Source organism: Microbacterium sp. M28 (assembly GCF_025836995.1).
In the GTDB taxonomy this organism is placed as follows: Bacteria; Actinomycetota; Actinomycetes; order Actinomycetales; family Microbacteriaceae; genus Microbacterium.
In genome coordinates this window covers 900,543-1,013,084 of record NZ_CP107546.1, presented here as the reverse complement: position 1 = coordinate 1,013,084, position 112,542 = coordinate 900,543, and the positions used below count along the sequence as shown (strand labels likewise).

Below are 112,542 nucleotides of genomic sequence, written 5' to 3'. Positions count from 1 at the left end.
ACGGTGTTGCGGGCGGCGAGCGCACGCAGCTCGGCGAGCGCTTCGGCCTCGCTGGCGGCGGCGGGGATGATCGTGTCACCCGGTGCAGGGGCCCCGAGCCCGGAGGCTCCGGGCAGCGCGCCAGCGCTGTCTGGAGTGGGCGTAGGGGACAAGATGGACGCGGGAACGGCCTGGCGCATCAGCTGCTCGACGGGAGCTTCGGCATCCGTGATGCCGAGCGCGTCGAGCATGAGCCGCTGCGTCTCGGAGGTCGTCCCGATGTGACGGTCGGCGAAGGAGACCACTGCGCGATCAGCCCTCGGTCAGCGCGACGTACGCGTCGCGGTCGAGCAGACCGTCGGTCGCACCGTCGGCGACGGTCACCTTGATCAGCCACGCGTCCTCGAACGGCGAGGAGTTCAGCAGAGCCGGGTCGTCGACGACGGCCTGGTTGACCTCGGTCACGGTGCCGGCGACCGGGGCGTAGAGCTCGGAGACCGACTTGGTCGACTCGGCCTCGCCGAAGACGTCGCCGCGGCTGATCTCGGTGCCGACGGCGGGGAGCTCCACGAAGACGATGTCTCCGAGGGCGTCAGCGGCGAAATCGGTGATGCCGACGGTCGCGACATCGCCCGTCAGGGCGACCCACTCGTGCTCGTCGCTGTACTTCAGGGTGGTCAGGTCGGTCATTTCGTCCTCCGGTAGAAAGGCAGATCGGTCACGACGGCGGGGATCTTCGTGCCCCGCACATCCAGGAACAGGTCGGCGGCGAGCGCCGAGGGATCGATGTAGGCCATCGCGATCGGGTGGCCGAGCGTCGGGCTGAGCGCGCCGCTGGTGATCTCGCCGACGACGGCGCCGTCTTCGGTGACCACGGCGTATCCCGCCCGGCCTGCGCGCTTGCCCTCGGCCGACAGCCCGGTGAGGACGCGGGCGTCGGATTCCGCGGCGACGCCGTCCTTGCCGACGAACGCCTCCTTGTCGGCGGCGACGACCCTGCCGAGTCCGGCCTGCGCCGGCTTCGTGTCGAGGGAGAGCTCATGCCCGTAGAGCGGCATGCCGGCCTCGAGACGCAGCGTGTCGCGGGCGGCGAGCCCCGCCGGCACCAGGCCGTGCTGCTGTCCGGCCGCCACCACGGCATCCCAGAGCGCCGGGGCGTCCGCGGCGCGGACGAGCAGCTCGAAGCCGTCCTCGCCGGTGTACCCGGTCCGTGCGATCAGCAGCGGCACGCCGGCGTAGGTGGCCGAGGCCCATGCGTAGTACTTCTGCTCGTCCCAGGGGACCGAGACCTCGTCGATTCCGGCGGTCGCCGCGACGATCGCCTCGGCGGCCGGTCCCTGCACCGCCAGGAGCGCGTAGCCGTCCGAGACGTCGGAGACCGCGACGTCGAACGTCCCGGTGCGCTGCGGCAGCGCCTCGGCCACGGCATCCCGGTTCCCGGCGTTGGAGATGATCAGGAAGCGGTCGTCGGCGAGGCGGTAGACGATGACGTCGTCGACGATCCCGCCCGCTTCCGCGAGCACGAGCGAGTACTTCGCCTTGCCGACGGCCATGGTCGAGATCCGCCCCGCGAGCGCGTGATCGAGGTAGGCCGCGGCATCCGTTCCTTCGATGAGGAACTCGGCCATGTGCGAGATGTCGAAGAGTCCGGCGGCCTGCCGGACCGCGTGGTGCTCAGCGAGGTCCGAGGTGTAGCGCACCGGCATCTGCCAGCCGCCGAAGTCGGTGAACGATGCGCCGAGCGCTTCGTGACGCTCGCGCAGAGGTGTGTACCGAGCTGGGGTCATGGAGTTCTCCCGTGTGGATCGGAAGGATGCCGTACTGATTGCACGGTATCCGAGAACTCCCCCTCTGTCATTGGCCTGAGAGTTTCACCCGCGAGGGGCTTTCACCGTCGGCGGATCCCTCGCTGCGCGAGGCATCGCTTTCCAGAGTGGCCCGACCGGCGCGGTACGCGGTACCTGAGAGATTGGCGGGGAGGCTTGCTCCTTCGGTGCCCGGACGGCTTCACCGGGGCTCTCCCGCACGGGTCGTGGGGCCTTCTTCAGTTATGCGAACAGCATAGCCCGGAGCCAGGGCGTCGACAGCGCGATGTCGGTATCGGAGCGCATACTGGCGGCATGACCGTGCGTCTGAGGAGATGGGCCCCGTCCGACCTGCCGCTGCTGTACCGCGCCAACACACCCGAGATGACCGCGCACCTCGCCGGTCCCGAGACCGACGATCAGGTCCAGGAGCGCAACCAGAGGTACCTGCGGCTGTGGCGGGAGGGCGCGGCGCGGATGTTCGTGGTCGAGGACGACGAGGCCGCCGTCGGCGGGATCGGCTGGTGGACCACCGAGTGGGACGATCAGGACGTGCACGAGACGGGCTGGTTCATCCTTCCCGAGATGCAGGGCCGCGGCATCGGCCGCGCCGCCCTCGCCCTCCTCGTCCAGGACGTCCGAGAGCACCGCACCGAGCGTCTGCTGACGGCCTTCCCCTCGGAGGACAACCTGCCGTCGAACGCGCTGTGCAGGGGCGCCGGATTCTCGCTCGTCGCGACGCGGGAGCTCGCGTTCCGGGGCCAGACGCTGCAGACCAATGTCTGGGCGCTGGATCTCGACTCGCCTTCCGCGCCGTGAGCCTCAGCTCCCGGTCAGTTCCGCGCGCACCTCGTCACGAAGCCGCCCCATGTTCTCGGGGTCGGGCGCGGCCTCCAGGAGCGTCTTGGTGTACTCGTGCTGCGGGTTGAGGATCACCTCGTCCGCCGGGCCCCTTTCGACGATGTCGCCGCGGTACATCACGAGGATCTCGTCGCTGAAGTGCCGCGCGGTCGCCAGATCGTGCGTGATGTAGAGCACGCCGAGGTTCTCCTCGCGCTGCAGGTCGGCGAGGAGGTTCAGCACGCCGAGCCGGATCGACACGTCGAGCATCGACACCGGCTCGTCGGCGACGATGAAACGCGCGCCGGGCGCGAGCGCCCGCGCGATCGCGATGCGCTGACGCTGACCACCGGAGAGCTCGTGCGGACGGCGCTCGGCGAAGCTCTCCGCCGGGGAGAGCCGGACGCGCTCGAGCAGGTCCAGGGCCTTGGCCCGCACCTCGTCGCGCGACAGCTTCGGATGATGGATCCGCAGCGGCCGCTCGAGGTGATGAATGATCGTGTGGAACGGGTTCAGTGACGCGAACGGATCCTGGAAGACCATCTGCACATCCGAGCGGTAGCGCGCGAGAGCCCTGCCGCTCGTTCCGCTGGGGGCGCCGTCGAGCAGGATGTCCCCCGCCGTGGGCGTCTCGAGCTTCATCAGCATGCGGGCGATCGTCGACTTGCCGCTGCCCGACTCCCCGACCAGGGCGATGGTCCTGCCCGCCTCGATCGTGAACGACACGTCCTTCACGGCGTGCAGCGTCGTGGTCTTGAATCCGGACCGGAGCTTGAAGTCCTTGATCAGGTGTCGCGCTTCCAGGGTGCTCATCGTGCCTCCTCCTTCTCGGATGCCGTGATCTCGGCGCCGCTGCGCACGAAGCCGCCGCGCGCGCCCTTCAGGCTCGGGAAGCTGGAGAGCAGCTTCTTGGTGTACTCGTGCTGCGGGGTGCGGTAGATCTCCTCCGCCGTCCCCTGCTCGACGATCTGACCCTGCAGCATGACGGCGATCCGATCGCTGATCTCGATCAGCATCGGCAGGTCGTGGGTGATGAAGATCACCGCGAAGCCGAGGCGTTCGCGCAGGCGCATGATCTCCCGGATGATCCCGCGCTGCACGACCACGTCGAGCGCCGTGGTCGGCTCGTCCATGATCATGACCTGTGGATCCAGGGCGAGCGCCATCGCGATCATCACGCGCTGGCGCATGCCTCCCGAGAGCTCGTGCGGGAAGCTCGTGAGGCGCGAAGGGTCGACGCCGACCAGGCCGAGGAGCTCCTGCGCCCGCTCGGTCTTGGCCTTTCGGCTCATACCGGGGCGATGCGTGTCGAAGACGTCGAAGATCTGCGCCTTCACGCTGATGACGGGGTTCAGGGAATTCATCGCGCCCTGGAACACCATCGAGATCTTGTCCCACCGGAAGGCCCGGAGACCGTCGTCGGCGAGCGCGACGATGTCGATGTCCTCGCCGTCGCGGTCGTGGAAGACGATCTCGCCGCTGGTCATCAGCGCCGGGGCCTTGAGGAGTCTGTTCAGCCCGTACGCGAGTGTGGTCTTCCCGCACCCGGATTCACCCGCCAGCCCGAGGATCTCACCGCGGTGCAGCGTGAGCGAGACGTCGCGCACGGCCTTCACCGGCGGGTCGACCTCGTACTCGATCGAGACACCGCGAGCGGTGAGGACGGCTTCGGGGGCGGTCATGCGCCCACTCCCTTCGTCTTCGCGGCCTTGCGGACGCGGCGTGCGGCCTCGGGTGCGACGCGCAGTTTCGGGTTGATGATCTCGTCGATCGCGAAGTTGATCAGAGACAGCCCGCATCCGAGGAGTGCGATCAGGATGCCGGGCGGGATGAACCACCACCACGCTCCGGTTCCCAGCGCCTGACCGGACTGCGCGTCGTTGAGGATCGTGCCCCACGTGATCGAGTCGGTCGCGCCGAGACCCAGGTACGAGAGCCCCGCCTCGCCCAGGATCGCGAAGATGATCGCGAAGAGGAACTGCGCGGCCAGCAGCGGCAGCAGGTTCGGCAGGATCTCGACGAGGATGACGCGGAACGACTTCTCCCCCGCGACCTTCGCCGCGTACACGTAGTCACGGCTGCGCAGCGATCGAGCCTGCGTCCGCAGCACGACGGCAGCCCCGGCCCACGAGGTGATGCCGAGCACGAAGGCCACGAGCAGCCAGCTGCGCGTGTTGAAGTACGTCGCGATCACCATCGCGAGCGGAAGCCCCGGGATGACCAGGGCGATGTTGGTCACGAGCGACAGGCTCTCGTCGCGCCATCCGCCGACATAGCCGGCGAGCACTCCGAACAGCAGCGACAGGATGATCGCGATGAGTCCGGCGACGATGCCGACCAGCAGCGATCCCTGCGTGCCGTGGGCGAGCTGGGCGAACACGTCGTATCCGAGTTTGGTCGTCCCCAGCAGGTGCTCGGCACTCGGCGGCTGGAGGGCGTCGTTGCCGGAGTAGCGCGGATTCTGCGTGACGAGCGGTCCGATGATGCCGAACAGCACGATCGCGACCACGATGACGATGCCGGTGACGAGCTTGGCGGACATCGTCGGCATCATGGCGCGCCATCCGCCCCTGGTCTGCTTCTGCGTGACGAGGGCGACGGTGTCCATCGGATTGGACGTCGGTTTCGTGATGGTCTCAGACATTGTGGCGTGCCCTCGGGTCGATGTATCCGTAGACGAGGTCCATGATGAAGTTGGCGGCGAGCACCGTCAGCGTGATGACGAGGAAGACTCCCTGCATCAGTGCGTAGTCGCTGTTCTGCACGGCCTGGAACATGAGCTTCCCGATGCCCGGGTAGGTGAAGACCTGCTCCATGACGATGGAGCCGGCCACGACGAACCCGAGCGTGATCGCGAACCCGGCGATCGAGGGGATGGCCGCGTTGCGCGACGCGTACATCGTGAGGATGCGCTGCGGTCGCAGCCCTTTGGCCTCAGCGGTGGTGACGTAGTCCTCCGCGAGCGTGGACACCATCATGTTGCGCATCCCGAACAGCCAGCCGCCCACGGAGCTGATCACGATGGTCACCGCGGGCAGGATCGCGTGGTGGACGGCATCCGCGAAGAACGCCCAGCTCCACTCCGGCCCCCTCGGGAAGTCGAAGACGCTGTAGCCGCCGATGATCGGGAACCACCCGAGTCCCACCGCGAACACGGCGACGAGCACCAGCGCGAGCCAGAAGTACGGGATGGATTGGAGGATGGTCGTCGCCGGGATCAGATGATCGACCCAGGTGCCGCGCTTCCACCCGACCCACGCACCGAGCGCGATACCGAGGATGAACGAGATGACGGTCGCGACGCCGACGAGGATCAGCGTCCACGGCAGCGCCTGCCCGATGAGCTCGGCGACCGGGGTCGGATACTTCGTGACGGAGATCCCGAGATCCCCTCGGAGCATCCGACCCCAGTAGCCGATGTACTGCTCCCACATCGATGCGTCATCCGAGCCCAGCAGCAGCTTGATGTTGCGGACCGTGGTCTCCGACACCTCGCCGCCGCTGCGCTGCAGCTTGGCGATCATGATGTCGGCCGGGTCGCCCGGCATCAGACGAGGGAGCAGGAAGTTGAGAGAGATCGCGGCCCACAACGTGATGATGTAGAACCCGATCCGGCGGGCATAGTACTTCATGTCACTTCTTCGACTTCCTGCTCCCGAGCATCAGTGGGTGATCAGCCGGCCGGCTGCAGCTGCGGCAGGATGAATCCGGCCGAGACGGAGCCCCAGGACGGCGGGAACGCGTACAGGTCCTCCTCCGTCGGCCAACCCGTGAAGTCCTTCGCGTTGTAGAAGGTCTGGGTGGCGTTGATCACCAGCGGGATGTACGGGAGGTCGCGGACGATCTCGGTCTGGATCGTGGCGTACTGCTCCATCTTCACGGCCTCGTCGTTCGTCGCGTTGGCGGCGGCGATCGCGGCATCCACGGTGGGGTTGTTGTAGCGGCTGAAGTTCCAGCGGCCTGCCGGCACTTCCTCGCCGACCGGGCCGGTCGACTGGACCTCGGTGCCGCCGAGCCAGTCGCGGTAGATCTGGAACGGGTCGGCGACCGAGGTCCCGATCATGCCGCCCACGATCAGCTCGTACTGGCCGGTCTGACGCGCATCGGAGAACTCCTGCCACTGCACGGTGCCGACGTTGATGGTGATGCCGGCCTCGCCGGCCTGCTCGGCGATCAGCTTCGCGGCGTCGTTGTAGTCGGTCCAGCCGTCCACCGAGATCAGGTCGAGCTCGATCGGCGTGCCGCCCTTGCCGTACATGCCGTCGGCGTCCTTGGTGTAACCCGCGGCCTCGAGGATGGCCCCGGCGCCCGCGGCATCCGGGCTCTGCGGGCTGACCTCGTTGGCCGGGTCGGCGACCCACTTCTCATCACGCGGAAGCAGCGCGTACGTCGGCGAGATGTCACCCGTGAGATCGACGAACGCCTTCTGCTTGATCGTGCCGCGGTCGATGGCGATGTTCAGCGCCTGACGGACGGCGACGTCGGTCTGCTCACCCGTGCAGCCGAGGTCGGCGTTGGCGCAGGTGTACAGCACGGTCGGGTCCTGGGGCGTGTTGATCCAGTCGATCTTGCCGTTGCCCGTGACGGAATCGGGGTTCGGGATGAACATGCCCGCCCAGTCCAGCTCACCGGCGGCGAGCAGATCCTGTGCGGCCTGGTTGTTGTCCACCGCGATGTACTGCACGGTGCCCACGCCGAGGTCGTCCGCGTCGCGGTAGTTCTCGTTGGCGATGAGCACGTACGACTCGCTCGTGACGCTGTCGACGACGTAGGCGCCCGATCCGACCGGCTCCTCATTGGTGAAGGTCGCGAAGTCGTCGACCTCGCTCCAGACGTGCTCGGGGAGGATCCACGTGCCGCCCATGCGCTGCCACTCGGAGGTGAACTGCGGCGCGGAGTAGGTCAGCACGACGGTCGTGTCGTCCTGGGGCTCCGCGGAGACGAGGCCCTGTCCTTCGGGGTTGTTGCCCTCGTACGTGAAGGTGAAGGCGACGTCCTCCGCGGTCAGCGGCTCGCCGTCGCTCCACTTCAGGTCCGGCTTGATCTTCACGGTGATGACCGTGCCGTCCTCGTTGTACTCGTACGACTCGCCGATCATCCCCGTCGCCGGCTCGTCGGCCGTCTTGTTGAAGAAGAACAGCGGCTCGAGGATGGGCCCGAGTGCGCCGTGGAGCACGGTCGGAGCGAATGGGTTGAAGTTCGGCTCGATCGGCGTCTGGCTGCCGGCCCAGACGCGCAGCGTCGTGTCTGCGTCTCCGCCGTCGCCGGTGTCGTCGCCGCCCCCGCCCGAACAGGCGGTGAGGCCGAGTGCGAGGACGGATGCCCCCGCGATCGCCGTGATCGCGACACGGCGCTTTCCATTGCGGATCATGTGATGTTTCCTCTCGATGCTTCTCTGCTTGGAGGGTGCTGCTCGTCGTCGAGCCCCCGAAGGGGTTTGTTAGGACAGTAACCTAACAAATCCTGCAGCGCCGAGACAAGAGTCCACATCACGGGCGCGTAACGTTTCGGATTCCGACATATGACGTCGGCGGATTGATGTTCTGGTCACGGTGACACTAAGATCGTTCCCGGAGGTTAAAGTCATGGTGACCAGAACTGGGGAAGCCGACATCCGCGTCGCGGTGTCGACGGTGATCCTGACGCTGCGCCGTGGCGAGAACGGCACCCCGGTGCTGTCGCTTCCTCTGGTCCTGCGCACGAGGGACCCGCATCAGGGCCAGTGGGCTCTCCCCGGCGGCTGGCTGGTGCCGAGCGAGGGGCTCGAGCAGGCCGCGGCGCGCACGCTCGCCGAGACGACGGGTCTCGCGCCGAGCTATCTCGAGCAGCTGTACGCGTTCGGCGATGTGGACCGCTCCCCCAGCCGGGTCGTGTCGATCGTGTACTGGGCGCTGCTGCGACAGGACGAGGTCGACGCTCAGAGCGCCGCGCACATCGCGGCGGGCAACGCGCCGGAGAACGTCCGCTGGTTCGACGCCGTCGATCTCCCGCAGCTGGCCTTCGATCACAACCAGATCGTCGACTACGCGCTGTGGCGACTGCGCAACAAGGTCGGCTACAGCCGGGTCGCGCACGGCTTCCTTCCCCCGACGTTCACCCTGTCCGACCTGCGCGAGGCCTACGAGACGATCCTCGGCCGCCGATTGGATCCGGCCAACTTCCGCCGACAGGTCGAAGCGACCGGCACGCTCGTGCCGACCGACGATTTCCGTACGGGCAGCCACCGCCCAGCCCGCCTGTACCGCTACAACACCGACGTCGAGCTCGCCGATCGCGGCCCGCTCGTCTCCCGCTGAGACTCCGTATCCCGGCATCCGACCGCAACGCCCCGAACCCGACCCGAGCTCCCGAGGAAATGAGCACCCCATGAGCACCGCCTTCGTCCCCGTCTCCCGTCTGCGCACGGACCCGTCCGTCGACCACGCCATCCAGGCCATCGTCGACGGCACCAGCGTCGACGCCACCTGCAGCACCGATCTTGCGCTCGGCCCGTGGGACTTCGACACCCGCCCCGGGTACGGACCCGGCTCGTCGATGGGCGATGTGATCCCGACCGGAGCGCCCCGGCAGGGCGAGCTGCCGACGGCGTACCGCGACGCGAGCGAGGACGAGCTCCACGCGCGCATCGTCGCCGCGAAGCAGACGCTCGGCGACCGCGTGGTCATCCTCGGGCACTTCTACCAGCGCGAGGAGGTCGTCCAGCACGCCGACTACGTGGGCGACTCGTTCCAGCTCGCCACAGCAGCCAAGGGCCGACCGGATGCCGAGGCGATCGTGTTCTGCGGCGTGCACTTCATGGCCGAGACCGCTGATCTGCTCTCGGGAGCGGACCAGGCGGTGATCCTGCCGAATCTCGCAGCCGGATGCTCGATGGCGGACATGGCCGACATCGACCAGGTCGAGGAATGCTGGGAGCAGCTGGCCGAGGTGCTCGGCGATCTGGATGCCGAGGACGAAGACGGCCGCGTGCCGGTCATCCCCGTCACGTACATGAACTCCTCCGCTGCCATCAAGGGCTTCGTCGGCCGCCACGGCGGCATCGTGTGCACGTCCTCGAACGCCGCGACGGTTCTCGAGTGGGCGTTCGAGCGCGGTCGGCGCGTGCTGTTCTTCCCGGACCAGCACCTCGGACGCAACACCGCGAAGGGCATGGGCGTCGAGCTGTCGCAGATGCCGATGTGGAACCCGCGCAAGCCGCTGGGCGGATCGACCGAAGCGGAGATCGAGGACGCACGCGTGATCCTGTGGCACGGCTTCTGCTCCGTCCACCGGCGCTTCACGGTCGCCCAGATCGATCAGGCGCGCGCCGAGCGCCCCGGGGTCAGGGTCATCGTGCACCCCGAATGCCCCATGGAGGTCGTCGACGCCGCGGATGAGGCCGGTTCGACCGACTACATCCGCCGAGCGATCGACGCTGCCACCGAACCCACCACCTTCGCGATCGGCACGGAGATCAACCTGGTGCGTCGCCTGGCAGCGCAGTATCCGCAGCACGAGATCTTCTGCCTCGATCCTGTGGTGTGCCCGTGCTCGACGATGTACCGCATCCACCCCGGCTACCTCGCGTGGGTGCTGGAGGAACTGGTCGCGGGCCGCGTCGTCAACCGCATCGAGGTGACGAGCGACGTCGCCGATCCGGCGCGCGTCGCGCTGGAGCGGATGCTGGCCGCGAAGCCCCCGGTGGTTGCGAGCGCACGATGACCATCGCCGTCGTCGGCTGCGGCATCGCCGGGCTCACCGCCGCGCTGCACGCGCACGAGGCCGGGCACGCGGTCACGATCTTCGCGAAGGGTGCGCTCGGCGACGGCAGCACGCCTCTCGCACAGGGCGGCGTCGCGGGTGTGTACGGGGCCGGTGACTCCGCCTCTGCGCACGCGGAGGACACGATCTCGGCCGGCGCAGGCCTCAGCGACCCGGACGCGGTGGAGGTGCTCGTCTCGGAGGGCGCCGCCCGCATCGCCGAGCTGATCGCCCGCGGCGTCGCCTTCGACCGTGCGGATGACGGCGCCCTGCTGCTCGGACGCGAGGCCGCGCACAGCGCCGCGCGCATCGTCCACGCCGGTGGCGACGCCACCGGGGCGGAGATCGCCCGCGCCCTGACCGCGGCCGTGCGCTCGGCAGGCATCGAGATCGTCGAGAGCGCCTTCCTCATCGACCTTCTGATGACTGCCGGTTCCGTCCGCGGCATGCGGCTCCTTCTCGACGGGATCGTCGTCGAGAAGCCTGCGGATGCCGTGATCCTGGCGACCGGCGGTGCAGGACAGCTGTTCGCGCACACGACCAACCCCGTCGGCGCCACCGGCGACGGGATCGCCGCCGCGATGCGCGCCGGCGCTGCCGTGGCTGACCTGGAGTTCGTCCAGTTCCATCCGACGATCCTGGCCGACGGTGCCCCCTTCCTCATCTCGGAAGCGGTCCGCGGGGAGGGCGCGACACTGATCGACGAGGACGGACACCGGTTCTGCTTCGACGAGCACCCGGACGGCGAACTCGCTCCGCGCGACGTGGTCGCACGCGCGATCGCGCGGCGTGCGGGACGGCAGGGCGCCCCGGTCCGCTTGGACGCCTCGGCACTCGGCGCGCGGCGGCTGGCCGAGCGCTTCCCGACGATCGACCGTGTCACGAGACGGCGCGGCTTCGACTGGTCGCGCGAGGCGATCCCCGTCACGCCTGCCGCGCACTACCTCATGGGCGGAATCGTTACCGACCTCGACGGACGCACGACCCTGGACGGGCTGCTCGCCGCCGGAGAGACCGCCCGCACGGGCGTGCACGGCGCCAACCGCCTGGCCTCGAACTCGCTCCTCGAAGGCGCCGTCTTCGGCGCCCGCGCGGCGGCCGCCGCCGTCGCGCTCTCTCGTTCGTCGAGCGAGGACGGCGGAGCCGACCGAGTCGAAACGCGGGGACGGCTGTATAGCGCTGACCGCGTTTCGACTCGCTCCACGACCGAGGGCGACGGTGCACCCGCGTTCTCCCGCCGCGCGCTCCAGCAGCTGATGTGGGATCACGTCGGCCTGCTCCGCAGGGACGAAGGCCTGGCCGACGCGCTCGCCACGATCCATGCCTGGCAGTCGGCCTCCGTGTCGCCGGCCTCCCCCGCCGAGCACGAGGACGCGAACCTGCTCCTGCTCGCCGAGGCGACGGCATCCGCCGCCCTCGCGCGCACCGAATCGGTGGGCGCCCACTTCCGCGAACGTTCCCTGATCGGAGCCCGATGATCACTGCAGCCACCCTCACCCGCGTCGTCTCCGCCGCCCTCGAGGAGGACGCCCCGTGGGGCGACCTCACCAGCACGGCGCTGCTGCCCGCAGACGCGTCCGCGACCGCCGATCTGGTCGCGCGGGAAGCCGGAGTCGTCAGCGGCGGCGACGTGTTCGCTTCCGCGTTCACGCTGACCGACCCCGCCGTCACCGTCGACCTGCACGTGGGCGACGGCGACGCCTTCGTCGCAGGTGACGTCCTCGCCTCGGCATCCGGGCCGGCACGGAGCCTGCTTACGGCCGAGCGGGTCGCGCTCAACTTCGTGCAGCGCATGAGCGGGATCGCCACGCTCACCTCGACGTACGTGGACGCCGTCGACGGCACGGGCGCCCGCATCGCCGACACGCGCAAGACGACGCCCGGACTTCGCGCGTTCGAGCGGCACGCGGTGATCTCCGGCGGCGGCAGCAACCACCGGTATTCGCTGTCGGATGCCGTGATGGCCAAGGACAACCATCTCGCGGTACTCACCAGCACTGGCGCCGACCTCGCCACCGCGCTGCGTGAGGCCCTCACCCGCCTGCCGCACACGACGCACGTCGTCGTCGAGGTGGACCGGCTCGACCAGATCCCCGCGGTGCTGGACGGTGGTGCTGACACCGTTCTGCTCGACAACTTCTCGCTGGACGACCTGCGAGCCGGCGTCGGACTCATCGGAGAGCGGGCGACCGTCGAGGCATCCGGCGGCGTGAATCTCGACACCGTCCGCGCGATCGCCGAGACCGGGGTCGACGTGATCTCCGTCGGCGCGCTCACGCATTCGGCGCGGGCCCTGGATCTCGGGCTGGATCTGCGGATCGGTTGATGCTTTACCTCGACCACGCCGCGACCTCGCCCGTGCGCCCGGAGGTTCTCGAGGCGATGCGTCCGTTCCTGACCGGCGTGTTCGGCAACCCGTCGAGCCACCATACGGTCGGCGAGGCCGCGGCGAGCGCGCTCGAGGACGCCCGCGCGCGCGTCGCCCGCGCGCTCGGGATGCGGGCGGGCGACGTCATCTTCACGGCGGGCGGCACCGAGGCGAACAACCTGGCCGTCAAGGGGATCGTGCTCGCGTCGCGTCGCCGTCATCTCGTGGTGTCGCCGATCGAGCACGAGTCGATTCTCGAGTCCGCCGGCTACCTCGAACGGTTCCACGGTGCAGAGGTCACGGCCGTGCCGGTGGATGCGCACGGTCGCATCACCTCGGATGCCCTCGCCGACGTCATCCGAGAGGACACCGCCCTGGTGTCGCTGGGACACGCCAACAACGAGATCGGGACGGTGCAGGACGTCGCAGCGCTGGCCGCGGTGACGCACGCCACCGGTGCCGTGCTGCACGCCGACGCCGTGCAGTCCGCCGGGTGGCTTCCGCTGGCCGGGCTCGGCGCCGACGCCCTCTCGCTCGCCGGTCACAAGCTCGGCGCTCCCAAGGGCATCGGCGCTCTCGCCGTCCGCGGCCGCATTCCGCTCGAGCCGCTGCTGCACGGCGGCGGGCAGGAGCGCAGACGACGCTCCGGGACGGAGAACGTGGCCGGCGCCGTCGCGCTGGCCACTGCCCTCGAACTCGCCGAGGCGGAACGCGAGGCCGTATCGGCGGCGGTCGGCGACCGCACCCGCGCCTTCGTCGAGGCGGTGCTCGCGACCGTCCCGCAGGCGTCGCTCACCGGTGCCGCCGACGCCCGGCTCCCCGGCACGGCGAGTTTCACGTTCGCCGCGGTCAGCGGCGAAGCCGTCCTGCTGGAGCTGGAGCGGCGCGGCGTCGTGTCGTCGAGCGGGTCGGCGTGCGCCGCGGGAAGCGATGAGCCGTCGCACGTGCTCCTCGCCTGCGGGATCGCGCCGGAGGTCGCCCAGACGTCGGTGCGGTTCACGTTCGGCCGCACTCCGCTGCCCGCCGAAGCGCCGGCGCAGCTCGCGGCGCTGGTCGCTGATGCGGTGCGCGCCGTTTCCGGTTCATAACTCCTCACCGTTGCGAGGCGCCGCTGGCCGCTCTTGCATCATCGCGGGCTCGTCGGTTCTGTGGTCACGGACTCTGCGGAGTTGTGCACGCGCGGCGGCCCTAGACTCGGGACGTGCCCGCCCCGCTCGTCACGCTCATCGTCCCCGGTCGCGACATCGCCGCGTTCGTCCCGGCGGCCCTCGATTCTCTGCGCGCACAGACCGAACAGCGCTGGCGGGCTCTGCTCATCGACGACGGCTCGGTCGACGCCACCGGTGAGATCTTCGCCGATGCCGCGGCATCCGATCCCCGTTTCGAGGTGCTCCGACACGAACGCTCCATCGGACTGGGAGCGGCGCGCAACGTCGGGCTGGAGCGGGTCGACACCGCCTTCGTGGGATTCCTCGACGGCGACGACGAGCTGACCCCGACCGCGCTCGCCCGCCTCATCGGCACGCTCGACGACACCGGCAGCGATTTCGTCGCCGGCGCGTACGTCCGCTCCCGCCACGACCGCGGCGCGTACGTCCCCGGGCGAGTCCAGCCCTGGGTCGCCGCAGCCACGGATCCGGAGCGCCGAGGGACGACGATCCTCGAGCACCCGAAGGCGTCGGCCAACATCGTGGCGTGGTCGAAGATCAGCCGCAGCGACCTGTGGGCGGGCCTGCGGTTCCCCGAGGGCGTCGCGTACGAGGACCAGATCGTCGCGCAGCGCATGTACACCGCCGCTCGCGCCTTCGACGTGATCCCCGATGTCGTGGTCCGCTGGCGACTGCGCGCCGACGGCTCGTCCATCACGCAGGGCAAGGCGCAGCTGCCGGTGCTCCGCGACTACCTGACGGCCCTGCGCGGCGGCATCCGGGTGCTTCGGGATGCCGGGGCGCACGCCGCCGTGGCCGCTAGGCTGGAGCTCATCCTCGCGATGGACGTGCCGCCGCTCCAGGAGATCGCCGGCACCCACCCCGACCCCGCATACGCCGCGGAGGTCGCGGCGTTCACGGACGAGCTGCGGTCATACCCCGAGTTCGCCGACGCCCACCCCGACCCCGCTCTCGCGGCCGCGCTCCGCTGGTGACGTCCCTGCGCGCCCTCAACTCAGGAGACCCATGACCACGTATCTCGACTCGCTCTTCTCCCTGGCCGGCCGCACCGCTGTCGTGACCGGCGGCAGCTCCGGCATCGGCCGCGGCATCGCCACAGCCCTCGCACGCGCGGGTGCGGCCACCGTGATCGTCGCGCGCGGACAGGACCGCATCGATGCCACGGTGCGCGAGCTCACCGAAGCCGGATGCCGCGCCGCCGGTGTCGTCGGCGACCTCGGCACTCGAGCCGGCATCCACGCCGTGGCCGAGGCCGCGCCCGAACCGTTCGGCGAACCGGACATCCTCGTCAACTCCGCAGGCATCAACATCCGCCCGCCCTTCCCGGACATCACCGAAGCCGACTGGGATGCCACGATGACCGTGAACGCGCTCGCTCCGTTCCTGCTGGGGCAGCGGTTCGCGGCTGGAATGGCCGACCGAGGCTACGGCCGGCTCATCCACATCAGTTCCCAGCAGGCGCATCGCGCATTCGTCGGCAGCGGGATCTACGGCGTCTCCAAGGGCGCGGTCGAATCGCTGATGCGGTCAGAGGCCGAGGCGTGGGGCGGCACCGGCGTGACGAGCAACACGCTCGTGCCCGGGTTCGTGCTGACGCCGCTGAACGCGCGACTGCAGGAGCAACCGGACAAGGTCGCGGCGCTCGCGGCGCGCACGATGATCGGTCGCAACGGCCTGCCCGAGGACTTCGCCGGCGCCGCCGTGTTCCTCGCGGGACCGGGTTCCGCGTACGTCACCGGGCATTCGCTGTTCGTGGACGGCGGCCTGTCGGCGCACTGACGCCGACGGGCCGCCGACCCGACCTCAGCTGCGGGCGAAAGCCACGGCCGCTGGGCCGTGCGTCAGACCGGCGATCCGCACGACCCCCTCGTCGCCGTCCCGCTCCACGACCACGTCTCCGGAGAGCACGCGGACGCGATCGAGGTGGATGCCTGCCGCTCCTACCCGGTGCTCGCCCGGATCTTCCAGGAACACGATCCGCTCGGTCGGCGTCTCCCAGTCGCGCCGCCACCGTGCGTCGTCGCGCTGAACCTGCGTCGTGCGTCCGGTGACGGATGCCGCCTCGGCGACATCGCGCTTCCACTGTCCGAACCCTTCGAGCGTCCGCTGCTGCAGCTGAGGGATCTCACCCTCGGCGGTCGGTCCGACATTGAGGAGGAGTCGGCCACCCTTCGAGACGACATCCGTCCAGTGCTTGGCCAGCTGCATCGGGTCGAGGGTCTCTTTGGGGGACTCGAGCCGGTTGTACCCGAACGACCACCCCAGGCCACGGTTGTTCTCCCAGACGTCCTTGTCCTCGTTCGCCTTGCCTGCGGAGTACTCGGTTGTCGCGACGTCGTAGTAGGTACTGCCCCACCGATCGTTCACGACACCGTCCGGGTTGGCGGCGAAGTACTCGCGGAACATCTCGTGCAGTCCGTCGCGCCCGCGGTGCTTGCCGGCATCCGGCCACTCGATGTCGTTCCACAGCACATCGGGGCGGTACCGATCGATGAGGTCTCGTACGTGGGCCAACGCGTAGTAGTGGTACGCGGCGTCATTCGGCCGGAGCGTGTGCACCTCTTCGCCAGTCCGGTGCGGCGGCAGGTCGGTGATCGACCAGTCGAGACCGCCGGAGTAGTACACGCCGAATCGGATTCCCTCGTCGCGCACGGCTTGCGCGATCTCTCCGACCAGATCGCGCTGTGGACCCCGCTGCACGGTGTTGCGCGACCCGGTTCCCGGTGCGTCCCACAGTGTGATGCCGTCGTGGTGCTTCGTGGTCGGCACGACGTACTCGGCGCCGGCCCGTGCGAACAGCGCCGCCCACGCCTGCGGATCGAAGCGCTCCGCCGTCCAGCGGTCGAGGAACTCGTCGTACGGCGCGCCGCCGTACGTCTCCTCGTGGTGCTTCTGCGCGGGGCTGCCAGGGATGCGGATGGTGTTGAAGTACCACTCGGCGTACGGGTTGTGCGCGAACCACGTGTCGTCGTCCTCGACCTCGCCGAGAGCTCCGATCGGTTCGGCCCACGCCGGCACGGAGTACGCGCCCCAGTGGATGAAGATCCCGAACTTCGCACGCTCATACCATTCGGGCAGGTCGTGATCCAGATCGGTCCAGGTCTTGTCGGTCATGCAGGGTTACCGTTCTTGGCCAGAGGTCGGATGTATCTCGGCCAATCTTGCGCACTATCCCAGCTCAGGTCAAGCATCTCACCGAAAGATCCGATGTCAGGGATTACGCCTCCGGCGGCTCGACCCGCGGATCCGCAACCCCGAGCAACGGCACAGGCGAGGTGAGCGCCTCGACGGCATCCGCTGCGACCGAGTCCTCGGGAGCACGATCCGCCCGGCGCGCCGCGAGCCCGGCCGCCACGCCGCCCGATGCACTGGTGTCGGCCTCCGCGGCCTCCTCCGCGCCCACGATGCGGGACGCGGCGATCTGCTGGGCGGCGAGGTCGGCGTAGAGCCCACCAGCGGCGAGCAGTTCGGAGTGGCTGCCGGATTCGACGATCTGCCCCGCCTCGAGCACGTGGATGACATCGGCACCGATCACCGTCGACAGTCGATGCGCGATGGACAGCACCGTCCGTCCGCGCGCGGCCTCGTCCAGTGCCTCCTGCACGACACGCTCCGACACGGTGTCCAGCGCGGACGTGGCCTCGTCGAGCAGCAGGACGGGCGGATCCTTCAGCAGCACGCGCGCGATCGCGATGCGCTGCTTCTCCCCGCCGGAGAGCCGGTATCCGCGCTCGCCGACCACGGTGTCGTACCCCTTCTCGAAGCCGCTGATGATGTGGTGGATGTTGGCCGCCTCGCACGCCGCGACGAGCTCGTCCTCGATGGCGTCCGGTCTGGCGTACAGCAGGTTCTCGCGGATCGTGGCGTGGAAGAGATACGTCTCCTGCGACACGATCCCGATCTCGTCGATGATCGACTCCTGAGTGAGCGTGCGCACGTCAGCGCCGGCGAACAGCACCTGACCGGACGCCGCTTCGTACATGCGCGGTGCGAGGTACAGCACCGTCGTCTTGCCCGCGCCGGACGGGCCCACGAACGCGACGTGCTGGCCGGGCTCGGCGACGAAGGAGATTCCCTGCAGCGTGGGCGTGGCGTCCGCCGCGGCATCCGGATACCGGAAGACGACGTCGCGGAACTCCACCCGCCCGCGCGGTCCGGGCGCCTGTGCGATGCCGACGGCATCCGGCGCGTCCTGGATGGCCGGGACCAGATCGAGGTACTCGAAGATGCGCGCGAACAGGGCGGCGGAGGTCTGCAGGTCCAGCGCCACGCGCATGAGGCCCATCAGGGGCATCAGCAGCCGGGCCTGCACCGTGGTGAACGCGACGACCGTTCCCGCGGTGATGGCATCGACGCCCCCCGTGATGAAGTATCCGGCGACGAGGTAGATGATCGCCGGCACGGATGCCATCAGCACCTGGACGACCGCGAAGAACCCCTGACCGCTCATCGCCCTGCGCACCTGCAGCACGACCTGGTTGCGGTTCTCGGCCTGATACCGCTCCGACTCCGCGCGCTGCCGGTTGAACGACTTCGACAGCAGCATCCCCGAGACGCTCAGCGTCTCCTGCGTGATGCTGGTCAGCTCGCTCAGCGACTCCTGGGTCTCCCCCGCGATGCGTGCCCGCACTTGGCCGACGCGCCGCTGCACGATGATGAGGAACGGCATGATGACCACGGCGATCAGCGTCAGCCGCCAGTCGATCAGGATCATCGCGACGAGTGAGGCGACGACCGTGACCGTATTGCCGAGGATGCTCGTGACGGTGTTCGTGAGCACGCCGGAGACACCGCCGACGTCGTTCTGCAGACGGGACTGGATCACGCCGGTCTTGGTCCGAGTGAAGAACCCGAGCTCCATCTCCTGCAGGTGCTCGAACAGCTTCACGCGCAGGTCGCCCGTGACCCTGTTGCCGACGGTCGAGGTGAACCAGGTCTGCGCGACTCCGATCACCGCCGAGAGCAGGAACAGTCCGATCATGACGGCGACGAGCCGCACCAGCAGGGACAGGTCGGGTTGCGAACCGTCCACAGGGAACAGCGCATCGTCGAAGATGCGCTGCACGATCAGCGGTGGGATGACCGCGATCGCCGCACCTGCGACCACGAGGATCCCCGTGATGACGATCCGCCAGAGATACGGACGGAACAGCCCGATGACGCGATGGCCGAGCCCCCGGATACGCGGCGCCTCGGCATTCAGACGCTTCTGCGCCGCCTCATCGACCCCGCGGAACGCCGCACCGCCGCCGCGCCCACCGCCCCCGTGTCCGCCGCCCATGCTCATGCGGTCAGCCTAACGCCGGAAGAATTCTCGGGAATCGTTCAGATATCGGGAATGCGACGTCCCACCCCGTCGTTATTGTTGAGGCTTGCCCTCGAGCGGATGCCGGATCTGACGGTTCCGCCGGTGGCCGTCCGCCCGTCCTGAACGCAAGGAGACGTCATGGCCACAACCACTGGTTCCATACCCACCGCCCCCGCCAAAGCCGCACCGATGATCGCGCCCTCGGACATGCGCGTCATCTGGCTGCTGCTGGTCGCCGCGTTCGTCGCGATCCTCAACGAGACCACGATGGGGATCGCGATCCCGCACCTCAACGAGGACCTGGGCCTGCCGCCCGAGCTCGGACAGTGGCTGACGAGCGCCTTCATGCTGACGATGGCCGTCGTGATCCCGACGACCGGATTCATCCTGCAGCGCTTCACGACGCGACAGGTGTTCATCGCCGCCATGAGCGCGTTCACGCTCGGCACCCTGGTCTGCCTCGTCGCTCCGGGATTCACGGTGCTCCTCGCGGGTCGCGTGATCCAGGCCGCGGGCACCGGCGTCATGATGCCGCTGCTCATGACCACGATGATGAATGTTGTGCCACCGCAGTCCCGTGGCCGCATGATGGGCCGCGTCGGCCTCGTCATCTCGTTGGCTCCCGCCATCGGCCCGACCCTCGCCGGCGCCGTACTCGAGACCCTCAGCTGGCGCTGGCTGTTCGGCATCGTGCTGCCCATCGCCATCGTGGCCCTCGCCATGGGCGCGAAGTGGATGACCAACCTCGGCGAGACGAAGAAGGTCCCGCTCGATGTGCTCTCGATCCCGCTCGCCGCGTTCGGCTTCGGCGGCATCGTCTACGGCCTGAGCCAGTTCGGCGGCCACGGCGCCGGGGCCGCCACCACCGGTGTCGTCGCTCTCGTGGTGGGTGCAATCGCCCTCGCCCTGTTCATCTGGCGTCAGCTCATGCTGCAGCGCATCGACGACGCGCTGCTGGACCTGCGTGTGTTCCGTTCACGCAACTTCACGATCGCGGTCATCATCATGGCCATCGTGGCGCTGTCCATGTTCGGCACCCTCACGCTGCTGCCGCAGTACCTGCAGAACGTCGCCGGCCTGGACGCGCTGCAGTCCGGTCTCATCCTGCTGCCCGGGTCGGTGCTGATGGGTCTGCTCGGTCCCGTGATGGGGCGCGTCTACGACGCACGAGGCACGCGGACGCTGCTGGTGCCGGGAACCATCATGATCTCCGGAGCGCTGTTCTTCTACTCGACGGTCGGCGAGAGCACTCCGTGGTGGATGCTCGTGATCGTGCAGACCGTCATGTCGGTCGGCCTCGCGATGTCGTTCACACCGCTGTTCACAGCGTCGCTGGGATCCTTGGAGCGACGGTTCTACTCGCACGGCTCCGCCGTCCTGAACACCCTGCAGCAGGTCGCCGGCGCGGCCGGTGTCGCTGTCATGACCGTCGTCTACTCGTCGATCCTGTACGCAGGCGAGGCTGACGGGCTGTCGACGGCTGCCGCCGGCGCACCGGGTGCGCGCACCGCGTTCCTCCTGGCCGCGATCATCTCGCTGGTGGCCGTCGCGCTCGCGGGCTTCGTCCGCAAGCCGGCGGACGACGCTGGCGAGGGCTTCCACGGCGGACACTGACGGTCCTGCGTCCGTCCCGTCTCGGCGGGGCGGACGCAGCCTGTGTCACTTCTCGGTCGGCAGCACGCAGAATCCACCGCTGCAGGCACCCGCGTCGGTGTCGCCCAAGAGATCGAGTCCGATCGGCGAGACGAGCGGCTGCGCAGCCGTCGTGGCCTCTGGAGTCTGAGGATCGCTCATCCCACCATGCTACGCCCGCCTACGACCGCCGGCTCCTGCCGCAGCGGGCTCGGCGCACACAACCCCCTGGACATCCCGACGGCGCAGCTCGAGACTTCCGATATGAGCGATGTGGATGCCAAACCCGACGGTCGCGATGAGACGCCGAACGAACGCGCGGATCGCAATTGGGATGAACTCATGCAGGAGCTGCGCGTCATGCAGACCGGCACGCAAGTGCTGTCCGGTTTTCTGCTCGCCGTGGCGTTCGCACCTCGATTCACTGAACTCGACGACATCCAGCGCGCCGGTTATCTCGTGCTGGTGGCCCTGGCCGCGCTCGCGACGATCCTCGCCCTGGCCCCGGTCGGCCTGCACCGCGCATGGTTCGGGATGCACCGCAAACCCGACCTCGTCCGCTTCACCTCGCGCATCGTGAAGGCGGACCTCGCCGTCATCGGTCTGCTGAGCGTCGGGGTCACGACGCTCATCTTCGACTTCGTGCTCGGGCGGGCAGGATCGCTGACGGTGCTGCTGATCGCGAGCGCGATCGTCCTGGTCATGTGGGTGCTGCTGCCCCGGCTGGCGAATCGACGATGAACGCCTCCGCATACCCGGCGCTGCATATGCGTTCGCATACGGTTGTCTGATGCTCAAGCGCCTCCTGTCCCGCCTGTACTGGACGTTCAGCCGCTGGACGCTGGCCGGGGCGTCCGCGCCGGATCGCCCCACGATCCTCATCGGCGCGCCGCACACCTCCAACTGGGACTTCGTCCTGATGCTCGCGATCGCGTGGCGCCTCGGAATCGACGTGCACTGGCTCGGCAAGAAGAGCCTCTTCCGAGGCTGGAGAGGGCCGATCATGCGCCGACTCGGCGGCATCCCCGTCGATCGCGCCGATCCCGGTCGCGTCGTCGCGGACGTCATCGAGCAGGTGGATGCCGGGACGGTGTTCGGCCTCGTGATCACGCCGGACGGCACACGGGGCGGCAACGAGTACTGGAAGAGCGGCTTCTACCGGATCGCCAGGCAGACGGGGATTCCGGTCACGCTCGGCTTCGTCGATCGCACGACCATGACCGCCGGTCTCGGGCCGACCGTCGCGCTCACCGGCGACGTCGCCGCGGACATGGACCGCATCCGCGAGTTCTACGCGGACAAGGCCGGGGTGCGCCCCGATCGGCGTACGGAACCCCGCCTGCGTGAGGAGACCGTAGCCGATTGATCCCCACCAAGGTGGGAGAACCCTCCGAGTCACCATCAGGGGGTTGAAGCGCGCCACGTCGTCCGGAATCGTGGCCCGGACATGCCCCGACCGGGGTGTGTCCGCGAACGGAAGGAGAGCGTCGTGCTCACCCTCACCGACAATGCAAACGCCGTCGTCACGACCATCGTGACCGGCCAGGAGAACGGGGACGACGCCGGTCTGCGGATCGAGTCCGCTCCGGCTCCCGGCCCCAACGGAGAGGCGCGCTTCGCCGTGCACGTCGTCCCCTCCCCCGAACCGGCCGATCAGATCATCGAGGCGGCCGGCACCCGGGTCTACCTCGAGACCGCCGCCGCGGAGGCTCTCGCCGACAAGGTGCTCGATGCCGGCGTCGACGGCGAAGGCACCGTCAGCTTCACGATCCTGCCTCAGCCCGCCTGATGCTCTTCCGCCCGGTGCGCCGGGCGAGTAACGTCCGTCCTGACCGGTGTCCGCATCGGCCAGGACGGACGTTGCTGTGATCATCACTCCTCCGTCGGCGGAGACCGCCAAGGGCCACGTCGCCGACATGTACGCCGAAGACATCGAAGACGACGGGTTCGTCTTCGCCCATACGCAGGCGATGGCGCTCAACCCCGACGCGCATCTCGCCTTCGAGCAGTTGGTCCGTGCTGTGGTGCCCTCGATCGGGCTGAGCGTGTACGAGGCAGCGACCCTCGGCGCTGCGCAGGCCATCGGATCCACGCACTGTCTGCTCGCACACGGGCGCAAGGCGCTGCGGGCCGGCGTCATCGATGAGGACGGACTCCTCGCCTTCGCGCACGGCGACGACCGTCGGTTCTCCGAGGCCGAGCAGGTCGTGATCCGGTACGCCAGAAGGCTCTCGACGGACGCCGCCGAGATGTCGGATGCGGACACCCAGCAACTCCGCGACGCGGGCTTCAGCGATCGGCAGATCGTCGACATCACGCTGGCCGCCGGCGCTCGCAACCTCTTCAGCCGGTCGTTGCTGGCGCTGGCGGTGCCCGTCGACGAGGTCCCCGGTCTCGCACCGGCGCTGGCCGAGGCGCTCACGGCATCCTGAGCGCGCGGAAAACGAAACCGCCCCCTCGCCGACGATGTCGACGAGGGGGCGGTCCGATCAGCCTCGGATGAGGATCAGCGCAGGGCCTTGGCCTTGAGCGCCTCGAACTCCTCCGTCGTGATGGCGCCGGACGTCAGCAGGTCCTTCGCCTTCGCGATCTCGTCGGTCGGGCTCGCGCCCGCGACCTGCTGGATGTACGCGTCGGTCGAGGCCTTCGCGGCCTGCGCCTGAGCTGCGTAGCGCTCGGCCATGCTGCCGCCGCGGGCGATCAGGTAGACGAGGACCGTCAGGAACGGCACGAAGATCAGGAAGATGATCCACAGCGCCTTCCACCCTCCACCGAGCTTGCTGTCGCGGAACAGGTCACCGATCACGGCGAACAGTGCGTACAGGTACGACACGAACGCGAAGACGAGGATGAACCACCAGATGATGTCCCAGAATGATGCCCAGAAGTTCATGGGTGTGTGCCTTTCTTTGGATGCCGCCGTCACGGCACATGCGATGCCGCCGTTACGGCGGGCCTCTGGAACCGTACTGCCTCAGCGGGGATCCGTGTGAGATTGACGCGGCATGGTCACCCGTTGTGGGTGACCATGCCGCGGATTCCCGCGGTCAGGCGCGCTCCACCGGCAACCACAGCTCGCACGTCGCGTGCGTCTCGGTCAGCTCGAGGTAGCGCACGATCGACGGTCCGGGGCGCAGACGCCACGGGTTCGACGGGAACCATTCGGTCGCCGTCGCGGCCCACAGCCGCTGCAGGGTCTCGGGGAACGGTCCGCTGGAGGCGAAGACCGCCCAGGACCCGGCCGGCAGTGCGATCGTATCGAGATCGTCCGGCACGGGAGTGCCGTCTGAGACGGCCACGCCGTGCAGGTACGTGAGGGGTGTTCCTTCCGCGGCATCCGGATCCGGTCCGTCCGAGACGGCCAGGATGCCGGCGGGGTCGGTGTTTCCGAGCTCCTTCAGCCGAAGATGCTCCTGCGGAGCGAGCGAGGCGATGTGCGCCTGGATGTGCGGGTTGACGCCCTCGTGGATGAGGGGCACCTCGACGGCGTGGCCGACGAGCGTGAGTGCTGGGCGGTCGATGATGCTGACGTCCATGGGGATTCTCCCTTCGACGCTCAGACGGAATCTGAGCGTGGGTTGTGTGCGGAGAGGACCGCCGTCTCGGCGCACCTGCGCCGGTGCCGTGTCGTGCACGGCACGGAACGCCCGGCCGAAGGCCTCGACAGAGCTGTAGCCGTGACGCACGGCGACGGCCAGCAGGTCCGGCGCGCCGGAGACGAGCTCCGCCGCCGCACGCGTCATGCGCCGCCGCCGGATGTACTCCGACACGGGCATGCCGGCGAGCGATGCGAACATGCGCCGCAGGTGGTATTCCGTCGTGGCGTGCGCCCGCGCGAATTCCGCGATGTCGATGTCGTGTCCCGGATCGACCTCATCGAGACTGTCCTCGATCCGGTCGATCAGAGCGTTCAGGGTGCCGATCATGCGGTCCTCCTTTCGTCATCAATGCTCGTCGGATGCCGGCGGCGCCGCCCGATCATCCGTGCCCGAAGCGATCGGTACGAGCGCGTGGCGTCGCCGCATCCCGATGACGACCCCGATGGTCACCAGCGGGGTCCCGATGATATGCGACGCGCCGATCTCGCCGATACCGAGCAGAGCGGTGGTCGCGAGCGCGCCCACGGGGACCAAGCCGGCGAAGAGGCCCGCGCGATCGGGGCCGAGCCGGTGCAGCGCGTCGTACCAGAGCAGGAACGCCAGCGCGGTCACGATCGCGCCGAGGTATCCGAACGCCAGCGCTTCGGACGGGGTGGGCAGACGCAGCGAGTCCGTCCCGTCCACGACGATCCCGACGAGAACCAGCGGCACCACCGCCAGCACGGCCGGGTAAGCGGCGACGCGCAGGGCTCCGAGCTTCGGCAGCAGCGGAACGGCGAGCAGTGAGAAGGCGACCTCGCTGAGCAGGGCGCCGAACGAGAGCAGCACCCCATATGGGCTCGCACCCCCGAATCCCGCGGCGATGAGCACGCCGACGGCCACGATCGCCGCCGACCCGATCAGCCGCATCGACGGTCGGCGCCGTTGCAGGATCGGTCCGGTGATCGCGAGCACGATGGGCACCGCCCCGACGATGCTGCCGATCATCGCCGGACTCGCGTGCCGCGTCGCCTCGACGAGGAAGACGTTGAATCCGACCAGCCCGGTGGCGGAGAGGGCGAGCAGCAGCATCGCATCTCGAGGTGTCAGGCGCACGCGCGGCAGTCGAAGCGACCGCAGGACCAGCAGCAGGATGCCGGCGGCGAGTGCATAGCGCAAAGCCTGACCGAGCAGGACCGGATAGTCGGCGATCGTCGCGGAGACGGCTGCGGAGGTGCCGACGAGCAGCATGGCGGCCGCGGCCCCCGCTGCGGCTGAGTTGGTCGATCTCATCTCCGGCTCCGATCCATAACTGCAACATCAATGTTGCCGTTATATCAGAAATGGAGACAAGGCTGTATGGTTTTGTTCATGACGAACTCGACTCCGCGACCGCTGCGAGCAGACGCCGAGCGCAGTGTGCACGCGATCCTGGAGGCGGCGGAACGGGTGCTCTCGGCGGATCCGAACGCGCCGATGGAGAAGATCGCGCTGGCTGCGGGCGTCGCCCGGACGACCATTCATCGACGATTCGACAGTCGGCTGGCTCTGATCGATGCTCTGGCACTGTCCGCCGCGGAGCGGCTCGCCCATGCCATCGACGACGGACGCCCTGACACCGCCCCGCCGCTCGTCGCGTTGCACCGGATCACCGCCAACGTGCTCGAGGTGAAGGGCGCATGGGCATTCGCGCTCGGCGTGCCCGCTGAGGCCGGCAGCGCGGCGGCGGAGCTCCACGACGATATCGCACGGCTGTGTCTCGTCGTGCTCGAGCGCGCGCAGGCGGCTGGTGTCCTGGACGAAAGCACCGACCTGCTCTGGGCGCGAAGCGTGTACTACGGACTGCTGTCAGCTACGCTGCAGTCACCGCCAGAGGATGCCGAACTCGACGTCGATGCGCTGGCGTCCCGGATCGTCGACACGCTCCTTCACGGCGTATCGCGAAGCGAATGACGGGTCAGTCCCAGTCGAGGTACTCCTCGATGATGACGGCGGTCTCGACGGGGTGCGTCACCGGGAACAGGTGGTCCGCGCCCTCGACGGTCTTGATGCTCGAGCGCTCGGGCGCGGTGGCCTGCAGTCGCTCGGCGTTCTCGATCGGGCTGACCTCGTCGTCCGTGGCTTGAACGATCAGCACAGGCAGAACGGGTGCGAGGGCGATCTCGGCATCCTCGGCCCCCAGCAGGAGGAGACCGTTCGAACGATCCGGATGCGCCGCGACGAGCGTGCGGGCGACCGTACCGCCGAAGCCGTGTCCGCCGATCCAGGCATCCGCGAGTTCGACGTGGTCCATGACGGCGATGACGTCGTCGGCCCGGTCGGCGAGCGAGGCTTCACCGGCACGATGACCGATGCGCAGCACACGGAAGCCCGCCTCCTCGGCGAGGTAGTGGGCGACGATGCCGAGCACCTCGTTGTCCGTGCCCTGCTCGGGGATGAGCACGAGGGAGACGGGCCCCTCGCCCTCGTCGACGTAGGGCACGGCGCGACCGTTCGGGTCGAAGATGCTGCTCTCGCTCACGTGGTCAGTCCTCTCGTATGGCCGTCATGATCGTCATCGGCCATGCGGACGCGGCACGGACTGACAATGTTACCGGAGCAGCGTGCCCGCTCCGGAGAGGTGCCGAGGAGCGCATCCCACCGGCGTCATCCGTTCTTCGCACTGTGGTCGTCGAGGTCCGGTTCGGCACGGAGCACGTCGGCGATCTCCTCCTCGGGGCGCGGAGCGATTGTCTCGTCCTCTTCGAGCTCGGGGATCGAGGACTCCCCCGGCGCCGGGATGTGCCCTGGTTGCCGATCGTCAACAGTCATGTCGTGCCTCCTTCAGCCACACGGCCAGGCTACGCCGTCTGCTCCGGCATCCTCACGGATAATGTCCGGATGGGACGACGCGGAGAGCACGCAGGGATGCCGATGATCGTCGACGCTCTCGCTCGGTCTGAGGACGATGCGGCCGTACGAGGACTGATCGACGCGTTCGGTGGCGACCCAGTGGAGGTCCGTGATGGCCGGTTCGGCGAGCCGGCCGTGCGATCCCGACGTCTGTCGTTCGCGTCGGGGGGTGAGATCATCCTCCGAGACGGCATCGTCAACGCGGCGATCCTGCACCTGATGCCGACGTCGTTCGCTCCGCAGGGAATCTCGCTGGGCGAGTGGGTCGCCCCTCTTCGCAACGATGCGACGCTCGCCGACCTCAAGACGGTGTTCGGAGAACGGTGGGGCTTCGCCCAGGGCGGCTCGCGCTACTTCACTCTCGACGCCTGCTACGTGCGCGCGGACGATAAACGAGGCGGCGGTCTGCGAAGTCTGGCGTTCCTCGTCGACGATCCCAAGCCGACGTGTCGCCCGGAAGACGACCTCTGCCCGACGTGCAGCGATCTCCTCGTCCGCGACGATAGGGGGGCCGTCGCCATCGACGGCACCGTCGACGCCCTCGCCGCCGGTGTGGACGCCGGCGAGCTCAAGGAGGAGATAGGGTCCCCGGTCGCACTCGCGGACCTGCGGCTCGTCCACGCTTCTGGATTGCTGGAATGGGTGGAGAGCCACGTCTCCTGCACGGCGTGCGCACGGGTGATGTGCTTCACGCTGTATCGCGATTCGGATCCGACGTTCGGGTACTACCCGATGGATGTCGCCTGGTCGCGTCCGCATGATCCGATCCCACCCGTCGAGGAATGGGGCGACGCGCGGCGCATCGCCGAGGTACACGACGCGATGCGATACGTCGACCATGAGCCGGGCTCGTGGTTCCTCGTCGAGCAGCGCGGTGATTTGTATCTCGACGCCCGCTACGCGATCAACTCGATGGTCGACGACTCGGCGCTGATCCGCCTCGACGAATCCGAGCTCCGGCAGTACGAACAGCGCGGTCACGACTACCTCAACGAGCTCGCCCGCCGTGTCAATGACGAGGGGCCGCACCGCGAGGAGTCGCCATTCCGCGGGCGGGACCTCACTCGTCATCCCACCGACGCGCGGAAGTACCAGGAGTCCTTCAGCGCAGCGATCGCCAACCACACGTGGGCCGCCAGCCTCAAGCACTCGGCTGCGCGCCGCCGACGCGCGAACGAATCAGCGGACGACTGATCCGTCAGCCGCTGACATGTCCCGCTGTCAGCCGTCTGCGGCCACAGTCCCGCGCTTGTTCAGGAACCTCCCGACCGAATCGTCCCGATATGTTTCGGCCAGTGATTTCCCGCTGTGGGCGTCGCGCTCCTCATCCGGATCGACGCCGTGCGCGTAGAGGAGACCGAAGATACGGGTCAGATCGCTGACCAGTTTGTCGTTCCAGGGTTGGGGATCGACCCAGGTGGGATCGTCGAAGCGCACTCTCGGCAGCACTTCCCTGGCGTCGAGGATGACCCGTTGGAGACACGAGTTCCCATAGGAGTCCAGCGCGTGCACGTCAGCACCCTCGTCGACGACCCTGACCAGAAATCCGTACCATCTGTCGGCGGCCTCGGCCGAGTTCTTCATCGCCCATTCGGGGTCGTCGTCACCGAACGTCGTGCTGACGAACCAGCGAGAACGCTTCACCGCAGCGCGCAGGACATCATGAATGACAGGTGCCCGCCACTCGTTCACCGAGGACGCTTCGATGTAGTTCACATCCGCACCGCGATCCAGCAACAACTCGGCGATCCTGAGACGACCGGTCTTGACCGCGACCTGCAGCGGGGACTGACCGTCATCCTTCTTCGGGGGCGCTTTCGCCACGGAGGAGACCAACGATGGCTGGGCATCCAACCGTCGACGAACCTCCTCGATCCGACCGTCCCGGATGTCCGCGAAAAGTGCCTTCATGTCACGCACCCTAGCCGACGCCGTCGCCGGCGCGAATCCATCCGCGCAGCACCTCGATCCACTCCTCGAACGCGTCGAGATGCGCATCATGGCTCCCGGCGGAGAGATCGATCCGCTCGGTCGAGGGACGCCTGTGGATCAGGGCTTGCCTGTCAGGAGCGCTGAACATCCCGTGCTTCGCGAAGATCGCGAGTGTAGGCACCTGCAACGCCTCCCACTCGTCCCAGCGGGGCTTGTGCACGCCCTCGATGGTGCGCTGCATGATGTCGGGGTCGAAGCGTGGTCGCAACCCGTCGTCAGTCGACTCGAGGTCAGCGATCCACGCATCGACGATCGCGTCCGACCCGAGAAAAGCACGTGCGTGCGCCTCGTCGACGAACGGCACTGGCCACGAAGCGAAGAACTCGCCCAGGCGGACCGCATCCCTCGGGTCGTCGCTGCCGCCGACGTGCCCTTCGAGCATGACCAGGCTTTCGACCAGATCCGGGCGCTCCGCGGCGGTGAGGAACGCGGTGTGCGCTCCCATCGACTGCCCGACCAGGATGCTCCGCTCCCCCGGTGCGTATCGCTCCAGGACGTGGACGACGTCGGCCACGAAAGCCTTGCGGGACAGGTCCGCCGAGCGTCGAGTGCTGGAACCGTGGCCGCGCTGGTCCACGAGCAGCACCCGGAAGTTCTCACTCAGGGCTCGCGCCGTCGGCACCATCTCGCGAGAGCTGCCGGCCAGCCCGTGCAGCAGGACCAGCGGCGGGCCGTCACTGCCGAGCTCGGTCACGGCGATCGAAGGATGCTCGCTCATGCGGATGCGTGAGACGGGGCTTCGAAGCACATCAGCCAGCACAGCGACTCGATCGCGTGATCTGACAGCTCCGGGTAGGTGGCGCGCAGCGCACCCTCCACCCTGTCGGTCAGCCTCTGCCACTCGCGCCCGAGCTTCTGGTGATCCTCCAGACTCTCTCCGCCCCGTGGCAGCGTGGCGCCGGCGCTCGCCTGCTCCGTCGTTGCAACGACGCGCATCGTGTCGGGCAACAGGCCGGGATCGACGATGTCCGGTCGGCGCGTCGGGGGGCCGACCGTCTGCAGGAGATGGCCGCAGTAGTTCAGCACCCCCTCGTCCAGCGCCGTGAGCTTAGGGACGCAGCGGCCGTGCGAACGACTTCGACGGTGTTCGTCCACGCGATCCCGGTCGTCCGCGACTGTCGCATCCCGCAGCGCTGCGAGGAATTCACCGCGGTCGAGCAGTTCGATGTCGGCACCATGGGCGACCAGCAGGTGATCTGCCCGTGAGACACGACGGAGATAGGCATTCGCCTCGTTCGGCGTCCCCAGGAGAATCGGGTCCAGAAGTGCCACGGCGGCGCCCTCGTCGAGCGGACGGGAGATGCCGGCCGCTTCGCAGAGCCGCAGGATCGCGGACCACAGCATCAGATGCCGTGCGAGATCGGCGCGGATGACATCAAGGTGCGCCGCAGAGATCGGGAAGCTGAAGGTCCGGGGCGAATGATCGGCCGCTGCCCCGGCGCCGAGCTCGATCCGGAGATCGCCGACCTCCCGGATCACGAAAGGGAACCATCCCCCTCGATGGAAGACAACGTCACGAGTATTCGATATGGCGACCACGCTACCCGCACCCATCAGGCCGTCTCCCCTCACCAGGCACGGCCCCGAAGATCGACGGCCCCAGGCGGCCATGTGGCGCGATCACGCTTGACAGGGAAGACGAGAAGCGGAGGTCCCGGCGGGTCCTCGACCAGGATCCCGTCCCGTCCGATCGAACGCTCGGTGGCACGGATCCGATGCCACCCGCACGATTCGTAGAACCGCACGACCTCTTCGCAGCAGCCGAGATAGCCGAAGTCGATCCCACCGGCATCATTCATCGTCTGCGCCGCACGCGCCAGCATCCGATTCCCCAGTCGCTGACCACGCGCACGCTCGGTGATCAGCACTCCGCCGACGCCTGCGATCACGACGTCGGCGTTCCCCACGCCGATAGTGCGGCGCGCCCAGCCGACATGTCCGGCAATGCCGGCGTCGGTCCGGGCCATCACATGGACGTCGTGCGGAGCGTAGCCGTAGGGCTGCGCAGGGTCCCAGGAACCGAAAGCGTCGAGGTACTCGTCGTCGAAGAGACGCCTCAGCTGCGCGAGATCCTCGGCAGACAGCGCTTCGTGAACCACGACGTCGATCGACACGATCGAGCGTGTCATCGACGGTCCCGCGTCGGTTGTCGAAGCGGTGTCGCTGAACGGAGTGGTCACCGCTTCCCCCGTGTTCCGTGTACCGCCGCTCGCCGAGGGGCCATCAGTCGACGCTCACGGCACGTTCGCAAACAGCGAGTGAATGTTCCCCTCGGGATCCGCGAAGAAGCCGGCGAACTGGCCCCACTCCCGCAACGCCGGTCGCCCCGTTGGCGTCGCCCCTGCAGCGATCAGCCGGTCGTAGCACCGCTCCACCTCGTCCGCGCTGTCACACTGAAGGTTCAGTTCGAATGCCTGGCCAGTGAACTGCACGGCGTATGCCGGATGACCGTCGGTGTTCCCGCTCATCAATTGACGAGAGAAGATCGCGACGCGCACCCCGTGTCCCCCGAACGCGACGTACGCTTCTTCGCGAACCTCCACTTCCCAGCCGAGTGCGAGCTCATAGAAGTCAGCCAGAGCCGTGACATCATCGGCGAGAACGGTAATTCCTTCGAGATGAATCGTCATACGCCGACCGTAGCCGGAACGTCCGACATGCTGACTGTCCGTCCGCACAATGCGTGCGTCAGTTGTTGAAGCGGAACTCCACCACGTCGCCGCAGATAACAACCTCTGGCGTGTCTTCACGATAAATGAGCAGACATCCGGCGGCGGAAAGAACCCTACGGCCGGACAGCGAATCCTCGAAGGAACAGCCCCGCCGCGAGGTCCTCCGGCGCAAAGTTGACGACGCTCCGCGACAACACGACTCCGGAATCACGGTGGTATCGAACGATCTCATACGGATTGGATCCGTCGCTGTCGACCATCACGACGACTTCATCGCCTTGAAAGGATGCCTGCGATGAGAGCACTTCGTCCGTGACCCCAGCTACGTCGAACTGCTTCTCCGTCCGACCTGTCGCCAGATCGGTGGACATGATGGAGTTGCTCACACCGAACCATTGGAGCCGTCCGTCTCGAATCGAATCCGCACTCACCTGCGGGTATCCGATGCCGTCGCTGCGCATGAGTCGCTCTGTTAACGGGCCAGCATCCATCGCAACCTCGCGATACTCCCCGGAAGCGATATCCCACATCGAGATGACCGGCCTGACCGGAGAATCGAGCCCTCCGCTGATGGAATCGGAGATGTAGAAGATCGTCCCGCCCTGGCACGGCGCGCTAGCGGGGAGCGCGTTGTCGCGGGCCTGCGCGCTCAGCCCCACGTTCTCCTCGTCACCGTCAGCGGTGTCTGTGAGCTGGTTGAGCATCACCGGCTCGGTGTCAGGGTCGCCCGTCGACGAGTACGGCCCAGTTGCCAAACCGATGCCATAGACCGTGCCTTCACAGTTCGCAGTGGTGTAGTAGCCGCCTTCGACCTCGCTGAGCGTACTGGTGTCGCCAGTTGTGACGACCACTTGGCTCGTGTAGCCACCTGCATCTGAGAACCCCAGATTATAGAGGCCCAACACAGTCGACGGCGAGGTCGCGAGCATCGCGTACTGGCTGTCCGTCTTCGGGCTCGCGATGGTGGTCAGCCGGGTCTCATCAAGGCGATAGTCGTTCTTCAAATCACTAAAGAACAGGCCTTCGTCGGTCCAGACGGGTCGACCGTGATCCATCCCCCATGTGGGCAACACAGACACTGAGCCATCTGCATCGACAAGGACCAGCCTCCCGCGGTGATGCGCTCCATCGATGTCTGCGCTCTGCGCGCTGAAGTACAGCGCATACGACGCGCCGCCCAGTTGCTGCGGAATCGGGCCTAGGTCTGCCGAGCTCCCGCATCCAGTGAGGAGGGCGAGCGACGAGAGGAGTACTACCGAGGCCCCTGCGACGCGCTTCATTGTGGTCGGACCATTCTCTCGCGACGACGACCTCCGCCGCCGGCGGAACCCGTCCTAGTGTACGGGTCTCCAGGTCGACGCGCGATGCGAAGATGAGTCAGAAGTCCACGTGATGCTTCACTGCTGACACGCCAAAGGTTTAGTTCGAGAACCGGAACTCCACCACGTCGCCGCACAAACCAACCTCTGGGTCTACAAGGTCACCTCAAGCTGATACCAAGGCTGCACGCTCGACGGACAGCAGGCGGTAGACCACGACGTTCTCGAAGTCACGGATCCACTCGTGCTCGGCGGATGCGAGGGATGATCTCAACTGCGATGATCAACGCCGCGCAGGCGACCCCCATACCGAGCACGGACCAACCTATCCACCATGCATCGGCCTCATCTTCCACGCGCATGCCACCGCCGCCTCTACCCGGAAATCTCCAACCGACGGTGTACGCAGGGTACAACAGGGCGACCAGCCCCCATCCGATGAGCATGAACCACACCGCGCAAGACGCCACCTGCATGATCAACATTCTCGTCACCGCAGACCGCGGAAGGAGCATCAACGCAGGGGCCGTCGAGCCCACCAACGTCAGAGCACTACAGGCCACGAACACGCCCCACGCACCCCAAGACAGGTACATCGCGCACCCGCCGACCACCAGCATCGCCGTGGCAGCGATGATCGCCCAGTGTTCTCTCGCAAGAGGAAAATGAATACGCTTCGACCGGCTGGGCGCCACTCGTGTACCGCCGTTCAACAAAGAGACCGTCAGGCGTTAATCCTAAACTCCACCACCTCACGGCGCGCCAAGCCTCCGCGAGAGTCCCTTTTTTGAGCGCTCATTGGAGAGAAGGACGCCGCCGATGGAATGCGGCATGCGCCAAAGGTTCAGTTCGAGAATCTAAATTCCACGACGTCGCCGTCCTGCATGACGTAGTCCTTGCCCTCCAGGCGCGCCTTGCCCTTGGCGCGGGCCTCGATCACGGACCCGGTCTCGACGAGGTCGTCGAACGAGATGACCTCCGCCTTGATGAAGCCCTTCTCGAAGTCGGTGTGGATCACGCCGGCTGCCTGCGGAGCCTTGTCGCCCTTGTGGATCGTCCAGGCGCGCGCCTCCTTCGGGCCTGCGGTGAGGTAGGTCTGCAGTCCGAGGGTGTCGAACCCGATGCGCGCCAGCTGGTCCAGGCCCGACTCGTCCTGCCCGGTGGACGCCAGCAGTTCGGCGGCATCCTCGGGGTCCAGGTCGATCAGTTCGGACTCGATCTTGGCGTCGAGGAAGACGGCCTTGGCCGGCGCGACGAGCGCGGCCAGCTCCGCCTTGCGGGCATCATCGGTCAGCACCGACTCGTCGACGTTGAAGACGAAGATGACGGGCTTGGAGGTCAGCAGCCCGAGCTCTCGGATCGGCGCGAGGTCGATCCCGCTCGTCGAGAGCAGGATGCCCCGTTCGAGCGCGTCCTTCGCCGCGTTCGCGGCCTCGAGCACCGAGGGATCGAGCTTGCGTCCGCGGACTTCCTTCTCGTACCGGACGATGGCCTTCTCGAGGGTCTGCAGGTCGGCCAGCATGAGCTCGGCGTTGATGGTCTCCATGTCGGATGCCGGGTTCACCGCACCGTCGACGTGCACGACATCGTCGTCGGCGAAGCCGCGGACGACCTGCGCGATCGCATCGGCCTCGCGGATGTTGGCCAGGAACTGGTTGCCCAGCCCCTCCCCCTCGCTCGCACCGCGGACGATGCCGGCGATGTCGACGAACGACACCGTCGCGGGCAGGATGCGCTCGCTGCTGAAGATCTCGGCGAGCTTGGCGAGCCGAGGATCAGGGAGGCTCACCACGCCGACGTTCGGCTCGATCGTCGCGAACGGGTAGTTCGCCGCGAGCACGTCGTTCTTGGTCAGGGCGTTGAAGAGGGTGGACTTGCCGACGTTGGGCAGGCCGACGATGCCGATAGTGAGAGCCACGGGGTACGAGTCTACCTGCGCGGGATGCCGGCACCCTGCGTTCGCTCGGTGAGCACGTCGCTCAGCGAGCGGATGTCGCGATGCGGGATGCCCACCCGTGGCGCAGCCGCCGCGCCGCGGTTGATCCAGATCGCGCTCATGCCGGCATCCGCTGCTCCCACGACGTCCGCGGCGAAATTGTCGCCGACGTGGATCGCACGATCCGCACTGACGCCGAGTCCGTCGAGCGCCCGCTCGAAGATCTCGCAGGCGGGCTTGAGCACACCGATGTCACCGGACGCCACGACCACATCGAAGAGCCCATCGATCCCGACTGTGACGAGCTTGGCACGCTGGAACTCTGCCGGCCCGTTTGTGATCACCCCCAACGGGATGCCGTCGGCGCGGAGAGCCTCCAGCACGACGAGCGTCTCGGCGAAGAGCGTGAAGGTGCTGTGCTCCGCGCGGACGTGCAGCACGACGGCCTCATCGACCAGGGCGGCATCGTCATGCCCGTACCGCGAGAGTGTGGACCGCCAGATCTCGCGCGGCAAGGCGTCGCCCGGCAGCTCGCCGCGCATCCATTTGTCTCCCTGAACCGCCCAGCAGTCACGCCACGCGTCGGTGTTCGCGACGAGGATCGCGTCGGCGTCTAGGCCGTGCCGCCGCGCCAGCTCGCGGGCCGTGTGCTGCACTGCGTCGCCCGCGCCGTCGTGCACGAGCGTGCCGTCGAGGTCGAAGAAGACCGCGTCCACGCCGGTGGTCATTCCCGCACCGCCCGATACGCGCGGGTCACGTAGGGGACGTCGATCACGGCATCGCCCTGAGTACCGAGGTCGTCGAACAACTGATCCATCTCTCGTCGGATGCGCGCTCGCTCCTCGTGCGTCGCCGTGATCACGTAGCTGCGCGAGCTGGCCAGGTCGTGCAGCTGCGCGCGGGTCATCGGACGCGTCCACTCCCACTCCTGGGACGCGAGTGGGCCGAACGGCGCCGCGACGACGGGGCCGTCGCCGGAGATCATCTGCTCCGCGGCACTGCCGTGCATGATCGCCGTGAGCCGCTCGACCCAGGGCGTGCGCTCATCGCGGATGTTCCAGATCAGACCGAGGACACCGCCGTGCCGAAGCACGCGCCCCGTCTCCGCCGACGCCGCCACCGGATCGACCCAGTGCCAGGCCTGTCCGAGCACGACGGCATCCACGCTCGCGTCAGGCAGCGGAAGAGCCTCGGCTGTGCCGATGAACGTCGGGACACCAGGCACGCTCTGCCGGAGGGTCGCGAGCATCTGGGCATCCGGATCGATCGCGACGACCTCGGCATCCGGCGCCTTGGCCAGCACGCGCGTCAGCTTGCCGGTGCCGGCACCGACATCCGCGACTCTGCGCGAGCCGGCCGGCAGCTGCTCGAGCATCCAGGCCACGGCCTCGAACGGATAGTCGGGGCGTGCGAGTTCGTAGCTGCGAGCTTGAGACCCGAAGGATGTCGCGCGTGCGTCGCTCATGTCGCCAGCCTACGGCGAGCCTGCGACGCCGGGCCCGGATGCCGGGAGACAGTGAAGTCGTGCCACTGGATTTCACTGCGATCGACTTCGAGACCGCGAACTCCAGCCCCGCCTCCGCGTGTTCCGTCGGACTCGTGCGCGTGCGCGGCGGCGAGGTCGTCGCGATGACCGGATGGCTGATCCGCCCGCCGGCCGGGCACGACGATTTCCAGGAGTGGAACATCCGCATCCACGGGATCCACCCGAGCGATGTCGCGGACGCCGCCACCTGGCCGGAGCAGTTCGATCGGCTGTGTGATTTCGCCGGAGCAGACGTGCTCGTGGCGCACAATGCCGGGTTCGATCTGAACGTGCTGCGCCGCGCCTCCGCCGCCACCGGGCTCGAGTGCCCGCCGTACCGCTCGCTGTGCAGCCTGCAGGTGGCCAGGAAGACCTACCAGCTCGACTCGTACCGCCTGCCCAAAGCGGCCGCGGCCGCCGGTTTCGCCGAGTTCTCGCACCACGACGCGCTGGCGGATGCGCGTGCCTGCGCGCAGATCGTGATCGACGCCGCGCGACGGCACGGCGCCACCGATGTGGATGCGCTGGCCGACGCGCTGAGCCTGCGCGTGACGACGCCGCCGGTGGCGGCCCCCGAGCGCGCCGTCGCCTGAGCCCGCGGTCGGTCCCGACGAATGTCGGTGGCCGGGCGCACACTGAGGTCATGGATGCTCCGCTGATCGTTCTCCTCGTGATCGTCGCCCTCGCCGCAGGGGCGGCGGTCGGCTGGTTCGCACGCGCTTCGCGCGGCGCCACGGCGCTCGCCAGGGCCGAGGCAGAACTGGCCGCGGCGCGAGACGACCGCGACCGCCAGTACGACCTGTATCGGGATGCCGTCGAGCACGCCCGTGCGCAACAGGCCGCCGAGGCCACGCGCGTCCAGCAGCAGAATGCCGTGCTGACCGCGCTGGCGCCGGTCCGGGAGAGCCTGCAGCAGATGCAGCACAAGGTCTCCACTCTCGAGCAGGAGCGGCACGCCCAGTTCGGTTCGCTCGCCGAGCAGCTGCGCCGTGCGCAGGATTCCGATGAGGCGCTCCGGGCGACCACCGAGTCCCTCGCCGGCGCGCTGCGGTCGACGGCCACGCGCGGCGTCTGGGGCGAGACCCAGCTGCGTCGCGTCGTCGAAGCCGCCGGCTTGACCAGGCACGTCGACTTCGATCTGCAGTCCACGATCTTCTCCGACCGCGGTCAGGGCCGCCCAGACATGGTGATCCGGCTCGCGGGCGGCGCATCCATCGCGGTGGATGCCAAAGTGCCGCTCGACGCCTACCTCGAGGCGAGCGCTCTCGGCGCCGGAGAGAAGGACGAGCCGTCACGCCGCGCCCTCATGCAGAAGCACGTGAAGGCGGTGCGTGCGCACATCGACGCCCTCGCCAAGAAGGCGTACTGGTCAGGGCTCGATTCGAGTCCGGAGTTCGTGATCTGCTTCCTCCCGAACGAGTCGCTGCTGGCCGCTGCCATCGATGAAGACCCGACGCTGCTCGACTACGCGTTCGGCAAGCGCGTCGCGCTCGCGTCCCCCGTCAACCTGTGGGCGGTGCTCAAGACCGTCGCCTACACGTGGACGCAGCAGGAGGTCTCCACCGAGGCGCGGACTCTCCTCGCTCTCGGCACTCAGCTGTACGAGCGTCTCGGCACGCTGGCCGGGCACGCCGACGATCTGCGCCGTGCGCTCGAGCGCACGGTCGACAGCTACAACCGGTTCGCCGGCTCGCTCGAGAGCCGCGTGCTGGTGACGGCTCGGCAGTTCCCCGGCATCGATGCGGCGACCCTCGACGCGGTGCCGGCAGCGGTCACGGTGACGGGGCGCCGATTCACGGCCACCGAGTTGATCGAAGGCGTCGCCGGCGATGAAGAGGCACGGCCGTCATCCGAGGCGGTGACCCTCCAGGCGGATGTCGGCGATGTCCGCCTGCGGCTCACAGACGCCGACGCGGAGCGCTGAAGCGGTCGCGACTCGACGATCACCGCTCAGGCGATGCGGGTCACGCGCCGCCCGGGACCCAGCTCAGCAGGGCGATCACCAGTCCGGAGGTGACGACGAAGGCGCCGATCATCCACCACGGGCTGAGCTCGTGACCCTCGTCACGGCGTACGCGGAACAGCACGTCGGCGCGCCGGGACGGATCCTGCGCGATGCCCGTTCGTGCGGCGGCGGCGGTCTGCGCGGACGCGGGGCCTTCCGCCTTCGAGGTCGATCCCAGCGTCCCGTCGGGGTTCACACGAAGGATGCGTCCGGTCGCAGTCGTGACCACCTTCGGCGTCGCCTTCTCGCTGCCCGTGTGCTGCGTGCTCATCGCTCGTCCTCCTCCGGTCGCGCCTCGGTCGAGGCGCGACAGCAGATCCGCGCCTATTCTGCCAGGCCCGACTGGGAAACCCGCTGTCGACGAGCACGCCGAGGCGTACCAGCTCGATAACGATGCTCAGCGACAGCCGATGCGGATCACAGCCACTTCGAGACGAGGTGCTCGCTGGCGATGCGTCGCAGCGTGCCGGATGCGCCGCGCAGCACGACGGATTCGGTATAGACGTAACCGCCCTCGCGGCGCACGCCCGCGACGAGCTGGCCATCGGTGACGCCGGTGGCGACGAAGAGCGTGTTGTTGCCGCGCACGAGGTCGTCCGCCTCGTACACCTTGTCCATCTCGAGCCCCGCATCGATGCCGCGCTGACGCTCCTCGTCATCGCGAGGCCAGAGACGACCCTGGATGTGGCCGCCGAGGGCCTTGATCGCGCACGCGGTCACGATGCCCTCCGGGCTGCCGCCGACGCCGACGCACATGTCGGTGCGAGCGCCGTGTCGCGCGGCGTTGATACCGCCGGCGACGTCGCCGTCGCTCATGAGCCGGGTGCCGGCTCCGGCATCCCGGATCTCCTGGATGAGCTGCTCGTGGCGCGGCCGGTTCAGCACCGACACGACGATCTCGTCGACCGGCTTGTCCAGCGCCTTCGACAGGAGACGGATGTTCTCGCCGATCGGAAGCCGGATGTCGACGACGCCGACACCAGCGGGACCCGTCACGAGCTTGTCCATGTAGAAGACGCTCGATGCATCGAGCATGGTCCCTCCGTCCGACACCGCGATGACCGACAGCGCGTTCTGGCGACCGGCCGCGGTGAGCGATGTGCCGTCGATCGGGTCGACCGCGATGTCGCATTCGGGGCCGCGCCCGGTGCCGACGACCTCGCCGTTGAACAGCATCGGCGCGTTGTCCTTCTCCCCCTCGCCGATCACGACGCGCCCCTTGAAGTCGACAGTGCCCAGGAATGCGCGCATGGCGTCGACCGCGGCGCCGTCCGCGGCCTCCTTCGCACCGCGCCCGATGAAGGGCACCGCGCGGATCGCCGCGGCCTCGGTCGCGCGCACCAGTTCCAGCGCGAGATTTCGGTCGGGACGCAGGGGGCTCAGATCGGCCGTCAGACTCACCATGCGGTCAGCCTAGTCAGCAAGTCCTGCCAAATGTCGCGATTTTCCTCGCCGCATGACCGAAGGAATCGCGATTCTTAACGTGGGTGAAGAGCGCCTCGTCGTGCGGAGGTCACGGGCCACAGCACCCGGAGCGTCCGGCGATAGAGTGACTGCTGTCCCGGCTTCATCTATCGCAGGAGTTTCTCATGCCCGTCGCCACTCCGGATCAGTACGCAGAAATGCTCGACCGCGCGAAGGCCGGTGGCTTCGCGTACCCGGCGTTCAACGTCTCCAGCTCGCAGACCATCAACTCCGTCCTCCAGGGCCTGACCGAGGCCGGCTCCGACGGCATCATCCAGGTCACCACGGGCGGTGCCGACTACTTCGCCGGTCACACCGTGAAGGCTCGCGCGACCGGCGCCCTCGCCTTCGCCCGTTTCGCGACCGAGGTCGCGAAGAACTACCCGATCACGGTCGCACTGCACACCGACCACTGCCCGAAGGATGCCCTCGGCGGTTTCGTCGAGCCGCTCATCGCCGCTTCCGAGGAAGAGGTCAAGGCCGGGCGCAACCCGATCTTCCAGTCGCACATGTGGGACGGCTCGGCCGTGCCGCTCGCGGAGAACATCGAGATCGCCAAGGAACTCCTGCCCCGCATGAAGAACATCAACGCGATCCTCGAGGTCGAGATCGGTGTCGTCGGCGGCGAAGAGGACGGCGTCCAGCACGAGGGTTCGAACGATGCCCTCTACACGACCTTCGCGGATGTGGACCAGGCCGTCCAGGCTCTCGGTCTCGGCGAGCAGGGTCGCTACATCGCAGCTCTGACCTTCGGCAACGTGCACGGCGTCTACAAGCCGGGTGGGGTCAAGCTCCGTCCGGAGCTCCTGGGCGAGATCCAGGCGCAGGTGGCCGCGAAGTACAGCACGGGTGCGAAGCCGCTCGACCTCGTCTTCCACGGCGGCTCCGGCTCGACCGACGAGGAGATCGCACTCGCGGTCGCGAACGGCGTCATCAAGATGAACATCGACACGGACACGCAGTACGCGTACACCCGCGCGATCGCCGACTACATGTTCAAGAACTACGACGGCGTCCTGAAGGTCGACGGCGAGGTCGGCAACAAGAAGCAGTACGACCCGCGCGCCTGGGGCAAGATCGCGGAGTCCGCGATGGCCGCTCGCGTCGTCGAGTCGACCCGCCAGCTCGGCAGCTACGGCCAGTCCAAGAGCTGACCGCCCTCAGCTGCACCGCGAGATGCCCCGGCCGATCGGCCGGGGCATCACACGTCTCAGGCCGCTGCCTGTGATCAGCGGCGACGCAGTCGGGCGACCCACACGGCGAGGTCGCCGATCGCATCGATGATCGCCAGGATGCCGAGTCCCTTCCCGATACCGCGCAAGCGCCCAGCAGCCCAGACACCGAACACGAGCTCACCGGCCGCGATCGCGATGCCGAGCGCCGGGCGCCGGCGGATCGCGCCGGTCACACGCTGCCAGGACGTGTCCCGACGGGTCAGCGGAGCCAGTTCACCGAATCCCGCGACCAGCAGGTTCCCGGCTGCCGCCGGCCACCCGACCGGCTCGAAGCGTCGTGCTTCCCCACCGTCGTCGAACGCGGTGTCTATGAGATCCGCCGGGATGCCGAACGCGGCCAGGAACGCCCGTCGACGCTCCTCGGAGCTGACGACGCCGCCGAGCGCCTCCGCGACCAGCGCGCGGTGCGCGCCATCGACATCCAGCCGCGTGCTCGCCGCGATCTCCGCCAGTTCGTCGCGCGTGCCGTCGCCTTCTGTCAGCAGGCGCCGGTACACCTCCGCGGTCTCGGGAACGACGATGGCATCCAGGTCGAGTACGGGCTGCGTGTCGCGCTCGGCATCCGGCCAGAACGGCACCGTTCCGGATGCCGTTGTGACCTCGATCCAGCTGTCGCCGGTGTCCGTGCGATTGACCTCGATGATCGGGAGCTCCGCGCGGGACGACACCCAGCCCGAAGTCGGCTCCGTCGTCCGGAACCGCTGCACCGACCAGATCCCCGATTCGGTGTGCTCGACCGTCGTCCGATTGGCCTCGGCGAGAATGCGCGCCACCGCCGGGCCACGATGCGAGAAGGCCGCGACGCGCACCGGCGTCGGCTCGAAGAGCATCGGATCGATGTCGTCGAGATCCTCCGCGTCCTCATCGTCGTCGTCGCCGAACAGCTCGGCGTCGTCGAACTCGGCCTCGAACTCCTCGAATCCCTCGACGGCCGTCGCCGCTGGTCCCTCTGCATCGATCCACAGGTTCAGACCGACCTCGGCGAACTCGGCGCGCAGCGCGGCGACGGTCAGCGTCGTCTCGATCACGTCCTCCGCGGTCAGCGTGAGCACCGCGTTCTCGTCCGTCACGGCGATCGCGAGAACGGCCTCGTCGCGATCAGCCCACGCCGCCGAGGCATCCCTGACCGCGGCGAGAACGCGCAGGCGCTCGAGGATCTCCCGCGCCGACGGGCGGGGATCCGACCCGTCCTCGCGGTCGACGGAGGCGTAGGACATCTGGACACCGAAGCTGTTGTGGGGCACGTCTTCGACAGTACCCGTGACCCGCTTGCGCGCAACCGGCCAGGCGGAGGATCGTGGAAGCCACGGCATGGGCCGGTCGACCGCGAAGCGAGGTGGGGATGATGCATGCACAGCCCGGAGATCACCTGATCGTCGAGGGGCGCACCGACACGACACCGAGACGGGAGGGAACCATCGTCGAGGTGCACGGCGACGACGGCGCTCCGCCGTATCTGGTGCGTTGGGATGACGGGCACGAGGGCGTCCTGTTCCCGGGGCCGGACGCCCACATCCGTTCGCGCGGCTGAGCGGACCGAGCTCAGACGCCGCCGGTCTGCAGGCACTGCACGAAAGCCGGGTCCCCGAGCATCGGGATCATGATGCAGATCGTGACCACGATCATCGTCGCGACCGCTCCGACGAGCGGCACCCACCAGGACTTCTTCCCGGCCCGCAGCCGACGGAATGCCGCGAGCGCCGTCAGCGCATAGCCGATCACCAGGACGACTGCCGCGACGGCGCCGGCGAGTCTGCCCTGGGCGAAGTTCGTGAAGTCCCCTTCGATGCCGAGGATCTGCATGCTCTGCTGCAGAACGGTCGGTAGATCGAGGTACGAGATCGCGGTCATGACGACGTTCACGAGACCGTAGGCGAGCAGCGCGATCGTGACGATGCGGTCGACGTTCCCCCGGCCGGCCGGTGCGGCCGCCTCCGGTGCGGGCTCAGCCGGCACCTCTGTCACGGGGACCGCGTCCAGTGGAGGCAGACCGGCCAGGCGGCGCTGCTCTTCCGGCGTCGCGTACTCGCCGTACTGGGGCCGCGGGGCCGGTGTCGTCTGCTCGCTCATCCCGCCATGCTAACCAGTCGCACTCTGCAGCTCTCCCAGGGTTTCCGCCGAAACGGCGACGGCCCCAGAGGTGTGGGGACACCCCGGGGCCGCTGACGGGAGCGCTGGGGACGCTCTCGCCGAAAAGCACCGAGCGCTGGGGACGCTCCGGCACCTCGCAACGCCATCAGACCAGCGTTGCATCATCCATGGTAGGAACCCGTGAAGACCAGGGCCACCCCCTACCACCCGGAGCAGGTGAGTGCTAAGAGGACGTCTCCGTGACGCGTCCGCCGAGAGCGCGCGCATCGCGCTGGCCGGCGGCATCCTGACGGAGCTCCTTGGGAAGGGAGAACATCAGGTCCTCTTCGGCCGTACGGACTTCCTCGACGTCGGCGTAACCTGCGCCGTTCAGCGCCTCGAGCACCTCGCGTACCAGCACCTCTGGGACGGATGCACCGCTGGTGACGCCCACGGTGGCCACGCCGTCGAGCCATTCCTGCTTGACCTCGTCGGCGTAGTCGACGCGGTACGCGGCCTTGGCACCGTACTCCAGCGCCACCTCCACGAGTCGAACGCTGTTGGACGAGTTCGCCGAGCCCACGACGATCACGAGCTCTGCCTCGGCGGCGACCTTCTTGATCGCGACCTGCCGGTTCTGGGTCGCGTAGCAGATGTCGTCCGACGGCGGGTTCTGCAGCTCGGGGAAGCGGGTGCGCAGACGGTTGACGGTCTCCATGGTCTCGTCGACCGAGAGCGTGGTCTGCGAGAGCCACACGACCTTCGACGGGTCGCGAACCACGACCGTGTCCGCCTCTTCCGGGGAGTTGACGACCGTGACGTGGTCGGGCGCCTCACCGGCGGTGCCCTCGACCTCTTCGTGCCCGTCGTGGCCGATGAGCAGGATCTCGAAGTCGTCCCTGGCGAAGCGCACCGCTTCCCTGTGCACCTTCGTGACCAGCGGGCAGGTCGCGTCGATAGCCTGCAGGCCGCGCTCGGATGCCGCGTTCACGACGGCCGGGGACACCCCGTGCGCGCTGAACACGACGTGCGCCCCCTCGGGGACCTCGTCGACCTCCTCGACGAAGATCGCGCCCTTCTCCTCGAGCTCGGTCACGACGTGGATGTTGTGCACGATCTGCTTGCGCACGTACACCGGGGCTCCGTAGCGTTCGAGCGCCTTCTCGACGGCGACCACGGCTCGGTCGACTCCGGCGCAGTAGCCGCGCGGGGCAGCGAGGAGAACCCGCTTGTGTCCGGCGACCGGGTTATCCTGGAGCGCGGCGCGCCGCGGTCGCGGAATACGCGGCATGGAAAGGTGCACGGCTGTCTGGCTCACCCCTCGATTCTACGGCGGCTGGATGGGACGAGGCTGGGTGAGCGAACCGCCGACAGGAGGAGCAGGATGACCGTCTTCGAGGCTTCGTCCGTTGCCGGCGAGGCACCGCCGGCCGATGCGGTCGCGCCCAAGGACTCCACCGCGGATGCTCCGACCTCGGTGACCCGCCTCAACACGACGATCCGCGACTTCGTGGCACGCTGGAACACCGTCTGGGTCGAGGGCGAGATCACCTCCTGGAACGTCCGCGCCGGCAACGTCTTCGCCCGTCTGAAGGACACCCGCTCCGATGCGCAGATCTCGCTGCGCATCTGGTCCAGCGTCCGGGTACGCATCCCGTCCGACCTCGCCGTCGGCGACCACGTCGTCGCGGCCGTCAAGGCCGACTACTTCATCAAAGCAGGAGACTTCAGCTTCACCGTGTCGGCGATGAAGCACGTCGGTCTGGGAGACCAGCTCGAGCGGCTCGAGAAGCTGCGGATGCAGCTGCGGCAGGAGGGCCTCTTCGACGCCTCCCGCAAGAAGCCGCTGCCGTTCCTCCCGCACGTCATCGGCCTCATCACGGGAGAGCGATCGGATGCCGAGAAGGACGTCCACCGCAACGCCGAGCTGCGCTGGCCGGCCGTGCGGTTCCGCACCGAGTACGCCGCGGTGCAGGGCGACCGCTGCGTCCCGGACACGCTCGCCGCGCTGAAGCGGCTGGACGCCGACCCGGACGTCGATGTGATCATCATCGCCCGCGGCGGCGGCGACCCGCAGACGCTTCTCGGGTTCAGCGACGAGCGGCTCGTGCGCGCGGTCGCCGCGGCATCCACTCCCGTCGTCTCCGCGATCGGGCACGAGAACGACCACCCGCTGCTCGACGACGTCGCCGACCTGCGCGCGTCGACCCCGACGGATGCCGCCAAGCGGGTCGTCCCCGACGTCGGGGAACAACGCGCGGTCATCGCGCAGCTGCGATCGCGGGCCACGAGCCGACTGACGCAGCGGATCTCCCACGACATCGCCCAACTGGATCAGCTGCGCTCCCGCCCGGTGCTCCGCTCCCCCGACCACATCATCGATGCGCGCGCCCAAGAGGTGCTGCTGCTGTCGGCGCGCGGTCGCGACACCGTCACGCGCCGCATGGACGACGCCGCGAGGCGGACGTCGGAGCTGCGGGCCTCCCTGCGGGCACTGTCCCCCGCGGCGACCCTGGCGCGCGGCTATGCCATCGCGCACCTCGAGGGCGGCGTGATCCTGCGCGATGCGGCCGATGCGCCCGCCGGCACAGCGCTGACCCTCACCGTCGACCGGGGGACGGTCGCGGCGCGCTCGGAGGGCGAGATCGCAGAAGGCGCCTGAATCGGCGCGTGTCGGGTGACGACGTAGGATGGAAGGCGTGACTGCGCCCATCGACACCCCCGTGGAATCGCTGTCGTTCGAGGCCGCGCGCGATGAACTCGTCCGTGTCGTCGCCGAACTCGAGCAGGGCGCGCCGACGCTCGAGCAGTCGCTCGCGCTGTGGGAGCGCGGCGAGGCACTCGCCGCCCGCTGCGAGGAATGGCTGCTCGGCGCGAAGCGCCGCCTGGATGCCGCGCGCACCGCGGCATCCGACGAGGACGAGTCGTGAGCCGCAAGCCGAGCGCGCCGATCGTCGCCGAACTCGGACGCCCGGAGACGGCGGATGAGACCGCGGCGCGCAAGGCGGCATCCAGCCAGGCGTACCGCTCGAGCCAGACGTTCCGGCACCTGATCGCCGCGCTCATCCTGACGCTGGCCGTCGTCGCCGTCATCGTCTTCGCCGTGCCACGCGGCGCACCGGCGGCGAAGGAGGAGATCGACGTCGCGACGATCGCCGCCGACGTCGAATCGACCATGGACAGCCCGGCCATCGTCCCCGTGCTGGGAGACTTCTGGCGCGTCAACTCCGCCGAGCTCGACGGCGGCGCCCCGGTCGTGTGGAACATCACCATCGCCCCGGCCGATGAGGAGGAGCGCGGCTTCATCCGCATCGCGCAGGCCTTCGACTCGGATGCGTCGTGGGCTCCGCAGATGCTCGACGGATTCGCTCCCACATCCACCACGACCATCGACGGTCGCGAGTGGGACGTGTACGACATCGGCGACCGCGGCTCCGCCAACGTCTCGTACGCCCTGGGCACCCAGGCCGGCGACGACTACGTGCTGCTGTTCGGCTCGCGCTCCGCCGAGTCCACCGCGAAAGTCGCCGAGTCGCTGAACTCGCAGATCACCGCCATCGAGGAGGCCGAATGACCACGCTGACCCCGACCGAGGCCTGGAACGAGATGCTCGACGGCAATCGTCGATTCGTCGCCGGCGACCCGCGGCATCCGAACCAGAACGTCGAGAAGCGTCACGAACTCGCCGACGGGCAGAGCCCGATCGCGACCCTGTTCGGATGCTCTGATTCGCGCCTGGCGGCCGAGATCATCTTCGACCTCGGCCTCGGCGACCTGTTCGTCGTCCGCAACGCCGGCCAGGTGATCGGCGAGTCCATCGTGGGCAGCCTCGAGTACGCGGTCGAGGTGCTGCGCGTCCCGCTGATCGTGGTGCTCGCGCACGACTCCTGCGGCGCTGTGCGCGCGGCGATCGACGGCACCGCGATCGACGCGGCCCCGCTGCCGCCGCACATCTGGAAGCTCATCGCACCGATCATCCCGGCCGCGCGCAAGGTGCTCGCTGAGAACGGCGGCTCCTCGCCGTCCGACATCGATGCCGAGCTCGTCGGACGCGAACACCTGCGCAACACGGTCGCCAACCTGCTGCAGTCGTCCGAACTGATCAGCGACGCCGTCGCCGAGGGGCGGCTCGGCATCGTCGGCGCCAACTACCGCCTCGCCGAGGGCACGGCCGTGCCCGTCATCACGGTGGGGATCGACACCGGAAGCACAGTCGCTTCCGCAACCCAGGAGGGATCGAAGTGACCGACACCGAGTACCGCATCGAGCACGACACGATGGGCGAGGTCCGCGTGCCCGTGAACGCGCTCTACGGAGCGCAGACCCAGCGCGCGGTCGAGAACTTCCCGATCTCCGGCAAGGGCCTGGAGTCCACGCAGATCGCCGCGCTCGCCCGCATCAAGAAGGCCGCCGCGCTCGCGAACAAGGAGCTCGGCACGCTCGACGGCGCCATCGCCGACGCGATCGCCGCCGCCGCCGACCAGGTCGCCGCAGGCGTGCACGACGGCGAGTTCCCCGTCGACACCTACCAGACCGGTTCCGGCACCTCCTCGAACATGAACATGAACGAGGTGCTCGCGACGCTGGCCACCGGCATCCTCGGTTCTCCGGTGCACCCGAACGACCACGTGAACGCCTCGCAGTCGTCCAACGATGTGTTCCCGACCTCGGTGCACATCGCCGTCACGCAGGCGCTCATCGACACTCTCATCCCGTCGCTGGACCACCTCGCCGTCGCCCTCGAGGCGAAGGCCGAGCTGTGGAAGGACGCGGTGAAGTCCGGTCGCACGCACCTCATGGACGCGACGCCCGTGACCCTCGGCCAGGAGTTCGGCGGCTACGCCCGCCAGATCCGGCTGGGCATCGAGCGCGTGCAGTCGGCGCTCCCCCGCGTCGCCGAGGTGCCCCTGGGCGGTACGGCCACCGGCACCGGCATCAACACCCCGCTCGGCTTCCCGCAGAAGGTCATCGCGCTGCTCGCCGCCGAGACAGAGCTGCCCATCACGGAGGCGAAGGATCACTTCGAGGCGCAGGCGAACCGCGACGGCCTCGTCGAGGCATCCGGCGCCCTGCGCACCATCGCGGTCTCGCTGACGAAGATCAACAACGACCTGCGCTGGATGGGTTCGGGACCGAACACCGGTCTCGGCGAGCTGCACATCCCCGACCTGCAGCCCGGCTCCTCGATCATGCCCGGCAAGGTCAACCCGGTCATCCCCGAGGCCGTGCTGATGGTCTGCGCGCGCGTGATCGGCAACGACGCGACAGTCGCATGGGCCGGCGCCTCCGGATCGTTCGAGCTGAACGTGGCGATCCCGGTCATGGGCACCGCCGTGCTGGAGTCGATCCGTCTGCTCGCGAACGCCTCGCGCGCGCTCGCCGACAAGACGATCGACGGCCTGCAGGCGAACACCGCCCGCGCCGCCGCATTCGCCGGCATGAGCCCGTCGATCGTGACCCCGCTGAACAAGCTGATCGGTTACGAGGCCGCCGCGAAGATCGCCAAGCATGCCGTCGCCAAGGGCATCACGGTGCGCGACGCCGTTATCGACCTCGGCTATGTCGAGCGCGGCGAGCTCACCGAGCAGCAGCTGGACGAGAAGCTCGACCTGCTGAGCATGACCCACCCGGGCTGACCCGCCCTGCAGGTCCGCCCTGCAGGTCCGCCCCGCAGGCCCGCCGCCTCCGGGACATGTCGTAACACTTGCACGACCCGGGAACACTTGCACGACCGATTCGGCGATCTGATCGTGCATCCGTTCCCGGGTCGTGCAGGTGTACCCGTTGACTCTCTCTGCACAGAACGCCGATCCGCAGGATCGATCCACAACGTGCCGCGCTCTCACCAGCGAGGCTGGTGGCAGGGCAGAGTTCCAGGATGCTGGATCCTTCGGTTCTCCTCAGTCGACTCGGCGGGGTCTGTCGCGGAAGCACGCTTCAGCGACACGGCGTCTCACGGAAGGCCTTGGCCGCGCAGGTCGATGCCGGCGCGATCCGTCGCGTGCGCGCGGGCGTCTTCGCTGCGAACAACGCCGACGAGGCGGTGGTCCGCGCCGCCGCGCACGGTGGCGCGTTGACGTGTGAGGCAGCGCTCAAGCGCCACGGTGTCTGGACGTTGACGGAGGAGCCGCGACCCCACGTCTGGATGGGCACCAACGGTCGGCGGCATCCGCACGCCGGGTGCACCTGTGTGAGTCACTTCTTCGACGGGCCGACGCGTTTCGGCCTCGCCACCGCAGAGACCGCGCTCGCGCATGTGCACTCCTGCGCGGGCGACGAAGCCTTCTTCACAGCGTTCGAGTCCGCGTGGCGCAAGGGTCTGCTGTCGCGCGCCGCGCGCGCCCGCATTCGCGACACGCTCCCGGAATCCGCGCGGTGGCTCGTCGACCTCGCGCGCGCGGATGCCGACAGTGGCTTGGAGTCGTTGCTGCGATTGCGTCTACATCTTCTCGGCATCCGACTCGACTGCCAGGTCCCGATCGCCGGTGTCGGCAAGGTCGACTTCGTCATCGGCGGACGCCTGATCCTCGAAGTGGACGGCAGGAAGAATCACGACGGCGGATCGATGCGCCGTAAGGATCTCGTGAGGGACGCCTCGGCATCCCGTCTCAGCTACGAGACGCTCCGATTCGACTACGCCCAGATCATCCATCGCTGGTCGACCGTGCAGGCTGCGATCCTCGCTGCCCTCGGCCGGATGCGCGCCCTGTCCTGATCCTCCCGGGGTCTCGCGTGGGCGTCGGCATCGACCTGGAACAGATGCACGACCCGGGAACACTTGCACGACCGATTCGGCGATCTGATCGTGCATCCGTTCCCGGGTCGTGCAGGTGTACCCGCCCGCGGCGGGCCGCCCGCCGGGGTCAGCTGAGCTCGCCGCCCTCCAGCAGCTCCGTCACCAAGGCCGCGATCGCCGAGCGCTCGGAGCGCATCAGCGTGACGTGCCCGAACAGGTCGTGGCCCTTGAGCGTCTCGATGACGCTCGCGATGCCGTCGTGCCGGCCCACGCGGAGGTTGTCGCGCTGTCCGACGTCGTGGGTGAGCACGACGCGGGAGTTCTGCCCCATCCGGCTCAGCACCGTCAGCAGCACGTTGCGCTCGAGCGACTGCGCCTCGTCCACGATCACGAACGCGTCGTGCAGCGAACGACCGCGGATGTGGGTCAGCGGCAGCACCTCGAGGATGCCGCGCTCCACGACCTCCTCCATCACGTTGCCGGAGACGACCGATCCGAGTGTGTCGAACACGGCCTGACCCCAGGGCCCCATCTTCTCGCCCTGGTCACCGGGGAGGTAGCCGAGCTCCTGGCCGCCCACCGCGAACAGGGGCCGGAACACGATGATCTTCTTCTGCTGCTGCCGCTCGAGCACCGCCTCGAGTCCGGCGCACAGTGCGAGCGCCGACTTCCCGGTGCCCGCGCGACCGCCGAGCGAGATGATGCCGACATCGGGATCCAGAAGCAGGTCGATCGCGATGCGCTGCTCGGCCGAACGGCCGTGCATCCCGAACACCTCCCGATCGCCGCGCACGAGCTTGTACTCGCCGTCGCTCGTGACGCGGCCGAGTGCCGAGCCGCGCTCGGACTGGATGATCAGCCCCGTGTTCACCGGCAGCCCGACAGCTTCGTCGCTCGAGCCGACCTCGCTCTCGTACAGGTCGCTCATCTCGTCGCCGGAGAGCGCGAGCGACGAGATCCCGGTCCAGCCGGAATCGACGGCCTGTTCGGCGAGGTACTCCTCCGCACGCAGACCCAGCGACGCGGCCTTCACGCGCATCGGCAGGTCTTTGGAGACGATCGTGACTTCCTGCCCGTCCTGCGAAAGGTGCATTGCGACCGCGAGGATACGACTGTCGTTGTCTCCCAGTCGGATGCCGCTGGGCAGCACGTCCCCGTTGGTGTTGTTCAGCTCCACACGGAGTGTGCCGCCTTCGCCGACCGGCACAGGGAAGTCCAGACGCTCGTGCTCGATGCGCAACTCGTCCAGGTGGCGCAGCGCCTGCCGCGCGAAGTATCCGATCTCCGGATCGTTCCGCTTGCCTTCCAGTTCGGTGATCACGACCACCGGGACGACGACGGAATGCTCGGCGAACCGGAAGAACGCCTGCGGATCGCTCAGCAGGACCGAGGTGTCGAGCACATAGGTCCGCAGATCCGTTTCCGGCTGCGCCTCGGTGCTCTTGCGGGACTGCTGCTGCGCTGTACGTGTGGTCACGACCCACTCCCGACCCGGGACTGTCTCCCGGCTATTGCCTCGAGTCGACCAGGGCCACGAGTCGCGTACCTGAAGGCCGACTCGACCGGGCACCGTGCCCGATGCCTAGAAGGTACGACCGGGACATGGCAACCGACGCGCAAGACACGCGAAAGGAACGTTACGCGCTGGTGAACTTCTCGTTGCCCGCCGAGGCGATCGCGTCGTCCAGCATCCGGAGCGTGTCGTCCGACGTCCCGGCGTGCGGCGCCACCCGAATGGTGTCGCCGCGTGTCGTCGCGACGATCCCGGCGTTCGCCAGCGCGGCGGACAGCGGGGCCGGATGCTCGGGCGCGAGCGTCACGATGCCCGCTCGCCGCGTCCGATCGCGTGGGCTGCGCACCGGGATGCCGTGGCGATCGGCGATCTCCAGGATCGCGTCCACGTGGGCGGCGAGGGCGCCCTCGACGTTCACGACCCCGGCTTCGCGGATGTCGCTCAGCCCGACGGCCAGGCGTGCGACGGCGAGCTGGTCCGGTGCGTTGACGGTGTACGCGCTCGCATCGGATGCCGGTGCGGGCAGCTCGTCGACCGGCAGCGGACCGCCGACGCCGCCGAAGCCCGAGAGCACGGGCACGATCCGGTCACGGGCCGCCGGGGAGAATCGCGCGAATCCCGTCCCCCGTCCGGCGCGGAGCCACTTGTAGCCGTGCCCGACCACCACATCCGCGACGGTGTAGTCGGCCTCGATGATCCCTAACGACTGCACGGCGTCGACGATCAGCAGCCGATCCGGTCCGATGACCTCGCGCAGCGCCGTCAGATCGGCACGGAATCCCGTGCGGAAATCGACGTGACTGACCGCGAGCGCCGTGACGTCGGCATCCAGCGCCTCGGCGACGGCCTCCGGCGTGACGTGACCGTCCTGCGGGTCGATCCAGCGCGGCGACAGGTCACCGCGCGACGCCTGCGCTGCGCGCTCGAGTGTCAGGGAGATGCTGGGGAACTCGGCGCTCGAGGAGATGACCGAGCCGCTCAGTCCGAACAGCGCGTGCATCAGGCCATGGGTCGCCGATGGTTGGACCGTGAGTTCCTCGGACGGCACGTCGAGGAGTTCGGCGGCCGTCTGCTTCGCCTGCACGATCCGGTCGGCCACCAGCGCCAGCGACGAGGGTCGTCCGCTGCCGAGCAGATCGGCGTCCGCGAAGACCTCGGCCCGCACCGACGGCGACAGCGGTCCGTTCGCCGCCCAGTTCAGGTATCCCGGCTCGCCGTCGAACGTGGCGAGGAAATCGTCGAATGCGCTCACCCGGCTCATCCTGCCATGCGCGGGCGTCGCGGGTGACGTCAGCGGCCGAATCGCCGGTCGCGGCCCGCATAGTCGCGGATCGCGCGGAGGAAGTCGACCTCTCGAAGGTCCGGACCGAGCGCCTCGACGAAGTAGAACTCACTGTGCGCGCTCTGCCACAGCAGGAAGTCGCTGAGCCGCTGCTCACCGCTCGTGCGGATCACGAGGTCCGGATCGGGCTGGCCTGTCGTGTAGAGGTGCTCGCCGATCATCTCGGGCGTCAATTGGACGGCGAGATCTTCGAGCGTGCCGCCGGAGGCGTTGTGGTGGGCGATGATGCTGCGCACCGCGTCGACGATCTCGTTGCGCCCGCCGTAGCCGACGGCGAGGTTGACGTGCAGACCGGTGTGGTCCCTGGTGCGCTCCTCGGCATCCGCGAGGACCCTCGCGAGCTCCGGCGGGAGGATGTCCGCACGACCGACGTGCTTGACGCGCCAGTTCGGCTCACGGGAGATCGCGTCGGCGAGTTCGGCGATGATCTCGATGAGGTCGGCGATCTCTTGGGAGTCCCGCTTGAGGAGGTTGTCGCTGGAGAGCAGGTACAACGAGACGACCGGGATGCCGATGTCATCGCACCACCCGAGGAACTCGCGCATCTTCGCCGCCCCTGCGCGGTGCCCGTCTGCGGCGGAGACCAGTCCGAGCTGCCTGGCCCACCGGCGGTTGCCGTCGATCATCATCGCGACGTGGTGAGGAACCGGCCCCGCTTCGAGCTGCCTGCGCAATCGCTTGCCGTACAGCCGGTACAGCGGCCCCCGGCCCTCGCTCACGCGTGCATTCACGTGCCTACGCTACCGTGCTCCCTCCCGCTCAGCCCTGGGGGATCGCTCAGGATATGTACTGCCCGCGGAATGGCCGGCGGCTTAGAGTGAAGGCGTGAGCAGACGCGCAGCCCAGCCCTCGGATGTCCCCCAGTTGCCGTTGCTCGATGCGGCCGCCGTCGATGCCGATGTCGAGATCAGACCCACGTGGCGGGGCTGGATCCATGCCGGCACGTTTCCGGTCGCGATCATCGCGGGAATTGTGCTCATCGTCCTCGCGGACGGGGCGCCGGCGAAGTGGTCGGCGGCCGTCTTCATGGCCACCTCGCTGCTGCTGTTCGGCAACTCCGCGCTCTACCACCGCTTCGATTGGGGCCCCAAGACCAAGATCGTCCTCAAGCGCATCGATCACGCGAACATCCTGCTGCTGATCGCCGGCACGTACACGCCGATCGCGACGCTCGCGCTCGAACCGCAGAAGGGGACCCTCCTGCTCGCTCTCGTGTGGAGCGGCGCGCTGCTGGGCATCCTGTTCCGCGTCTTCTGGATCGATGCGCCGCGATGGCTGTACGTGGCGCTGTACCTGCTGCTGGGTTGGGCGGCCGTGATGTACATGCCCGACCTGCTGCGGGCGAATGTCGCCATGATGATCCTCGTCATCGTCGGCGGCCTGCTCTACACCGGCGGCGCGATCGTCTACGCACTGAAGAAGCCGAACCCGTGGCCGGGACACTTCGGGTTCCACGAGATCTTCCACGTCTGCACCGTGCTGGCGTTCCTGTGCCACTGGACCGCGTGCCTTCTGATCGCGCTGCAGCCGTACTCCCCCTCGCTCGGCCTGCCCGGCTGAGCCAGGACGGCCCGCGGTCACGCTGCGTAACACGATGTGCCGTCCGGACAGACGCCCGGATACGGTCGGAGATCTTCCACCCGTCTCTCCGGAGGTCTCCCCTGATGCGCCGTCCCACCCGCCTCGTCGCCCTCGCCGCTTCCCTCGGAGCTGCCGTTCTGATCGCCGGATGCGCGGGGACGCCGTCGGCGGATGCCGGCGCGGAGACGACGGGCGACAAGACCACGATCACGATCGGCTTCAACCCCGGCCCCTACCTGGAGATGTTCCAGGAGGGAGTCCAGCCGATCCTCGAGGCCGAGGGCTACACGATCGAGTCCAGTGACTTCACCGACGGCGTGATCGTCAACGTCGCGGTGAGCGACGGCGAGATCGATGCCAACATCATGCAGCACAGCGTGTACATGGACGCGATCAACGAGCAGGAGGGCCTGACGAACACCGCGCTGGTCCAGGTGCCGACTCCACCGATGGGACTGTTCGGCGGGAACAAGACCGACCTCGACGACCTCGGCACCGGTTCGACGATCGCCGTACCAAATCAGCCGTCCAACCAGTACCGCGCGCTCAAGGTCCTCGAGGCGCTCGAACTGATCACCCTGTCGGACGCCATCGACCCGGCCACCGCCTCGCTGCAGGACGTGACGGAGAACCCGAACGACATCCGGTTCGTCGAGATGGAGAACGCCCAGCAGGTCGCGGCGCTGCAGGACGTGGATTACAGCGTCATCCAGGGCAACTTCATCGTCTCGGGCGGCCTGAAGCTCACCGATGCTCTCGCGCTCGAGGAACTGACGGACGAGTTCTCCGTGATCGTCGCGGTCGACGAGGCGAACGCGGACGCCGACTGGGCGAAAGCGCTTCAGGCGGCCTACGAGTCGGATGAGTTCGCCGAGTACCTCGCCTCCGAGGACGCGTACGACGGCTACAACATCCCCGCCGCGCTGGCCGATTGATGACCGTCGCACACCGCGACGGAACAACGACCGTCGCCGTCCGATTCGACGGCGTCACGCGACGCTTCGGACCGGATGGTGACGGCGTCGTGGCGCTGGACGGTGTGGATCTCAGCATCCCGCGCGGCGAGATCTTCGGGGTCATCGGCCACAGCGGTGCAGGCAAGAGCACGTTGATACGGCTCGTGAACGCCCTGGATCTGCCCACCGAGGGTTCCGTGCACGTGGACGGCGTCGATCTGGCGGGTCTCACCACGGCGGAGCTGCGCACGGCCCGCAAGCGCACCGGCATGATCTTCCAGCAGTTCCAGCTGCTCGAGACGGTCACCGTGCTCGACAACGTCGCCATGCCGCTGCGCCTGGACGGCGTCGGGCGCGCGGAGGCACAGGCCCGCGCGACCGAAGCGCTCGAATTCGTCGGGCTCGGTGGACGGCTGTCCGCGTACCCCGGGCAGCTCTCGGGCGGACAGAAGCAGCGTGTCGGGATCGCGCGGGCGATCATCCGGCAGCCAGCCGTCCTGCTGTGCGACGAAGCGACCAGCGCACTGGATCCGTCGACGACGCTGCAGATCATCGACCTGCTGCGGCGCGTGAACGAGCAGTACGGCACCACGATCCTGGTCGTCACGCACGAGATGGACGTCATCAAGGACCTCTGCCATACCGTCGCCGTCATGGAGGGCGGTCGCGTCGTCGAGCAGGGTTCGGTGATGGACGTGTTCGTCCAGCCTCGTACACCGATCGCCCGCGCCTTCGTCGGGACCGTCATCCCGCAGGAGCTCCCGGAACGGGTACTCCGCGCGGTCGGCGGTCACCCGCTCTGGCGGCTGCGATTCCTCGACGAAGAGGTGACGACGCCGATCGTCGGCGCCCTGGTCCGTGACTTCGGGCTGGAGGTCAACATCCTCCACGCCGACATGACCGATATCCGCGATCGCACCGTCGGACACATGATCATCCAGGTCGAAGGGGCGGCCGCGCAGCGCGATGCGGCTTTCTCCTACCTTGCGGAGCGGATCGTCAGCATCGAGGAGGTGCGCGCGTGATCGACACGCTCCTGACCCCGGAGCTCTTCCTCGAAGCGCTCGGCGAGACCCTGTACATGCTGGGGATCGCGCTGTTCATCGGCTCGATCCTCGGCATCCTCCTCGGCATCGCCGTCGTGGTCGTCCGCCCGGGCGGCGTCCTGCCGAACCGGGTGGTGTCGTTCCTGCTGAACGCATTCATCAACGTCGTCCGCTCGTTGCCGTTCATCATCCTGCTCGTGGCGATCCTGCCCTTCACGCGGCTCGTGATGGGCACCTCGATCGGCGTGAACGGGGCCCTGGTGCCGCTGACGATCATGGTGTCGCCGTACATCGCCCGTCTGGTGGAGAACTCCCTGCTGGAAGTCCCGGAGGGCATCGTGGAGGCCGCCAAGTCGATGGGTGCCACCCCCGTCCAGATCTTCACGCGTTTCCTGCTTCCCGAGGCGCGCGGTTCACTCGTGCTCGCGCTCACCACGGCGACCATCGGACTGCTCGATGCGACCGCGATGGCCGGAACGGTCGGCGCCGGCGGCATCGGCGACCTGGCGATCAGCTACGGCTACCAGCGGTTCGACGCGTTCACGATGCTGATCACAGTCGTGACCCTGGTGCTGATCGTGCAGCTGATCCAGCTCTTCGGAACCCGCCTGGCGCGGAAGCTGCGACGCCGGTGATAGACACGATCGCGCCGGCCGCGCGTGTCCGCGCGCTCCCGACGAACTTCTTCGGCGCCCTGGATGCCGCGGTCGCCGCGGCCAGAACGAGGGGCGTGGACGTCATCGACGTCTCCAAGGGCAATCCCGATCTGCCCACCCCTGCGCACGTCGTCCGTGCGATGCAGAAGGCCGCGGCTGCACCGGGCAATCACAGCTATCCGGCCTATGGGACACGACCTGCCCTCGCCGACGCCATCGCCCTGCGCTACCGCGAGGATCACGGTGTCGACCTCGATCCGCAGTCCCAGATCGCCGCCTTCCACGGCTCGCACGAAGGACTCATGGCGGCCGTCCTCGGGCTCGCCGATCCCGGAGCGACGGTCGTCGTGCCCGATCCCGGCTACCCGGCGTACGCGAGCGCAGCCGCCCTCGCCGGTGCGCGCCTGCACCTGCTGCCGCTGGATCCGGAACGTGCGCACCAGCCCGACTGGTCCGCGCTGGCGGCCCTCACCGACGCAGCGGCCGTGCTGCTGAACTATCCGCACAATCCGACGGGAGCGACCGCGACCTCGATGACGTTCGAGCGGACGGTCACCGAAGCCGAGCGTCTCGGAGCGGCGTTCATCCACGACTTCGCCTATTCATCGCTCGGCTTCGAGCGTCGACCGCTGTCGGCCCTCACCGTCGACATCGACCGCACGGTGGAGGTCTCGACGCTGTCGAAGACGTACAACATGGCCGGCTGGCGCATCGGGTACGCCGCCGGCTCCGCCGAGATCATCGGCATCATGCGCGGCTTTCAGGCGCACGCGTTCAGCACGATCTTCGGGGCGACGCAGGATGCCGCAGCGGCGGCGCTGGCCGGCGACCAGAGCGCGGCGGACGCTCTCGTCGACCTCTACCGCCGACGCCGCGACCTCGTCGTCGACGGCCTGCGCGCACGCGGCTGGGATGTGAGCCCCGCGGACGGGACGTTCTTCGTGTGGGTCGCCAGCGGCGGAGTGGACGACACGGTTCTCGCCAGGCGCCTGCTCGAAGAGCGCGGCGTCGCCGTCGCCCCGGGGAGCGGCTTCGGCGACCGGGGCCGCGGGTACATCCGGCTCGCTCTGGTCCATCCGCTCGACCGCCTCGCCGAGCTCGTCGAACGCCTCGGAGCGCCCGCCGGCGGGCGACTTCCGTAGAATCCGAAACACCCATCTGCAAGGAGAGACCCATGGCCGAAGTCGAGAGCTTCACGCTCGATCACACCGCCGTCCACGCGCCGTACGTGCGCCTGATCGCCACCGAGCACGGCCCCCGGGGCGACGCGATCTCGAACTTCGACGTGCGCTTCGTGCAGCCGAACGAGGGCGAGATCCCCACTGCGGGCCTGCACACGATCGAGCACCTGCTGGCCAGCGTCCTGCGGGATCACCTCGACGGCGTCATCGACATCTCCCCCTTCGGATGCCGCACCGGATTCCACCTCATCACGTGGGGCGAGCCCTCCGTCGCGGACGTCGTCACCGCCGTCACGGCAGGGCTCGAGTACATCGCAGAGAAGGCCGAGTGGGACGACGTCCCCGGGGTCTCCGCCGTCGAGTGCGGCAACTACCGCGACCACAGCCTGCACAGCGCGCGGGAGTGGTCCAAGCGCATCCTCGAGCAGGGCATCAGCCTCGACGCGTTCACGCGCACGGTGGCCTGAGTGTTCGACGAGCTCCGCGGCCGCATCGTCCTCGTCACCGGTGGCGCCAGCGGCATCGGTGCCGGGATCGTCGACGCTTTCCTCGGCGAGGGCTCGACCGTCATCAGCGCCGACCTCTCCTTCCCCGAGGGGCTGCTCCGACGGCAGGAGCACGCGTGGACGATCCGTCTCGATGTGCGCGACGAGGATGCCGTCGCCGACGCCGTCTCGCAGATCGGCGAGCGGCTCGGCACGATCGACACGCTCGTGACGGCGGCGGGCACATCCACGCTCGGCTTCGCGACCGAGACGACGTCGGCGCAGTGGGATCTGAACCTCGATGTCAACGCGAAGGGATCCTTCCTGGTCGCCAAGCACGTCGCCGCACGACTCGTCGATCAGGAGCGAACCGGTCGGATCGTCTTCATCTCATCGCAGGCCGGCAAGAACGGGTACCGCGGGATGACCGCCTACGTGGCCTCGAAGCACGCGGTGCTCGGCGTCACGAAGACGATGGCGACGGAACTCGCGTCCCGCGGCATCACGGTGAACGCGATCTGCCCCGGGATCATCGAGACGCCGATGAAGCATCGTGAGCGCATCGAAGGCGGAGCGATCCGCGGCATGACGGCCGAGGAGGTGGCCGCGGAGGATCGCTCGCAGGTCCCGCTGGGCCGCACCGGGACGCCCGAGGACGTCGCGGGCGTCGCACTGTTCCTGGCCAGCGACCTGGCGGGATACATGACCGGTCAGGGCATCAACGTCACCGGTGGGATGACGATGCACTGACGCACACGGCGTCAGTGCTTGACGTCGCCGACCGCGTCGTCTGGTCCGTCTGCCTCACGGGCGGCGGCGTCACGGGCTGCAGCCTCTTCGGCATCCAGCTCTTCGCGGACCTCATCGCGGTACCGCACCTTGCGGATGCGTCGGTTCATGTCCCAGATCAGCAGCACCACGGCGACGAGGACGATCACGATCGCGGCGAACCCGGCGAACCCCGGCGTCACCGAATCCGGGTCCACCGTCATCGACGGAGTCGGCATCGGCGTTTCGGAGCCGAACAGAACCAGCATGTGGCCGCCTTTCGTGCGCAGGTCGCATAACCTGTAAAGACCAGCCTAACGACCGAAAGACACGCCTCGTGACGACCGCCCAGGAACTCGATGACCGCTACGGACGCAGCCGCCGTCGCCGGCTCCCCTGGATCATCGGCATCGTCCTGGCCGTCGTCGTCGTGGCGTACTTCGGCTGGTCGACCATCTCGCAGTCGATGAACTCCGTCGACACCGATGATCTGGGGTTCGAGGTCGCGGATCCCTACTCGGTCGAGGTCCGGTTCCAGGTCAGCGGCGCGGCCGGCAAGGACATCGCGTGCGCCATCGAGGCGCTCGACGAGGAGTTCGGCGTGGTCGGCTGGAAGGTCGTCGAGATTCCGGCATCCGAGGAGCACAGCCGGGCGTTCACGGAGAACGTGCGCACCGTCGCGGAGGCCACCACGGGTTTGGTCAACTCCTGCTGGGTCGCATAGACTCGCCTCAGACAACTGACGCCCCGGCACGATCGCCGGGGCGTCTTGGCATATCCCCGGTGCGCTCTGAAGGGCGCTGAACAAAGGAGCACGCTGTGTCCGCAGACGCTCAGGTCCCGTTCCTCACGCAGGAAGCCTACGATCGACTCGTCGCCGAGCTCGAGCACCTCTCCACGGTCGGCCGCGAAGAGATCGCGAAGCGCATCGAAGCCGCACGCGAAGAGGGCGACCTCAAGGAGAACGGCGGCTACCACGCGGCCAAGGACGAGCAGGGCAAGCAGGAGGCGCGCATCCGCACGCTCGAGCAGCTGCTGAAGACCGCCAAGGTCGGCGAGGCCCCGGCGAGCCGTGGCATCGTCGAGCCGGGCACCGTCGTCACCGCGGTCGTCGCGGGCGGCGAAGAGGTCTTCCTCCTCGGCAGCCGCGAGATCGCCGTCGGCAGCGACCTCGACGTCTACAGCGAGGCCAGCCCGCTCGGGCAGGCCATCCTCGGACTGAAGGTCGGCGACACGACCAGCTACGAGGCCCCCAACGGCCGCGCGATCTCGGTCGAGATCACGGCCGTGGAGACCTACGCCGGTTGATCCGGATCGTTCCTAGTCCGGAACGACCATCGGATCGTAACCGGCGCGGCGGAGCGTGTCGAGCGTGAGCTCGGTGTGCTCCGCCCCTCGCGTCTCGATGCTCAGCTGCAGGACGACCTCGTTGATCTGCAGCCCCTGCCCGTGGCGGGTGTGCAGCACTTCCATGACGTTCGCCCCGGCCTGCGAGACGAGCTCCGACACCCGAGCGAGCTGACCCGGCCGGTCGGGCAGCGGGATGCGGATCGTGAGATAGCGACCGGATGCGGCCAGTCCGTGCGCCACGACGCGCTGCAGGAGCAACGGATCGATGTTGCCGCCGGACAGCACGGCCATGGTCGGACCCGTGGCCTGGATCTTGCCCGCGAGGATCGCGGCGACGCCGACGGCTCCGGCCGGCTCGACGACGACCTTGGCCTGCTCCAGCAGCACCAGCAGCGCACGGGCGATGTCGTCGTCGCTCACGGTGACGACCTCGTCGACGAGCTCGCGGATGATCTCGAACGGCACGGCGCCCGGCTCGGCGACGAGGATGCCGTCGGCGATGGTCGGGCGGGTCTCGATGGCCACGCGGTGTCCGGCATCGAGCGACGCCACGGTCGCCGCCGCGTTCTCCGCCTGCACGCCGACGATGCGGATCCGACGGCCGGTCTCGGCCGCCTTCGCCCTGATCGCGGAGGCGATGCCCGCGATGAGCCCCCCGCCGCCGATGCCGACGAGCACGGTGTCGAGATCGGGCGCATCCTCGAGCAGTTCGAGTCCGAGCGTTCCCTGCCCGATCACGATGTCGCGATGGTCGAACGGGTGGATCAGCACGGCCCCTGTGCGCTCGGCGAACTCAGCGGCCAGCCGCAGCGACGTCGCCACGGTCTCGCCATCGAGCACGACCTCGGCGCCGTATCCGCGCGTCGCGAGGAGTTTGGGAACCGGAACGCCGAGGGGCATGAAGATCGTCGCCGGAATCCCCAGCGCCTGCGCCGCGAGCGCCACGCCCTGCGCGTGGTTGCCGGCGGATGCCGCCACGACACCACGCGCCCGCTCCTGCGCCGTCAGTTTGGAGAGCCGATGCGCCGCTCCGCGGATCTTGAAGGAGCCGGTGCGCTGGAGGTTCTCCATCTTGAGCACGACGGGCACGCCGAAGACATCCGTGAGCGCTCGCGATGGCAGGGTCGGAGTGTGTGTGATCACACCCGCCAGGCCCTGCGCGGCCTCCTCGAACTCGGCCAGGCTGGGGGCTGTGCTCATTGAATCCTCCGTCGCCGCTCGCGCGGCACTGTACTCCAGATCAGGTCTCCGTGCGGATCATCGCCGGTGCGCCATGAGCCGCTGCTGAGGGTCACCGCGACGACGTTCACGAAGGCGGCCAGCGGAACCGCGAACAGGGCGCCGGGGATGCCGCCGATCATCGTGCCGCCCGCGACGACGAGAACCACCGCGAGGGGGTGGACCTTGACGGCGGACCCCATCAGGAGCGGCTGCAGGATGTGTCCCTCGATCTGCTGGACGCCGAGCACGACGATCAGCATCCAGAAGGCGATCCACGGCCCGTTGTATACCAGCGCGAGGAAGACGGCGACCGCGCCGGTGACGACGGCTCCGACGATCGGGACGAAGGCGCCGAGGAAGACGAGCACCGCCACGGGGATCGCCAGCGGCACCCCGAGGAAGAACGCGCCGAGGCCGATGCCGATCGCGTCGATCGTGGCGACGAGCAGCTGCGTGCGCGCATAGTTGACCAGCGTGCTCCAGCCGTTGCTCGCAGCCGCGGCAGCTGCCGGCCGGGCATCGCGCGGGAAGATCTTGAGCGTCCAGCGCCAGATACCGGCACCGTCGGCCAGCAGGCAGACGAGGATGAACAGGGCCAGCACGGCGCCGGTCACGACGTGTCCGGCCGTGGTGCCGATCGCAAGCGCTCCCGACCACAGCAGGTCGACCTGCTGCTGCAGGAACGCCAGCCCCTGGTCGATGTACGACTCGATCTCGGCAGCCGAAAGGTGCAGCGGCCCCTCGATCAGATACTCGCGCAGGCGTTCGATGGACGCCGCTGTGCTGTCGCGCACCTGCGACCACTGCCGCGACACCTGCCAGATGACGAGCCAGAGCAGGCCGCTGACGACGGCGAGGGTGCCGAGCATCGCGATGATGATGGCCAGCCACCGCGGGACACGGTGACGGAGCATCCACCCGACCGCCGGCGTGAGGAGCGCCGAGATCAGGATCGCGATCAGCAGCGGGATCACCAGCAGCTTCAGCTGGATGACCACCCAGACGATGATTCCCACGGCCGCGGCGATGAACAGGAGGCGCCACGCGTAGGCGGCGGTGACCCGCAGACCGTAAGGGACGGCGCGGTCGATGTCGGAGCGGACGGTGCGCTCCGTGGGCATGCCGCCCCACAGAAGATCCCGCTTGCGGGGGCGCTTCTCGTCCGTCATCCCGTCAGTCTACGCGGGGCGGTGTCCGTGCCCGGCGCTACGCTGACCGACGTGTCACAGATTCTCACCGCCGCGCAGGCGCGGCGCATCGCGCTCGCCGCGCAGGGCTTCACTCGCCGCCGCCCGGCGACCGTCACCGCCCGCCATGTGCACGGTGCGATGGCGCGGATGGGCGTTCTGCAGATCGACTCGGTCAACGTCTTCGCGCGGTCGCATCACATGCCGCTTTACTCCCGGCTCGGACCGTACGACCACGCCCTGTTCGAGCGCATCTTCCACGCCCGCACGACCCACTACGTGGAGTACCTGGCGCATGAGGCGACGTTCATCCCGGCATCCGATTGGGGCCTGTGGGACTTCCGGATGGCCGACTTCCGTCGCCGTTGGGAGGGCGACCCCGACTCCTGGGTGAGCCGGAATCCGCGCACGATCTCCTGGGTCAAGGACGAGTTGCGCTCGCGCGGTCCCCTGCGACCCGCCGACCTGCGCGACGACGCGCCGCGCGAGCGAGGCACGTGGTGGGATTGGGATGACGTGAAACTGGCGCTGGAGCACCTGTGGCGCACCGGAGACGTCGCGATCAGCGGGCGCCGCGGGTTCGAGCGCCGGTACGCATTGGCGGAGCAGGTCATCCCCGACGAGGTCCGAGCTCGCCCCGTCCCCCGCGACGAGGCGTTCCGCGAACTGGTGCGCCGCGCCGCGCGATCGTCCGGCGTCGCCACGGAGTCCGATCTGGCCGACTACCACCGACTGCGCGATCGACCAGGTGTGCGGCAGGCCATCGCCGACCTCGTGGACGCCGGTGAGCTCGAGCCCGTCGTCGTACGCGGGTGGGAGCGCGCAGGTCGTCCGCTGCCGACCTGGCGGCACCGCGATGCCGTGCTGCCCCGCCGCGTGGACGCCAGCGCGCTGCTGACGCCGTTCGACCCGGTGGTCTGGTTCCGCGAACGAGCACTGCGTGCGTTCGAGCTGGACTATCGGATCGAGATCTACGTGCCGGCCCACAAACGCCGCTACGGCTACTACTCCCTGCCCGTCCTCGTCGATGACCGGATCGCGGCGAGGGTCGATCTCAAGGCCGACCGCGGGGCCTCCGTGCTCCGGGTGCAGTCCGCCTGGTGGGAACCGCAGTCGCGCCCGGATGACGCGCTGGCGATCGCGCTGGAGCTGACCGGCGCGGCATCGTGGCAGGGCCTGGAACGCATCACGGTCTCGGGCTGGGGAGACGCGACGGATGCCGTCGCGGACGCCCTCAAGGCGATCGGTGGGGTCGTGTCAGACCGGCATGAGCACGAACGGCAGTGACGCCTCAGAACTGAACGCGCGGCGGCTCGGAGATCGTCGTGCCGTCGGCGACCTCGAAGAACTCGCGCTCGGTGAAGCCGAGACCGCGCGCGAAGAGGTTGTTCGGGAACACCTTGATCTTGGTGTTCAGTTCGCGGACGCCGCCGTTGTAGAAGCGGCGGGCGGCCTGGATCTTGTCCTCGGTGTCGACCAGCGAGTGCTGGAGCTGCAGGAAGTTCTGGCTGGCCTGCAGTTGGGGATACGCCTCGGCCACGGCGAACAGGCTCTTCAGCGCCTGCTGCAGATGTCCTTCCGCGATGCCCGCCTCTGCCGGACCTGCGGCCGAGAGGGTCTCCGCGCGAGCGCGTGTGACGTTCTCGAACACCGCTTTCTCGTGCGACGCGTAGCCCTTCACGGACTCGATGAGGTTCGGGATGAGGTCGGCTCGACGCTTGAGCTGCACGGTGATGCCGCTCCACGCCTCGTCCACGCGCACGTTGAGCTGGACGAGGGAGTTGTAGGTCGCCCACAGATAGATGCCGACGATCACGATGACACCGACGACGATCAGTACCGGCACGAGCCATTCCCACATGGGAGGCCACCCCTTCCGCAGATTTCCTTCATCCTAGTCGCGCAGTCTGCGCATCGACTGGACGAAGCTCAGTCGCCGAGCACGCGTCCGAGGTGGCGATTGTGGAACCGTCGCTCGGGGTCCAACCGGTCGCGCAGCGCCCGGAAGTCATCGAATCGGGGGTACCGCTCACGGAGCCGCTCGGCGTCGAGCGTGTGCAGCTTTCCCCAGTGCGGGCGTCCGCCGTGCTCGAGCATGATCTCCTCGACCGCGTTGAAGTACTCGGTCGGATCGACACGCCAGTACCGGTGCACCGCGATGTAGCCCGTGGCACGACCGTAGGCGGTCGACATCCAGAGATCGTCCGCCGCAGCGAATCGCACCTCGACCGGGAACTCGATCCGCCACCCGCGCCTCGCGATCAGCTCGCGCACGGCGCGGAACGCCGGGACGACGTTCTCGGCCGGCAGCGCGTACTCCATCTCACGGAACCGGACCGCCCGACGCTGGGTGAAGACGGTGTGCGAACGATCGGTGTACTCGCGATCGCCCGTCAGCCGCACGGCGAGCCGGTTGAACCGCGGTGTGATCGCCGGGACGGCTCGAGAGGCACCGCAGACCGCACGGTAGACGGTGTTCGACAGCAGAGTCTCGTCGACCCACCGCCCCACAGCCGGCAGTGGCCGCCGGCGCGTGGACTCCGGCATGCGCTCCTGGCGTTTGGTGAGCGCCACATCTGTATGCGGGAACCAGTAGAACTCGAAGTGGTCGATCGCCTGCGCGCGATCGTGCAGCGTGGCGAGTACGTCGTCCAGAGGTGCAGGTTCGTCGATCGCATGCATCACGAAGGCGGGTACGCAGCGCAGCGTCACCTCCACGAGGATGCCGAGTGAGCCGAGCCCCAGGGCGATCGCGGGGAGCATCTCCGCGTTCTCCTGCTCGTTCACCCGCAGGAATTCGCCGGCCGCGGTGATCATGACCGCTCCGACGACCTGCGTGGCGAGGCCGCCGAATCGGAGTCCGGTGCCGTGCGTGCCGGTCGAGACCGCGCCGGCGATCGACTGGCGATCGATGTCGCCCAGGTTCTCCATCGCCAGACCGAAGGGCGCGAGCAGGGCGGGGATGCGGTGCAGGCGAGTGCCCGCGAGGAAGGTGGCGCGTCCTGTCCCGGCATCCGCGGCGACGAGGCCCTGCATGTCGCTCAGGTCCAGCAGAACACCGGGCGCGACGGCGATGCCGGTGAAGCTGTGCCCTGCGCCGACCGGTTTGATCGGCAGATTCTGCGCGGTTGCCGCCTGCACGGCGCGCTGCACTCCCTCCGGCGTTCGCGGCCGCTCGACACGAACGGGATCGACGGACGCCGAGCGCGCCCAGTTCTGCCAGCTTCCGCCGAGTCGTGTCACAGGAACGCCTTTCCCTCGCCGCGGTACGTGGGCAGCTCGTCGACCACCTCGTCACCGGAGACGAGTTGGTACGCGTCGATCCGCTCCGCGGGCTCGCCGCTCTTCGCGTGCCGGAACCAGACGCGATCCCCGATGCTCATCGAGCGTGCCGCTCGGCCCTGCAACGGCGTCTGCACCTCGCCGGCCGCCTCACGCGCAAGCGTGCGAAGCCCCGCAGGCCAGACGGCACGAGGCTGGCGCGACGCGACGGACGGCCCGGATGCGATCCATCCGCCGCCGAGCACGGTCACGATGTCGGCGGCTGGCCGTCGCACGACGTCGAACGCGAACGCGGACGCCGGGGCGGGCTGGAACGAGCGATAGCCGTCGAAGAGATGCCCGCCCAGCAGGCCGCTCCCCGCCGTCGCCTCCGTGACGGACTCGTCGCTGCCGGTGAACTCCAGCGAACCAGTGCCCCCGCCGTTGAGGAACTCGAGCGGTGCGATGTCGCTGATCGCCGTGGCGATCTCGGTGCGGCGGCGGAGCAGGTCTTCGCGCGAGCGCGCCTGAGCGAATCGGATCAGCGGTGCATCCGTGCCCGCGTCGTCACCCTGGCCCGCGATCTGGGCCTCGTACATCTGCAGGCCGACGAGGCGGAATCCATCGCGTCGGGCGATCGTCCGCGCGAACCGGGCGACGTCGGCGGCCGTGTAGAGCGGGGACCGACGCACGCCGATGTGTCCCAACGCCGACGATCGCCAGGAGGCGTCGGCGTCGATCGCCACTCGGATCTCGGCTCGCCTGCCCGGCGCGGCGACCGCATCGATCAGATCGAGGTGCGCAGGATCGTCGATCATCAGGGTGATCCGCGATGCGGCGATCTCGTCCTGCCCGAGCCGCGCGATCCCCGCCCGGTCGACGCTCGGGTACCCCACCACGACGTCGTCGTGCGTCTCGGCGAGCCAGAGCGCCTCGCCGAGCGTGAAGGCGAGGATTCCGCGGTATCCGGGCAGCTTCAGCACCGCATCCAGCACGGCCCGCACGCGCACCGACTTGGACGCGACGCGGATCGGGATGCCTCCGGCCCGGACGAGCATGTCCAGCGCATTGTGGCGCAGCGCATCGGCGTCGATGATCGCGACCGGTGCCGGCAGGTGAGCCGTCGCCTCGCTGAGTCTCGACCACCAGCGCGCGGGGTCCTCCCACGCGCGCGGGGAGGGGTTCGTCGGGCCGGCGATCAGGTCGAGCACTCCCCCACCCTACGACCTGGCCGATGCCTTCCGCCGATAGGCTGAACGGCATGCCCCCGTAGCCCAATCGGCAGAGGCAGGCGACTTAAACTCGCCAAAGTGTCGGTTCGAATCCGACCGGGGGTACGGCAACCTCGCAGGCCCCGCCGGCCGAGGCCGCTGCAACGGTCGCACGTGAGGCGGCTTCCCCCGCTGTGAGCCCGCCTCACGCGTGCCCGTCCGAGCGATCGGTCACACATGAGGCGGGGCATCGCATCCGGACCCGCCAGAAGCGTGACCGAGCGCGCGAGGATCCAGCCCGGGGCACCGTCAGCGCGCGAAGGCGTCAGCGACCGAAGATGTCTCCCAGCCCGAGATCGCCGAGCGCGGAACCCCAGTCGGACACCGACTCGCCGGCACCGGCGACGGTGTCCCCGGCCGATCCGAGAAGCCCCTCAGCGCCTCCTGCGAGTGCTTCGAGGTCAAGCCCTTCAGCCAGACCGGCGAAGTCGACTCCCATCGCGGTCGCATGCTCGAGAAGCGGCGCCGCCGCCGCGCTGAGGACGGCCCCCGCTGCCACAGCGCCCAGGGCGCCGAGCGCCGCCCCGCCGGCCACGAACGCAGCTCCTCCAGCGCCGCCGCCCTTCACCCGCGAGAGCAGTCCGCGCATCCGGCCCGGCTGCGCCGCCTCGGCGCGTCCGGCAGCGCGGGCGAGATCGTCCGCGGATGCCGAAGCGGGCCGTTCACCAGGCCCGAACTCGGCCTGCATGCGCTGCGCGACGTGTGCGCGCTGTTCGGGGCTCAGTCGGGCGAACGCGTCCCGGTGGATCTGTTCGACGCGGTGCGGCTCCGCGGTCTGCATCAGGTAGTCGTATCGCGCGATCGCCGCGCGGTCCGCATCGGAGCCAAGAGTGCTCGGAGTCTGACCGTGCGCGGGCGGCGGTGTGTACGGGCGGCCCCCAGCGGCGGGCGGCGGCGTGTACGGTCCGGCGCCATCAGCGGGCGGCGGTGCGTAGGCGGACGTCCCGGCCATCGGCGTACCCGCGTTCCCCGGACCAGACGGCGTGCGCACGGCATCCACCGCGCCTCGGAGGATTCCACCCCAGTCGGTGGAGCCGGACGAACCACCCCGGTTCGCCGCCGTCTTCTTGTCCAGAGCCTGCGACGCCATGCCGAGCAGGCGGGAGATCTTGTCCATGGTGCGATCCTTCATCGAGTGATGCGGACGGCCACGGACCTGCGCACAGGGAGCCGTGGCGTCCGCGCTGGCGGACTGCCAAGGTCTCCTCCGCCCCGATGGGGCCGGCGGGCCGGGACATGATCGCATGTCCGTAATGACGACACCGCCGCAGACGGGAGTACTCCCCTTGCACGGATGACGCTATCGAATCAGGTTATGGATCTCCTCGGAGACGACGAAAGCCCCGTTCCGGAGAACGGGGCTTTCGTCGTGAGGATCAATTGGCGCCGACGGCAGCCTTCTCAGTCGGAGCTTCGGCAGCGGCCGGTGCCTCGGCCTTCGCAGGGGCAGCCGGAGCGGCGGGGGCGGCATCCGCGGCCGGGCGAGGGCGCGACGCGAACTGCTCGAAGAACGCGCGCGGCTCCTGCACCTTCTCGAGGTTCACGATGTCGCGGTCGAGCCACAGGTTGTGCCACCAGCCCCACAGCACGCGCCACTTGCGCTCCCACGTCGGCATCGCGAGGCCGTGGTATCCGCGGTGCGCGACCCAGGCGACGAAGCCCTTGAGCGCGATCTTGCCGGACTGGAAGACGCCCGTGCCGAGGCCGAGGCCTGCGACCGCGCCGAGGTTCTTGTGGACGTAGTCGACCGGAGCCTCGCCGCGCAGGACTGCGACGAGGTTCTTCGCGAGACGCTTCGCCTGGCGGACCGCGTGCTGGGCGTTCGGGACGCAGAAGCCGCCGACGCCACCACCGGTGAGGTCGGGAACCGCCGAGACGTCACCCGCGGTCCATGCGCCGTCGACGACGTTGCCGTCCGCATCGATCACGCGCAGGTCCGCCTGGGCGCGGATGCGACCGCGCTCCTCGACGGGGAGGTCGCCGGCACGGACGACCTGCGGGTTCGCCATGACGCCGGCGGTCCACACGATGATGTCGGTCGGGATGACCTGTCCGGTGGACAGCTCGACGTTGCCGTCGACCGCACCCGTGACCTGGGTGTCCAGGTGCACGTTGGCGCCGCGCTTGGCGAGGTCCTTGAGCACCCACTCGCTGGTGGGCAGGGAGACCTCGGGCATGATGCGACCCATGGCCTCGATCAGGTGGAAGTGCGTCTCCTCGAACGACAGCTCCGGGTAGCGCTTGAGCAGCGCCGACGCGAACGACCGCAGCTCGGCGAAGGTCTCGATACCGGCGAAGCCACCACCGACGACGACGACCGTGAGCAGACGCTCGCGCTCGGGACCGGCGGGAAGGGCGGCAGCGCGGTCGAAGTTCGACAGCAGCTTGTCCCGGACCCACACGGCCTCTTCGATCGACTTCATGCCGATCGCGTTGTCCGCGATCCCCGGGATCGGGAACGTGCGGGACACCGAACCGGCGGTCACCACGATCTGGTCGTACGCGAACTCGTACGCCTCGCCGTCAGCCGGCGTGATGGTGGCGACCTTGTTGGCGTGGTCGATCTTGGTCACCTTGGCGGCGACCACGTTCGTGCGCTTGAGGTGACGACGGGTCGAGACAACGGCGTGGCGCGGCTCGATCGATCCGGCTGCCACCTCGGGCAGGAACGGAAGGTAGGTCATGTAGGGAAGCGGGTCGACCATGGTGACCTCGGCTTCGCCCTTGCGGAGGTGCTTCTCGAGCTTCCACGCTGTGTAGAAACCCGCGTAGCCACCGCCGACGATCAGAATCTTGGGCACAGTGCTGTTCTCAGCCACAGAGGGGAAACTCCTTGTCAGGGGGCAGGCGTGCGCTGCGCGCGCGCCCTACGGATACGCCGGGCAGCTGCGGTGACGCCTAGCGCAACCAGGATACCAGGGACTGTGAGGACGATGAGCGGCAGGGTACCGTACAGCAGCGTCTGGGCACTGGGAAGAAGCGGGGAACCGGCTTCGCTGGGCGGGTCGGCGGCCGGCAGGGGCTCGACGGAGACGGGCCCGACCGTCGGCGTCGGCTGCGGCACGGTCTCCGCCCTGCGGTAGACCCTGATCCACTCCTCGAGCGCCGCGGCCGGCTCGGAATCCACCTCGGCGACCGGCGCCGTCACCGCCGCGGAGGCGTCGATGAGGCCGTAGCCGTACAGCGGATCGGGAACGCGCGCGACGCCTTCGACCGGGATCGCCGTCTTGAGGATCCGGTTGATCACGTTGCCGGCGCTGAGGTCCGGGTGCGCGGATCGGACCAGCGCAGCCACGCCGGCGACGATCGGGGCGGCGCCGCTCGTGCCATCCCATTCGGCGACGCGGCCGTCGGCGGAGACACCGAGCAGTCCCTCGCTCGGTGCGGAGATGCCGATGGTGATGCCCTGCGTCGACGCTTCGACGCTCGCCTCGCCGTGCTGGTTGACTCCGCCCACCGTGAGCACGCCGGGGATCGTCGCCGGCGCGCCGACGATCGATGTGCCGTTCCCGCGGTTGCCCGCTGCGACCACGACCACGACGTCGTGCTCGTAGGCGTACAGGAACGCCTCGTCCCAGCTGCGATCCCAGTCCAGGGTGTTCGTCGTGAAGGAGAGGTTGATGATGTCCGCGCCGTTGTCCACCGCCCAGCGCATCGCATCGGCGATCTGCTCCGTGAACGGCACGACGGCCGAGGCACCGAAGTTGACCGAGATCGAGAGCAGCTCGGCCTCCGGGGCGACGCCGATCATCCCCGTGCCGTCGTCCGCCGGTCTGGCCGCCGCCAACGAGGCGACCCACGATCCGTGGTCGACGTCGATCGTGCCGACCGGGGTGCGCCCGTCGTCCGCACCGGTGCCCGAGACGTCCGTGCCGTCGACGACGCCCTTGAAGGCCACTGGCCCCTGCGCGACACCGGTGTCGATGACCGCGATCCTGACCCCCTCACCGCGGGTCGTCTTCCATGCCTCGTGGACGCGCGCACCGTCGAGCCAGTACTCGGCGGCGCGGATCGGATCGGCCTGCTCCTCGACGGCCGGCGTGGGCGTCGGAGTCGCCGCCGGCGCGACGCCGGTGAGCAGGACGGATGCCGACATCGCCGCGACTGCGACGAGGCTGCTCAGCATCCTCCGTCGCCTCATGCGATCGCGGCCCCCGGCTGCTCGCACTGGCATCGCTCCGGCGACCAGCTGGAGCGGGCCAGCGCGGCATCGCCGATCGGGTTGACTCCGGGACCCGCGGCCAGCGAATGGCCGGCCAGGGCGTGCAGGCACTTGATGCGGGTCGGCATCCCGCCGGCCGAGATGCCATCGATCTCGGCCACATCGCCGAACTGCGCGCGATCGGAGAGATATGCCTCGTGCGCGGCGCGGTACGCGTCGGCGATCTGCTCGTCCTCGGCGAGGCGGGACGCCAGCTCGGGCATCACCTGCGTGGCCTCCAGCGTCGACATCGCCGCCGTGGCCGCCGGGTGGGTCAGGTAGTAGAACGTCGGGAACGGGGTGCCGTCGGGCAGCCGAGGCAGGGTCGCGACGACGGTCGGGTTGCCGCACACGCACCGGGCTGCGATGCCGACGACGCCGCGCACGGGGCGTCCGAGCTGAGCGGTCAGAACGTCGAGCTCAGCGGCGGTGGGCGGGGCGAAAGGCGGTGTCGTCACCTCTCCAGCGTACGGGAGGCGCGCCTGTGCGAAGCCTCTACCCGCCCTCGGCCGCGGTCTGCGCGAGACCGGCGCCGGCGAGGCTGCGCAGCAACTGCGGCATCCAGTCGGCCCTGCTCTCCTCGAGCTCGGCGCTGACCGGCTGCTGCTCCTGGGGCAGGGCCGCGGCGTCCAGGTCGTTGTCGATGAGGTAGACGACCTCACCGGGCTTGACGTAGTACAGCCGCTCGCGAGCCTGCGTGGTGATGTAGGCCGGATCCTCCCAGCGCTGCTGCTCCAGTTCGAGGGCGGCGATCTCCTCCTTGGAGAGCTGTACCGCCTGCTCGAGCGCCGCGATCTGCTGGCGCTGTTCGATGTAGGTGCCCAGCGTCGGCACGAGCACCCAGGCGCCGAGCACCACGAGCGACAGCATGATCACGGAGAAGGCGGACAGCCGGATGCCGGACGCCCACTCGCGCACGTCGACCGTGCGCGCAGACGACGAAGGGGAAGCCGCGCGTCTCGCCATGGCTCCCCCTTCGCTCGTGGATCAGTTGTCGCGCACGCTCACGCGGTGAAGCGCGGGAAGGCGGAGCGACCGGCGAAGACCGCGGCGTCGCCGAGCTCTTCCTCGATGCGCAGAAGCTGATTGTACTTCGCGACGCGCTCGCTGCGAGCCGGCGCACCGGCCTTGATCTGACCGGAGTTGGTCGCGACGACGAGGTCGGCGATCGTGGTGTCCTCGGTCTCGCCGGAGCGGTGCGAGAGCATCGCCGTGTAGCCCGAGCGCTGCGCGAGGCTGACCGCGTCGAACGTCTCCGTCAGCGTGCCGATCTGGTTGACCTTGACCAGCAGCGAGTTCGCGACGCCGCGACGGATGCCGTCGGCGAGGCGCTCCGGGTTGGTGACGAACAGGTCGTCACCGACGAGCTGGACCTTCGAGCCGAGAGCCTCGGTGAGGTGCTTCCAGTTGTCCCAGTCGTCCTCGGCGAGCGCGTCCTCGATCGTGACGATCGGGAAGTCGTTGACCAGCCCGACGTAGTACTCCGTCAGTGCTTCGGCATCCCAGTCCTTGTTGTCGAGGCGGTAGACGCCGTCGTTGAAGAACTCGGTCGCTGCGACGTCGAGGCCGAGGGCGATCTCGGTACCAGGCGTGAAGCCGGCCTTCTCGATCGCCTTGACGAGGAAGTCCAGACCCTCGCGGTTGCTGGGCAGGTCGGGGGCGAATCCGCCCTCGTCGCCGAGGCCGGTCGCGTAGCCGGCGGCCTTGAGCTCGCTGCGCAGCACGTGGTACGTCTCGACGCCCCAGCGCAGGGCCTCGGAGTAGGTCTCCGCACCGATCGGCGCGAGGAAGAACTCCTGCATGTCGATGCCGTTGTCGGCGTGCTCGCCGCCGTTGATGACGTTGAACAGCGGCACGGGCAGGACGTGCGCGTTGGGTCCGCCCAGGTAGCGGAACAGCGGCAGATCGGCGCTGTCGGCGGCCGCCTTGGCGACGGCCAGGCTGACGCCGAGGATGGCGTTGGCGCCCGTGCGCTTCTTGTTCTCGGTGCCGTCGGTCTCGAGGAGGATCTCGTCGACGATGCGCTGCTCGCTCGCCTCGACGCCCTCGATGGCCGGGCCGAGCTCGTCGAGAACGGCCTCGACGGCCTTCAGCACACCCTTGCCGCCGTAGCGGCTCTTGTCGCCGTCGCGGAGTTCGTATGCTTCGAACGCACCGGTGGATGCGCCGGAGGGGACGGCGGCGCGCTGCACGATGCCGTCATCGAGGAGCACCTCCACCTCGACGGTCGGGTTGCCCCGCGAGTCGAGAATCTCACGTGCGCCTACAGCCTCGATCAATGCCACGAATGTGCTCCTTGCTCAGAGAAAAGGTGGTGGTGGAGCGTCGTCGATCCGTCGCCAGTCTAGCCCGCGGCGTCTCTGGCGCCGAAGCCCGTGTCAGACCACGACGGCGATCGCGACGCCGTCCCAGCCCTTGAGTCCCACGGTCTGCAGCGCGGTGGCGTCGAACCGGGCGTCCTCCCCCAGCATCCGAAGTCCTTCCCGGGTTCCGATGACGCGCGGATCGGTCGTGTCCTCGTTCACGATCTCGCCCTCGCGCCCGATGTTGTCCAGGACGACGACGGTGCCCGTGCGACCGAGCCTGGCCGCCCAGTCCAGGTAGATCGTGTTGGACTCCTTGTCGGCGTCGATGAAGACGAGATCGAACGGCTCGGTGCCGTCCAGGCTCGGCAGCACCTCGGCGCCGCGACCGATGCGGATCTCGACGCGGCCGCCGACGCCGGCGGCGTCGAGGTTCCGGCGGGCCACGGCGGCGTTCGCGGGCTCCGCCTCCACCGTGACCACGCTGCCGGTCGGCCCCACGGCCCTGGCGAGCCAGATCGTCGAGTACCCGCCGAGCGTGCCGATCTCGAGAACGCGGCGGGCGCCGCTGATGCGCGCGAGCAGGCTCAGCAGCTTGCCGCTGACCGGCGCGACCTCGATCTCGGGCAGGCCGGCGGCGCGCTGCGCAGCGAGCGCGGCATCCAGAGTCGGATCATGCCCGACGAGGACGTCTGCGAGGTAGTCGTCGGCGGCGCGCCAGTTCTGCGGAGTGGATTCGGCCATGTCTTCAGCCAACTCGGCGGCGCGCCGGACGTCAAGACACTCGGCGCGATCAGGACACATCGGCCGCCGTCGGGACGACCACACCGTAGATGTCGCCGATCGTGGCGAGCGCGCTGTGGTGCAGCTGCTCCGCCGAGACGCTCGCGACCGCGGTCTGCAGCGGACGCGTCGCGCACGCCTCCGCGACGACGGTCGGTGCGTTGCCGCGCAGGAAGGCGCCTTCCGAGGTGAACGTGACGCACATGTGCGTCATGAATCCGATGACGATCACGTTCGTGTTGCCTGCCGCGTCGACGCGCTCGCCGAGGTCGGTGCCCACGAACGAGTCGGGAGCGGTCTTGACCACAACCTGCTCGCCGGCGAGGGGGGCGACCTTCGGGTGGATCTCGCCGATCTCGTCGCGGATGTCGTACGCCGAGCCCTCGCCGCCGTCGTGCTTGATGTGGATGACCGTGGTGCCGGCGGCACGTGCACGTTCGAGCAGGTCGGCGGCGGCGTCGAGGGCGGGCTCCCAGCCTTCGAGCTCCATGACTCCGCGCGTGTACGTGTTCTGGTAGTCCACCAGCAGCAGCGTGGCGTCGGCGAGGGTTGCAGGCGTCGACGCGAGTCCGTTGAGTTCGCGCAGGGTGGTCGAGGTCATGGGTTTCCTTCCGGGGTGCGCCGTCGAGGTTTTGGCGGCACGTTTCACGCTACGGAGCGGGAGTAATGTCGTCAATGACGTCTTACCCGCAGAAACAGACATATCTGGATCGGAGCCCCGGTGAACGAACGCCTGGTCGTGGTCGCCCTCTTCGAGGACGTGGACCTCCTCGATGTGACCGGACCGTCCGAGGTGTTCTCGATCGTGCAGCGGGAACGGGAGGGCCCCAGCGGATATCGGGTGGTCCTCGCGGCGGAGACGCTGGACGCCGTCACCACCTCCGCCGGTGTGCGGGTACTGCCGGATGTCACCTTCGCGTCCGTCGCGGATCGACGCATCGACACGCTCATCGTGCCCGGGGCGGTGACCATCGGCGACGAGCGCGAGGTGCGGGCAGTCACCGACCCGACCGTCGTCGAGTGGGTTCGACGCCTCGCTCCCCGCACCCGCCGCGTCGCGTCGGTGTGCGTCGGAGCCCATGTCCTCGCCGACGCCGGCCTGCTCTCCGGCAAGCGCGCCACGACGCACTGGACGACGTCCGACCAGCTCGCCCGCGAGCATCCGGATGTCGTGGTCGATGCCGATCCGATCTTCATCCGCGACGGGGACGTCTGGACCGGCGCCGGCCTGACCGCATGCCTCGATCTGACGCTGGCCCTCGTCGCCGACGACCTCGGGCAGGAGCTCGCCTTGCGTGTGGCTCGTCAGCTGGTCATGTATCTCAAGCGGCCCAGCGGGCAGAGCCAGTTCAGCGTGCCGCTGCAGCGGGTCTCCGCGAGTCGCCGCGTCGAGGAACTGCGCCACCACATCACGACGCACCTGTCCGATCCGCTGACGGTGACGCAGCTCGCCGAGCGCCTGCACATCAGCGACCGCCAGCTCACCCGGATCTTCGCCGCGGAGTTGGGCACCACTCCAGCCGCCTATATCGAGACGGCCCGCGTCGAGGCCGCGCGCAACCAGCTCGAGGCCGGCGACGACACACTCGACGTCGTCGCCCGGACGAACGGCTTCGGCACTGTCGACACCCTCAACCGCGCGTTCCGCCGTCGCCTGAACACGACGCCGGCGGAGTACCGGAACAGGTTCCGCACACGGTGAACGCTGCCCGTCCGATCAGCTCCGCTCGCGCTGCGGCGAGAGCAGACGGCCGGGGCCTCCGTCGAGCTCCGGCTGGTTTCGGAACTGTCCCGTCGCGGTGAGCACCGCGATCACGATGGCGCACGCGACCCACCCGGCCACGCCCAGCGGACCGGCCAGCGCCAGGTCGACGTCCGCTCCGGCCGCGGTCAAAAGCAGCAGGGTTCCGCCTGCCGCATTGATCGCTCCGTGGGCGAAGACAGCGGGCCAGACGGATGCCGACCGCAGCCGCAACCACCCCAGCAGGATCCCCCACGCCACGCATCCGCCGACCATGATCAGGACACCGGTGAGGTCGGTGCGGCCGAAGTTGTAGCCGAGCAGGATCACCGGCGCGTGCCAGGCGCCCCAGACGACACCGCTCATCAGCAATGCCGGCCACGTGCCGTACTGGCGCAGCGCCGGGACGAGGAATCCGCGCCAACCGAGCTCCTCACCGAAGGCCATGACGGCGTTGATCGTCGCGGCCGCGAACGGGATCGCGATCAGCTGCGAGGCGATCACGACACCGGTCGGCGGCACCGGGACGCCGTCCGGAAGGGAGGCCTCCAGGGTCTCGCGGAAGCCGGAGAACCCGACGAGATCGAGCTGCACCCATCCGAACGCCGCTGCGACCACAACCGAGAGCGCGATGACGACGAGAGGCCCGAACAGCCCGAGCACGCTCAGCCAGATCACCCGCTTGGCCGGGCGCAGGGGCCACATGCCGAGGAAACGCAGCCGTTCGCCCTTCGTCACCGGACGCAGCACCAGGATCACGAGGACGACGGCGAGCGCCGGCGTGAACATCATCACCGGAATCAGAACGCCGGCGAGCGGATGGGCGAGCCCGTCGCCGAGCCAGAGCGGGAGTGCGACGAGCCACGCGAGCCCGCAGGCCAGGACGACGTAGGCGATGATCGCGCTCAGCGGGATCCGCACCGCCGTTCCGATGCTCTGAGCGGTCACGATGCGCCTCCTACTGTTCGGCGGTCGATCTTCGGATCGGATGCCGCGGCATCCACGTACGCCTGCAGCAGTGCGGCAGCCTGTTCGGCCCCGTCGATCGTGACCACGAACGTGCGCTTGCCCCGCCGGACGATCTCGATGGCCGGCCCCTGCCGCATGACGATGCCGCTGCGCCCGTCGAGGGCGATGCGCCACCCCCAGCCGCCGAACTCTCCGAACGGCGAGATCTCCACGGCGCGAGCGGACTCGATCTCGGAGATCGGGATGCGGGTGCGCGGTACGCCGAGCAGCGACCTGGCCGTGAGGCCCTCTGGGGTGATGCGCACCCGGAACGCCGCCGTCGCCGGCAGCGCGAGCAGGACGAGGAACATGACCGCGGCACCGATCCAGCCCGCCGGCGACGCGCCGATCGCCAGGACGATCGTGAGCACGGTGACGAGCACGAGAGCGGTGCCCATGATGATCAGCGGCGTGCGCGGCATCGTCGCCGTGCCGACCCAGACGACGCGCTCGCCCGCCGTCAGCCTCACGACGTGCGACGGTTCGAGCGGCGGCGCCTGAGTGGCCGCGACCGCCGGCTGGACGAGCCATGCGACTGCACCGACGACCAGCAGCACCGCGAAGCCCAGCGCCACCACCCACCAGACGTCGCCGACCTCTGCAGCGTCCGTCAGACCGCGTTGCGCTCCGACCGAACCCAGCGCGAGCACGAACGCGAACACGGACAGGCCTGCCGCCATCGCACCCATGAATCGCGCTGCAGCACCCCAGTGCGTGCCGACCGCGAGCAGCGTCGCGATCGCCATGATCACGGGCAGCGCAAGTCCGATGATCACGAGCATCCACGGATAGAGCGCCGGAGAACCGAATCCGTCGGGACCCGACACGCCCCAGTGCGTGACGACGCGATCCGGGAGCTGCGGCATCCACGACCACAGCACTGCCAGGCCGATCGCGACCACCGCGATCGGGACGACGATCGACACGACTGCGAAGGCGACGCGTGCTCGGCGCAACTGCGCCGGCGGGGTGCGGGTGATGTCGTGCTCGGTCATGGGAGCTCCTCCACTCGGTCGTTCCTGGGGACTGCGGACGTGACGATCGCGGCGAGCGTCTCGGCGGACACGCCGAGCACCCCCGCTCTGGCGACGAGATCGGCGATGTCCTTGGCGAGATCGACCAGCGGCGCCGCGGATGCCGCGACGACCGCCCCACGACCTCGCCGCAGATCGACCAGCCTCTCGTCGCGGAGCTGCTGGTACGCGTGCAGCACGGTGTGGAGGTTGATGTCGAGCGCCTCGGCCACCTCGCGCGCCGAAGGCAGGCGATCCCCCGGTGCCAGAACGCCGGTCAGGATATCGGCGCGCACCGATGCCGCGACCTGCTCGAAGAGCGGCCGCGAGCTGTTCGCTTCGATCCTGATCAGCATGATTCTCCAATTTCTATTAATTCTACTTGAACTATAACAGTTGTAGCAAGGCGCCAGACGCTTTGTGGACGATCGCGACACTCGACCACACTGATCCGCATGAAGATCACCCCGCGCCGCCTCGCGATCGGCATGAGCCTGTGGGCTCCGAACCTCTTCAGCGGCATCCGCATCCGCCGCTTCAGTGCGGACTGGACGCACGCGACCGTCGAACTGCACGTGAACGTCATCACGCGCAACTACGTCAAGACCGCGTTCGGCGGTTCGATGTCGGCCATGACCGATCCGTACTTCTTCATGCTCGTGATGCACCAGCTCGGTCGCGACTACGTCGTGTGGGACACCCGCGGCGAGATCGAGTTCCTCAAGCCGGGCCGGGGCGTGCTCACCGCGGAGTTCCACGTCTCGAAGGAGAAGGCGGCCGAACTCCGCCAGCGTGCTCGCGGCGGGGCGAAGGTGCTGGAATGGTTCGAGACGGTGATCACCGATCGGGACGGCGACGTCGTCGCGAAGGTGCGCCGCGAGGTCTACATCAGGGAGAAGAAGCGCATCACCGCGGCGCGCGGCACCGAGCGTTAACCGCGCAGTGGGACGATGAACTCGTGCCACTCGCCCGCCGCCTGACTCTCGCCGACGCCACCGCGATCGGTCTCGGTTCGATGATCGGAGCCGGCGTGTTCGCCGTCTGGGCTCCGGCTCTCGGGGCGGCCGGGTCCGGCATCCTCATCGCTCTCGGCATCGCCGCCGTGGTCGCATACTGCAACGCGACCAGTTCGGCGCAACTGGCCGCTGTGCACCCTGTGGCCGGTGGAACGTACGCGTACGCGCGAGCGGAGATCGGCCCGTGGTCGGGGTTCGTCGCGGGATGGTGCTTCGTGATCGGCAAGATCGCGAGCTGCGCGGCGATGGCGATGACGTTCGCTTCCTATGCGGCGCCGGTCGGCTGGGAGCGCACGGTCGCCGTCATCGCTGTAGCGGCGCTCGCAGCGGTGAACTGCTTCGGCGTGACGCGGACGGCCCTCGCGACCCGCATCCTCGTGATGCTGTCACTGATCGGGCTCGCGGTCGTGGTCGCGGCAGGGATCGGCGGCACGCCGCACACCCCGTCCGCTCTCGCGGATGCCACGGCCTACGGCGTGCTCCAGGGTGCAGGGCTGCTGTTCTTCGCCTTCGCCGGCTACGCACGGATCGCGACGATGGGCGAGGAGGTCGTCGATCCCGCTCGCACGATCCCCCGCGCGATCGTGCTCGCCCTGGGCGGGGCTGTCGTCGTGTACGTCGCCGTCGGTGTGACGGTCCTGCTGGTCCTGGGCGGGGACGCAGCGGACAGCACAGCGCCCCTGGCCGACGTCGTCGCCGCGGCGGGGTGGGGATGGGCTGAACCGGTCGTTCGCATCGCCGCGGCCACCGCCTCGCTCGGAGCGCTGCTGGCGCTGCTGACCGGAATCGGGCGCACGAGCCTTGCGATGGCGCGCGAGGCAGATCTCCCCCGCTGGCTTTCCGTCGTGAACGAGCGCTGGCAGGTACCGCAGCGCGCGGAGGTCGTCGTCGCCGTCGTCGTGATCGCGATCGTGCTGATCGCGGATCTGCGCGGCGCGATCGGGTTCTCCTCGTTCGGCGTCCTGCTGTACTACCTCATCGCGAACGCGTCGGCGTTCCGGCAGAAGGCAGACGTGCGGCGCTACCCTCGGGCACTGCAGGTGCTCGGGGCCGTCGGGTGCCTCGCCCTCGTGAACACGCTGCCCGTGCTGGCATCGCTGGTCGGCACGGTCGTCGTGCTCGTCGGAGTCGGGTATCGGATGCTGCGACTGCGGCTTCTCGCGCGCTGACGACTTACCCAGCGGCGCGGCCGAGCCGCCCACACGTTTCGACTCTCGGCTCGATCGGCGAGCGAGGTGGGGCGCCGCCATCCGTTCGCTGAGCGAGGTCGCGCCATCCTCTCGTTCGCTCAGCGAAGTGGCGATCCTCTCGTTCGCTGCGCGAGGGGCCCGGCCCTCTCGTTCGCTGCGCGAGGTGGCCACCCTCTCGTTCGCTGCGCGAGGGGGGCGCGACTCGTTCGCTGGTTGAGCGCGGGGCCACCCGTTCGTTGAGCGACGAGCGCAGCGAGGAGTCGGAACGCATTCACCGCTGTATCCCTTGAGACAATTCCCGCTGACAGCACTTGTCAGTTTCGAACATAGGTACTAAACTGGGGTGATGGATGCGGCGGCGCGGGTGCCCTCTTCTTCTCCGGTTCTCGGGCCGGTGGAGGAGATCGGTGTGCTGCTGGCGGATGCGGAGTGCTCGCAGGTCGATGCGAATCGTCAGGCGGCGTTGCAGGCGGTTCGGATGCTGCGGGTGGTGCGGTATGCGCGTCGGCATCCGGAGTTGTATGTGGACGGGATCGAGGATGCTGAGGCGATCGATCACGCGGAGCGGGCGGCGATCCTGGATCTCGCGGAGCGGGCGGCGATCCTGGATCTCGCGTTGCGGATGAACATGTCCGAGGAGCACGTGCGGGGGCAGGTGTTCCTGGCTGAGCGTGCGCAGGCCCATCTGCCGGCGTTGTGGGAGCGGGCGGTGACGGGGTTCGCGTCGTTGTATCTGCTGGGTCGGGCCGTGCACGCCCTCGGCCTGGTCGCCGCTCCCGCCGATGCGACCGCCGAGGAGCGGGCGGCGGAGCGGGCCGCGTTCGCGGCGATCGACGCCGCCACCGCGGAATGGGCGGGGTCGTGTTCGCCGGCGTCGTTCAATCGGCGGCTGAAGCGGCTCACGGACCGGTTGTGTCCGGTGCCGGCCGAGGCGCAGCATGCCAGGGCGATGCGGGACCGGCGGGTGTATGTCGAAGACACCGGTGGGGGCATGGCGTGGTTTCATGCGCTGATCCCCACCCTGACGCGCGGGCCGCGTTCCGGCGGGCGACGTCCACCGCGAAGCACCTGTCGAAGGACGCCCGGGAGGGCCGCACCCGCGACCAGCTCCGCGCCGACCTGTCCAGCGCGTGGCTGCGCGGGATCGGCACCGACACCGCGGTGAAGACGAAAGTGTTCGTCACCATCCCCGTGCAGTTGCTCGCCGCCGCCCGCGACGGCACCCCGATCGACGCCGATATCGTCCGGGTTCTCGCGTCCGAGCAGGCCGAGGTCGTCGGCCGCGACAGCATCGACCCGGCAACCGCCGCGCAGATCTTCTCCGACGCCACCGCGTTTCACCGGGTGATCACCGACCCCGTCCACGGAGTGATCCTCGACATGGACCGCCGCACCTACCGGCCCACCACCGCCCAACGCGACTGGCTCACCCTGAAACACCGCACCTGCTCCTGCGACGGCTGCGAACGCCTCGCCGCCGACGCCGAGATCGACCACCGCCGCCCCTGAGCCACCGGAGGCACAACCAACGCCGACTCCCTCGCACCCCTCTGCCCCCGCCACCACAAACACCGCCACCGCACCCGAACCCACTACCGAACCCGACCCGACGGCACCATCCAACTCACCACACCCACCGGACACACCACCCGCGAACAACCACCACCGTTCTGACAGCCGCCTGCTCACGCAGTGTGAACATGTCGAGCCTCGCCACTCCGTGTCGGCTCGGCGCCCTACAGACCCGGCTCTACAGAGTCGAAGCCGTGCCGGAGTCGGCACGGTACGACGATGGCGTGAACCCGAGCACGGTACGGAAATCGTTGGTCAGATGTGCGTGATCGGCGTAGCCCAGGTCCGCCGCCAGCGTCGCGAGATCCGTGTCCGGATGGTCTCGAACCCGCTGCACAGCCTCCTGCAGTCGCCGGCGCCGGATCATCGCGGCCGGAGACAGCCCGACGTAGCGTCGCGTGAGGCGCTGCATCGTCCGCACCGAGACGGACAGCCGTGTCGCGGCATCCTCGTCGCGGATCACCTCGGCATCCGTCATCAGCAGCTCCGCCGCCCTGTTCGCATCGCGCGCCGCAGGACTCAGCGCGCCCACGCGAGCAATGAGCCATTCCGAGAACACCGCAACCGCCCGCCCACGACCGCGCTCTCCGCCGTCTCGCATCGCTCGGACGACGTCGCGATGCAGATCCGGCGCGTCGAACGCGCGAGACGCATCGCGCAGCGCGCTCGGCTCGTCTGTGAGCGCCGCGACGGCGGCAGGCTTCAGCATCGCGCCGACGGCCCATCCCCGGCCGATGAGATCCCGATAAGTCGCGACAGTGGAGGCACCGACGAGCTCGATGCCTCGGGGCTCGACCACAAGGTTCAACGCCGGGTACGAAACGACATGCTGGCGTGAAGTCCGCCCCGGATCGATGTCCCACTGCGGAATCCAGAACCATTGCACCAGGTCGACCGCTGCGCTCGGCGGCGCGATCCGGTGGAACTCCGGCATCCGTGCCGGGTAGAGCACCCCGCGTCGTGCATCGATCACCCTCGACACGATAGAGCCCGGCGCGGACAACATGTCGCGAATCTCCAAGCACACCCTCCCCCACGGTCCGTAGCGTCGGGGACATGACGAAAACAGGACTCACCGGAACCCACACCACCGCCGGCCGCCCGAACAACGCGACCTCGCTCACGCCGTTCCTCGCGATCCCGCGCGCCGGGGATGCGATCGCCTTCTACCGCGACGTGTTCGGCGCGACCGTGATCGACGTCACCGAGATGGGTGGAGTCGTCGTGCACGCCGACCTCGACTTCGGCCTCGGCCTGCTGCAGATCGGCGAGCCGACACCCGAATACCACCTGGTCGCCCCGCCTGCCGGCGAGGAGGACTGCTATTCGCTCGGACTCTACGTCGCCGATGCGGATGCCGTGGTCGAAGCCGCCACCGCGGCCGGCGCCGTCATCCGCGAAGCGCCGAGCGACTTCGTGTCGGGCGATCGATTCGCGTCGATCCGCGACCCGTTCGGCGTGCGGTGGTCGATCATGTCGCGTGTCGAGGACCTGTCGCCCGCCGAGAGCGCGCGCCGCGTCGAAGAGTGGGCCGCGAGCTTCACCGCCGAGACCGCAACGCAGTGACGACGGCGGGGAGCAGCGCTTCCGCCGTTCGACGATAACCCGCCGCGGAGGGGTGGAACCGGTCGAGGCTGAACATCTCATCCGGCTCGGCGTGGAACGTCGGCCCGACGAGCTGCCGCAGATCGACCGGAACCGCCCCCGTCCGCCACGCGACCTTGGTCTGCTCGAGGGCGAGGCGCCGCGACATCCGCGACAGCAGTGCCCGCAGCGGCTGCGGCACAGGGCGTAGCGTTCCCAGGTCGGGGCAGGTGCCGACCACCACGGACGTCCCGGCATCCTGAAGCCGCACGACGGCGCGCTCGAGCTGAGCGGATGCCGTCGAGGCCGGGATGAGGTGCGTCACGTCGTTGCCGCCGACGACGATCACCGCCACGTCGGCCCGATACTCGGACGGAAGGCTGTCGAGCTGGTACTCCAGTGCGGACGATTCCGAACCGACGACCGCGGCCGTGTGCAGTCGCACCGGCCGTTGCAGCTCTCGCGCCAGCGCTTTCGCCACGCGCCCCCCGAGCGTCTGCTTGCGATGCTCGGCACCGAGCCCCGCGGCGAGCGAGTCACCGAGCAGCAGAAGGTCGATCGCACTTCCGGGCAGCGACTTCCGCCAGACCCGGTCGGCGTCCAGGGACTGCTCCCCCAGCGGCTTGCCGATCCGTCGCCGAGCGATCGCGGCCTGTCTGGCGAGGATGAGCCGGATCCCGAACACCGCGACGACACACGCCGCCAGCACAGCGCCCAGTGCTCTCCCGCGTGCCACGGATGAGAGTGAACACGGCGGAGATGAACCGACGGTGAATGCTGCGCGCTCAGCCGAGCGGCTTGATCTCCAACGAGCCGACCGCGGCGCCGGCCGAGACGGTGGCGAAAGCGGTGTAGCCGTCTGCCGCCGAGCGCTCCAGGAGCCCCTTGAGGTTCTTCGTGCGCCGCTCGACGCGCACGCGGGAACCGTCGCCGATCAGCGCCGCCTTGTGCGCGACCAGTTCGGCGACCGGGACGTCGGCGTCGTGCACCAGGACGACCGCCGCGGCATCCGCATCGTCCGCGAGATCGACCAGGTCGACCAACCGCTCGAAGCCGAGCGAGAACCCGACGGCCGGGACCTGCTGCCCCAGGAAGCGCCCGATCATGCCGTCATAGCGTCCGCCCCCGCCGAGAGAGTACGGCACCGAGGGGTGGGCGAGCTCGAAGATCGTTCCCGTGTAGTACCCCATCCCGCGGACGAGGAACGGATCGAAGACGAGCGGGATCGCACCGTCGATCCCGCGCCCGGCCGCCACGGCTTCGCCGATGCCGACCAGGTGCGCGACGATCTCGTCCGGCGCGCCGTCCGGCAGCGCCTTGCGGATCTGGCGCTCGCCGTACGGGAAGAACTCCCGTGTCTGCGGACGCCGCAGGAAGGCGTCGAACGCGTCGACGGCGGATGCCGTGGCTGCGCGCTCGCGCAGCTCCGTCACGATCCCGTCCGGCCCGATCTTGTCGAGCTTGTCGATCGTGATGAGCACACCGGGGCGCTCCTCGGTGGAGAAGCCGAAGGCATTCAGCATCCAGTCCAGGGCGCGCCGGTCGTTGATCCGGATGCTCGCATCGGTCAGACCGAGGACCGCCACGGCATCCAGCGATGCGACCAGCAGCTCGGCCTCGGCTCGGGAGGAGTCGTCGCCCATGATGTCGATGTCGCACTGCACGAATTGGCGATAGCGGCCCTTCTGGGGGCGCTCGGCGCGCCAGACCGAGCCGATCTGGATCGAGCGGAAGACCGCAGGCAGCTGCGCCCGGTTCGACGCGTAGAAGCGGGCCAGCGGCACGGTCAGGTCGTAGCGGAGCCCGAGATCGGACAGCGCCGCCGGGTCCTCCGCCGCCGCACGGATGCCGTCGGCATCCAATCCTCGGCGCAGGATGTTGTACGAGAGCTTCTCGTTGTCTCCGCCGATACCGGCGTGCAGGCGCGCATACTCCTCGACGACCGGCGTCTCGATCTCGTCGAAGCCGTGCGCGCGGTAGCGGTCGCGGATGACGGAGAGGACGCGCTCACGGCGGGCCTTGTCAGCGGGGAGGATGTCGCGCATGCCGCGCGGCGGGTTCACGGTAGCCACCCGTCGATTCTTCCAGGTCCGCGGGCGGGATGCGTGCCGCGGCCGTCGGGCACTCGCCCCGGTTCAGCCGGATTCGGCCGCGCGGACCTCGTCCTCCAGCACCCGGATGCGCTCTCGGAGGGCGCGCTCGGCATCCCAGCCGCGCGTGCGGGCCTGGGCGACCAGCGCGAGCAGTGCGTCACCGAGTTCGGGCTCGGATGCCGGAGGTTCGAGGTCGTGTACGGGACTGGGGTCGGGCAGAACCGCGGCGGCGCGGCCCAGAATCTTCTGAGCCCTGGCCAACGAGGGCATCCCGCTCGGGACGCCGTCGAGGACGCTCGTGCGCTCCCGCTTCTCCGCGGCCTTCGCCGCGTTCCAGTGCACGAGGACCTCTTCGGGCGTCGTCGCGACGGCATCGGCGAAGACGTGCGGATGCCGCCGGACCATCTTCTCGGTCAGCGTCCGGGCGACATCGTCGATGTCGAAGGGGTCGTCCGGGTCCTGCGCGGCGATCGCGGCGTGGAAGAGCACCTGCCAGAGCAGGTCGCCGAGTTCCTCCCGCAGATCAGCGCGATCGTCGGACTCGACGGCGTCGATGACCTCGTGGGACTCCTCGATGAGATACGGCACCAGATCCCGGTGCGTGATCCGTTGCGACCAGACGCAGCGCTCGCGCACGGCCCGCATCGTCTCGGCCGCATCCCGCAGCGCGTCGCTCATCCCTGCTCCCTCATCCGGCATCCGCTGTGGTCACGTCCCGCCGCCGGTACCAGGCCGCACGCAGCGAGACCATGACACCGGAGAGCACCAGCGCGATCAGCGATCCGACCAGGACGCCGAGGATCGCCTGGTCCCTCGTCTCGGCATCGTTCGCGAACGCGAGGTTGGCGAGCAGCAGCGAGACCGTGAAGCCGATGCCGCCCAGTGTGCCGGCGGCGAGGAGATCCATGATCGTCAGCGCCGGCGGACGCCCACGGGACCCGATCCGCATGGCCAGCCAGCCGAACAGGCCGATGCCGATCACCTTCCCGACCGGCAGAGCCAGCGCGATGCCGAAGAACGCGGGCGAGAACTCCGACGGGGAAACCGCCGGGATCACGACGAACGCGGCGGTGAACGCGAAGATCGGCAGGATCGCGCCGTTCACCCACGTCTCCAGCGCGTAGCGGATGCGCATGGAGGGGGCCTGGGCGACCGCGAGCCCGAGCAGCACGCCGGCGATCGTCGCGTGCACGCCGGAGGCTGCGACGAGCCCCCACACGAGGATGCCGAGAAGCGCCATCAGCACGCCGATGACGACGTCGTTGCGCTCGCCGAGCTGGCGGCTCAGGATGCCGAAGCCGACGACGCCGACCAGGGCGAGCAGCAGCAGGAGCCAGTTCAGATCGTGCGCGAACAGGACGGCGATGAAGATGATCCCGATGATGTCGTCGAGGATCGCGAGCGCCAGCAGGAACACCCGCACCGTCGACGGGAGCCCGCGTCCGAAGACGGCCAGCACTCCGAGCGCGAAGGCGATGTCGGTGGCTGTCGGGATGGGCCAGCCGGATGCCGTCTGCGGCGCACCGGCGATCGTGAGATAGATGACGATCGGCACGATCACTCCGCCTGCCGCGGCGATCGCCGGCTGCAGGGCCTTGCGCAAGGAGTTCAGCTCACCGCCGGTGAGCTCGTACTGTAGCTCCATCGCCACGACGAAGAAGAAGATCGCCAGGAGGCCGTCCGAGATCCAGTGCTCGACGGACAGGTCCAGCGCCGTCCCCGGCACCGGGAGGTGGACGTCCAGCACCCCCGCGATCGCATCGTGCGCGGGCGTGTTGGCGAGCAGAAGGCCCAGTCCTGCCGCCACGAGGAGCAGAACCGCGGGGAACTGCGCTGAGCGCAGAGGATTGCGGGAGTCGGACATCGAGTCCATGCTAGGCCTCTGCGCCCGCCCTTCATGCGGCGTCACGCGGTCCGGAGCGCCGTGCGCGTCGGGATACGCTCGAAGGATGACCCCCGAGCCCACACCCACAGAGGCCATTCGCGTCATCGGTCGCTTCGAGGCAGGACGCGGCATTCCCGAATCCATGCGGGCGGACGTCCGCATGCTCGGCGCCCTGCTCGGCCAGGTGCTGCGCGAATCCGGCACCCCCGGCCTGTTCGAGGACGTCGAGCGTCTGCGTCTGGCGACGATCCAGGCGTACGACGACGAGAGCGCCGAGGCGTTCGAGCGCGCGGCTTCCATCGCGGACTCGTTCTCGGTCGACCGCGCCGATGAGGTCGCCCGCGCGTTCACCGCCTACTTCCACCTCGTCAACCTCGCTGAGGAGCACCAGCGCGTGCGCGTGCTGCGCGAACGCGCCGGCCAGCCCGGACGCGACGGCGCCGCCGACACCGTCGCAGCCGCCTACGCGCAGCTGCGCCGTGAGATCGGCGACACCGAGGCCGAACGCCGACTCGCCGGGCTCCGGTTCCACCCCGTCTTCACCGCCCACCCGACCGAGGCGCGTCGCCGTGCGGTGTCCACGAGCATCCGCCGGCTGTCCGACCTGCTGACGCAGCACGACTCGGCGAGCGAGGACGGTGCCGAGCAGCGCCGCGCCCGCCGCCGGATGCTGGAGGAGATCGACACCCTCTGGCGCACCGCCCCGCTGCGTGCGCAGAAGCCCACCCCGGTCGACGAGGTCCGCACCGTCATGAGCGTGTTCGACGAGACGCTCTTCACCACCGTGCCGCACGTGTACCGCCGGATCGACGACGCCCTGCGCGGCGAGGAGTCCGGCGCCAGCGCGCCGGTCGTCCCGGCGTTCGTGCGGGTCGGATCCTGGGTCGGCGGAGACCGCGACGGCAACCCGTTCGTCACGGCCGCTGTCACCCGCGAGGCCGCGCAGATCGCCTCCGATCACGTCCTGCAGGGACTCGAGCGCGCCCTCGCCCGCATCGGTCGCACCTTGACGCTGGATGCCGAGAGCACGCCGGTCTCCCCCGCCGCCGCCGCGCTGTGGGACGACTTCGCCGTCGCCGAAGCGGAGGCGGCCGCAGACATCTCGACCCGCTCGCCCGACGAGCCGCACCGCCGTCTCCTGCTCCTGTTCGCGCGCCGCGTGGCCGCCAAGCGCACCGGCACCCCGGGCGGCTACACGCATCCGGACGAGTTGCTCGCAGACCTGCGCACCGTGCAGGACTCGCTGATCGCCGCCGGAGCGCGCCGTCACGCGTTCGGTGGAGTGCAGCACCTCATCTGGCAGGTCGAGACCTACGGCTTCCACCTCACCGAGCTCGAGGTGCGTCAGCACTCGCAGGTGCACCGTCAGGCGCTGGCCGAGCTGGACGCCGGCGGTGACCGAAGCGAGAAGACGATCGAGGTGCTGGACGTCTTCCGTGCGGTGGCCGAGATCCAGCGCGAGTACGGACCGCGGGCCGCCGGCCGCTACGTCGTCTCGTTCACGCAGTCCGCCCAGGACCTCGCGAACGTGCACCGGCTCGCGCGCTACGCGCTCGGCGACGACGCCCCCGTGCTCGACGTCGTGCCGCTGTTCGAGACGTTCGCCGACCTGCAGGCCGCTCCCGCGATCCTCGCGGAGACCGTGCAGTTCCCCGAGTTCCGTGCGCGCATGGCGGAGACCGGCAACCGGCTCGAGGTCATGCTGGGCTACTCCGACTCCTCGAAGGACGTCGGGCCGGTCGCGGCGAACCTCGCGCTCTACGAGGCGCAGCGCAAGATCGCGCAGTGGGCGCAGGAGTCCGGCATCGAGCTGACGCTGTTCCACGGCCGCGGCGGCGCCCTCGGGCGTGGCGGCGGACCGGCGAACTCGGCGATCCTCGCCCAGCCGCCGCACTCCGTCGACGGTCGGTTCAAGCTCACCGAGCAGGGCGAGGTCATCTTCGCCCGGTACGGGGAGCCCGCCATCGCGATGCGCCACATCGACCAGGTCGCCGCTGCGACGCTGCTGGCCTCCTCGCCCGGAGTCGAACAGCGCACCAGCGGTGCGGCGGAGCGGTTCGCCTCGATCGCGGCGACCATGGACACCGCTTCCCGCGCCCGCTTCTTCGAGCTCGTGCAGGCCGAGGGCTTCGCCCCCTGGTTCGCGACAGTGACGCCGCTCGAGGAGATCGGCCTGCTCGCCCTGGGCTCGCGCCCGGCCCGACGCGGTCTGTCCGTCGAATCCCTCGAGGACCTGCGCGCCATCCCGTGGGTCTTCGCGTGGACCCAGGCCCGCATCAACCTGGCCGGCTGGTTCGGTCTCGGAACCGCGCTCGAAGCCGTCGGCGACGAGGCGCTGCTCACCGAGGCCTACCGGGAGTGGCCGCTGCTGCACACCATGATCGACAACGTCGCGATGAGCCTCGCGAAGACCGACGAGCGCATCGCGCGCCGGTACCTCGCACTCGGCGACCGCGACGACCTCGCGCAGCTGGTGCTCGAAGAGCTCACCCTGACCAGAGAATGGGTCATCCGCCTCACCGGCGGATCCGGCCTCCTCGAGAACAAGCCGATCCTGCAACGCGCGGTGCAGTTGCGCAGCCCCTACGTCGACGCCCTGTCGCTGCTGCAGCTGCGGGCGCTGCGCGAGCTGCGCTCCGCTGACGAGTCCGCGACGGGGTCGGGAGCGGATGCCGAACAGCAGCGCCTCCTGCTCCTTTCCGTGTCCGGCGTGGCCGCCGGACTGCAGAACACCGGGTGACCGCCCCGTCCTGCTCACAATGCGCGTCGCGCTAAAGTGAGAACTCGTGTGCCCGACCGGCACGTTCTCACGCGACACGATCGCCTCACCCGCATCCCCATCAAGAAAGCCGTTCCCCGCGTGACCGCTACTGACTTCCATCCCCTTGCCGACTCCGTGCAGCCGGTCTTCGACACCGTCCGGACGCGCAGCCCCCACGAGCCGGAGTTCCAGCAGGCCGTGCACGAGGTGCTGCACTCGATCGGACCGGTCCTCGAACGCCACCCGGAATATGCCGCCGCCGGCATCGCGCAGCGCATCGTCGAGCCGGAGCGGCAGATCATGTTCCGCGTGCCGTGGGTCGACGACGCCGGCACGCTGCAGGTCAACCGCGGCTACCGCATCCAGTTCTCGTCGGTCCTCGGTCCCTACAAGGGCGGCCTGCGCTTCCACCCCTCGGTGAACCTGTCGATCATCAAGTTCCTCGGCTTCGAGCAGATCTTCAAGAACGCGCTCACGGGCCAGGGCATCGGCGGTGCCAAGGGCGGCAGCGACTTCGACCCGCACGGCCGGTCGGATGCCGAGGTCATGCGCTTCTGCCAGTCGTTCATGAGCGAGCTGTGGCGCCACCTGGGTGAGCACACCGACGTCCCCGCGGGCGACATCGGCGTCGGCGGCCGTGAGATCGGCTACCTGTTCGGCACGTACCGCAAGATCACCAACCGTCACGAGTCCGGCATGTTCACCGGCAAGGGCACCGGGTGGGGCGGCGCCGAGGTGCGCACCGAGGCCACCGGCTACGGTGCGGTGTTCTTCGCGCAGGAGATGCTCGCCGTCAAGGGCGACTCGTTCGAGGGCAAGCGCGTCGGCATCTCGGGTTCCGGAAACGTCGCGATCTACGCGATCCAGAAGGCCACGCAGCTGGGAGCCACGGCTGTCACGGCATCCGACTCCTCCGGCTACGTCGTCGACGACGCGGGAATCGATCTCGATCTGCTGCGTCAGATCAAGGAGGTCGAGCGCGGTCGCATCGTCGAATACGCGAAGCGTCGCCCCGGCGCGCGCTTCGTCGAGGGCGGAAGCGTCTGGGAGGTCCCGGTCGACATCGCCGTGCCTTCCGCGACGCAGAACGAACTGAACCTGGCCGACGCGCAGGCGCTGATCGCGAACGGCGTGCGCGCGGTGTCCGAGGGCGCCAACATGCCGTGCGTCCCGGAGGCCGTCGAGGCGTTCCAGTCCGCCGGCGTGCTGTTCGCACCTGGTAAGGCCGCGAACGCGGGCGGCGTGGCCACATCCGCGCTCGAGATGAGCCAGAACGCCTCCCGTCAGCGCTGGGCCTTCGCCGACAGCGAGCGCAAGCTCCGCGAGATCATGGGCGACATCCACCGCGCCTCCTTCGACGCAGCCGAGCGCTACGGCGTTCCGGGCGACTACGTGGCCGGCGCGAACATCGCCGGCTTCGAACGGGTCGCGGCAGCGATGCTCGCACAGGGCGTCATCTGATCCGCTCCACCTGAAGGGCACCTGGCGCACACGCCGGGTGCCCTTTCTCGTGGGATTCTTCTACATCGTTGTATATGCGGTCTGCATCGTTGTAGATTGAGGCGTTCCCGTCCACTGTCGAACTGGAGAGACCATGACGCGACGTCCCCGCGCGCGCAGGGCGAGCACCGCGCTCGCGCTGACCACGACCGCACTCGTCGCCGCAGGAGCCTTGTGCGCTCCCGCTGCCGCGGCGAAACAGCCCAGCGATCCGCCCCCGCCGTCCTTCAGCGACGTGACCGTGCATGACCCATCGATCGTGACGGCCGGCGACGAGATCTGGGCCTTCGGCTCCCACGGCGCCTCCGCGCACACGGAGGATCTGATGGCCTGGGAGCAGCACACCATCGACCTGTCGCAGAATCCGGACAACGCCCTGTTCGAGGACATCTACACCGAACTCGCCGAGACATTCGAGTGGGCCCAGAGCTCCACGCTGTGGGCTGCGGACGTCATCCAGCTGCCGGATGGCCGCTTCGCGATGTACTACAACGCCTGCGAGGGATCGTCTCCGCGGTCGGCGCTCGGGATAGCGACCAGTGACGCCGTCGACGGCCCGTACGAGAACCAGGGCATCCTGCTCAAGAGCGGCATGGCGGGCGAGAGCGAGAACCCCGGAGAGATCTACGACGCCCGCGTGCATCCCAATGCCGTCGACCCCGACGCCTTCTACGACGCCGAGGGCGATCTGTGGATGGTCTACGGCTCGTACTCCGGAGGCATCCGCATTCTGAAGATGGATGCGGAGACCGGCGAGCCGCTGCCCGGCCAGGGATACGGCACGCACCTCGTCGGCGGAAATCACAGCCGCATCGAAGCGCCGACGATCCAGTACGACGCCGCAACCGGCTACTACTACCTGTATCTGTCGTTCGGCGGGCTCGACGCGTCGGGCGGATACGACGTGCGCGTCGCGCGCTCGAAGACGCCGGACGGCCCGTACCTGGATGCCGAGGGCAACGACATGGCGGACGTCAAGGCCGACCCGTCGCTGCCGATCTTCGACGACGAGTCGATCCAGTCGTACGGTGTCAAGCTCATGGGCGGTCACCTGTTCACCCGCGAGCTCGGCGATCCTGGGACGGGCCTCGGCACCGGGTACGTCTCCCCCGGTCACACCTCCTGGTACCAGGATCCCGCCACCGGCCGGATGTTCATGGTGTTCCATGCCCGCTTCCCGGGCATGGGCGAGCAGCACGAGGTGCGCGTGCACCAGATGTGGATGAACGAGCAGGGCTGGCCGGTCGTCTCGCCGATGCGCTACGCCGGCGAGACCGCAGGCAAGATCAAACGGTCCGAGGTGCTGGGCACGTGGCAGCTGGTCGACATGGGCAAGGACATCACCGCGACGGCCGCGGAATCGAGGGACGTCACGCTGGAGAAGGACGGCCGCATCACCGGTGACGCCAACGGCACGTGGGAGCGCGAGGGCCAGCACGCCGCCACCCTCACGATCGACGGCGAGTCCTACTCAGGCGTCTTCGCGCCGGTCTGGGATCCGGATCTCGAGACCTGGTCCACCGGACTCACTGTCGTCTCGGATGAGGGCGTCGCACTGTGGGGACGGCAGAGCGTCGAACTCACAGGGGCCGACGCGGTCGAGGCCGTCATCGCCGACCTCGATCTCGGCGACACCGACGGGGTGACGATCGACCTCGATCTCCCGACGTCGGGCACGGGCGGGACGACCATCACCTGGACATCCTCGGATGACGCGGTGGTGACCGCGGATGGCGCTGTCGCCCGCCCGGCCGTCGGCGAACCGGACGCGCACGCCACGCTCACCGCCACGGTGACGAACGGCGAGGCCTCCACGCAGGTGCCGTTCGAGATCATCGTGCTCGCACGGACTCCCGGGGTTCTGGCCGGGGAGTGGTCCTTCGAGGACGACCTCGGCGACGCGAACGGCGTGTTCCCGGATGCCGTCGCCACCGGTGCCCGCATCGATGCGGGCGCTGCCGCTCCGGCCGCGTTCGTCGACGACGGCGTCTCCGGCAGCGCGCTGCGCCTGGACGGCACGGCCGGTGTCCGGCTTCCGGACGACCTCGTGCAGGGGACGTCGTACTCGGTCGGGCTGTGGCTGCGCCCCGAAGCGCTGACCGCGTACACCTCCGCCTTCTTCGCCGCCGGCAGTCAGACGAACTGGCTGAGCCTGCTCCCTCAGGGGCACAGCGGCGTGGGCGGTTCGACGATGCTGTGGGCCGGCAGCGAGCAGTGGTACGACGCCGGTACCGGCCGATTCCTGCCGACCGGTGAGTGGTCGCACGTCGCGTTCGTCGTCGACGGTGCCGCGGCATCCGTCTACATCGACGGCGAGCTGCGCTACGAGGGCGGCGGCTTCCCGGACATCCTGTCCGGCGACGGCAACGTCTTCGCCCTCGGCGTGAACTGGTGGGATGCTCCCTTCCAGGGCGACGTCGACGAGCTCACGGTGTGGAGCTCGGCGCTCTCCCCCGAGGACGTCGCCGACCTCGCAGCGCGCTGAGTCCAGGGAGGACGGCGTCAACGGACGCGGACGCCGTCCTTCCACACTCCGGCCACCAGGGGGACGCCCGGCCGGTAGGCCAGATGGATGCTGGTCGGAGCGTCGAGCAGCACGAGATCGGCGCGCATGCCGGGTGCGATCGATCCGACGTCGTTCCGGCGCAGCGCCCTGGCGCCGCCCGCTGTCGCCGCTCGTACGGCTTCGGCGGGCGTCATCCCCATGTCGCGCACCGCGATGGCGATGCAGAACGGCATCGAGCTGGTGAAACTCGATCCGGGGTTGGTGTCGCATGCGATCGCCACGGTCACGCCGGCATCGATCAGCCGGCGGGCATCCGGGTAGGGCTGGCGAGTGGAGAACTCCACCCCCGGCAGCAGCGTCAATACGGTGTCGGATGCGGCGAGGGCGACCACGTCCTCGCCGCTGAGGTAGGTGCCGTGGTCGACGGATGCCGCGCCGAGCTCTACCGCGAGGCGCACGCCGTCGCCCTGGCCCAGCTGGCCGGCGTGGATGCGGGGCAGGAGCCCGCGCGCGATGCCCGCCTCCAGCACGCGACGGGACTGAGGGACCGTGAACGCCCCCGTCTCGCAGAACACGTCGATCCAGCGGGAGTGCGGCGCCGCGGCATCCAGCATCGGACCGACCACGAGATCCACGTACTCGTCCGTCCGATCCGCGTACTCCGCCGGCACGACGTGCGCCCCCAGGAACGTGACCTCCGCCGTGACCTCGGCGGCGAGGCGCACGAGCCGCTCCTCGTCCGCGACGCTCAGCCCGTAGCCGCTCTTGATCTCCACCGTCGTGGTGCCCTGCGCGAGCATCTCGTCCAGGAATCCGCGTAGGCGCGTGCGCAGGGAGTCGTCGGAGGCTGCTCTGGTCGCGACGACGGTGGAGCGGATTCCTCCGGCGGCGTACCTCTGCCCCGCCATCCGCGCCTCGAACTCGGCAGCGCGGTCGCCGGCGAACACGAGGTGGCTGTGGCTGTCCACGAATCCGGGGATGACCGCGCGCCCCTGGGCATCAACGATGTCGTCGGCGCGCGGTGCCTCTGCGGCCGGCCCGGCCCACGCGATGCGGCCGTCATCGATCAGGACCGCCGCGTCGTGCACGGCGTCGTCGACGTTGGTCGTCAGCTCGGAGATGTTCGTGATGAGCGTGCTCACAGCATCGGCACCTTCAGGCCGCGCTCGCGGGCGATGTCGCGGGCGTGCTCGTATCCGGCGTCGACGTGGCGCATGACACCGGTGCCCGGGTCGTTGGTCAGCACGCGCTCGAGCTTCTCGGCGGCGAGCGCTGTGCCGTCCGCGACGGTCACCTGACCGGCGTGGATCGAGCGGCCGATGCCGACACCGCCGCCGTGGTGCAGCGACACCCAGCTGGCTCCCGATGCCGTGTTCAGCAGCGCGTTCAGCAGCGGCCAGTCGGCGATCGCGTCCGACCCATCCTTCATGGCCTCCGTCTCCCGGTATGGCGACGCCACCGAGCCCGCATCGAGGTGGTCGCGGCCGATCACGATCGGCGCGGACAGTTCCCCCGATGCGACCATCTCGTTGAACTTCCGTCCCGCGAGATGGCGCTCCTGGTAGCCCAGCCAGCAGATCCGGGCGGGGAGTCCCTCGAAGTGCACCTTCTCGCCCGCCTTGTCGAGCCAGCGGTGCAGCGCAGCATCCTCGGGGAACAGCTCGGCGATCGCGCGGTCCGTCCTGCGGATGTCTTCGGGGTCGCCCGAGAGCGCGGCCCAGCGGAACGGCCCACGGCCCTCCTCGAACTGCGGACGGATGTACGCCGGCACGAAGCCGGGGAACGCGAAGGCCCTCTCGAAGCCGCCGAGCTGCGCCTCGGCGCGGATCGAGTTGCCGTAGTCGAAGACGGCGGCCCCGGCATCCTGGAAAGCCACCATCGCCGCCACGTGCGCGGCCATGGATTCGCGGGCACGCCGGGTGAAGTCCTCCGGATCCCTGGTCGCCTCGTCCTTCCAGTCGTCGAACGCGACACCGAGCGGGAGGTAGGCGAGCGGGTCGTGCGCACTGGTCTGATCCGTGACGATGTCGATCGGCACACCGCGGCGCAGCAGCTCGGGGAAGACCTGGGCTGCGTTGCCGACGACGCCGACCGACAGCGCCTCACCGGCGTCCTTCGCGGCGAGCACACGGACGACCGCGGCATCCAGATCGGTCGTGTATTCGTCGAGGTAGCCGTGAGCGACGCGGCGCTCCAGGCGCGACTCGTCGACGTCGACGATGAGCACGGCGCCGTCGTTCATCGTGACGGCGAGCGGCTGGGCGCCGCCCATGCCGCCGGCGCCACCGGTGAGGGTCAGCGTTCCCCGCAGCGATTCGCGTCCGAGCGAGCGAGCCACGGCGGCGAAGGTCTCGTACGTCCCCTGCAGGATGCCCTGCGTGCCGATGTAGATCCAGCTCCCCGCGGTCATCTGGCCATACATGGTCAGCCCCAGCTGCTCGAGTCGGCGGAACTCCGGCCAGTTCGCCCAATCCCCGACGAGATTCGAGTTCGCGATGAGCACCCGAGGCGCCCACTCGTGCGTGCGGAACACGCCGACCGGCTTTCCGGACTGTACGAGCAGCGTCTCGTCGGGCTCCAGCTCGTCGAGCGTCCGCACGATCGCGTCGTACGCCTCCCAGCTGCGTGCCGCGCGCCCTGTGCCCCCGTACACGACGAGATCCTCCGGATGCTCGGCCACCTCGGCGTCGAGGTTGTTCATCAGCATCCGCTTGGCCGCCTCGGCGCCCCAGCTCTTGGCGGTGCGGTGATTGCCGCGCGGCGCCCTGATCTCACGAGACATGTGCGTGCTCCTCTGCTGTGCGGGCGACGGCGCCCGATCGGACGAGTTCGGTGACGGCTTCCATGTCGGGCGACAGGAAACGGTCCGGGCCTGGGCCTTCGGCGACCGTTCGGACGAGGTCGCGGACCGCTCCGGTCGCCGGGCCGGGCTGAAGCGGAGCGCGCAGGTCGAGTGCGCGGGCGCCGGTGAGGATCTCGATCGCGACGACGCGCGCGAGTCCGTCGATCGCGCGGCGCAGCTTGCGTGCAGCCGACCAGCCCATCGAGACGTGGTCCTCCTGCATGGCGGATGACGGGATGGAGTCGACGGATGCCGGAACGGCGAGGCGCTTGAGCTCGGAGACGATCCCCGCGGCGGCGTACTGCGCGATCATCAGGCCGGAGTCCACTCCGACCTCGTGGGCGAGGAACGGCGGAAGGCCGTGGCTGCGCGCGGGGTCGAGGGCGCGGTCGGTGCGGCGCTCCGACACGCTCGCGACATCGGCGACGGAGATCGCGAGGAAGTCCAGGACCGCAGCGATCGGAGCGCCGTGGAAGTTGCCGTTCGACTCGATGCGCCCGTCGAGCGTGATCACCGGGTTGTCGATGACGCTGGCGAGTTCGCGCGCCGCGATGCTGCCGGCGTAGTCGACCGTGTCGCGTGCGGCGCCGTGCACCTGCGGCGAGCAGCGCAGCGAGTATGCGTCCTGCACCCGACCATCCTCCGGTCCCTTGTGGCTGGCGACGATCGGCGACTCGGCGAGGAACGCCCGCAGGTTGGCGGCGGACACGGCCTGTCCGGACTGCGGACGCAGCGCCATCAGGTCGGCCGCGAACACGGCATCCGTTCCGAGCTGGCTCTCCACCGACATCGCGGCGGCGACATCGGCCGTGGTCAGCAGGACATCGAGGTCGTGCAGCGCGAGCGCCAGCATCCCGAGCATCCCGTCGGTGCCGTTGATGAGCGCCAGGCCCTCCTTCTCCTCGAGGACGAGCGGCGCGATGCCGGCTGCCGCGAGCGCTTCGGAGGCCGGGACGAGTCCGGCATCCGTGCGCACCTCGCCCTCCCCCATCGCCGCCAGCGCGATGTGGGCGAGCGGGGCGAGATCTCCCGAGCAGCCGAGCGATCCGTACTCGCGGACGACGGGGACGATCCCGGCGTTCAGAAGACCCGCATACGTCTCCGCGACGACCGGGCGCACGCCGGTGCGGCCGGAGGCGAGCGTCTGCAGGCGCAGCAGCTGCAGTCCTCGCACGACCTCCCGCTCGACCTCGTCGCCGGTTCCTGCTGCGTGCGAGCGGATCAGGCTCGCCTGCAGCTGCCGGCGGCGATCGGCGGCGATGAAGGTCGTCGCGAGGGCGCCGAAACCGGTGGAGACGCCGTAATGCGGGTCCGGATCCGCAGCAAGCGCGTCGACGATGCGTCGGGAGTCGGCGATGCGGTCCCGTGCCGCCGGATCCAGTTCGACCCTTGCGTCGTGGCGGGCGACGGCGACGACCTCGTCGATGGTGAGGGGTGCTGCTCCGATGGTGACCTGCGCGCTCATGATCCTGATTCCACACCCCGCAGCAACCGCGCGACAGCGGTTCATGCGATCATGTGTCTGTGATCCCAGACAAGCCGATCGACCGCACCCCGCAGGTCCCCGCGGCCGATCAGACGCTGCGGATCCTCCGGCATCTCGCCGGCCGCCCTGCGCCCGTCGCGGCATCTGCGGTCGCCCGCGATCTGGGCCTGCCCCGTTCGACGGTCTACCACCTGCTCACGACCCTCGCCGCGCACGGGTTCGTGCTGCACCTGCGGGAGGAGCGCCGATGGAGCCTGGGAACCGCCGCCTCGGAGCTGGCGGGTGGGTTCGCCAGGCAGCAGCCATTGGCGCGTCTGGGCAGGCCGCTCGTGGCGGCACTCGCCGATGATCTGGGCGAGAGCACGCACCTGGCCGTCATGAGCGGCTCCGACGTGGTCTACATCGTCGAGGAGCGCGCGCCGCGCAGACCGACACTGGTGACCGAGGTCGGGGTACGGCTTCCGGCCCACCTCACGGCGACGGGACGCGCGATGCTCGCCGCTCTCCCGCGTGAGCAGGTGCGTGCGCTCTACCCCGACCGTTCGGCTTTCTCGACGCGCGACGACACCGCACCGGCGAGCCCTGCCGAGCTGCGCGAGCTGCTGCGCGACGTGCGCGGTCGCGGTTACGCGATCGAGGACGGCGCGGTGACCCCGGGGCTGCGGTCGGTGGGCGTCGCCGTGCGCGACGCCGCCGACTGGCCGATCGCTGCGGTCGCGGCGACCTGGTCGACGGGTTCCGGACCCGAGGACCAGGCCGCCGCGGCCGCTGTCGCCGCGACGGCGTCCGCATTGGAACGACGTCTGCGGCGATGAGGCCGACGTTCGACTCAGCCGGACGCGCCCTTGCGCGGCTTGATGAACGCGGCCGGCTCCAGCTTCTCGCGCTTGGCTGCTCTCTTCTCCTTCAGAGACAGCTTCGGAGCCTTCTTCCCGTCGCGTGCGTGCGGTGACTTGCCTGACATGTGACTCGCTTCCCCTTCTGTCGGCTGGCGGGTGTAACCATCGACCATAGCCCGTTGCACAGGGAAGTCAAATTTCCCGCTGAACGGGAATTTCTCGCGAATCATCGTCTGCCGCACCGCGGTCATGTCCGCCCGTGACGGCACCCGGAACCGACGCGCGCTACGCTCGAGACGTGCTCGAGACTCTCACCGGATTCGCCGTCGTGGGAGTCGCGATCGCCGTCGGCTACATCATCGGCCGCATCGATCTGCTCGGACCGCACGCGCGGCATGTCCTGGGGCGTCTCACCTTCTTCGTGCTGTCGCCGTTCCTGCTGTTCACCGTCCTCGCGCAGGCCGATGCCAAGGTCCTGTTCTCGTCGCTGCTGCCCGTCTCGGCGATCGCCGCGCTGGTCGTGATCGCCGCGTACGCCCTCGTCGCCCGATTCGCCTGGAAGCGCGATATCGGAGAGACCGTCATCGGGGCGCTGTCGGCCGGCCAGGTGAACTCCAACAACATCGGCATCCCGCTGTCTCTGTACCTGCTGGGAAGCGCGGCCTACCCGGCGCCCGTGGTGCTGCTGCAGCTGCTCGTGTTCACGCCGATCTCCCTGGCCATCCTCGACGCGGTGACGGCAGGGCGCAGTTCGATCTGGCGCACGCTCGCGCGCACCGCGACGAATCCGATCGTCCTCGGCTCGGCGCTCGGGACGCTCGTCTCGGTGCTCGGCATCGATCTGCCCCCGATCGTGATGGAGCCCGCCCTGCTGCTCGCGAACGCCTGCGTGCCCGTGCTGCTGATCAGCTACGGGATATCGCTGTTCGGGCAGCGCGTCCTCGGCGCGTCCGGTCGCCGCCGCGATGTGCTGCTCGCGTCCACGCTGAAGCTGTTCGTGATGCCCGTGATCGCCTGGGTCTTCGCGCAGTTCGTGTTCGGCCTGAGCGCCCACGAGGTCCTCATCGTCGTCGTCCTCGCGGCACTGCCCACCGCGCAGAACGTGTTCAACTACTCGCAGCGCTACGACATCGGCGAGGCGATCTCGCGCGACACGGTCTTCATCACCACCATCGGGTGCGTGCCCGTGCTGTTGATCGCGACGCTCGTTCTGGGCTGAGGACGAGCCGCGTCAGGACGCCCGCAGGACGGCCGGGAGCACGATGTGCGCGTCCGGGATCATGCCGGGGGTCACGCGCTTGCGGAAGATCCAGTAGCTCCACGCCTGGTAGGCGAGGATCACCGGGAGCGCCACCACCGCGACCACCGTCATCACGCCAAGCGTGTAGGCGCTGTTCGACGCGTTCCAGACGGTGAGGTCGAACGCGGCGTCCACCGTCGAGGGGAGCACGAGCGGGAACATGCCCGCGAAGACCGCCCCGGCGCCGAACAGGCCGAAGCCGGCGTATCCGATGAACGCCCACCCCTCGCGGCGGCGCCGGGCCGAGATCCACCCGACCGCCGCACCCACGACCGCCAGCGCGATGAACGCCCAGGCGAGCAGATTCCCGCCGTGGGCGAGCTGCACCCAGATGGCCCAGACCGCGGCCGGGACCAGGCACAGCGGTGCCCACGCGGCGGCGAAGCGACCCGCACGCTCTCGCACCGGGCCGTCAGCCTTGAGCCCGAGGAACGTCGACGAATGCGCCAGCGAGAAGCCGACCACGGCGAATCCGCCGAGCACTGCCGGCACCGTCAACCAGACGAACGGCCCGCCCACGCGATCACCGTTCGCGTTGATCGGCAGCCCCAATGAGGTCAGCGCGAGTGCGGCACCGATGCAGAAGGCCACCACCAGCGACCCCAGGCCGATCATCCACGTCCAGAACGTGCGCCACCGCTCGGTGTGGATCTTGCCGCGGTACTCGATGCCGACCGCGCGCACGATGAGACCGACCAGTGTGATGGTCAGCGGGATGTACAGCGTCGAGAACAAGGAGGCGTACCAAGCGGGGAACGCCGCGAAGATCGCCGCGCCGGCCGTGATGAGCCAGACTTCGTTTCCGTCCCAGACCGGCCCGATGGTGTTGAGCATGACCCGGCGGTCGCGCTCCGACCGCGTGGAGAAGATCATGTGCATGCCGACGCCGAGGTCGAATCCCTCGAGCAGCAGGTATCCGATCCACAGCACGGCGATCGCGATGAACCAGACGACGGGAAGGGGTTCCATGGTCATTCCTCTCGATGCGGATCGGTGTCAGTACGCGAACGCGAGCACATCGTCGCGCTTGTCGTCGTCGGGTCGATCGTCAGCGGCATCCGCATGGGGCGCGAGCTCCGGCATCGACGCCGCCACTCCGCCGCGGATGTACTTCACCATCAGGAACAGCTCGATCACGAGCATCACTCCGTAGACCGCTGTCAGGGTGATGACGGAGAACAGCATCTCTCCCGCCGTGACGCCTGGCGACACGGCCGCCGCGGTGAACATGAACACGCCATCGACGCCCGTGGCATCCGGGTTCGGCGCGACGACGAACGGCTGACGCCCCATCTCGGTGAAGATCCAGCCTGCGATGTTGGCCGCGAACGGCGCGACGATGCCGAGCAGCGCCAGGCGCATGACCCATGGCGATCGCATCACCGTCCCCTTGCGGGTCAGCCACAGCGCGATCACGGCGCCGGCCGCGACGATGCCACCCAGCCCGATCATGAGCCGGAAGCCCCAGTACGTCACCCACATGACCGGCACGTACTCGACCTCGCTGCCCGCGCGGTCTCCGTAGAGCTCGTCATCGGGGATCGTCTCGCCGTACTGGTTCACGTACTCCGGCTCGAGGTCGCTGATGCCGGGCATCTCCGCGCCCCACTCCCCCGTGCCGAGGAAACCGAGTACGCCAGGGATCTCGATGAGGGTGATGACGTCCGCGCAGTCGCGGGAGCCGGGGTCGCCGAGCGAGAGCACCGAGAACGCCGACCCGGTGTGGCACGCCGCCTCCGCCGCCGCCATCTTCATGGGCTGCTGCTCGTACATGAGCTTGCCCTGGATGTCGCCGGTCGCGACAGTGCCGGCGAATCCGAGGATCGCGACGACGGCTCCGAACCGGAGTGACCACAGCCACACGCCGTGGTCCTTGCGATCGCGCCCTGGCACGGCATCCGCGGCGCCGACGACGACGTAGCCCTTCTCGTCGACCGTGTCGATGCCGTCGTGACGGCGGCGCCACAGGTGGTACCAGGAGATGCCGATGAGGAACATGCCCGCCACGACGAGTGCGCCGAGGATCGTGTGCGTGTACGCGGCCAGTGCGGTGTTGTTGGTGAGCACCGCCCAGACGTCGGTCATGACAGGCCGTCCGTCGTCTCCGAGCTCGACACCGACGGGGTGCTGCATCCAGGAGTTCGCGACGATGATGAAGTACGCCGAGATCCACGAGCCGATCACCGCGCACCACAGCGCCGCGAGGTGGAGCCCCTTGCGCAAGCGGCCCCAGCCGAAGATCCAGATGCCGAGGAAGGTGGATTCGACGAAGAAGGCGAGCAGGCCCTCCATGGCCAGCGGCGCACCGAAGACGTCGCCGACGAAGCGGGAGTACTCGCTCCAGGCCATGCCGAACTGGAACTCCTGCACGAGGCCGGTGGCCACGCCGACGATGAAGTTGATCAGGTAGACCTTGCCCCAGAACTTCGTCATCCGCAGGAACTTCTCGTCCCCGCTGCGCACCCACATCGACTGCATGATGGCGACGGACATGCCGAGCCCGAGGGTGAGCGGCACCATGAGGAAGTGGTAAACGGTCGTGATGCCGAATTGCCACCGGGCGATGTCGAGAACGTCCACTGCTGGTCTCCTTCAAAGAGCCTGGTCCAGGGATTCACGTGAATTCTACCAGTTGTAGAACTTCTTCGACAGAGCATAGAACAAATTCGACTGGGGGTAGAATAGATCCCGGAGGAATGACATGGGAACGCTCGGAGAACTCGAACGCACCGTCATGGATGCGATCTGGGATGCCGCGACCCCCGTCACGGCGTACGACGTGAAGGAACAGCTGGATGCGGAGGGGCGCGCACTCGCGGTGACGACCCTGCTCACCGTGCTCTCGCGGCTGGAGAAGAAGGGGTTCGTCGCATCGGACCGCTCCGCCAGACCGCACCGCTACACGGCCGTCGCATCTCGGGCGGATCATGTCGCCGAACTCATGCACTCGGTCCTCGGCGATGCCGGCGACCGCACCGCCGTACTCGAGCGCTTCGTGGGTGGCGTGTCCCCCGAGGATGCGGCCGTCCTGCGTCAGCTGCTCTCCGGCGCGGCCTGACGCTCTGCCCATGAGCCCGCTGGCCGCTGTGAGCGACGAAGCGCTCGTCGGCGCACTGGTCATCCCGCACGGGGTGATCGTCTCCGCAGCCATCGCGCTCGGCGTCGTAGCGGTCGCTCTCGCGTGGCCCGTGCCGGTGGCGCTGTCGCGCACGTCCTGGCCCATGCGGATGCCGGTGATCGCGCTGCTGCTCTGGCAGGCGATCGGACTCGCCGGCGGGTTGTCGATGATCGGCGCACTGGCGCTGGCGGGGTACTCCGTCGCCCCGGGCCACCCCTGGATCGCCTTGATCCCCGCGATCGCCTTCACCGTGTATCTGCTGGCGCATCTCGCCGTGACGGTCGTACAGGTGACCCGGCAGCGTCACCGCCACCTCGCTCTGCTCGACATGCTCACATCGCCGCACCCGACGCGGGCGCGCACACGAGTGATCGACGACGCCGTTCCGGTGGCCTACTGCCTGCCGAACGGCGCGCGATCGGTGACGGTGCTGTCGCAGGGATTGCTGGACCGGCTGGATGCCGATGAGCTCGTCGCCGTGATCGCGCACGAGCGCGCGCACGTCGAGCAGCGCCACGATCTGCTGCTGCTGGCGTTCCGCGCCTGGCGTTCGGCGCTGCCTTGGTTCCCGATCGCCGCACGCGCGGAGGCCGAGGTCGCGGCCCTCGTCGAGATGCTCGCCGACGATCACGCCAGGCGCGAGGTACGAGACGAGGTCCTCGCGCGTGCGATCCTCGCGGTCGGCGCGAGCGGCGTCCCGGGCGCCGAGCGCGTCGTGTCGGGCTCGACGCGGGTCAGCGACCGCTTCCGCCGGCTCACTCCCCTCGCTCGTTGATCGAGGACGGCGACGTTTCACGGACACGGTGACGAATCACGGATGTCTCACGTCGATCGGTCCGTGATCCGTCACAGCATCCGTTTCTCGTACCGGCGGTCACCGTGGGAGAGTCACCACGTCGTCGGACGGTTCTCGGTCTCCCCCGCGATGCGACACCAGCAGCACGACGCGATCGGCGGTCGCCATACGCACATCCGCCATCATGGCCGCGGCGGTCGGCTCGTCCAGGTGCGCGGTCGGCTCGTCGAGCAGGAGGACGTCCGCGCGCGTCAACAGCGCCCGCGCGACCGCCAGGCGCTGACGTTCCCCTCCCGAGAGCGCCGATCCCCCGGCTCCGACACGAGTGTCGAGCCCGTCCGACAGGCCGCCCAGCAGCCCGCCCAGCCCGGCGCGCTCCAATGCGGACCGCATGGCCTGCTCGTTCGGGGCGTCCGCACGCGTACGCGCCAGCAGGAGGTTCCCCCGCAGCGTCGAGTCGAAGACGTACGCGTCCTGCGGACACCAGGCCACACGGTCGCGCCACGCGCGCTCCTCCAGGTGCGTGAGGGGTGCGCCGTCCGCGACGATGGCCCCCCGCTCCACGCGCAGCGCCCCCATGACGGCGGACAGCACGGTCGACTTCCCCGAGCCAGACGGCCCGCCCAGGACGAGCCAGCGCCCACGGCGGGCCGTGCCGCTGACGTCGGCCACGGCCGGATGCGCAGCACCCGGATACCGGATCGTCACGTCGTCCAGGGCGAGCTCCTCGACTTCGGCATCCGGCGTCGAGGTCCCCCAACGGGGTGCAGGAGCCGGCTGCAGAACCGGGCCCAGGCGCGCCAGCAGGGCACGCAGCGACGGAACACGGTGCGCCGCGGCCACGAGACCGATGAGCGGCTCGATCAACGCGAGGGCGAGCAGAGCGATCACGGACGCGTTCTCGGCCGGCACCTGCGACGACAGCGGCGCGATCACGACGGCCAGCACCGCCAACGCCGCGGTCACCATCGCCGACCCCAGCCCGGCGGACCACGCCGCGCGGCGCTCCGATTCCGCGAGCCGAGCGGCCGCGGCATCCAGGACGTCCAGCGCAGCCCTCGACGCGGCGTTGCCGCGCAGATCGTCCGAGGCCGTCGTGAGCGCGGCCGTTCCCCGCACGATCTCCGAGCGAGCAGCGACGCGCGCGGCGCCCGCGCCGTGCTCGGAGGTGATCGCGACGAGAGATGCCGTCGCGACTGCGAGCACCAGCATGAGCGCGACGAGCACGGTCAGGTGCGGCGTCACGAACCCCGTGGTGACGATCGCCGCTGCCATGACCAGCACGCCGGCACCGATCGGCGGAAGCACGCGGGGCAGCTGATCGCGCAGATCGTCGGCGAGCGTGACGAGGTAGTCCAGTGGTGCGCCGCCCTCGAGCAGGCGACGCGACCCCGCGCCTCGTGCCGCGATCGCGCCCCACAGCCGCAGGCGCAGCGCATCGACCACCTGGAATGCGGCACGGTGGGTCACCAGGCGCTCGGCATAGCGGCCGACAGCGCGGCCGATGCCGAACGCACGGACGCCGACGATGGCGACGAGGAGGTACATGATGTACTCCTCGATGCTCGCTCGCACGATGAGCCAGCCGGACACCGCCGTGAGCGCGATGCCGAGACCGGCGGCGAGCGCGGCGAGCAGGACCGAGGCGATCCAGACCCACCGGTGCGGCCGAAGGAGCGCGCGCAGCGTGAGACGGTCCGGCCGCCCGGCGGTCGCGAGGCGTCCTGGGGTGGGCTCCGCGGCGCCGATCCGCACCACCTCACCCGCCGCGGTCCCGTCCTCTGCGGGGGTCGCATCCGGACGCTCCGAGTCGTGCACGGCGGCATGATGCGCCACCTCTGTGTCGGGAGCCGCAGCGACCGCCCCGTCGATCGTCGGTCCGACCGGGATCGCGACAGTCGCCAGCGCCAGCGTCTCCGGTTCATGACTGGCCAGAACGACCACGCAGCGATCGGCGCGTCGAAGGATCGCCGCGCGCACGAGATCGGCCGCGATCGGGTCCAGGTGAGCCGTCGGCTCGTCCAGCACGAGCAACCGAGCCCCGGCATCCACGCGCGCGAGCGCCCTGGCCACCGCCAAGCGGCGCTGCTCTCCCGGGCTGAGCTCCGCCACGGACGCGTGAGCGAGCGCCGCGAGCCCGACTTCATCGAGCGCCGAGCGGTCCGCGCCGTAGAGCGCCAGTTCGTCGACCGGCGTCGTGGCGAATGCGCGCGGCGCCTGCGGCGCCCACGCAACGCTGTCCGCAGCGATCCCGACCACTCGGCCGTCGACCTCGGCGTCCGAGGGCAGAACACCGGCGAGCGCGGCGAGCAGGGTCGACTTGCCCGCGCCGCTCGGGCCCGTGATCGCAGTGATGCCTCGCATCTCGGCGTCGATCATCTCCAGGGCGGGGCGATCGCGCCCCGCGTAGCGGACCGACAGCGACTCGATGCGGATCGTGTCACCGCCCGGCTCTCGCACGTCGCCACCCGTCGCGCGGCCGAGCAGCGCCTTCGCACGGTCGAGCACCGACAGACCGTCCTGGGACGCGTGGAAGGCGGTGCCGACCTCCCGCAGCGCCGTGAAGCACTCCGGCGCGAGGATGAGCGCCAGCAGCGCCGGCTCGAGCTCCATGGTGCCGTTCAGCAGGCGCAGCCCGAGGAACACGGCGACGATCGCGACCGAGATCGTCGCGATCAGCTCCAGGGCGAGCGCCGACAGGAACGCCCAGCGCAGCGTCTCCTGCGTGCGCGTGCGGTAGCGCGTCTGGATGTCATCCAGCGCGCGGGTCTGCTCGGCGACACGACCCAGCCCGACAAGCACCGGGAGTCCGCGTGCGAGTTCGGCGAGATGATCCGCCAGGCGCGTCAGGGCGCTGAGGGCGGCATCCGTGCGCTGCTGGGTGTGCTTGCCGATCAGGATCATGAACAGGGGCACGAGCGGCACCGTCAGCACGATCACGAGCGCGCTGAGCCAGTCGGCACCGAGGATGCGCGCGCCGACGATCAGAGGCACCACCGCCGCCGAGATGACCGCCGGCACGGTCTGCACGAAGTAGTCGTCCAGATCGTCCAGCCCGTCGGCGGCAAGAACGGCGATCCCGCCCCCCGAGACGTCGCCGTCCGCGATGCGACGCCACAGACGCCGTCGCAGATCACGCTTGACGCCGGTGGCCAGGCGCCGTGCGAGCACGGACGTCGCCCACTCGCCACCCGCCCGCAGCAGCGCGCCGAGCAGACCGAGGACGAGGATCAGCCGGACCGCGCCCGCATCGAGGCCCCCTCCGGCGAGCGCGCCGATCCCCCGCGCGACGGCCTCGGCTATGAGCACGAGTCCGAGGGCTCGCGCCGCCGCGAGCACGCCGAGTCCGTACAGCGACCGCCGAGGCACCGCAGACAGGTCGGGACGCTGGAAGCCGGGGGCCTGCGCCGCACGCTCGGCTTCGAGCACCCACGGATCGTTCGGGACCTCGGCTCGACTCACCCTTGAATTCTACAATGCGTAGAAGTACTGCCGGACCGATCCGGAATGAGAGGCTGGAGGTCGACACAAGGAGCAGATCGTGCCTCAGAACATCCTCGTCATCGGAGCCTCGGGACTCATCGGATCGGCCGTCGCCGACGTTCTCGACGCCCGCGGACACCACGTCACCCGCGCATCGCGCAGCACCGGCGAGCGCGTCGATCTCCGCGACGAAGACTCGCTCGTCGCACTGTTCGACCGCGTCGGGCCCCTGGATGCCGTCGTCACGGCAGTGGGCTCGGTGCCGTTCAAGCCCCTGAGCGAGCTGACACAGGACGACTTCCGTGCCGGTTTCGACGACAAGACGCTGGGCCAGATCTCCGTGGCGGCGCTCGCGGCGACGCGACTGCGCGACGGCGGCTCCATCACGGTCACGACGGGCATCCTCGACGGCCGCCCGGTACCGACGGGTGCTGCGGCCTCGGTCGCAAACGGCGCCCTGAACGCGTACGTCCGCGCCGCTGCCCCGTACCTTCCGCGCGGGTTGCGCATCAACGCGATCAGCCCGAACGTGCTGCTCGAGGCGCCCGGCTACCACGCGAGCTTCCCCGGGTTCACGCCCGTCCCGGCCTCCGACGTCGCCGGAGCGTTCGTCGAGGTGATCGAGGGCGAAGGGACCGGCGCCGTCGTCGCGGTCTGAGGCTCAGACCATCGGTCCCTTCGCCCTCCGCTTCACACCGCGCCCGCAGGAGTGCCCGTGACGAGCGAGCGCAGCACCTCGAAGGGCAGCTTGGGCGAGCGATCCGCCCGCAGCAACCCGTTTGCCTCCTGCAGGGTGTCGGTGAGCTGCGTGTAGCAGAACCCGGTGACGACGGGGCTGGCGTGCAGCGCCGCGAACAGCCCGCCGACCGTGAGCCGATAGTCCTCGTCGGTGTTGACGACCGCGTAGCCCCAGGTCCCCTCCCCCGCATACGAGATGCCGCCGAACTCCGTCACCATGAGCGGGAGGCCGTCGTCGATCGACGCCCGAGTCTCGACGAGCGTCGGCCGGCGGTTCGCCGGACCGGGGCCCGCGAGCAGCGTGCGCACCGCGTCGAGCGAGGCGTAGTTCGCGGCGAGCGCTTCGGGATCCGTCGTGTAGTCGTGGATCGCGATGATGTCGCTGTCGATGTGCTCCCACCCGTCGTTGGACACGACCGGCCGCGTCGGATCGAGCGCCCGGGTGAACGACGCGATGGCCTGCACGAACTCCCGCTGCTGGCGCGATCGGTGCATGTCCTGGACGCCCCAGCTCTCGTTGATCGGAACCCACGTGACGATGCTCGGGTGTCCGCGGTACTGCTCCACGATCTCGGACCAGTCCGACATCAGAGCGGCGGCGGCACGCGGCGTGTACTCGTACGCGCCGGCGGTCTCGCCCCATAGCAGCAGCCCGAGGCGATCGGCCCAGAAGTGGAAGCGCGGGTCCTCGACCTTCTGATGGATGCGAGCGGCATTGAAGCCCAGCGCCTTGATCGCCTCGACCTCGGTGCGGTAGGCCTCCGGCGACGGCGCCGTCAGGTGGCTGTCGGGCCAGTATCCCTGCTGAAGCACGGAGCGGATGTAGTACGGGTGACTGTTCAGAACGAACCAGCCGCGATCGACCTCGGTGGTGCGCAGTCCGACGTAGCTGCCGACCTGGTCGAGGACGTCGTCCTCTTCGTCGAGCACGTCGACGGTCACATCGATGAGCGTCGGATGCTCGGGCGACCAGAGGAAATGCTCCCGTTCCTGCGCGTTCCTCAGCACCGGCAGCTCGATCGAACCGCCGACGCGTGTGCTGAGGGCGTCGAAGACGGCCGACCCCAGCGGCTTCTCGTCGTGATGCAGCGCGACCCGCACGCGCTGGCCTGCCGACGGCTGGTGCGCGAGCACGATCTGCACGCCGACGGTGGCGCGCGTGCTCTCGAACGTCGAGTCGAAGGAGACGACGTGCTGCTCGGCGACCTCCTCGCACCAGACCGAACGCCAGATGCCGGTGCTGCGCTGGTACCAGATGCCGTGCGGGCTCTCCCGCCAGTCCTGCTTTCCTCGAGGGAGCTCGGTGTCGTGCGGATCATCGTGCGCACGCACCACGATGACGTGCTCGTCTCCGTCACCGAGCGCGTCCGTGATGTCGGCGCTGAAGGCGGTCTGGCCTCCGCGGTGCACGGCGACCTGCTGTCCGTCGACCCATACGCGCGCCTCGTGATCGACGGCGCCGAAGTGCAGGATCACTCGTACGCCAGGGCGGCGACGCGCGGTGATCACACGGCGGTACCAGACGACCGCGTGATACCCCGTTTCGCCGAGGCCGGATGCCGCGCTCTCCGGCACGAAGGGCACCGTGATCGACAGCGGGAACACGCTTTCGTCGACCGCGGCGAACCATCGTTCACTCAGCCCGTGGTCCGCGTCGTCATAGGCGAAGCTCCAGTCGCCGTCCAGCGGCGTCCAGCTCTCGCGCACGAGGCGAGGTCGCGGGTAGCTGCCGTCCTGGATGGTGGCACGAGGCATCATGAGGTCATCTCCTTCGATCGGACTTCTATTAGCGCATGCAATTTGCTGCGTAGCAAACCGAAACGCCGGCTATACAGTGAGACGACAGGCGGCCGTGCGGATCGCGCCGGCGCCGCGACGGATCGGAGGTCATCCATGCCCGTGAGCATGTCCGACGTCGCCCGTCACGCAGGGGTGTCTCAACGCACAGTGTCGAACGTCGTGAACAACTATGTCCACGTCTCCCCGCAGACCCGCGCACGCGTCGAGGCCAGTCTGCGCGAACTCGGTTATCGGCCCAATGTCGTCGCACGGCAGCTCAGGAGCGGCCGCAGCGGGACGATCACGCTCGCGCTCCCTGGCCTGCGTGAGCGCTACTTCGCCGACCTCGCCGAAGCGGTGATCGAGCGGGCGCGTGAACTCGGCCTGAGAGTGCTCATCGAGACCACCGGTGGCGGGCATGCCCGGGAGGTCGCCCTCCTCCAGGGCGGCGGCGATCAACTGACCGATGGCGTGATCATAAGCGCGCTGAGTCTCGGCCCGGACGACGACCCTCTCGAGCGAGCGGACCACCCGCTCGTCCTGATCAGCGATCGCGAGTACGACGGACCGCTCGATCATGTCGGCATCCCGAACCGCGAAGGCGCGGCGGCCGCCGTCCGCCACCTGGTCGACTCCGGGCGTACGCGGATCGCCCTTCTCGGCGCCGCGAAGAACACCGAGCACAGTTATACGCTCCGACGACAAGGTTTCGACGAGGCCCTCGCCGAGGCCGGGCTCACCCTCGATCCCGCCCTCGAACTGGTCGGAGTGTGGACACGGGACGAGGGCGAACGCCTCATCACCGAGCTCCTTCGCAGCGGCACGACGCTGCCCGATGCGATCTTCGGCCTGAACGACTCGATCGCGCTCGGCGCGATGAGGGCTCTGCTGCGTGCCGGCATCCGCATCCCGGATCAGGTGA

General features: G+C 69.0%; 113 protein-coding genes, 1 tRNA gene and 2 riboswitches (2 of these 116 running past the window's edge). Of the genes, 51 read left to right on the top strand and 63 right to left on the bottom strand.

Annotated elements, in window-relative coordinates; genetic code table 11:
* The 3 genes from gcvP to gcvT form a co-directional block, all read right to left on the bottom strand.
* On the bottom strand, positions 1-230 hold the 5' end (the start) of the coding sequence (gene gcvP, locus OED01_RS05065; RefSeq protein ID WP_413231626.1) for an aminomethyl-transferring glycine dehydrogenase. The gene continues 2,644 nt to the left of window position 1, outside the view; only the first 230 of its 2,874 coding nucleotides appear in the window; the start codon lies at positions 228-230; its stop codon lies beyond the left edge, outside the window.
* Positions 231-291: 61 nt separating this feature from the next.
* Positions 292-669 (bottom strand): glycine cleavage system protein GcvH, encoded by a 378-nt coding sequence (gene gcvH / locus OED01_RS05060; RefSeq protein WP_264157291.1) that lies wholly within the window; start codon positions 667-669, stop codon positions 292-294.
* On the bottom strand, positions 666-1,766 hold the full coding sequence (gene gcvT, locus OED01_RS05055; RefSeq protein ID WP_264157290.1) for a glycine cleavage system aminomethyltransferase GcvT: 1,101 nt from the start codon (positions 1,764-1,766) through the stop codon (positions 666-668). Before gcvT ends, gcvH begins: the two co-directional genes overlap by 4 nt.
* Before the next feature lie 54 nt (positions 1,767-1,820).
* Positions 1,821-1,917, bottom strand: a riboswitch (glycine riboswitch).
* Positions 1,918-2,013: riboswitch (glycine riboswitch) on the bottom strand. It abuts the riboswitch before it with no gap.
* A gap of 86 nt (positions 2,014-2,099) precedes the next feature.
* Here gcvT and OED01_RS05050 point away from each other — a divergent pair.
* A complete protein-coding gene (locus OED01_RS05050) occupies positions 2,100-2,603 on the top strand; it encodes a GNAT family N-acetyltransferase (protein WP_264157289.1) in 504 nt (167 codons plus the stop codon).
* A 3-nt stretch (positions 2,604-2,606) separates the two neighbouring features.
* On the opposite strand, the gene OED01_RS05045 is transcribed toward OED01_RS05050, so the two are convergent.
* From OED01_RS05045 to OED01_RS05025, 5 genes are read right to left on the bottom strand one after another with little or no spacing between them, the layout of a single operon-like run.
* Positions 2,607-3,437, bottom strand: a complete 831-nt coding sequence (locus OED01_RS05045; protein ID WP_264157288.1) for an ABC transporter ATP-binding protein — start codon at positions 3,435-3,437, stop codon at positions 2,607-2,609.
* A complete protein-coding gene (locus tag OED01_RS05040) occupies positions 3,434-4,306 on the bottom strand; it encodes an ABC transporter ATP-binding protein (protein ID WP_264157287.1) in 873 nt (290 codons plus the stop codon). The genes OED01_RS05045 and OED01_RS05040 overlap by 4 nt, the downstream gene beginning before the upstream one ends.
* Positions 4,303-5,268 carry an ABC transporter permease gene (locus tag OED01_RS05035; protein ID WP_264157286.1) on the bottom strand — a complete coding sequence of 322 codons (966 nt, stop codon included), beginning with the start codon at positions 5,266-5,268 and terminating at the stop codon, positions 4,303-4,305. The genes OED01_RS05040 and OED01_RS05035 overlap by 4 nt, the downstream gene beginning before the upstream one ends.
* Positions 5,261-6,256: an ABC transporter permease gene (locus tag OED01_RS05030; protein ID WP_264157285.1), complete on the bottom strand. Its 996-nt coding sequence runs from the start codon at positions 6,254-6,256 to the stop codon at positions 5,261-5,263. Before OED01_RS05030 ends, OED01_RS05035 begins: the two co-directional genes overlap by 8 nt.
* A 41-nt stretch (positions 6,257-6,297) precedes the next feature.
* Positions 6,298-7,995, bottom strand: coding sequence for an ABC transporter substrate-binding protein (locus OED01_RS05025; protein ID WP_264157284.1), 1,698 nt, complete (start codon positions 7,993-7,995; stop codon positions 6,298-6,300).
* A gap of 214 nt (positions 7,996-8,209) precedes the next feature.
* Here OED01_RS05025 and OED01_RS05020 point away from each other — a divergent pair, with 214 nt between their 5' ends.
* The 7 genes from OED01_RS05020 (at position 8,210) to OED01_RS04990 (ending at position 15,680) form a co-directional block, all read left to right on the top strand.
* Positions 8,210-8,920, top strand: a complete 711-nt coding sequence (locus OED01_RS05020; RefSeq protein WP_264157283.1) for an NUDIX hydrolase — start codon at positions 8,210-8,212, stop codon at positions 8,918-8,920.
* Positions 8,921-8,990: 70 nt separating this feature from the next.
* Positions 8,991-10,325, top strand: coding sequence for a quinolinate synthase NadA (gene nadA / locus OED01_RS05015; RefSeq protein WP_264157282.1), 1,335 nt, complete (start codon positions 8,991-8,993; stop codon positions 10,323-10,325).
* Positions 10,322-11,842, top strand: a complete 1,521-nt coding sequence (gene nadB / locus OED01_RS05010; RefSeq protein ID WP_264157281.1) for an L-aspartate oxidase — start codon at positions 10,322-10,324, stop codon at positions 11,840-11,842. Before nadA ends, nadB begins: the two co-directional genes overlap by 4 nt.
* Positions 11,839-12,690 carry a carboxylating nicotinate-nucleotide diphosphorylase gene (gene nadC, locus OED01_RS05005; protein WP_264157280.1) on the top strand — a complete coding sequence of 284 codons (852 nt, stop codon included), beginning with the start codon at positions 11,839-11,841 and terminating at the stop codon, positions 12,688-12,690. The genes nadB and nadC overlap by 4 nt, the downstream gene beginning before the upstream one ends.
* Entirely contained in the window at positions 12,690-13,820 is a 1,131-nt protein-coding gene (locus tag OED01_RS05000; protein ID WP_264157279.1) for a cysteine desulfurase family protein, read from the top strand. Before nadC ends, OED01_RS05000 begins: the two co-directional genes overlap by 1 nt.
* 113 nt (positions 13,821-13,933) lie before the next feature.
* The gene (locus OED01_RS04995; protein WP_264157278.1) at positions 13,934-14,875 is read left to right on the top strand and encodes a glycosyltransferase family 2 protein; all 942 of its coding nucleotides are present in this window, start codon (positions 13,934-13,936) and stop codon (positions 14,873-14,875) included.
* 31 nt (positions 14,876-14,906) lie between these two features.
* Positions 14,907-15,680: an SDR family NAD(P)-dependent oxidoreductase gene (locus tag OED01_RS04990; RefSeq protein WP_264157277.1), complete on the top strand. Its 774-nt coding sequence runs from the start codon at positions 14,907-14,909 to the stop codon at positions 15,678-15,680.
* A gap of 24 nt (positions 15,681-15,704) precedes the next feature.
* Here the strand turns inward: OED01_RS04990 and OED01_RS04985 are convergent, their stop codons facing one another.
* Entirely contained in the window at positions 15,705-17,015 is a 1,311-nt protein-coding gene (locus tag OED01_RS04985) for an alpha-L-fucosidase (protein WP_264157276.1), read from the bottom strand.
* A 103-nt stretch (positions 17,016-17,118) separates the two neighbouring features.
* Positions 17,119-19,182, bottom strand: a complete 2,064-nt coding sequence (locus OED01_RS04980) for an ABC transporter ATP-binding protein (protein ID WP_264157915.1) — start codon at positions 19,180-19,182, stop codon at positions 17,119-17,121.
* 165 nt (positions 19,183-19,347) lie between these two features.
* Between OED01_RS04980 and OED01_RS04975 the strand changes: the two genes are divergently transcribed.
* Complete coding sequence (locus OED01_RS04975) at positions 19,348-20,823, top strand: DHA2 family efflux MFS transporter permease subunit (protein WP_264157275.1); 1,476 nt, start codon at positions 19,348-19,350, stop codon at positions 20,821-20,823.
* A gap of 45 nt (positions 20,824-20,868) precedes the next feature.
* Here the strand turns inward: OED01_RS04975 and OED01_RS04970 are convergent, their stop codons facing one another.
* The gene (locus OED01_RS04970) at positions 20,869-21,003 is read right to left on the bottom strand and encodes a hypothetical protein (RefSeq protein WP_264157274.1); all 135 of its coding nucleotides are present in this window, start codon (positions 21,001-21,003) and stop codon (positions 20,869-20,871) included.
* A 102-nt stretch (positions 21,004-21,105) separates the two neighbouring features.
* On the opposite strand from OED01_RS04970, the gene OED01_RS04965 reads away from it, so the two are divergent.
* The 4 genes from OED01_RS04965 to OED01_RS04950 all read left to right on the top strand — a co-directional run bounded on the left by OED01_RS04965 (position 21,106) and on the right by OED01_RS04950 (position 23,273).
* On the top strand, positions 21,106-21,582 hold the full coding sequence (locus OED01_RS04965; RefSeq protein ID WP_264157273.1) for a DUF6328 family protein: 477 nt from the start codon (positions 21,106-21,108) through the stop codon (positions 21,580-21,582).
* 49 nt (positions 21,583-21,631) lie between these two features.
* Positions 21,632-22,207, top strand: coding sequence for a 1-acyl-sn-glycerol-3-phosphate acyltransferase (locus tag OED01_RS04960; RefSeq protein ID WP_264157272.1), 576 nt, complete (start codon positions 21,632-21,634; stop codon positions 22,205-22,207).
* Positions 22,208-22,330: 123 nt separating this feature from the next.
* Complete coding sequence (locus OED01_RS04955; protein WP_264157271.1) at positions 22,331-22,630, top strand: Fe-S cluster assembly protein HesB; 300 nt, start codon at positions 22,331-22,333, stop codon at positions 22,628-22,630.
* A 76-nt stretch (positions 22,631-22,706) separates the two neighbouring features.
* Positions 22,707-23,273, top strand: a complete 567-nt coding sequence (locus tag OED01_RS04950) for a carboxymuconolactone decarboxylase family protein (RefSeq protein WP_264157270.1) — start codon at positions 22,707-22,709, stop codon at positions 23,271-23,273.
* A gap of 74 nt (positions 23,274-23,347) precedes the next feature.
* Here OED01_RS04950 and OED01_RS04945 read toward each other — a convergent pair whose 3' ends face one another.
* The 3 genes from OED01_RS04945 to OED01_RS04935 form a co-directional block, all read right to left on the bottom strand.
* Positions 23,348-23,734: an SHOCT domain-containing protein gene (locus tag OED01_RS04945; RefSeq protein ID WP_264157269.1), complete on the bottom strand. Its 387-nt coding sequence runs from the start codon at positions 23,732-23,734 to the stop codon at positions 23,348-23,350.
* Positions 23,735-23,888: 154 nt separating this feature from the next.
* The gene (locus OED01_RS04940; protein ID WP_264157268.1) at positions 23,889-24,767 is read right to left on the bottom strand and encodes an AraC family transcriptional regulator; all 879 of its coding nucleotides are present in this window, start codon (positions 24,765-24,767) and stop codon (positions 23,889-23,891) included.
* Between the two features lie 18 nt (positions 24,768-24,785).
* Complete coding sequence (locus OED01_RS04935) at positions 24,786-25,712, bottom strand: DMT family transporter (RefSeq protein WP_264157267.1); 927 nt, start codon at positions 25,710-25,712, stop codon at positions 24,786-24,788.
* A 78-nt stretch (positions 25,713-25,790) separates the two neighbouring features.
* On the opposite strand from OED01_RS04935, the gene OED01_RS04930 reads away from it, so the two are divergent.
* Positions 25,791-26,372, top strand: coding sequence for a TetR/AcrR family transcriptional regulator (locus tag OED01_RS04930; protein ID WP_264157266.1), 582 nt, complete (start codon positions 25,791-25,793; stop codon positions 26,370-26,372).
* A 4-nt stretch (positions 26,373-26,376) separates the two neighbouring features.
* On the opposite strand, the gene OED01_RS04925 is transcribed toward OED01_RS04930, so the two are convergent.
* Positions 26,377-26,940: an alpha/beta fold hydrolase gene (locus OED01_RS04925; RefSeq protein WP_264157265.1), complete on the bottom strand. Its 564-nt coding sequence runs from the start codon at positions 26,938-26,940 to the stop codon at positions 26,377-26,379.
* A 125-nt stretch (positions 26,941-27,065) separates the two neighbouring features.
* Positions 27,066-27,230: a hypothetical protein gene (locus OED01_RS04920; protein ID WP_264157264.1), complete on the bottom strand. Its 165-nt coding sequence runs from the start codon at positions 27,228-27,230 to the stop codon at positions 27,066-27,068.
* 96 nt (positions 27,231-27,326) lie between these two features.
* On the opposite strand from OED01_RS04920, the gene OED01_RS04915 reads away from it, so the two are divergent.
* On the top strand, positions 27,327-28,505 hold the full coding sequence (locus tag OED01_RS04915; protein ID WP_264157263.1) for a hypothetical protein: 1,179 nt from the start codon (positions 27,327-27,329) through the stop codon (positions 28,503-28,505).
* Between the two features lie 27 nt (positions 28,506-28,532).
* Here the strand turns inward: OED01_RS04915 and OED01_RS04910 are convergent, their stop codons facing one another.
* The 9 genes from OED01_RS04910 to OED01_RS04870 form a co-directional block, all read right to left on the bottom strand.
* Complete coding sequence (locus OED01_RS04910) at positions 28,533-29,222, bottom strand: ankyrin repeat domain-containing protein (protein ID WP_264157262.1); 690 nt, start codon at positions 29,220-29,222, stop codon at positions 28,533-28,535.
* A 10-nt stretch (positions 29,223-29,232) separates the two neighbouring features.
* Positions 29,233-30,021: an alpha/beta fold hydrolase gene (locus OED01_RS04905; RefSeq protein ID WP_264157261.1), complete on the bottom strand. Its 789-nt coding sequence runs from the start codon at positions 30,019-30,021 to the stop codon at positions 29,233-29,235.
* Entirely contained in the window at positions 30,018-30,914 is an 897-nt protein-coding gene (locus OED01_RS04900) for a DUF6357 family protein (protein ID WP_264157259.1), read from the bottom strand. The genes OED01_RS04905 and OED01_RS04900 overlap by 4 nt, the downstream gene beginning before the upstream one ends.
* Positions 30,872-31,432 carry a GNAT family N-acetyltransferase gene (locus OED01_RS04895; RefSeq protein WP_264157258.1) on the bottom strand — a complete coding sequence of 187 codons (561 nt, stop codon included), beginning with the start codon at positions 31,430-31,432 and terminating at the stop codon, positions 30,872-30,874. Before OED01_RS04895 ends, OED01_RS04900 begins: the two co-directional genes overlap by 43 nt.
* Before the next feature lie 105 nt (positions 31,433-31,537).
* Entirely contained in the window at positions 31,538-31,933 is a 396-nt protein-coding gene (locus tag OED01_RS04890) for a VOC family protein (protein ID WP_264157257.1), read from the bottom strand.
* Positions 31,934-32,088: 155 nt separating this feature from the next.
* Positions 32,089-33,255: a hypothetical protein gene (locus OED01_RS04885; protein ID WP_264157256.1), complete on the bottom strand. Its 1,167-nt coding sequence runs from the start codon at positions 33,253-33,255 to the stop codon at positions 32,089-32,091.
* A gap of 883 nt (positions 33,256-34,138) precedes the next feature.
* Positions 34,139-35,212 (bottom strand): redox-regulated ATPase YchF, encoded by a 1,074-nt coding sequence (ychF, locus tag OED01_RS04880; RefSeq protein WP_264157255.1) that lies wholly within the window; start codon positions 35,210-35,212, stop codon positions 34,139-34,141.
* Between the two features lie 11 nt (positions 35,213-35,223).
* Positions 35,224-35,958 (bottom strand): HAD family hydrolase, encoded by a 735-nt coding sequence (locus OED01_RS04875; RefSeq protein ID WP_264157254.1) that lies wholly within the window; start codon positions 35,956-35,958, stop codon positions 35,224-35,226.
* On the bottom strand, positions 35,955-36,695 hold the full coding sequence (locus tag OED01_RS04870) for a class I SAM-dependent methyltransferase (protein ID WP_264157253.1): 741 nt from the start codon (positions 36,693-36,695) through the stop codon (positions 35,955-35,957). Before OED01_RS04870 ends, OED01_RS04875 begins: the two co-directional genes overlap by 4 nt.
* 59 nt (positions 36,696-36,754) lie before the next feature.
* Here OED01_RS04870 and OED01_RS04865 point away from each other — a divergent pair, with 59 nt between their 5' ends.
* Positions 36,755-37,348: a 3'-5' exonuclease gene (locus OED01_RS04865; RefSeq protein WP_264157252.1), complete on the top strand. Its 594-nt coding sequence runs from the start codon at positions 36,755-36,757 to the stop codon at positions 37,346-37,348.
* Between the two features lie 50 nt (positions 37,349-37,398).
* Positions 37,399-38,679: a DNA recombination protein RmuC gene (locus OED01_RS04860; protein ID WP_264157251.1), complete on the top strand. Its 1,281-nt coding sequence runs from the start codon at positions 37,399-37,401 to the stop codon at positions 38,677-38,679.
* A 40-nt stretch (positions 38,680-38,719) separates the two neighbouring features.
* On the opposite strand, the gene OED01_RS04855 is transcribed toward OED01_RS04860, so the two are convergent.
* Positions 38,720-39,031: a hypothetical protein gene (locus OED01_RS04855; RefSeq protein WP_264157250.1), complete on the bottom strand. Its 312-nt coding sequence runs from the start codon at positions 39,029-39,031 to the stop codon at positions 38,720-38,722.
* 146 nt (positions 39,032-39,177) lie between these two features.
* Complete coding sequence (gene glpX, locus OED01_RS04850) at positions 39,178-40,164, bottom strand: class II fructose-bisphosphatase (RefSeq protein ID WP_264157249.1); 987 nt, start codon at positions 40,162-40,164, stop codon at positions 39,178-39,180.
* A gap of 185 nt (positions 40,165-40,349) precedes the next feature.
* Here glpX and fbaA point away from each other — a divergent pair, with 185 nt between their 5' ends.
* The gene (fbaA, locus tag OED01_RS04845; RefSeq protein ID WP_264157248.1) at positions 40,350-41,378 is read left to right on the top strand and encodes a class II fructose-bisphosphate aldolase; all 1,029 of its coding nucleotides are present in this window, start codon (positions 40,350-40,352) and stop codon (positions 41,376-41,378) included.
* 74 nt (positions 41,379-41,452) lie between these two features.
* On the opposite strand, the gene OED01_RS04840 is transcribed toward fbaA, so the two are convergent.
* Complete coding sequence (locus OED01_RS04840; protein ID WP_264157247.1) at positions 41,453-42,703, bottom strand: hypothetical protein; 1,251 nt, start codon at positions 42,701-42,703, stop codon at positions 41,453-41,455.
* 101 nt (positions 42,704-42,804) lie between these two features.
* Between OED01_RS04840 and OED01_RS04835 the strand changes: the two genes are divergently transcribed.
* The gene (locus OED01_RS04835; RefSeq protein ID WP_264157246.1) at positions 42,805-42,990 is read left to right on the top strand and encodes a DUF1918 domain-containing protein; all 186 of its coding nucleotides are present in this window, start codon (positions 42,805-42,807) and stop codon (positions 42,988-42,990) included.
* Between the two features lie 11 nt (positions 42,991-43,001).
* Here the strand turns inward: OED01_RS04835 and OED01_RS04830 are convergent, their stop codons facing one another.
* Together OED01_RS04830 and OED01_RS04825 are read right to left on the bottom strand one after the other, a co-directional pair.
* Positions 43,002-43,529 (bottom strand): DUF6264 family protein, encoded by a 528-nt coding sequence (locus tag OED01_RS04830; RefSeq protein ID WP_264157245.1) that lies wholly within the window; start codon positions 43,527-43,529, stop codon positions 43,002-43,004.
* A 244-nt stretch (positions 43,530-43,773) separates the two neighbouring features.
* Entirely contained in the window at positions 43,774-44,820 is a 1,047-nt protein-coding gene (locus OED01_RS04825) for a 4-hydroxy-3-methylbut-2-enyl diphosphate reductase (protein WP_264157914.1), read from the bottom strand.
* 93 nt (positions 44,821-44,913) lie between these two features.
* Here OED01_RS04825 and xseA point away from each other — a divergent pair, with 93 nt between their 5' ends.
* The 6 genes from xseA (at position 44,914) to OED01_RS04795 (ending at position 50,244) form a co-directional block, all read left to right on the top strand.
* Positions 44,914-46,191, top strand: a complete 1,278-nt coding sequence (xseA, locus tag OED01_RS04820; RefSeq protein ID WP_264157244.1) for an exodeoxyribonuclease VII large subunit — start codon at positions 44,914-44,916, stop codon at positions 46,189-46,191.
* A 37-nt stretch (positions 46,192-46,228) separates the two neighbouring features.
* Positions 46,229-46,459 (top strand): exodeoxyribonuclease VII small subunit, encoded by a 231-nt coding sequence (locus OED01_RS04815; protein ID WP_406249457.1) that lies wholly within the window; start codon positions 46,229-46,231, stop codon positions 46,457-46,459.
* Positions 46,456-47,103: a DUF4245 domain-containing protein gene (locus OED01_RS04810; RefSeq protein WP_264157242.1), complete on the top strand. Its 648-nt coding sequence runs from the start codon at positions 46,456-46,458 to the stop codon at positions 47,101-47,103. Before OED01_RS04815 ends, OED01_RS04810 begins: the two co-directional genes overlap by 4 nt.
* Entirely contained in the window at positions 47,100-47,774 is a 675-nt protein-coding gene (locus tag OED01_RS04805; protein WP_264157241.1) for a carbonic anhydrase, read from the top strand. Before OED01_RS04810 ends, OED01_RS04805 begins: the two co-directional genes overlap by 4 nt.
* Entirely contained in the window at positions 47,771-49,165 is a 1,395-nt protein-coding gene (locus OED01_RS04800) for a class II fumarate hydratase (RefSeq protein ID WP_264157240.1), read from the top strand. The genes OED01_RS04805 and OED01_RS04800 overlap by 4 nt, the downstream gene beginning before the upstream one ends.
* Before the next feature lie 329 nt (positions 49,166-49,494).
* The gene (locus tag OED01_RS04795; protein WP_264157239.1) at positions 49,495-50,244 is read left to right on the top strand and encodes an endonuclease domain-containing protein; all 750 of its coding nucleotides are present in this window, start codon (positions 49,495-49,497) and stop codon (positions 50,242-50,244) included.
* A 148-nt stretch (positions 50,245-50,392) separates the two neighbouring features.
* Here OED01_RS04795 and OED01_RS04790 read toward each other — a convergent pair whose 3' ends face one another.
* The 3 genes from OED01_RS04790 to OED01_RS04780 all read right to left on the bottom strand — a co-directional run bounded on the left by OED01_RS04790 (position 50,393) and on the right by OED01_RS04780 (position 53,851).
* Positions 50,393-51,742 (bottom strand): PhoH family protein, encoded by a 1,350-nt coding sequence (locus OED01_RS04790; protein WP_264157238.1) that lies wholly within the window; start codon positions 51,740-51,742, stop codon positions 50,393-50,395.
* A 160-nt stretch (positions 51,743-51,902) separates the two neighbouring features.
* Positions 51,903-53,039, bottom strand: coding sequence for an aminotransferase class V-fold PLP-dependent enzyme (locus tag OED01_RS04785; protein WP_264157237.1), 1,137 nt, complete (start codon positions 53,037-53,039; stop codon positions 51,903-51,905).
* A 29-nt stretch (positions 53,040-53,068) separates the two neighbouring features.
* A complete protein-coding gene (locus tag OED01_RS04780) occupies positions 53,069-53,851 on the bottom strand; it encodes an isoprenyl transferase (RefSeq protein WP_264157236.1) in 783 nt (260 codons plus the stop codon).
* 94 nt (positions 53,852-53,945) lie between these two features.
* Between OED01_RS04780 and trhA the strand changes: the two genes are divergently transcribed.
* The 7 genes from trhA (at position 53,946) to OED01_RS04745 (ending at position 59,775) form a co-directional block, all read left to right on the top strand.
* A complete protein-coding gene (trhA, locus tag OED01_RS04775; protein ID WP_264157235.1) occupies positions 53,946-54,680 on the top strand; it encodes a PAQR family membrane homeostasis protein TrhA in 735 nt (244 codons plus the stop codon).
* 104 nt (positions 54,681-54,784) lie between these two features.
* Complete coding sequence (locus OED01_RS04770) at positions 54,785-55,636, top strand: MetQ/NlpA family ABC transporter substrate-binding protein (RefSeq protein WP_264157234.1); 852 nt, start codon at positions 54,785-54,787, stop codon at positions 55,634-55,636.
* Positions 55,636-56,682 (top strand): methionine ABC transporter ATP-binding protein, encoded by a 1,047-nt coding sequence (locus OED01_RS04765; RefSeq protein WP_264157233.1) that lies wholly within the window; start codon positions 55,636-55,638, stop codon positions 56,680-56,682. The genes OED01_RS04770 and OED01_RS04765 overlap by 1 nt, the downstream gene beginning before the upstream one ends.
* The gene (locus OED01_RS04760) at positions 56,679-57,338 is read left to right on the top strand and encodes a methionine ABC transporter permease (protein WP_264157232.1); all 660 of its coding nucleotides are present in this window, start codon (positions 56,679-56,681) and stop codon (positions 57,336-57,338) included. The genes OED01_RS04765 and OED01_RS04760 overlap by 4 nt, the downstream gene beginning before the upstream one ends.
* Positions 57,335-58,501, top strand: coding sequence for an aminotransferase class I/II-fold pyridoxal phosphate-dependent enzyme (locus tag OED01_RS04755; protein ID WP_264157231.1), 1,167 nt, complete (start codon positions 57,335-57,337; stop codon positions 58,499-58,501). The genes OED01_RS04760 and OED01_RS04755 overlap by 4 nt, the downstream gene beginning before the upstream one ends.
* Positions 58,502-58,533: 32 nt before the next feature.
* Positions 58,534-59,007, top strand: coding sequence for an S-ribosylhomocysteine lyase (locus OED01_RS04750; protein WP_264157230.1), 474 nt, complete (start codon positions 58,534-58,536; stop codon positions 59,005-59,007).
* Entirely contained in the window at positions 59,008-59,775 is a 768-nt protein-coding gene (locus OED01_RS04745; RefSeq protein WP_264157229.1) for an SDR family NAD(P)-dependent oxidoreductase, read from the top strand.
* Between the two features lie 11 nt (positions 59,776-59,786).
* Here OED01_RS04745 and OED01_RS04740 read toward each other — a convergent pair whose 3' ends face one another.
* Complete coding sequence (locus OED01_RS04740) at positions 59,787-60,062, bottom strand: hypothetical protein (RefSeq protein ID WP_264157228.1); 276 nt, start codon at positions 60,060-60,062, stop codon at positions 59,787-59,789.
* Between the two features lie 68 nt (positions 60,063-60,130).
* Between OED01_RS04740 and OED01_RS04735 the strand changes: the two genes are divergently transcribed.
* Both OED01_RS04735 and greA read left to right on the top strand, forming a co-directional pair.
* Positions 60,131-60,517 carry a DUF4307 domain-containing protein gene (locus OED01_RS04735; protein WP_264157227.1) on the top strand — a complete coding sequence of 129 codons (387 nt, stop codon included), beginning with the start codon at positions 60,131-60,133 and terminating at the stop codon, positions 60,515-60,517.
* 95 nt (positions 60,518-60,612) lie between these two features.
* A complete protein-coding gene (greA, locus tag OED01_RS04730; RefSeq protein WP_264157226.1) occupies positions 60,613-61,101 on the top strand; it encodes a transcription elongation factor GreA in 489 nt (162 codons plus the stop codon).
* Between the two features lie 12 nt (positions 61,102-61,113).
* Here the strand turns inward: greA and ilvA are convergent, their stop codons facing one another.
* Positions 61,114-62,343, bottom strand: a complete 1,230-nt coding sequence (gene ilvA / locus OED01_RS04725) for a threonine ammonia-lyase (RefSeq protein ID WP_264157225.1) — start codon at positions 62,341-62,343, stop codon at positions 61,114-61,116.
* Entirely contained in the window at positions 62,340-63,533 is a 1,194-nt protein-coding gene (locus tag OED01_RS04720; RefSeq protein WP_264157224.1) for an AI-2E family transporter, read from the bottom strand. Before OED01_RS04720 ends, ilvA begins: the two co-directional genes overlap by 4 nt.
* Before the next feature lie 51 nt (positions 63,534-63,584).
* Between OED01_RS04720 and OED01_RS04715 the strand changes: the two genes are divergently transcribed.
* Complete coding sequence (locus OED01_RS04715; protein WP_264157223.1) at positions 63,585-64,838, top strand: winged helix-turn-helix domain-containing protein; 1,254 nt, start codon at positions 63,585-63,587, stop codon at positions 64,836-64,838.
* A 4-nt stretch (positions 64,839-64,842) separates the two neighbouring features.
* Here the strand turns inward: OED01_RS04715 and OED01_RS04710 are convergent, their stop codons facing one another.
* The 3 genes from OED01_RS04710 to OED01_RS04700 all read right to left on the bottom strand — a co-directional run bounded on the left by OED01_RS04710 (position 64,843) and on the right by OED01_RS04700 (position 68,023).
* The gene (locus OED01_RS04710) at positions 64,843-65,412 is read right to left on the bottom strand and encodes a LemA family protein (RefSeq protein WP_264157222.1); all 570 of its coding nucleotides are present in this window, start codon (positions 65,410-65,412) and stop codon (positions 64,843-64,845) included.
* Positions 65,413-65,480: 68 nt separating this feature from the next.
* Positions 65,481-66,794: a D-arabinono-1,4-lactone oxidase gene (locus OED01_RS04705; RefSeq protein ID WP_264157221.1), complete on the bottom strand. Its 1,314-nt coding sequence runs from the start codon at positions 66,792-66,794 to the stop codon at positions 65,481-65,483.
* Positions 66,791-68,023: an alanine racemase gene (locus tag OED01_RS04700; RefSeq protein WP_264157220.1), complete on the bottom strand. Its 1,233-nt coding sequence runs from the start codon at positions 68,021-68,023 to the stop codon at positions 66,791-66,793. The genes OED01_RS04705 and OED01_RS04700 overlap by 4 nt, the downstream gene beginning before the upstream one ends.
* 52 nt (positions 68,024-68,075) lie before the next feature.
* Here OED01_RS04700 and OED01_RS04695 point away from each other — a divergent pair.
* Positions 68,076-68,149: transfer RNA gene (locus OED01_RS04695), tRNA-Leu, on the top strand.
* 199 nt (positions 68,150-68,348) lie between these two features.
* Here the strand turns inward: OED01_RS04695 and OED01_RS04690 are convergent.
* The 8 genes from OED01_RS04690 to OED01_RS04655 form a co-directional block, all read right to left on the bottom strand.
* Complete coding sequence (locus tag OED01_RS04690; protein WP_264157219.1) at positions 68,349-69,200, bottom strand: cation-transporting ATPase; 852 nt, start codon at positions 69,198-69,200, stop codon at positions 68,349-68,351.
* 259 nt (positions 69,201-69,459) lie between these two features.
* Positions 69,460-70,884: an NAD(P)/FAD-dependent oxidoreductase gene (locus OED01_RS04685; RefSeq protein WP_264157218.1), complete on the bottom strand. Its 1,425-nt coding sequence runs from the start codon at positions 70,882-70,884 to the stop codon at positions 69,460-69,462.
* Between the two features lie 35 nt (positions 70,885-70,919).
* A complete protein-coding gene (locus tag OED01_RS04680; protein ID WP_264157217.1) occupies positions 70,920-72,209 on the bottom strand; it encodes a S8 family serine peptidase in 1,290 nt (429 codons plus the stop codon).
* Between the two features lie 11 nt (positions 72,210-72,220).
* Positions 72,221-72,742 carry a DUF501 domain-containing protein gene (locus OED01_RS04675; RefSeq protein ID WP_264157216.1) on the bottom strand — a complete coding sequence of 174 codons (522 nt, stop codon included), beginning with the start codon at positions 72,740-72,742 and terminating at the stop codon, positions 72,221-72,223.
* Between the two features lie 37 nt (positions 72,743-72,779).
* Complete coding sequence (locus tag OED01_RS04670) at positions 72,780-73,250, bottom strand: FtsB family cell division protein (protein WP_264157215.1); 471 nt, start codon at positions 73,248-73,250, stop codon at positions 72,780-72,782.
* A gap of 38 nt (positions 73,251-73,288) precedes the next feature.
* Positions 73,289-74,569 (bottom strand): phosphopyruvate hydratase, encoded by a 1,281-nt coding sequence (eno, locus tag OED01_RS04665; RefSeq protein WP_264157214.1) that lies wholly within the window; start codon positions 74,567-74,569, stop codon positions 73,289-73,291.
* Between the two features lie 93 nt (positions 74,570-74,662).
* On the bottom strand, positions 74,663-75,331 hold the full coding sequence (locus OED01_RS04660) for an O-methyltransferase (RefSeq protein WP_264157213.1): 669 nt from the start codon (positions 75,329-75,331) through the stop codon (positions 74,663-74,665).
* A gap of 49 nt (positions 75,332-75,380) precedes the next feature.
* Complete coding sequence (locus OED01_RS04655; RefSeq protein ID WP_264157212.1) at positions 75,381-75,971, bottom strand: cysteine hydrolase family protein; 591 nt, start codon at positions 75,969-75,971, stop codon at positions 75,381-75,383.
* Positions 75,972-76,091: 120 nt separating this feature from the next.
* On the opposite strand from OED01_RS04655, the gene OED01_RS04650 reads away from it, so the two are divergent.
* Complete coding sequence (locus OED01_RS04650) at positions 76,092-77,072, top strand: GlxA family transcriptional regulator (protein ID WP_264157211.1); 981 nt, start codon at positions 76,092-76,094, stop codon at positions 77,070-77,072.
* Positions 77,073-77,087: 15 nt separating this feature from the next.
* Here OED01_RS04650 and OED01_RS04645 read toward each other — a convergent pair whose 3' ends face one another.
* Genes OED01_RS04645 through OED01_RS04635 form a run of 3 tightly spaced genes read right to left on the bottom strand, consistent with a single transcriptional unit; the run spans position 77,088 to position 79,488 of the window.
* On the bottom strand, positions 77,088-78,059 hold the full coding sequence (locus OED01_RS04645) for a CPBP family intramembrane glutamic endopeptidase (protein WP_264157210.1): 972 nt from the start codon (positions 78,057-78,059) through the stop codon (positions 77,088-77,090).
* A complete protein-coding gene (locus OED01_RS04640; RefSeq protein WP_264157209.1) occupies positions 78,056-79,114 on the bottom strand; it encodes a DUF1648 domain-containing protein in 1,059 nt (352 codons plus the stop codon). The genes OED01_RS04645 and OED01_RS04640 overlap by 4 nt, the downstream gene beginning before the upstream one ends.
* Positions 79,111-79,488: a GntR family transcriptional regulator gene (locus OED01_RS04635; protein WP_264157208.1), complete on the bottom strand. Its 378-nt coding sequence runs from the start codon at positions 79,486-79,488 to the stop codon at positions 79,111-79,113. The genes OED01_RS04640 and OED01_RS04635 overlap by 4 nt, the downstream gene beginning before the upstream one ends.
* 99 nt (positions 79,489-79,587) lie before the next feature.
* Here OED01_RS04635 and OED01_RS04630 point away from each other — a divergent pair, with 99 nt between their 5' ends.
* The 4 genes from OED01_RS04630 (at position 79,588) to OED01_RS04615 (ending at position 82,847) form a co-directional block, all read left to right on the top strand.
* Positions 79,588-80,067: a DUF4442 domain-containing protein gene (locus OED01_RS04630; protein WP_264157207.1), complete on the top strand. Its 480-nt coding sequence runs from the start codon at positions 79,588-79,590 to the stop codon at positions 80,065-80,067.
* A gap of 80 nt (positions 80,068-80,147) precedes the next feature.
* A complete protein-coding gene (locus OED01_RS04625) occupies positions 80,148-81,317 on the top strand; it encodes an APC family permease (protein WP_413231625.1) in 1,170 nt (389 codons plus the stop codon).
* A 367-nt stretch (positions 81,318-81,684) separates the two neighbouring features.
* A complete protein-coding gene (locus tag OED01_RS04620; protein WP_264157205.1) occupies positions 81,685-82,503 on the top strand; it encodes a hypothetical protein in 819 nt (272 codons plus the stop codon).
* A gap of 8 nt (positions 82,504-82,511) precedes the next feature.
* Positions 82,512-82,847 carry a hypothetical protein gene (locus tag OED01_RS04615; protein WP_264157204.1) on the top strand — a complete coding sequence of 112 codons (336 nt, stop codon included), beginning with the start codon at positions 82,512-82,514 and terminating at the stop codon, positions 82,845-82,847.
* 241 nt (positions 82,848-83,088) lie between these two features.
* On the opposite strand, the gene OED01_RS04610 is transcribed toward OED01_RS04615, so the two are convergent.
* Positions 83,089-83,883, bottom strand: a complete 795-nt coding sequence (locus OED01_RS04610) for an AraC family transcriptional regulator (protein ID WP_264157203.1) — start codon at positions 83,881-83,883, stop codon at positions 83,089-83,091.
* Between the two features lie 83 nt (positions 83,884-83,966).
* Between OED01_RS04610 and OED01_RS04605 the strand changes: the two genes are divergently transcribed.
* Positions 83,967-84,476: a VOC family protein gene (locus OED01_RS04605; RefSeq protein WP_264157202.1), complete on the top strand. Its 510-nt coding sequence runs from the start codon at positions 83,967-83,969 to the stop codon at positions 84,474-84,476.
* Here the strand turns inward: OED01_RS04605 and OED01_RS04600 are convergent.
* The 4 genes from OED01_RS04600 to nhaA all read right to left on the bottom strand — a co-directional run bounded on the left by OED01_RS04600 (position 84,451) and on the right by nhaA (position 88,451).
* Positions 84,451-85,230, bottom strand: a complete 780-nt coding sequence (locus tag OED01_RS04600; protein WP_264157201.1) for an SGNH/GDSL hydrolase family protein — start codon at positions 85,228-85,230, stop codon at positions 84,451-84,453. The two genes, OED01_RS04605 and OED01_RS04600, sit on opposite strands and share 26 nt — an antisense overlap.
* A 49-nt stretch (positions 85,231-85,279) precedes the next feature.
* Entirely contained in the window at positions 85,280-86,539 is a 1,260-nt protein-coding gene (locus OED01_RS04595) for a histidine--tRNA ligase (RefSeq protein WP_264157913.1), read from the bottom strand.
* Between the two features lie 90 nt (positions 86,540-86,629).
* A complete protein-coding gene (locus OED01_RS04590; protein ID WP_264157200.1) occupies positions 86,630-87,265 on the bottom strand; it encodes a nucleoside triphosphate pyrophosphohydrolase in 636 nt (211 codons plus the stop codon).
* 10 nt (positions 87,266-87,275) lie between these two features.
* Complete coding sequence (gene nhaA / locus OED01_RS04585; RefSeq protein ID WP_264157199.1) at positions 87,276-88,451, bottom strand: Na+/H+ antiporter NhaA; 1,176 nt, start codon at positions 88,449-88,451, stop codon at positions 87,276-87,278.
* An 85-nt stretch (positions 88,452-88,536) separates the two neighbouring features.
* Between nhaA and OED01_RS04580 the strand changes: the two genes are divergently transcribed.
* The 3 genes from OED01_RS04580 (at position 88,537) to OED01_RS04570 (ending at position 95,218) form a co-directional block, all read left to right on the top strand.
* Positions 88,537-91,212: a phosphoenolpyruvate carboxylase gene (locus OED01_RS04580; RefSeq protein WP_264157198.1), complete on the top strand. Its 2,676-nt coding sequence runs from the start codon at positions 88,537-88,539 to the stop codon at positions 91,210-91,212.
* Between the two features lie 120 nt (positions 91,213-91,332).
* The gene (gene gdhA / locus OED01_RS04575) at positions 91,333-92,694 is read left to right on the top strand and encodes an NADP-specific glutamate dehydrogenase (protein WP_264157197.1); all 1,362 of its coding nucleotides are present in this window, start codon (positions 91,333-91,335) and stop codon (positions 92,692-92,694) included.
* A 133-nt stretch (positions 92,695-92,827) separates the two neighbouring features.
* Positions 92,828-95,218, top strand: coding sequence for a LamG-like jellyroll fold domain-containing protein (locus OED01_RS04570; protein ID WP_264157196.1), 2,391 nt, complete (start codon positions 92,828-92,830; stop codon positions 95,216-95,218).
* Between the two features lie 17 nt (positions 95,219-95,235).
* On the opposite strand, the gene hutI is transcribed toward OED01_RS04570, so the two are convergent.
* The 3 genes from hutI to hutH are packed head-to-tail and all read right to left on the bottom strand — an operon-like array spanning position 95,236 to position 99,546.
* On the bottom strand, positions 95,236-96,381 hold the full coding sequence (hutI, locus tag OED01_RS04565; RefSeq protein WP_264157195.1) for an imidazolonepropionase: 1,146 nt from the start codon (positions 96,379-96,381) through the stop codon (positions 95,236-95,238).
* Positions 96,378-98,021 (bottom strand): urocanate hydratase, encoded by a 1,644-nt coding sequence (gene hutU / locus OED01_RS04560; protein WP_264157194.1) that lies wholly within the window; start codon positions 98,019-98,021, stop codon positions 96,378-96,380. Before hutU ends, hutI begins: the two co-directional genes overlap by 4 nt.
* Positions 98,011-99,546: a histidine ammonia-lyase gene (gene hutH / locus OED01_RS04555; protein ID WP_264157193.1), complete on the bottom strand. Its 1,536-nt coding sequence runs from the start codon at positions 99,544-99,546 to the stop codon at positions 98,011-98,013. The genes hutU and hutH overlap by 11 nt, the downstream gene beginning before the upstream one ends.
* Positions 99,547-99,605: 59 nt before the next feature.
* On the opposite strand from hutH, the gene OED01_RS04550 reads away from it, so the two are divergent.
* A complete protein-coding gene (locus OED01_RS04550) occupies positions 99,606-100,382 on the top strand; it encodes an IclR family transcriptional regulator (protein ID WP_264157192.1) in 777 nt (258 codons plus the stop codon).
* Positions 100,383-100,396: 14 nt separating this feature from the next.
* Here OED01_RS04550 and OED01_RS04545 read toward each other — a convergent pair whose 3' ends face one another.
* Entirely contained in the window at positions 100,397-100,657 is a 261-nt protein-coding gene (locus OED01_RS04545) for a hypothetical protein (RefSeq protein WP_264157191.1), read from the bottom strand.
* Positions 100,658-100,704: 47 nt separating this feature from the next.
* On the opposite strand from OED01_RS04545, the gene OED01_RS04540 reads away from it, so the two are divergent.
* Positions 100,705-101,625, top strand: a complete 921-nt coding sequence (locus tag OED01_RS04540; protein ID WP_264157190.1) for an AEC family transporter — start codon at positions 100,705-100,707, stop codon at positions 101,623-101,625.
* A gap of 12 nt (positions 101,626-101,637) precedes the next feature.
* Here OED01_RS04540 and cydB read toward each other — a convergent pair whose 3' ends face one another.
* Together cydB and OED01_RS04530 are read right to left on the bottom strand one after the other, a co-directional pair.
* Positions 101,638-102,675 (bottom strand): cytochrome d ubiquinol oxidase subunit II, encoded by a 1,038-nt coding sequence (cydB, locus tag OED01_RS04535; protein WP_264157189.1) that lies wholly within the window; start codon positions 102,673-102,675, stop codon positions 101,638-101,640.
* A 27-nt stretch (positions 102,676-102,702) separates the two neighbouring features.
* A complete protein-coding gene (locus OED01_RS04530) occupies positions 102,703-104,286 on the bottom strand; it encodes a cytochrome ubiquinol oxidase subunit I (RefSeq protein ID WP_264157188.1) in 1,584 nt (527 codons plus the stop codon).
* A gap of 121 nt (positions 104,287-104,407) precedes the next feature.
* Between OED01_RS04530 and OED01_RS04525 the strand changes: the two genes are divergently transcribed.
* Both OED01_RS04525 and OED01_RS04520 read left to right on the top strand, forming a co-directional pair.
* The gene (locus OED01_RS04525; RefSeq protein ID WP_264157187.1) at positions 104,408-104,764 is read left to right on the top strand and encodes a BlaI/MecI/CopY family transcriptional regulator; all 357 of its coding nucleotides are present in this window, start codon (positions 104,408-104,410) and stop codon (positions 104,762-104,764) included.
* A 10-nt stretch (positions 104,765-104,774) separates the two neighbouring features.
* Positions 104,775-105,599, top strand: a complete 825-nt coding sequence (locus OED01_RS04520) for a M56 family metallopeptidase (RefSeq protein ID WP_264157186.1) — start codon at positions 104,775-104,777, stop codon at positions 105,597-105,599.
* 99 nt (positions 105,600-105,698) lie between these two features.
* On the opposite strand, the gene cydC is transcribed toward OED01_RS04520, so the two are convergent.
* Complete coding sequence (cydC, locus tag OED01_RS04515; protein WP_264157185.1) at positions 105,699-109,082, bottom strand: thiol reductant ABC exporter subunit CydC; 3,384 nt, start codon at positions 109,080-109,082, stop codon at positions 105,699-105,701.
* A 79-nt stretch (positions 109,083-109,161) separates the two neighbouring features.
* Here cydC and OED01_RS04510 point away from each other — a divergent pair, with 79 nt between their 5' ends.
* Positions 109,162-109,761, top strand: a complete 600-nt coding sequence (locus tag OED01_RS04510; RefSeq protein ID WP_264157184.1) for a short chain dehydrogenase — start codon at positions 109,162-109,164, stop codon at positions 109,759-109,761.
* A gap of 32 nt (positions 109,762-109,793) precedes the next feature.
* On the opposite strand, the gene OED01_RS04505 is transcribed toward OED01_RS04510, so the two are convergent.
* Complete coding sequence (locus OED01_RS04505) at positions 109,794-111,599, bottom strand: glycoside hydrolase family 2 protein (protein WP_264157183.1); 1,806 nt, start codon at positions 111,597-111,599, stop codon at positions 109,794-109,796.
* Between the two features lie 135 nt (positions 111,600-111,734).
* On the opposite strand from OED01_RS04505, the gene OED01_RS04500 reads away from it, so the two are divergent.
* Positions 111,735-112,542 carry the 5' portion of a LacI family DNA-binding transcriptional regulator gene (locus OED01_RS04500; protein WP_264157182.1) on the top strand. The gene runs 263 nt beyond the window's last position, so the window shows 808 of its 1,071 coding nt (coding positions 1-808); the start codon lies at positions 111,735-111,737; its stop codon lies beyond the right edge, outside the window.

What these genes read in the sequence shown, in the direction of transcription:
- gcvH (WP_264157291.1), bottom strand. Translation starts at nt 669, where the DNA reads ATGACCGACCTGACCACCCTGAAGTACAGCGACGAGCACGAGTGGGTC.
- gcvT (WP_264157290.1), bottom strand. Translation starts at nt 1,766, where the DNA reads ATGACCCCAGCTCGGTACACACCTCTGCGCGAGCGTCACGAAGCGCTC.
- OED01_RS05050 (WP_264157289.1), top strand. Translation starts at nt 2,100, where the DNA reads ATGACCGTGCGTCTGAGGAGATGGGCCCCGTCCGACCTGCCGCTGCTG.
- OED01_RS05045 (WP_264157288.1), bottom strand. Translation starts at nt 3,437, where the DNA reads ATGAGCACCCTGGAAGCGCGACACCTGATCAAGGACTTCAAGCTCCGG.
- OED01_RS05040 (WP_264157287.1), bottom strand. Translation starts at nt 4,306, where the DNA reads ATGACCGCCCCCGAAGCCGTCCTCACCGCTCGCGGTGTCTCGATCGAG.
- OED01_RS05035 (WP_264157286.1), bottom strand. Translation starts at nt 5,268, where the DNA reads ATGTCTGAGACCATCACGAAACCGACGTCCAATCCGATGGACACCGTC.
- OED01_RS05030 (WP_264157285.1), bottom strand. Translation starts at nt 6,256, where the DNA reads ATGAAGTACTATGCCCGCCGGATCGGGTTCTACATCATCACGTTGTGG.
- OED01_RS05025 (WP_264157284.1), bottom strand. Translation starts at nt 7,995, where the DNA reads ATGATCCGCAATGGAAAGCGCCGTGTCGCGATCACGGCGATCGCGGGG.
- OED01_RS05020 (WP_264157283.1), top strand. Translation starts at nt 8,210, where the DNA reads ATGGTGACCAGAACTGGGGAAGCCGACATCCGCGTCGCGGTGTCGACG.
- nadA (WP_264157282.1), top strand. Translation starts at nt 8,991, where the DNA reads ATGAGCACCGCCTTCGTCCCCGTCTCCCGTCTGCGCACGGACCCGTCC.
- nadB (WP_264157281.1), top strand. Translation starts at nt 10,322, where the DNA reads ATGACCATCGCCGTCGTCGGCTGCGGCATCGCCGGGCTCACCGCCGCG.
- nadC (WP_264157280.1), top strand. Translation starts at nt 11,839, where the DNA reads ATGATCACTGCAGCCACCCTCACCCGCGTCGTCTCCGCCGCCCTCGAG.
- OED01_RS05000 (WP_264157279.1), top strand. Translation starts at nt 12,690, where the DNA reads ATGCTTTACCTCGACCACGCCGCGACCTCGCCCGTGCGCCCGGAGGTT.
- OED01_RS04990 (WP_264157277.1), top strand. Translation starts at nt 14,907, where the DNA reads ATGACCACGTATCTCGACTCGCTCTTCTCCCTGGCCGGCCGCACCGCT.
- OED01_RS04985 (WP_264157276.1), bottom strand. Translation starts at nt 17,015, where the DNA reads ATGACCGACAAGACCTGGACCGATCTGGATCACGACCTGCCCGAATGG.
- OED01_RS04980 (WP_264157915.1), bottom strand. Translation starts at nt 19,182, where the DNA reads ATGGGCGGCGGACACGGGGGCGGTGGGCGCGGCGGCGGTGCGGCGTTC.
- OED01_RS04975 (WP_264157275.1), top strand. Translation starts at nt 19,348, where the DNA reads ATGGCCACAACCACTGGTTCCATACCCACCGCCCCCGCCAAAGCCGCA.
- OED01_RS04970 (WP_264157274.1), bottom strand. Translation starts at nt 21,003, where the DNA reads ATGAGCGATCCTCAGACTCCAGAGGCCACGACGGCTGCGCAGCCGCTC.
- OED01_RS04965 (WP_264157273.1), top strand. Translation starts at nt 21,106, where the DNA reads ATGAGCGATGTGGATGCCAAACCCGACGGTCGCGATGAGACGCCGAAC.
- OED01_RS04960 (WP_264157272.1), top strand. Translation starts at nt 21,632, where the DNA reads ATGCTCAAGCGCCTCCTGTCCCGCCTGTACTGGACGTTCAGCCGCTGG.
- OED01_RS04945 (WP_264157269.1), bottom strand. Translation starts at nt 23,734, where the DNA reads ATGAACTTCTGGGCATCATTCTGGGACATCATCTGGTGGTTCATCCTC.
- OED01_RS04940 (WP_264157268.1), bottom strand. Translation starts at nt 24,767, where the DNA reads ATGATCGGCACCCTGAACGCTCTGATCGACCGGATCGAGGACAGTCTC.
- OED01_RS04935 (WP_264157267.1), bottom strand. Translation starts at nt 25,712, where the DNA reads ATGAGATCGACCAACTCAGCCGCAGCGGGGGCCGCGGCCGCCATGCTG.
- OED01_RS04930 (WP_264157266.1), top strand. Translation starts at nt 25,791, where the DNA reads ATGACGAACTCGACTCCGCGACCGCTGCGAGCAGACGCCGAGCGCAGT.
- OED01_RS04920 (WP_264157264.1), bottom strand. Translation starts at nt 27,230, where the DNA reads ATGACTGTTGACGATCGGCAACCAGGGCACATCCCGGCGCCGGGGGAG.
- OED01_RS04915 (WP_264157263.1), top strand. Translation starts at nt 27,327, where the DNA reads ATGCCGATGATCGTCGACGCTCTCGCTCGGTCTGAGGACGATGCGGCC.
- OED01_RS04910 (WP_264157262.1), bottom strand. Translation starts at nt 29,222, where the DNA reads ATGAAGGCACTTTTCGCGGACATCCGGGACGGTCGGATCGAGGAGGTT.
- OED01_RS04905 (WP_264157261.1), bottom strand. Translation starts at nt 30,021, where the DNA reads ATGAGCGAGCATCCTTCGATCGCCGTGACCGAGCTCGGCAGTGACGGC.
- OED01_RS04900 (WP_264157259.1), bottom strand. Translation starts at nt 30,914, where the DNA reads ATGGCCGCCTGGGGCCGTCGATCTTCGGGGCCGTGCCTGGTGAGGGGA.
- OED01_RS04895 (WP_264157258.1), bottom strand. Translation starts at nt 31,432, where the DNA reads ATGACACGCTCGATCGTGTCGATCGACGTCGTGGTTCACGAAGCGCTG.
- OED01_RS04890 (WP_264157257.1), bottom strand. Translation starts at nt 31,933, where the DNA reads ATGACGATTCATCTCGAAGGAATTACCGTTCTCGCCGATGATGTCACG.
- OED01_RS04885 (WP_264157256.1), bottom strand. Translation starts at nt 33,255, where the DNA reads ATGAAGCGCGTCGCAGGGGCCTCGGTAGTACTCCTCTCGTCGCTCGCC.
- OED01_RS04875 (WP_264157254.1), bottom strand. Translation starts at nt 35,958, where the DNA reads ATGACCACCGGCGTGGACGCGGTCTTCTTCGACCTCGACGGCACGCTC.
- OED01_RS04870 (WP_264157253.1), bottom strand. Translation starts at nt 36,695, where the DNA reads ATGAGCGACGCACGCGCGACATCCTTCGGGTCTCAAGCTCGCAGCTAC.
- OED01_RS04860 (WP_264157251.1), top strand. Translation starts at nt 37,399, where the DNA reads ATGGATGCTCCGCTGATCGTTCTCCTCGTGATCGTCGCCCTCGCCGCA.
- OED01_RS04855 (WP_264157250.1), bottom strand. Translation starts at nt 39,031, where the DNA reads ATGAGCACGCAGCACACGGGCAGCGAGAAGGCGACGCCGAAGGTGGTC.
- glpX (WP_264157249.1), bottom strand. Translation starts at nt 40,164, where the DNA reads ATGGTGAGTCTGACGGCCGATCTGAGCCCCCTGCGTCCCGACCGAAAT.
- fbaA (WP_264157248.1), top strand. Translation starts at nt 40,350, where the DNA reads ATGCCCGTCGCCACTCCGGATCAGTACGCAGAAATGCTCGACCGCGCG.
- OED01_RS04835 (WP_264157246.1), top strand. Translation starts at nt 42,805, where the DNA reads ATGCATGCACAGCCCGGAGATCACCTGATCGTCGAGGGGCGCACCGAC.
- OED01_RS04830 (WP_264157245.1), bottom strand. Translation starts at nt 43,529, where the DNA reads ATGAGCGAGCAGACGACACCGGCCCCGCGGCCCCAGTACGGCGAGTAC.
- OED01_RS04825 (WP_264157914.1), bottom strand. Translation starts at nt 44,820, where the DNA reads ATGCCGCGTATTCCGCGACCGCGGCGCGCCGCGCTCCAGGATAACCCG.
- xseA (WP_264157244.1), top strand. Translation starts at nt 44,914, where the DNA reads ATGACCGTCTTCGAGGCTTCGTCCGTTGCCGGCGAGGCACCGCCGGCC.
- OED01_RS04805 (WP_264157241.1), top strand. Translation starts at nt 47,100, where the DNA reads ATGACCACGCTGACCCCGACCGAGGCCTGGAACGAGATGCTCGACGGC.
- OED01_RS04785 (WP_264157237.1), bottom strand. Translation starts at nt 53,039, where the DNA reads ATGAGCCGGGTGAGCGCATTCGACGATTTCCTCGCCACGTTCGACGGC.
- OED01_RS04770 (WP_264157234.1), top strand. Translation starts at nt 54,785, where the DNA reads ATGCGCCGTCCCACCCGCCTCGTCGCCCTCGCCGCTTCCCTCGGAGCT.
- OED01_RS04765 (WP_264157233.1), top strand. Translation starts at nt 55,636, where the DNA reads ATGACCGTCGCACACCGCGACGGAACAACGACCGTCGCCGTCCGATTC.
- OED01_RS04750 (WP_264157230.1), top strand. Translation starts at nt 58,534, where the DNA reads ATGGCCGAAGTCGAGAGCTTCACGCTCGATCACACCGCCGTCCACGCG.
- OED01_RS04740 (WP_264157228.1), bottom strand. Translation starts at nt 60,062, where the DNA reads ATGCTGGTTCTGTTCGGCTCCGAAACGCCGATGCCGACTCCGTCGATG.
- ilvA (WP_264157225.1), bottom strand. Translation starts at nt 62,343, where the DNA reads ATGAGCACAGCCCCCAGCCTGGCCGAGTTCGAGGAGGCCGCGCAGGGC.
- OED01_RS04720 (WP_264157224.1), bottom strand. Translation starts at nt 63,533, where the DNA reads ATGACGGACGAGAAGCGCCCCCGCAAGCGGGATCTTCTGTGGGGCGGC.
- OED01_RS04710 (WP_264157222.1), bottom strand. Translation starts at nt 65,412, where the DNA reads ATGTGGGAATGGCTCGTGCCGGTACTGATCGTCGTCGGTGTCATCGTG.
- OED01_RS04690 (WP_264157219.1), bottom strand. Translation starts at nt 69,200, where the DNA reads ATGGACAAGATCTCCCGCCTGCTCGGCATGGCGTCGCAGGCTCTGGAC.
- OED01_RS04680 (WP_264157217.1), bottom strand. Translation starts at nt 72,209, where the DNA reads ATGCTGAGCAGCCTCGTCGCAGTCGCGGCGATGTCGGCATCCGTCCTG.
- OED01_RS04670 (WP_264157215.1), bottom strand. Translation starts at nt 73,250, where the DNA reads ATGGCGAGACGCGCGGCTTCCCCTTCGTCGTCTGCGCGCACGGTCGAC.
- OED01_RS04660 (WP_264157213.1), bottom strand. Translation starts at nt 75,331, where the DNA reads ATGGCCGAATCCACTCCGCAGAACTGGCGCGCCGCCGACGACTACCTC.
- OED01_RS04655 (WP_264157212.1), bottom strand. Translation starts at nt 75,971, where the DNA reads ATGACCTCGACCACCCTGCGCGAACTCAACGGACTCGCGTCGACGCCT.
- OED01_RS04640 (WP_264157209.1), bottom strand. Translation starts at nt 79,114, where the DNA reads ATGACCGAGCACGACATCACCCGCACCCCGCCGGCGCAGTTGCGCCGA.
- OED01_RS04635 (WP_264157208.1), bottom strand. Translation starts at nt 79,488, where the DNA reads ATGCTGATCAGGATCGAAGCGAACAGCTCGCGGCCGCTCTTCGAGCAG.
- OED01_RS04630 (WP_264157207.1), top strand. Translation starts at nt 79,588, where the DNA reads ATGAAGATCACCCCGCGCCGCCTCGCGATCGGCATGAGCCTGTGGGCT.
- OED01_RS04625 (WP_413231625.1), top strand. Translation starts at nt 80,148, where the DNA reads ATGATCGGAGCCGGCGTGTTCGCCGTCTGGGCTCCGGCTCTCGGGGCG.
- OED01_RS04620 (WP_264157205.1), top strand. Translation starts at nt 81,685, where the DNA reads ATGGATGCGGCGGCGCGGGTGCCCTCTTCTTCTCCGGTTCTCGGGCCG.
- OED01_RS04605 (WP_264157202.1), top strand. Translation starts at nt 83,967, where the DNA reads ATGACGAAAACAGGACTCACCGGAACCCACACCACCGCCGGCCGCCCG.
- OED01_RS04595 (WP_264157913.1), bottom strand. Translation starts at nt 86,539, where the DNA reads ATGCGCGACATCCTCCCCGCTGACAAGGCCCGCCGTGAGCGCGTCCTC.
- OED01_RS04590 (WP_264157200.1), bottom strand. Translation starts at nt 87,265, where the DNA reads ATGAGCGACGCGCTGCGGGATGCGGCCGAGACGATGCGGGCCGTGCGC.
- nhaA (WP_264157199.1), bottom strand. Translation starts at nt 88,451, where the DNA reads ATGTCCGACTCCCGCAATCCTCTGCGCTCAGCGCAGTTCCCCGCGGTT.
- OED01_RS04580 (WP_264157198.1), top strand. Translation starts at nt 88,537, where the DNA reads ATGACCCCCGAGCCCACACCCACAGAGGCCATTCGCGTCATCGGTCGC.
- OED01_RS04570 (WP_264157196.1), top strand. Translation starts at nt 92,828, where the DNA reads ATGACGCGACGTCCCCGCGCGCGCAGGGCGAGCACCGCGCTCGCGCTG.
- hutU (WP_264157194.1), bottom strand. Translation starts at nt 98,021, where the DNA reads ATGTCTCGTGAGATCAGGGCGCCGCGCGGCAATCACCGCACCGCCAAG.
- hutH (WP_264157193.1), bottom strand. Translation starts at nt 99,546, where the DNA reads ATGAGCGCGCAGGTCACCATCGGAGCAGCACCCCTCACCATCGACGAG.
- OED01_RS04545 (WP_264157191.1), bottom strand. Translation starts at nt 100,657, where the DNA reads ATGACCGCGGTGCGGCAGACGATGATTCGCGAGAAATTCCCGTTCAGC.
- cydB (WP_264157189.1), bottom strand. Translation starts at nt 102,675, where the DNA reads ATGGAACCCCTTCCCGTCGTCTGGTTCATCGCGATCGCCGTGCTGTGG.
- OED01_RS04525 (WP_264157187.1), top strand. Translation starts at nt 104,408, where the DNA reads ATGGGAACGCTCGGAGAACTCGAACGCACCGTCATGGATGCGATCTGG.
- OED01_RS04520 (WP_264157186.1), top strand. Translation starts at nt 104,775, where the DNA reads ATGAGCCCGCTGGCCGCTGTGAGCGACGAAGCGCTCGTCGGCGCACTG.
- OED01_RS04505 (WP_264157183.1), bottom strand. Translation starts at nt 111,599, where the DNA reads ATGATGCCTCGTGCCACCATCCAGGACGGCAGCTACCCGCGACCTCGC.